General features: G+C 46.3%; 94 protein-coding genes and 2 tRNA genes (1 of these 96 only partly in view). 17 read left to right on the plus strand and 79 right to left on the minus strand.

Annotated features, from left to right (window positions below; all coding sequences use genetic code 11):
* The first annotated feature begins 8 nt into the window (after positions 1–8).
* Complete coding sequence (locus BUQ91_RS10870; RefSeq protein ID WP_074209291.1) at positions 9–410, plus strand: RDD family protein; 402 nt, start codon at positions 9–11, stop codon at positions 408–410.
* 3 nt (positions 411–413) lie between these two features.
* The gene (locus BUQ91_RS10875; protein ID WP_074209292.1) at positions 414–812 is read left to right on the plus strand and encodes a hypothetical protein; all 399 of its coding nucleotides are present in this window, start codon (positions 414–416) and stop codon (positions 810–812) included.
* A 303-nt stretch (positions 813–1,115) separates the two neighbouring features.
* Here the strand turns inward: BUQ91_RS10875 and BUQ91_RS10880 are convergent, their stop codons facing one another.
* Positions 1,116–2,099: an AAA family ATPase gene (locus BUQ91_RS10880; RefSeq protein ID WP_074209293.1), complete on the minus strand. Its 984-nt coding sequence runs from the start codon at positions 2,097–2,099 to the stop codon at positions 1,116–1,118.
* Positions 2,100–2,254: 155 nt separating this feature from the next.
* Here BUQ91_RS10880 and BUQ91_RS10885 point away from each other — a divergent pair, with 155 nt between their 5' ends.
* On the plus strand, positions 2,255–2,980 hold the full coding sequence (locus BUQ91_RS10885) for a hypothetical protein (protein ID WP_074209294.1): 726 nt from the start codon (positions 2,255–2,257) through the stop codon (positions 2,978–2,980).
* On the opposite strand, the gene BUQ91_RS10890 is transcribed toward BUQ91_RS10885, so the two are convergent.
* The 3 genes from BUQ91_RS10890 to BUQ91_RS10900 all read right to left on the minus strand — a co-directional run bounded on the left by BUQ91_RS10890 (position 2,981) and on the right by BUQ91_RS10900 (position 5,493).
* Complete coding sequence (locus BUQ91_RS10890; RefSeq protein WP_175566628.1) at positions 2,981–3,826, minus strand: hypothetical protein; 846 nt, start codon at positions 3,824–3,826, stop codon at positions 2,981–2,983.
* A 272-nt stretch (positions 3,827–4,098) separates the two neighbouring features.
* Complete coding sequence (gene dinD, locus BUQ91_RS10895) at positions 4,099–4,935, minus strand: DNA damage-inducible protein D (protein WP_074209296.1); 837 nt, start codon at positions 4,933–4,935, stop codon at positions 4,099–4,101.
* Positions 4,936–5,172: 237 nt separating this feature from the next.
* Positions 5,173–5,493, minus strand: a complete 321-nt coding sequence (locus BUQ91_RS10900) for a TfoX/Sxy family protein (protein ID WP_074209297.1) — start codon at positions 5,491–5,493, stop codon at positions 5,173–5,175.
* 152 nt (positions 5,494–5,645) lie between these two features.
* On the opposite strand from BUQ91_RS10900, the gene BUQ91_RS10905 reads away from it, so the two are divergent.
* A complete protein-coding gene (locus BUQ91_RS10905) occupies positions 5,646–6,491 on the plus strand; it encodes a hypothetical protein (RefSeq protein ID WP_074209298.1) in 846 nt (281 codons plus the stop codon).
* On the opposite strand, the gene BUQ91_RS10910 is transcribed toward BUQ91_RS10905, so the two are convergent.
* The 6 genes from BUQ91_RS10910 to BUQ91_RS10935 all read right to left on the minus strand — a co-directional run bounded on the left by BUQ91_RS10910 (position 6,483) and on the right by BUQ91_RS10935 (position 13,488).
* Complete coding sequence (locus BUQ91_RS10910) at positions 6,483–7,547, minus strand: acyltransferase family protein (RefSeq protein ID WP_074209299.1); 1,065 nt, start codon at positions 7,545–7,547, stop codon at positions 6,483–6,485. The two genes, BUQ91_RS10905 and BUQ91_RS10910, sit on opposite strands and share 9 nt — an antisense overlap.
* A gap of 63 nt (positions 7,548–7,610) precedes the next feature.
* Positions 7,611–8,579 carry a DUF4381 domain-containing protein gene (locus tag BUQ91_RS10915; RefSeq protein ID WP_074209300.1) on the minus strand — a complete coding sequence of 323 codons (969 nt, stop codon included), beginning with the start codon at positions 8,577–8,579 and terminating at the stop codon, positions 7,611–7,613.
* Positions 8,580–8,670: 91 nt separating this feature from the next.
* Positions 8,671–10,110, minus strand: coding sequence for a glycosyl hydrolase family 8 (locus BUQ91_RS10920; protein ID WP_074209301.1), 1,440 nt, complete (start codon positions 10,108–10,110; stop codon positions 8,671–8,673).
* A 188-nt stretch (positions 10,111–10,298) separates the two neighbouring features.
* Positions 10,299–11,267: a T9SS type A sorting domain-containing protein gene (locus tag BUQ91_RS10925; protein ID WP_074209302.1), complete on the minus strand. Its 969-nt coding sequence runs from the start codon at positions 11,265–11,267 to the stop codon at positions 10,299–10,301.
* Between the two features lie 104 nt (positions 11,268–11,371).
* On the minus strand, positions 11,372–12,325 hold the full coding sequence (locus tag BUQ91_RS10930; protein ID WP_074209303.1) for a T9SS type A sorting domain-containing protein: 954 nt from the start codon (positions 12,323–12,325) through the stop codon (positions 11,372–11,374).
* Between the two features lie 230 nt (positions 12,326–12,555).
* Positions 12,556–13,488, minus strand: coding sequence for a T9SS type A sorting domain-containing protein (locus BUQ91_RS10935; RefSeq protein ID WP_074209304.1), 933 nt, complete (start codon positions 13,486–13,488; stop codon positions 12,556–12,558).
* Between the two features lie 433 nt (positions 13,489–13,921).
* Between BUQ91_RS10935 and BUQ91_RS10940 the strand changes: the two genes are divergently transcribed.
* Positions 13,922–16,153: a cellulase family glycosylhydrolase gene (locus tag BUQ91_RS10940; RefSeq protein ID WP_074209305.1), complete on the plus strand. Its 2,232-nt coding sequence runs from the start codon at positions 13,922–13,924 to the stop codon at positions 16,151–16,153.
* 150 nt (positions 16,154–16,303) lie between these two features.
* Here BUQ91_RS10940 and BUQ91_RS10945 read toward each other — a convergent pair whose 3' ends face one another.
* The 8 genes from BUQ91_RS10945 to uvrC all read right to left on the minus strand — a co-directional run bounded on the left by BUQ91_RS10945 (position 16,304) and on the right by uvrC (position 28,420).
* Positions 16,304–17,977, minus strand: coding sequence for a DUF4832 domain-containing protein (locus BUQ91_RS10945; RefSeq protein WP_139299734.1), 1,674 nt, complete (start codon positions 17,975–17,977; stop codon positions 16,304–16,306).
* A 148-nt stretch (positions 17,978–18,125) separates the two neighbouring features.
* Positions 18,126–19,919, minus strand: a complete 1,794-nt coding sequence (locus BUQ91_RS10950; protein WP_074209306.1) for a S8 family serine peptidase — start codon at positions 19,917–19,919, stop codon at positions 18,126–18,128.
* Between the two features lie 518 nt (positions 19,920–20,437).
* On the minus strand, positions 20,438–21,247 hold the full coding sequence (locus BUQ91_RS10955; RefSeq protein WP_072829887.1) for an ABC transporter ATP-binding protein: 810 nt from the start codon (positions 21,245–21,247) through the stop codon (positions 20,438–20,440).
* On the minus strand, positions 21,237–22,235 hold the full coding sequence (locus BUQ91_RS10960) for an ABC transporter ATP-binding protein (protein ID WP_072829889.1): 999 nt from the start codon (positions 22,233–22,235) through the stop codon (positions 21,237–21,239). Before BUQ91_RS10960 ends, BUQ91_RS10955 begins: the two co-directional genes overlap by 11 nt.
* A gap of 10 nt (positions 22,236–22,245) precedes the next feature.
* Positions 22,246–23,091 carry an ABC transporter permease gene (locus BUQ91_RS10965; protein ID WP_072829891.1) on the minus strand — a complete coding sequence of 282 codons (846 nt, stop codon included), beginning with the start codon at positions 23,089–23,091 and terminating at the stop codon, positions 22,246–22,248.
* A gap of 2 nt (positions 23,092–23,093) precedes the next feature.
* The gene (locus BUQ91_RS10970) at positions 23,094–24,512 is read right to left on the minus strand and encodes an ABC transporter permease (protein ID WP_074209307.1); all 1,419 of its coding nucleotides are present in this window, start codon (positions 24,510–24,512) and stop codon (positions 23,094–23,096) included.
* A 17-nt stretch (positions 24,513–24,529) separates the two neighbouring features.
* On the minus strand, positions 24,530–26,347 hold the full coding sequence (locus BUQ91_RS10975) for an ABC transporter substrate-binding protein (RefSeq protein WP_072829895.1): 1,818 nt from the start codon (positions 26,345–26,347) through the stop codon (positions 24,530–24,532).
* Between the two features lie 213 nt (positions 26,348–26,560).
* Complete coding sequence (gene uvrC, locus BUQ91_RS10980) at positions 26,561–28,420, minus strand: excinuclease ABC subunit UvrC (protein WP_074209308.1); 1,860 nt, start codon at positions 28,418–28,420, stop codon at positions 26,561–26,563.
* A 121-nt stretch (positions 28,421–28,541) separates the two neighbouring features.
* Between uvrC and BUQ91_RS10985 the strand changes: the two genes are divergently transcribed.
* The 3 genes from BUQ91_RS10985 to BUQ91_RS10995 all read left to right on the plus strand — a co-directional run bounded on the left by BUQ91_RS10985 (position 28,542) and on the right by BUQ91_RS10995 (position 31,160).
* A complete protein-coding gene (locus BUQ91_RS10985) occupies positions 28,542–29,444 on the plus strand; it encodes a coiled-coil domain-containing protein (RefSeq protein ID WP_074209309.1) in 903 nt (300 codons plus the stop codon).
* Positions 29,445–29,489: 45 nt separating this feature from the next.
* On the plus strand, positions 29,490–29,804 hold the full coding sequence (locus BUQ91_RS10990) for a hypothetical protein (RefSeq protein ID WP_072829903.1): 315 nt from the start codon (positions 29,490–29,492) through the stop codon (positions 29,802–29,804).
* A 315-nt stretch (positions 29,805–30,119) separates the two neighbouring features.
* Positions 30,120–31,160 carry a serine hydrolase domain-containing protein gene (locus BUQ91_RS10995; RefSeq protein ID WP_074209310.1) on the plus strand — a complete coding sequence of 347 codons (1,041 nt, stop codon included), beginning with the start codon at positions 30,120–30,122 and terminating at the stop codon, positions 31,158–31,160.
* Positions 31,161–31,233: 73 nt separating this feature from the next.
* On the opposite strand, the gene BUQ91_RS11000 is transcribed toward BUQ91_RS10995, so the two are convergent.
* The 10 genes from BUQ91_RS11000 to BUQ91_RS11045 form a co-directional block, all read right to left on the minus strand.
* Positions 31,234–31,707, minus strand: a complete 474-nt coding sequence (locus tag BUQ91_RS11000) for a TraR/DksA family transcriptional regulator (RefSeq protein WP_072829907.1) — start codon at positions 31,705–31,707, stop codon at positions 31,234–31,236.
* Positions 31,708–31,908: 201 nt separating this feature from the next.
* Positions 31,909–32,826, minus strand: a complete 918-nt coding sequence (locus BUQ91_RS11005) for an MlaD family protein (RefSeq protein WP_074209311.1) — start codon at positions 32,824–32,826, stop codon at positions 31,909–31,911.
* The gene (gene hprK / locus BUQ91_RS11010; protein WP_072829911.1) at positions 32,819–33,847 is read right to left on the minus strand and encodes an HPr(Ser) kinase/phosphatase; all 1,029 of its coding nucleotides are present in this window, start codon (positions 33,845–33,847) and stop codon (positions 32,819–32,821) included. Before hprK ends, BUQ91_RS11005 begins: the two co-directional genes overlap by 8 nt.
* A complete protein-coding gene (gene hpf, locus BUQ91_RS11015) occupies positions 33,847–34,164 on the minus strand; it encodes a ribosome hibernation-promoting factor, HPF/YfiA family (RefSeq protein ID WP_072829913.1) in 318 nt (105 codons plus the stop codon). Before hpf ends, hprK begins: the two co-directional genes overlap by 1 nt.
* A gap of 154 nt (positions 34,165–34,318) precedes the next feature.
* Positions 34,319–35,950, minus strand: a complete 1,632-nt coding sequence (gene rpoN, locus BUQ91_RS11020; protein ID WP_074209312.1) for an RNA polymerase factor sigma-54 — start codon at positions 35,948–35,950, stop codon at positions 34,319–34,321.
* A gap of 8 nt (positions 35,951–35,958) precedes the next feature.
* Entirely contained in the window at positions 35,959–36,687 is a 729-nt protein-coding gene (lptB, locus tag BUQ91_RS11025; RefSeq protein WP_014545959.1) for an LPS export ABC transporter ATP-binding protein, read from the minus strand.
* Between the two features lie 5 nt (positions 36,688–36,692).
* The gene (locus tag BUQ91_RS11030) at positions 36,693–38,036 is read right to left on the minus strand and encodes a hypothetical protein (RefSeq protein ID WP_074209313.1); all 1,344 of its coding nucleotides are present in this window, start codon (positions 38,034–38,036) and stop codon (positions 36,693–36,695) included.
* A complete protein-coding gene (lptC, locus tag BUQ91_RS11035) occupies positions 38,036–38,767 on the minus strand; it encodes an LPS export ABC transporter periplasmic protein LptC (protein WP_254842336.1) in 732 nt (243 codons plus the stop codon). Before lptC ends, BUQ91_RS11030 begins: the two co-directional genes overlap by 1 nt.
* A 105-nt stretch (positions 38,768–38,872) precedes the next feature.
* Positions 38,873–39,184 carry a helix-turn-helix domain-containing protein gene (locus tag BUQ91_RS11040; protein WP_074209315.1) on the minus strand — a complete coding sequence of 104 codons (312 nt, stop codon included), beginning with the start codon at positions 39,182–39,184 and terminating at the stop codon, positions 38,873–38,875.
* Between the two features lie 3 nt (positions 39,185–39,187).
* Positions 39,188–39,523: a type II toxin-antitoxin system RelE/ParE family toxin gene (locus BUQ91_RS11045; protein ID WP_074209316.1), complete on the minus strand. Its 336-nt coding sequence runs from the start codon at positions 39,521–39,523 to the stop codon at positions 39,188–39,190.
* Between the two features lie 666 nt (positions 39,524–40,189).
* Between BUQ91_RS11045 and BUQ91_RS11055 the strand changes: the two genes are divergently transcribed.
* Positions 40,190–40,822 (plus strand): hypothetical protein, encoded by a 633-nt coding sequence (locus BUQ91_RS11055; RefSeq protein ID WP_074209318.1) that lies wholly within the window; start codon positions 40,190–40,192, stop codon positions 40,820–40,822.
* Between the two features lie 135 nt (positions 40,823–40,957).
* On the opposite strand, the gene BUQ91_RS11060 is transcribed toward BUQ91_RS11055, so the two are convergent.
* Both BUQ91_RS11060 and BUQ91_RS11065 read right to left on the minus strand, forming a co-directional pair.
* A complete protein-coding gene (locus BUQ91_RS11060; protein WP_074209319.1) occupies positions 40,958–41,431 on the minus strand; it encodes a 2-oxoacid:acceptor oxidoreductase family protein in 474 nt (157 codons plus the stop codon).
* An 18-nt stretch (positions 41,432–41,449) separates the two neighbouring features.
* On the minus strand, positions 41,450–43,117 hold the full coding sequence (locus BUQ91_RS11065) for a thiamine pyrophosphate-dependent enzyme (protein WP_072829924.1): 1,668 nt from the start codon (positions 43,115–43,117) through the stop codon (positions 41,450–41,452).
* Positions 43,118–43,330: 213 nt separating this feature from the next.
* On the opposite strand from BUQ91_RS11065, the gene BUQ91_RS11070 reads away from it, so the two are divergent.
* Positions 43,331–44,509, plus strand: coding sequence for an FprA family A-type flavoprotein (locus BUQ91_RS11070; protein ID WP_074209320.1), 1,179 nt, complete (start codon positions 43,331–43,333; stop codon positions 44,507–44,509).
* Between the two features lie 128 nt (positions 44,510–44,637).
* Here BUQ91_RS11070 and BUQ91_RS11075 read toward each other — a convergent pair whose 3' ends face one another.
* The 3 genes from BUQ91_RS11075 to BUQ91_RS11085 form a co-directional block, all read right to left on the minus strand.
* On the minus strand, positions 44,638–46,044 hold the full coding sequence (locus tag BUQ91_RS11075; protein ID WP_074209321.1) for a formylglycine-generating enzyme family protein: 1,407 nt from the start codon (positions 46,042–46,044) through the stop codon (positions 44,638–44,640).
* Positions 46,045–46,061: 17 nt separating this feature from the next.
* Positions 46,062–46,595, minus strand: coding sequence for a hypothetical protein (locus tag BUQ91_RS11080; protein ID WP_074209322.1), 534 nt, complete (start codon positions 46,593–46,595; stop codon positions 46,062–46,064).
* Between the two features lie 395 nt (positions 46,596–46,990).
* The gene (locus BUQ91_RS11085) at positions 46,991–47,338 is read right to left on the minus strand and encodes a hypothetical protein (RefSeq protein ID WP_072829934.1); all 348 of its coding nucleotides are present in this window, start codon (positions 47,336–47,338) and stop codon (positions 46,991–46,993) included.
* Between the two features lie 245 nt (positions 47,339–47,583).
* On the opposite strand from BUQ91_RS11085, the gene BUQ91_RS11090 reads away from it, so the two are divergent.
* Positions 47,584–49,182: a GGDEF domain-containing protein gene (locus BUQ91_RS11090; protein ID WP_074209323.1), complete on the plus strand. Its 1,599-nt coding sequence runs from the start codon at positions 47,584–47,586 to the stop codon at positions 49,180–49,182.
* Between the two features lie 37 nt (positions 49,183–49,219).
* Here BUQ91_RS11090 and BUQ91_RS11095 read toward each other — a convergent pair.
* Positions 49,220–49,308: transfer RNA gene (locus BUQ91_RS11095), tRNA-Ser, on the minus strand.
* A 178-nt stretch (positions 49,309–49,486) separates the two neighbouring features.
* Between BUQ91_RS11095 and BUQ91_RS11100 the strand changes: the two genes are divergently transcribed.
* The 4 genes from BUQ91_RS11100 to BUQ91_RS11115 all read left to right on the plus strand — a co-directional run bounded on the left by BUQ91_RS11100 (position 49,487) and on the right by BUQ91_RS11115 (position 55,596).
* Positions 49,487–52,900: a transglycosylase domain-containing protein gene (locus BUQ91_RS11100; RefSeq protein ID WP_074209324.1), complete on the plus strand. Its 3,414-nt coding sequence runs from the start codon at positions 49,487–49,489 to the stop codon at positions 52,898–52,900.
* Between the two features lie 191 nt (positions 52,901–53,091).
* Complete coding sequence (locus BUQ91_RS11105; RefSeq protein WP_074209325.1) at positions 53,092–53,517, plus strand: hypothetical protein; 426 nt, start codon at positions 53,092–53,094, stop codon at positions 53,515–53,517.
* A gap of 52 nt (positions 53,518–53,569) precedes the next feature.
* Positions 53,570–54,829 carry a hypothetical protein gene (locus tag BUQ91_RS11110; RefSeq protein WP_074209326.1) on the plus strand — a complete coding sequence of 420 codons (1,260 nt, stop codon included), beginning with the start codon at positions 53,570–53,572 and terminating at the stop codon, positions 54,827–54,829.
* Positions 54,826–55,596, plus strand: a complete 771-nt coding sequence (locus tag BUQ91_RS11115; RefSeq protein ID WP_074209327.1) for a sulfite exporter TauE/SafE family protein — start codon at positions 54,826–54,828, stop codon at positions 55,594–55,596. The genes BUQ91_RS11110 and BUQ91_RS11115 overlap by 4 nt, the downstream gene beginning before the upstream one ends.
* On the opposite strand, the gene BUQ91_RS11120 is transcribed toward BUQ91_RS11115, so the two are convergent.
* The 31 genes from BUQ91_RS11120 to BUQ91_RS11270 form a co-directional block, all read right to left on the minus strand.
* Positions 55,582–55,938, minus strand: a complete 357-nt coding sequence (locus tag BUQ91_RS11120) for a GIY-YIG nuclease family protein (RefSeq protein ID WP_254794460.1) — start codon at positions 55,936–55,938, stop codon at positions 55,582–55,584. The two genes, BUQ91_RS11115 and BUQ91_RS11120, sit on opposite strands and share 15 nt — an antisense overlap.
* Before the next feature lie 102 nt (positions 55,939–56,040).
* Complete coding sequence (gene nhaA, locus BUQ91_RS11125) at positions 56,041–57,366, minus strand: Na+/H+ antiporter NhaA (protein ID WP_074209328.1); 1,326 nt, start codon at positions 57,364–57,366, stop codon at positions 56,041–56,043.
* A gap of 87 nt (positions 57,367–57,453) precedes the next feature.
* On the minus strand, positions 57,454–60,480 hold the full coding sequence (locus tag BUQ91_RS11130) for a response regulator (protein WP_074209329.1): 3,027 nt from the start codon (positions 60,478–60,480) through the stop codon (positions 57,454–57,456).
* Positions 60,481–60,490: 10 nt separating this feature from the next.
* A complete protein-coding gene (locus tag BUQ91_RS11135; protein ID WP_074209330.1) occupies positions 60,491–64,270 on the minus strand; it encodes a PAS domain-containing hybrid sensor histidine kinase/response regulator in 3,780 nt (1,259 codons plus the stop codon).
* A 185-nt stretch (positions 64,271–64,455) separates the two neighbouring features.
* Complete coding sequence (locus BUQ91_RS11140; protein WP_072829951.1) at positions 64,456–65,622, minus strand: ribose-phosphate diphosphokinase; 1,167 nt, start codon at positions 65,620–65,622, stop codon at positions 64,456–64,458.
* A gap of 246 nt (positions 65,623–65,868) precedes the next feature.
* Positions 65,869–67,296: a phosphopyruvate hydratase gene (gene eno / locus BUQ91_RS11145; RefSeq protein WP_074209331.1), complete on the minus strand. Its 1,428-nt coding sequence runs from the start codon at positions 67,294–67,296 to the stop codon at positions 65,869–65,871.
* A 205-nt stretch (positions 67,297–67,501) separates the two neighbouring features.
* The gene (locus BUQ91_RS11150) at positions 67,502–68,311 is read right to left on the minus strand and encodes a hypothetical protein (protein ID WP_074209332.1); all 810 of its coding nucleotides are present in this window, start codon (positions 68,309–68,311) and stop codon (positions 67,502–67,504) included.
* Positions 68,312–68,321: 10 nt separating this feature from the next.
* A complete protein-coding gene (locus BUQ91_RS11155; RefSeq protein WP_074209333.1) occupies positions 68,322–69,329 on the minus strand; it encodes a hypothetical protein in 1,008 nt (335 codons plus the stop codon).
* A 7-nt stretch (positions 69,330–69,336) separates the two neighbouring features.
* Positions 69,337–69,960: a hypothetical protein gene (locus BUQ91_RS11160; RefSeq protein ID WP_074209334.1), complete on the minus strand. Its 624-nt coding sequence runs from the start codon at positions 69,958–69,960 to the stop codon at positions 69,337–69,339.
* Between the two features lie 25 nt (positions 69,961–69,985).
* Positions 69,986–72,184: a hypothetical protein gene (locus BUQ91_RS11165; protein ID WP_074209335.1), complete on the minus strand. Its 2,199-nt coding sequence runs from the start codon at positions 72,182–72,184 to the stop codon at positions 69,986–69,988.
* The gene (locus BUQ91_RS11170) at positions 72,181–73,311 is read right to left on the minus strand and encodes a hypothetical protein (protein ID WP_074209336.1); all 1,131 of its coding nucleotides are present in this window, start codon (positions 73,309–73,311) and stop codon (positions 72,181–72,183) included. The genes BUQ91_RS11165 and BUQ91_RS11170 overlap by 4 nt, the downstream gene beginning before the upstream one ends.
* An 82-nt stretch (positions 73,312–73,393) precedes the next feature.
* Positions 73,394–74,713, minus strand: a complete 1,320-nt coding sequence (locus BUQ91_RS11175; protein WP_074209337.1) for a GntR family transcriptional regulator — start codon at positions 74,711–74,713, stop codon at positions 73,394–73,396.
* An 88-nt stretch (positions 74,714–74,801) separates the two neighbouring features.
* Complete coding sequence (locus BUQ91_RS15960; RefSeq protein WP_256382318.1) at positions 74,802–74,936, minus strand: hypothetical protein; 135 nt, start codon at positions 74,934–74,936, stop codon at positions 74,802–74,804.
* A gap of 113 nt (positions 74,937–75,049) precedes the next feature.
* On the minus strand, positions 75,050–75,889 hold the full coding sequence (dinD, locus tag BUQ91_RS11185; RefSeq protein ID WP_074209339.1) for a DNA damage-inducible protein D: 840 nt from the start codon (positions 75,887–75,889) through the stop codon (positions 75,050–75,052).
* 115 nt (positions 75,890–76,004) lie between these two features.
* The gene (locus tag BUQ91_RS11190; RefSeq protein WP_074209340.1) at positions 76,005–76,322 is read right to left on the minus strand and encodes a hypothetical protein; all 318 of its coding nucleotides are present in this window, start codon (positions 76,320–76,322) and stop codon (positions 76,005–76,007) included.
* Positions 76,323–76,327: 5 nt separating this feature from the next.
* Positions 76,328–76,591 carry a hypothetical protein gene (locus tag BUQ91_RS11195; protein WP_139299737.1) on the minus strand — a complete coding sequence of 88 codons (264 nt, stop codon included), beginning with the start codon at positions 76,589–76,591 and terminating at the stop codon, positions 76,328–76,330.
* Between the two features lie 128 nt (positions 76,592–76,719).
* Positions 76,720–77,193 (minus strand): hypothetical protein, encoded by a 474-nt coding sequence (locus tag BUQ91_RS11200; protein ID WP_074209342.1) that lies wholly within the window; start codon positions 77,191–77,193, stop codon positions 76,720–76,722.
* Between the two features lie 21 nt (positions 77,194–77,214).
* A complete protein-coding gene (locus tag BUQ91_RS11205) occupies positions 77,215–78,348 on the minus strand; it encodes a hypothetical protein (RefSeq protein ID WP_074209343.1) in 1,134 nt (377 codons plus the stop codon).
* A complete protein-coding gene (locus tag BUQ91_RS11210) occupies positions 78,341–80,428 on the minus strand; it encodes an AAA family ATPase (protein WP_074209344.1) in 2,088 nt (695 codons plus the stop codon). The genes BUQ91_RS11205 and BUQ91_RS11210 overlap by 8 nt, the downstream gene beginning before the upstream one ends.
* Before the next feature lie 170 nt (positions 80,429–80,598).
* Complete coding sequence (locus tag BUQ91_RS11215; protein ID WP_074209345.1) at positions 80,599–81,546, minus strand: DNA-processing protein DprA; 948 nt, start codon at positions 81,544–81,546, stop codon at positions 80,599–80,601.
* A 1-nt stretch (position 81,547) separates the two neighbouring features.
* On the minus strand, positions 81,548–83,608 hold the full coding sequence (locus BUQ91_RS11220; RefSeq protein WP_175566629.1) for a RecQ family ATP-dependent DNA helicase: 2,061 nt from the start codon (positions 83,606–83,608) through the stop codon (positions 81,548–81,550).
* Between the two features lie 17 nt (positions 83,609–83,625).
* Entirely contained in the window at positions 83,626–84,477 is an 852-nt protein-coding gene (locus tag BUQ91_RS11225; RefSeq protein WP_074209346.1) for a hypothetical protein, read from the minus strand.
* The gene (locus BUQ91_RS11230) at positions 84,467–87,250 is read right to left on the minus strand and encodes an SbcC/MukB-like Walker B domain-containing protein (protein ID WP_074209347.1); all 2,784 of its coding nucleotides are present in this window, start codon (positions 87,248–87,250) and stop codon (positions 84,467–84,469) included. Before BUQ91_RS11230 ends, BUQ91_RS11225 begins: the two co-directional genes overlap by 11 nt.
* A complete protein-coding gene (locus BUQ91_RS11235; RefSeq protein WP_074209348.1) occupies positions 87,247–87,837 on the minus strand; it encodes a condensin complex protein MksE in 591 nt (196 codons plus the stop codon). The genes BUQ91_RS11230 and BUQ91_RS11235 overlap by 4 nt, the downstream gene beginning before the upstream one ends.
* Positions 87,834–89,075 (minus strand): hypothetical protein, encoded by a 1,242-nt coding sequence (locus BUQ91_RS11240; RefSeq protein WP_074209349.1) that lies wholly within the window; start codon positions 89,073–89,075, stop codon positions 87,834–87,836. Before BUQ91_RS11240 ends, BUQ91_RS11235 begins: the two co-directional genes overlap by 4 nt.
* A gap of 215 nt (positions 89,076–89,290) precedes the next feature.
* Positions 89,291–90,226, minus strand: a complete 936-nt coding sequence (locus BUQ91_RS11245) for a nuclease-related domain-containing protein (RefSeq protein ID WP_074209350.1) — start codon at positions 90,224–90,226, stop codon at positions 89,291–89,293.
* Between the two features lie 11 nt (positions 90,227–90,237).
* Complete coding sequence (locus BUQ91_RS11250) at positions 90,238–91,101, minus strand: restriction endonuclease (protein ID WP_074209351.1); 864 nt, start codon at positions 91,099–91,101, stop codon at positions 90,238–90,240.
* A gap of 1 nt (position 91,102) precedes the next feature.
* Positions 91,103–91,789, minus strand: a complete 687-nt coding sequence (locus BUQ91_RS11255; RefSeq protein ID WP_074209352.1) for a hypothetical protein — start codon at positions 91,787–91,789, stop codon at positions 91,103–91,105.
* Positions 91,789–92,850: a hypothetical protein gene (locus BUQ91_RS11260; RefSeq protein WP_139299739.1), complete on the minus strand. Its 1,062-nt coding sequence runs from the start codon at positions 92,848–92,850 to the stop codon at positions 91,789–91,791. The genes BUQ91_RS11255 and BUQ91_RS11260 overlap by 1 nt, the downstream gene beginning before the upstream one ends.
* The gene (locus BUQ91_RS11265; RefSeq protein WP_074209354.1) at positions 92,822–94,129 is read right to left on the minus strand and encodes a hypothetical protein; all 1,308 of its coding nucleotides are present in this window, start codon (positions 94,127–94,129) and stop codon (positions 92,822–92,824) included. Before BUQ91_RS11265 ends, BUQ91_RS11260 begins: the two co-directional genes overlap by 29 nt.
* 28 nt (positions 94,130–94,157) lie before the next feature.
* Complete coding sequence (locus tag BUQ91_RS11270) at positions 94,158–98,039, minus strand: type IIG restriction enzyme/methyltransferase (RefSeq protein WP_074209355.1); 3,882 nt, start codon at positions 98,037–98,039, stop codon at positions 94,158–94,160.
* A gap of 354 nt (positions 98,040–98,393) precedes the next feature.
* On the opposite strand from BUQ91_RS11270, the gene BUQ91_RS11275 reads away from it, so the two are divergent.
* Together BUQ91_RS11275 and BUQ91_RS11280 are read left to right on the plus strand one after the other, a co-directional pair.
* Positions 98,394–99,542, plus strand: a complete 1,149-nt coding sequence (locus BUQ91_RS11275) for a glycoside hydrolase family 26 protein (RefSeq protein WP_074209356.1) — start codon at positions 98,394–98,396, stop codon at positions 99,540–99,542.
* A 252-nt stretch (positions 99,543–99,794) separates the two neighbouring features.
* Positions 99,795–100,724 carry a glycoside hydrolase family 26 protein gene (locus BUQ91_RS11280; RefSeq protein WP_083601248.1) on the plus strand — a complete coding sequence of 310 codons (930 nt, stop codon included), beginning with the start codon at positions 99,795–99,797 and terminating at the stop codon, positions 100,722–100,724.
* Positions 100,725–100,733: 9 nt separating this feature from the next.
* Here BUQ91_RS11280 and BUQ91_RS11285 read toward each other — a convergent pair whose 3' ends face one another.
* The 14 genes from BUQ91_RS11285 to tuf form a co-directional block, all read right to left on the minus strand.
* On the minus strand, positions 100,734–101,696 hold the full coding sequence (locus tag BUQ91_RS11285; protein WP_254842338.1) for a hypothetical protein: 963 nt from the start codon (positions 101,694–101,696) through the stop codon (positions 100,734–100,736).
* A 219-nt stretch (positions 101,697–101,915) separates the two neighbouring features.
* Entirely contained in the window at positions 101,916–102,392 is a 477-nt protein-coding gene (gene rpsG / locus BUQ91_RS11290) for a 30S ribosomal protein S7 (RefSeq protein WP_072829989.1), read from the minus strand.
* 11 nt (positions 102,393–102,403) lie between these two features.
* Positions 102,404–102,793, minus strand: a complete 390-nt coding sequence (rpsL, locus tag BUQ91_RS11295) for a 30S ribosomal protein S12 (RefSeq protein WP_015731968.1) — start codon at positions 102,791–102,793, stop codon at positions 102,404–102,406.
* A gap of 67 nt (positions 102,794–102,860) precedes the next feature.
* Positions 102,861–107,300 (minus strand): DNA-directed RNA polymerase subunit beta', encoded by a 4,440-nt coding sequence (gene rpoC / locus BUQ91_RS11300; protein ID WP_074209358.1) that lies wholly within the window; start codon positions 107,298–107,300, stop codon positions 102,861–102,863.
* Between the two features lie 2 nt (positions 107,301–107,302).
* Entirely contained in the window at positions 107,303–111,592 is a 4,290-nt protein-coding gene (gene rpoB, locus BUQ91_RS11305; protein ID WP_072829993.1) for a DNA-directed RNA polymerase subunit beta, read from the minus strand.
* Positions 111,593–111,697: 105 nt separating this feature from the next.
* Positions 111,698–112,072, minus strand: coding sequence for a 50S ribosomal protein L7/L12 (gene rplL, locus BUQ91_RS11310; protein ID WP_015731969.1), 375 nt, complete (start codon positions 112,070–112,072; stop codon positions 111,698–111,700).
* 51 nt (positions 112,073–112,123) lie between these two features.
* Positions 112,124–112,657, minus strand: a complete 534-nt coding sequence (rplJ, locus tag BUQ91_RS11315) for a 50S ribosomal protein L10 (RefSeq protein ID WP_014545988.1) — start codon at positions 112,655–112,657, stop codon at positions 112,124–112,126.
* An 8-nt stretch (positions 112,658–112,665) separates the two neighbouring features.
* Positions 112,666–113,352: a 50S ribosomal protein L1 gene (rplA, locus tag BUQ91_RS11320; protein WP_014545989.1), complete on the minus strand. Its 687-nt coding sequence runs from the start codon at positions 113,350–113,352 to the stop codon at positions 112,666–112,668.
* A 40-nt stretch (positions 113,353–113,392) separates the two neighbouring features.
* The gene (gene rplK / locus BUQ91_RS11325; RefSeq protein ID WP_014545990.1) at positions 113,393–113,818 is read right to left on the minus strand and encodes a 50S ribosomal protein L11; all 426 of its coding nucleotides are present in this window, start codon (positions 113,816–113,818) and stop codon (positions 113,393–113,395) included.
* A 31-nt stretch (positions 113,819–113,849) separates the two neighbouring features.
* A complete protein-coding gene (gene nusG, locus BUQ91_RS11330) occupies positions 113,850–114,389 on the minus strand; it encodes a transcription termination/antitermination protein NusG (protein ID WP_072829995.1) in 540 nt (179 codons plus the stop codon).
* A gap of 3 nt (positions 114,390–114,392) precedes the next feature.
* Positions 114,393–114,581: a preprotein translocase subunit SecE gene (secE, locus tag BUQ91_RS11335; protein ID WP_014545992.1), complete on the minus strand. Its 189-nt coding sequence runs from the start codon at positions 114,579–114,581 to the stop codon at positions 114,393–114,395.
* A gap of 19 nt (positions 114,582–114,600) precedes the next feature.
* Positions 114,601–114,673: transfer RNA gene (locus BUQ91_RS11340), tRNA-Trp, on the minus strand.
* Between the two features lie 12 nt (positions 114,674–114,685).
* On the minus strand, positions 114,686–114,838 hold the full coding sequence (gene rpmG / locus BUQ91_RS11345; protein WP_014545993.1) for a 50S ribosomal protein L33: 153 nt from the start codon (positions 114,836–114,838) through the stop codon (positions 114,686–114,688).
* A 12-nt stretch (positions 114,839–114,850) separates the two neighbouring features.
* Positions 114,851–115,343, minus strand: partial view of an elongation factor Tu gene (gene tuf, locus BUQ91_RS11350; protein WP_074209359.1) — the end only. It continues 692 nt past the right edge of the window; only the last 493 of its 1,185 coding nucleotides appear in the window; its start codon lies beyond the right edge, outside the window; it ends in the stop codon at positions 114,851–114,853.

The following is a 115,343-nucleotide window of genomic DNA, read 5'->3' on the forward strand; positions in this document are numbered from 1 at the left end:
GAGTCCTTATGGAACAAAAAAGAATTATCGCCTGCTTTATTGATTTTTTAATCGCAGCCGCAATAAGCAACATACCCTTCATCCTGTTAGTCATGCTACCACTGATTCAAAGGAACGGGCAAATGGAACCTAAGGAACTAATGGCAAAGACCTTACTTGCATCATTAATCGCAATGCAGTATCTCATATTCCGCGATGTTCCAAGCGGCGGCAGCATCGGAAAAAAAGTGATGAAATTGAAAGTCGTTGATATCGAAACGCAGGCGCCCGTTTCCACCGGCAGAAGAATCCTCCGAAACGTCACTTGGCTGTTAAGCTGGATAGAAATTTTCGCATTCATAATTACAAAGAAAAGAATTGGTGATAGAATCGCAAAGACCACCGTTGTTCCCATATCCAAACAACAGTAATCAATGGAAAATTTTTTCGGCACACTTTATCAAGTTTTCGCCACCTCGCCCTGGTGGGTGCAAGTCATTCTCGCATTATCCATCGGTATCTGCGCGCTCTCATTTTTAGCAATTCTAGTTTGCAGTCTTTTTCTAACTCCAATATGCGGGACTCATCACTCAATCGTACTAAAGCCAATATTACTCCATACATGGCACGCAGGCATCGTCACTCTCATCGCCATTTTTAAAGCGTTCCACCTCCCCACAGAGGGACTTGAACGCGGCAAAAGAGCCTACGAAGAAGAAATCTGCAAAGTCGAAGGAATCAAACACAGCATAAGCAATAAAGCCAAGACTAAAGAAGCGGATCCACCAAGCAATCCCCTCGGCAAGCACTCCTACAAAGACATCGAAGAATAGTTCAATAGCAAAAAACAACGCCCCGTAAGGCGTTGTTTTTTTTCAATGTCAAAAAAGGAGATTCCCACCTAAAGGTGGCCATGCGCACTATGGAACAAAGTTCCAAGTGCTGTCCGCCCGCTCGGAGCGGGAATGACAAAGTCTCGCGGCTCTCGCCTTTACAGACCGCAACGCTCCTCCGCAACGAGGAACCTCCAGCTAGAGCGTTGCTCTCGCCTTTACGGCAGTTGCGCTTTTCAAGCGCACTGCCTGGCGGCTCGGTCATAGTCGTTCAAGCGAGCTTGACGACTGCGACGCTCGCCTTTACGGCACTTCCACAGAATCCAAAATCTTCTGCACGACGGTTTCAGCAGTGACTTCTTCTGCTTCGGCTTCGTAGCTCAAAATCACGCGGTGGCGCAACACTTCCATCGCGACAGCCTTCACGTCTTCCGGCGTCACGTAAGCGCGGCCCTGGATAAACGCATGAGCCTTCGAAGCCTGGGCAAGGCCAATAGAAGCACGCGGCGAAGCGCCCACTTCCACAAAGCCCACCAAGTCACTACGCTTGATGCTACCCGGATCACGCGTTGCCAAGACCAAGTTCACGATGTATTCGCGCACGCGTTCGTCCACATAAACCTGCTTCACAAGCTCGCGAGCCTTCAAAATGTCTTCCTTCGTTGCAACAGCCTTCGGCTGGCGGAGTCCTGCACCCGAAACAGCATCGAGAATCTTCATTTCGTCTGCCTTGTTCGGGTAGCTCACCTTTACCTTCAAGAGAAAACGGTCCACCTGAGCTTCCGGCAGCGGATACGTACCTTCCTGTTCAATCGGGTTCTGCGTTGCAAGCACCAAGAACGGTTCATCAAGCTTGAACGTTTCATCGCCAATCGTGATGTGGCGTTCCTGCATAGCTTCGAGCAAAGCACTCTGCACCTTCGACGGAGCACGGTTAATTTCATCAGCAAGCACAAGGTTCGTAAAGAGCGGGCCCTTGCGCGTTTCGAACTTTGCTTCACGGGCGTTATAAATCGTCGTACCGAGCAAGTCTGCCGGCAGCAAATCAGGAGTAAACTGGATACGCTTGAAGTCGAGCGACACGGCATCTGCAAAAGCCTTCACCGCAGTTGTCTTGGCAAGGCCCGGAAGACCTTCCAAAAGCACGTGGCCATCTGCCAAAATGCCCGTCAGAATGCTTTCGACCATAGCCTTCTGGCCAATCACCGTATCTTCAACTTCATGCAGCAAGTTCATGCAAAAAGAACTCTGCTGTCTAATCTTTTCCGAAAGTTCCTGAATATCCATTATTTAACCTCTAAGTTTTTTTCGCTCTTTAAGATACTAAAATCTTTGAAAAAAAACAAATGCGTTATTCATTGCAACGACCTCCTCGGCCCGATAGTGCATCCAAAGCAGATTTTTTCACACTCAGCTTTTGTATATTACATTTATTCAGACTTATGACCACTTTTACCGAAGAAGAACTCCAAGCTTACGAGGCCGAAATTTGTGAAAAGCCTCTAGACCAACTATATCAAGAACTGCTAAAAGCCGAAGAAGACGAAGCACCCGAGCGTAAAAAGATTATCAAAGCCCGCATTGCCATCCTCGAAAAACGCGAAAGAAGAAAAGCTAGAGCCGAACAAAAAATTCTCGATACGCCACAGCCATTGCCCGACAAAAGCGGCTTATTTCAATTTCTTCTCGTTATCGCAGGAACTTTCTTAATCCTTTTTCTTGAGTTTATTCCCCATATTCATATAAGCGATTTCTTCAGCGGCCGCTTTTTAGCCAGCATTAAATACATTCCCGCCATAGGAATCATTTTCTTGTCTACAAGATACATTCCCATATTCAGAACATATTTATGGGAAGAAAAAGATTCTCCAAAAGGCAAAGATATTCCCAGTTATTGGCTCAGGCATTTTAAAATGGCCTTGAGCATAGCCTCTTACTTTTTCTTCTTTTCCATTGAAACATTTGTCCGCGGAGATTACAATGGATTATTCTTTTATCAAGCCGGGCTGCCTGCATACATCATCGCCACAGGCTACTTCATTTTTTCTACTTTATACATCATCAACGCATTTTACCCGCTAAGCAAAAAGTTCCGCCCTAAATACGGAATAGCATTACTCACTTTTGCTGTTATCCTCAATCTCATCATCGAGAAAATTTTCGGGTAATCAATTACCAACATTCATTTTTTGCCATTCTTCGTACTCTTCCAAAGACTGCAGTTCTCTCGCCTTTCGTCTTTCTTCTGCTTCTTCCTTTTCTTTTTCCAAATTTTTCAAACGCTCTTCTTCTTGCATTTTTTCATTCGCACTTTTTTTACCCTTCATACCAACAGCGCTCAAAGTTACAGCAAACCGATTCCGTTTATTATCTAAATCTCTACCATAACGAAATTCCAAAGCAAGCATGACCCCTTCTAATTGATACGAAGCAAAGAATCCACCTCCTACCTCATAATAAAAAAGCGGATGCGGTTCAGGGAAAGAAAGCGCCATGAATCCCTCTTTTGATTCGGATAGATATCGTTCAACTCCATTTCTAGAAAAATGCTCCGTTAAGCCAATCTTCGCTTTAGCTCCAACAGGAATTTGTTGAATCATCATTGTACCAAATGAAACATCCTTCCAAAAATCATCCTTCACATAGTTACCCATATTAAAAGTTGAATAAATAGAACTCCATGCAGAAAGACCAAAATACGGAGAAACAAATCCCAATTGTGCAAACGGTGTTACTGATTGAGCGCCCAAACCAATCGAAAAGAATTCTTTATTCCAAAAAACAATTTCTGATAAATCAAGTACCCACTCTGAATGGCTTTCGCTCATATCTTTGTGGTAATTGTAATGCTCATCATTATTATCTAAATCGCCGCCATACAACGCAAGGCTCATATTTACAACAGCAGCATCTTTTTCGCAGCTACTCATGAACGCCGCAGCCGATGGCGGACGCATTATAGAACTGCACCCAGCAAGCATTGCTGACACAATCAAAACCAATAAACAAGCCAAGCGATTCATCTCGTATAAAATAGCTTTAATTCAAAAAGTTTCAACGTAATCCATCGGCAATTTTCAACCGCCCATCAGGCGATTCATACAAGAAGGCGATTCCGCATACTTCGACTACGCTCAGCACAGGTTCCAGCCGGAACGACATTTGAGAAGGGCATGACAAAACGCCCTCTGGAGAAACGAATTTGGCAAACGGCGTTTACCAAATTGGGCAAGCTGTGCTTGCCCAATCTGAAAAACATCATTTTTCCAACACCGGGAAAATGATATTACTTTTTCTTTTTTTGAAATTTCAAAAGAGACGCGTCAGTCGCTTTCAAACGACGCGCCACCTTCTTAACATCTTCACTTGCAGGCAAATTTTCGGGAACAATACCACGATCAAGAAGCATTTTGCGGACAGCGCGATTGTTATCCACATGTTCCTTCTCAATTTTCTTTTGTCCAAAAAGATTTTTTGTTTGAGTTTTGACAGAAGTCATTTCCGCAGCAAGATCCTTAGCCTTGATACTTACCGTAGGCAAAAAATCTGCCAGCGGGCGACTCGCAGGGACATTATACTTACGCTTTAAGAGATTCGTATCAATGTTGAACAACGCCTGATCGCCCTTGGAACGGATAACGGCAAAGCCCTTGCTATCTACACCTCGTTCAAACAATACTCCCGAGAGGACCTTTTCGGTATGCGCAAGCTTTTCCCTCGCCTGCACACGCTCCAATTCGTGAATACGGTCTTCAACAATTTCCGCCACACGAGTCTGCACAGCAAAGTAATTCTGCGCAAAAGAAATTTCCGGCTTGCGAGAATCACCGTTCTGAGCAATCAAGTAACAAGCATATCGAGTAAGCATATAATCATCAACTTCACGAACAGAACCACTACCAAGGGGGACCATTTTGCTGACGCCAGCAAAATGGTATAACTCACTTTCACTTGCATTTATACAACTTTCCTTAGCTTTTTCAATAGCACCTTCAAAATTACGCCATTGATTGTAACCTAGCAGAACAGCTAGTTCTCGGGCACTCCAACATTCCACCCCTTGGTATTCGCAAGCAATAGCTTGGAACTTTTCGAACAGAGTCTTGATATCTTCAGACTTCATTATAGCCTCCATGTAATCGTATTATACGACGCCGTTTTTGCGGCAAGTTTATGATTAGAGGCGTTCCTGCAAAATCAAATTATGACTAAAACAAAAACGCACCTCGCCTTTGTATAGCGAGATGCGCAGTCATTAATGTATCTATATATTAAAAAGTTGGCAAGGGGTTCATAAAAATTTTACATAACCCAATATGTTTCTCAAACAGACCATTTTCCCCACGCCGGGAAAATGGTCTTACTTTTTCTTTTTAGCAGCGGGTAGTTCCGGGAGCATGGCGTCGAGCAAACGCACGAGCAAGCCGTTGTCTGCAATTTGTTCTGCGGTAACACGCAACATCGGCTTTGCGCCATCATACGGCAATTGCAATTTTGCATCCGGGAGCATCGCTTTTGCAGCAGCCACAGGCTTCACAAGCAAGCGGTCATCGTAAATCCCGCCAAAGATTTTTCCATCGGCATAAAGGATGTACTCGCCCATCATCTTGCGGGTCGTCACACGTAGTTCACCTTTGAACTGCGCCAAGACGTAATCACGGAACTTTTCAGAACTCGGCATTTTATCTCCCAAATAACATCAGAATCATAAAGCCTACATTACCACATTCGATGATTTCTGAGGCCTATATTTTCAAAACCATTCACTACAAAATACATTATTTCACTCATTAAATTTTCTACTAGCACAATTTGTTGTATATTATATGCCGCATGATAACAAAATTCACTGAAGAATATCTCAAGGACTATAAAGAACAAATTCGCAAGCTGCCGCTTGACGAACTTTATGAAGTTTTAGATATCATCAGGAAAGACGATTCCCCAGAACGTCAAAGCATCGTCAAAGCACGCATCGCAGAAATCGAAGGCGAAGAAGACGAAATAGACGAAACAAACACCGAACATAATTTCGCGCAGTTCGAGACATTTCCAAAGCAACCTATCGAATCAAATCCAGACTTAAACGATATCCAAATTTCAGTTCCAAGTTCTGAACAAGCAGGCACCGAAAACGAGGACTCATCGAATTACGAAATCACGCAAGAAGAAATAGACAAATGCAATAACACGCAACCGATGCCCGATCCAGATGGTTTTTTATCATACCTATTCTGCATGGCACTCGGTTTTGGCATGGCCCTTTTTGCTCTAGTTGGATGTTCGATGAGCGCAAACCGAACTGCAGGCTTTCACGATTTAAAATTAATAACCATTCTGCCATATCTCAAATACATCCCTATAGGTGCTATCTTTTTTTTCAGTTTCTTAACAAAAGACAACAAAATCCGAGACTATTGGATAAACCATCTTAAATTTGCACTTGGTGTCGCATCATTTCTCGCTGTGGATGCCGCTACCACATTCATCTCGGGAACATACAACGGGATTTCCCATAGTTGCTCAGGAACGCCCGCATACATGCTTGCTACAGGGATTCTCTTTTTCTCGATAATATTTATCGCAAACGCATTTTATCCGATCAGTAAAAAGCTCCGTCCCAGGCACGGGCTTACGCTAGTTGCACTCGCCCTAATCCTTGAAACAGCCCTACGATAGCTTTGACAATTTCTTTTTCAGCATCCTTGCACAAGGTTTTTCGACAAACTCATGCAATGCAACAGCGATAAGCGAACAAAGTGCAATCGACACCGTAATTTGTAATACATTGTTCTGGATTCCGCATGCTGCGAACAGCCCATTTTCGATTTCAGTATTGAATGTTTGCGCCAAGAAAAACGCATAGCTCGCCGCACTCGCATACCGCAACACAGATGAGTTCTGCAAATGCGGTGACTTGAGCCCCGCAAGCGTCAACGCCATACAGCCAAACAGCGGCACCGCAATCCAATCGTAAAGCATGTAATTACCCACGAAAAGATTGAGCCGCACAGCAATCGAAACACCTGCAACTAAAAGAACAGCCTCCACGACAAACGCTTTCCAAGTAGCGAACCACTTTACATTCACGGAAAGCGACGCTAAAACCACGCCGATGAAAAATTCCAGCCCGCGAAAAAACGGATTGGAATAAATGGAATCTGTCGAAAATGTATGCACCACCAACGGAGACCAAAACAAAATAAACAAGCTTAGGCCAATGGCAACAATCTTCGCACAAATCCCCCACTGCTTTACAACTTCTTGCATCAGCGGAAACGCCAAATACGCAAACAGCAGGCAAGAAATAAACCAAGTACCGCCATTATGGCTCACCGGAAACAGCGTCGAAAATACGCTCTGCAATCCAAGCAGCTCAATCGGCAACAGCACTAGATTCTGGAACACCGATTCTTGCCCCAAGGTCACTACATACAACACCGCTACAAACAAGTACAAAGGAAAAATCCCAAAAACGCGTTTCAGGTAAAAATTCTTGAGTGCATCCTTCTGAAAAAGTTCACGTTCTCGGTAAGTGCGGAACAAGACGAATCCGGAAAGCATAAAGAATCCGGTCATGAAAATCGCACTCATCGAGACGAATCCCGTCAGCGGTCCAAAACTGCTTTCATGGTGAATATTGCAATGGAACAGCAGCACCATAATGGCAGCTACCACCCGAAATAAGTCGAGCCCCGCTGCACGATGTTTCGCCTTTTCCTTATCAATAATCATACATTTGGACCCATTCGACTTCGAGGCTTCGCCTCTCCGCTCAGGGTGACACATTCCTAAGCTCTACTCTTCTTCTTCCAAGTCCATAAGGGTCATGGCAAGTTTCCAAGTTTCCTTGTTTTCGAAGCTGTCACGGATGCCGCCGCCATAGCGGGCATGGGCAAATTCTTCGACAAGGTGTTCCCAGCCTTCGAGCGAACCCGTTTTCACAAGGTTGTCGAGATTTATCGTAGAAGCATCCTTGACCCCAAAGCGGAGCGCTGCATATTCCTTGCAAATTCCTTCGAGTTCCAAGAGCCATTCGCGACTATCGGCCACCATCACACGTTGCTTCAAGACAATCATGCGTTCACGAATTGCCGATAAAGAATCTCTCCATTTTTCAAGAACCTTTTTCGCCTTCGCCCTGCGACGCATGCGCCAAATACCCGCAAAAATCAGGCACAAAGCGACAACAACACCCACTGCGATCGGAAGCATACTAACAGGGGCTTCAGCACGCACCGGCACAGAATCGCTACGCAAATCGAGCGACTGTCCCATCGGTGTCGGGATTTCAAAACGCATTGCCGGGATATTCAAGTTACCCGTATCCTGCACTACAATCTTGTAGTTGAACGTAATCTGAGCCAGTTCCTTGCCGTCCTTGACCGTACGGCTCGATTCCTGCGAAACGCCCAACTGCATAATACCCTTCGCATTTGCAGAACTCGTCGGCACCACCAAAATGGCACTACCTTGAACACTCCAAGAGACGGTCACCGGGAAATCAATCGTATCGCCCACAGTCACCTTAAGCGGAGCATCCGAAAATCCAGTCGAAATAGTAATCCCCAACTGCTCCGGAGTCGGAAGCTGGAGTTCGTTCGCAGTACTACCAGCATTTGAACTATCCGGTTCTACCGCAAGGACATTCGTCGAATCTTTTTGTGTTGCGACAAGCAACGAATCAGCATTTTTTTCTTGATCTTCAGCCTTAGCTTTTTTAGCCTTGACAGGCTTCGCGGCCTTAGTATTTGCGTTCTTTTTCATATTAAAGAATATACAAATTCCATCTAAAAAAAGTCGACCCCGCATCAACATGCGGGGCGACAGATAAAGAAAGATTTAAACTAGATCTAGACTAGACTCCGGCCGGGCGAACGAACAAACCGTTCAGCAAGGCAGAATACATCGTGAGCAAGATATCCGAGAAGTAGCTCTGCGTCGTAAGCGAAGGCACCTTTGCGTTCAAGCCCGTCGTGCAGGTAGAGAGCCATGTTGCATTGCCTGCAATGCCCGTAGCGCACCAAGCACCGTACCACTGCGACGGAACAACCGTATTGCTCGTGTAGTCAGCACCGACAGCCAAATTCCAAGAGTAGTTGACGGCAAGAGCCATGTTATTCGGGTCACCGCTAGCCTTCTTCGAAATGAAGGAGTTCAAAGTGGAAAGTACTGCGAGAGCGCGAGCATCCTGGTACCAATAGTAGTCCCAAGCGATACGCCACGGGATACGTACAGATTCCTTGTTGAACTGCCAGTAAGTCGTGTTTGCAGAACCGTTAGCAGGCTTGATTGCATTGCCAGCACCATCGCTCCAGTCCGGGAACACGCCCGTACCAGCGTTCTGGACCTGCTGCATGTAAGCATACATTGCATTCAAGACGCCAGTCCAGTTATGAGCAACGTCCACGATCGCAAAGAGACGGAGTGCCACCGGAGAGAAGTAACTCAGGTTGTAAACCGGATTTGCGCCCTTCCACATATCTTCGTCACCAGAGTAGATGAGCAAGTTCGTCGGGTTCACTTCGGCATCCCAAATGGCATTGATCAAGCTCATAGCGTCTTGCAAGTACAAGGCGTTACCCGACTTGAAATACATAAGGATCAAAGCCGTCGCGATATCTTCATCGGCGTCAGTAGCACTGGAGTTATCGACTTCGGTCCAGTGGAACGACTGGGTGATCCACGGCATAAGCTTTCTGTTGGAATATTCCCTAAAAGCTCTGCTGTAATTCCACAAGCGGAGGAACGTGTCATCATCACCATTGAAGTAAGCCAAAAGCATACCGTAACCGATACCTTCCGACACCGTGCAAGCACGGGTCTTCATGTTCGGGACCGTAGTGGTGTTATCAGAGCAGTAGCTCTTGTAATAACCCGTCTGGCTAGACCAAACGACACGGCCTGCCGGCATATATACAGCCGGGAACACAACGTTAAATTCCGTTGCAAGGGTCGGGTACGTGATCATTTCCTGTTCTTCGGTCGTGTAGTGGAAACTCTTCCACAACGCATAATGGTTAACAGCAAAAGCCGGGTTAGCCGTAGTTGCAAGCGGAGCATAAGTTCCAATCGGAGCCGGTGTTGCAGAGCTTGCCGGAACCGGAGCAGAACTAGTCGGTACCGGAGTAGAACTCATCGGGATCGGGGCAAAGGAACTGCTAGACAAACCCGGAAGCGGAACAACTGTAGAACTCGGGGTCGGATTAGGAGCGCTCGGAGCGGCATCATCACCGCAGGCGCCAAAGAAAAATGCTGAGCCAATCAAAACAGGCAACAGGATTTTTTTGCAAACCATAAAAGCCTCTCAATAAATATCCCCAAATAGCGGGGCTGGTAAACGCCAAAGTAATATATATAAATATAGCATTTAAGGAAAGGCCGCAAGCAAAAATCAAGTTTACTTGTGAGCACAAACACGAGCTTCAACATGCAGAAAAAGGCCGCTTGCGCGACCCTTACCAAAAGATTTTTTGGAATCTGAAATTACTTCAGCACAATTTTGTCCACAAAATTGACGGATTTGCCGGTCACTTGGACCATGTACACGCCAACATCGAGAGAAGAAAGGTCTAGCGTAGAGCCATTGTCAATGGAGCCCTTGGCGACTACTTGCCCCTGGATGTTCTTGACCTCGACCGTAGCGGCTAAATTTACGCCGGAAATGCCGAGATTACGCCCCAAGAGGGTTGCCTTGGCATTGGATGGTCCTCGAACTGAATTAATCGCATCATAAGGTAGACTAGGACCGCAACAGCCACAGCTTTGCGGGCAAGATCCATCGTACGGGCCAATAGCGCAGATGTTAAAGTCATACGTCCCCGGCTGAGCCTGCATCTTAAATTTCACCGAAACAAGCTGTTTTGCAGCCTCCTCACCTGAAATTTTCGTAGTCCCCTTGTACCAGGAAGGCTGCGTAAAGCCAGACCAAGGAATAGCCTTGGATGTAGAAGCTGAGGCCGCCTTCGAAAGAAAAGTTGCCGGATTTGCGTAACCAATTGTAGCGTCAAACTCGCCGAGACCAAGTTCAAGAGACGGAGCAACAGAAGAAGTATAAGTAATGCAGAGGCCACCCCAAGCGGAAGCATCACCTGGAACCGGATTACCAGAAGCGTCTTCACCAACAACGTTGAAACCGATTCCAACGAACGGATTATAGGTCAAAATGCCTTTATCGAGAACCGCCGAACCACAGATACCACCGCAGTGCTCGATTACAGGATCACTCCCAGAATTGGAATTAAATTCGTCAGATTCAACCGGCCATACAACCTTCGAATTACCACCATCGTCATTGTCATTATAGCTGTACCAATACCCATGAGTACCGGATCCATTACCAAGGCCCGTTTGAATCTGAGATTCCCCGTATCCACCGTACCACGTTTCAAACTCACCTGCGAATGCGGCAGAAACAGCGAACAACGCCGAAGCGGCAAAAATCTTCTTGTTCATAACAATCCTCCTATTTCAAACAAACACTAATGAATTAATATATAATTTTTTGACAAAAAAAAGGGCCGCTTGTGCGAGCCCTCTAAAATTTGACAGATTCGAAATTACTTCAGCACGATTTTATCTACGAAGTTGACAGACTTGCCGATCACATGGACCATGTACACGCCAACATCGAGAGAAGAAAGGTCTAGCGTAGAGCCTTTGTCAATGGAACCCTTGGCAACAACTTGACCTTGGATGTTCTTGACTTCGATTGTAACAGCCGAATTTATGCCAGAAATTCCGAGATTACGCCCTAAAAGGGTCGCCTTGGCATTGGAAGCTTCGCGAACCGGTTTAATTGCATGAGGCACAGGACCGCAACAACCACAACTTGCCGGGCAGATGCCACCCGTGTACGGACCAATAGCGCAGATGTTGAAGTCATAGTTACCCGCAGCAGCCTGGATCTTGAACTTGACTGAAACGAGCTGTGCAGCAGCGTCAGTACCGCTCATCTTTGTGGTACCCTTGTACCAAGACGGCTGAGTAAAGCCAGACCACGGAATGGACTTCGTTGCAGCGGCAGAAGCAGCCTTAGCAAGAGAAGCAGCCGGGTTAGCGTAACCGATCGTTGCGTCAACGTCGCCGAGACCGAGTTCGAGAGACGGAGCAGCAGCAGAAGTATAAGTAATGCAGAGGCCACCCCAAGCAGAAGCGTCACCCGGCACCGGATCACCAGAAGCGCCTTCGCCAACGACGTTGAAGCCGATACCAACGAACGGGTTATAGGTCAAGGAACCCTTGGCAAGAGCTGCAGTACCGCAGATACCACCGCAGTGTTCAACAACCGGGTCCATAGCGGTAGCAGAGTATTCGTTACCGAGTTCGACCGGCCAAATAACCTTGGATTCACCACCGTCACCGTCGTCGCCGTAGCTGAACCAGTAACCGTAGGTGTTGGATTCGTTACCGATACCTGTTTCGACCTGCGGAGCATCGCCCAGCCAGGTGTCAAAAGCAAATACAGCAGAGGCAGCAAGAAGTGCCGATGCAATTATGATTTTCTTGTTCATAGCAATCCTCCTTATTTAGAACAAACACTCACAAACCAATATAACATTTTATCAAAACAAAAGAACTAAAAATATACAAGCGTATTCGGAACTGTATGGATCCTATCGCAATTGTATAACAAGAAATAATGGTTTCTATCGGCACTTCGTGCCTCCAGAATGACAACGCTTAGAATACAGAAAAGGGCCGCTTGCGCGACCCTTCTCTAAAGATTCTTTGGAATCCGAAATTACTTCAACACGATCTTGTTGGAGAAGTTGACGGACTTGCCAGCAACGCGAACCATGTAAACGCCAGCATCGAGAGCAGCGAGGTTCATTGCGCTAGAAGCGTCACCCTTAGCAACAACCTGACCCTGGAGGTTCATGACTTCTGCAGTAGCGTTGGACTTAACGCCAGAGAAGCTGAGGGTACGGCCAGTGAGGTTTGCCTTAACAGAGGAAGAAGCACGGACAGCCTTAACATTTGTCTGACCGCAGATGGACGGGCAGGTGCCACCAGTGTACGGACCGATAGCGCAGATGTTGAAGTCATAGTTACCAGCAGCAGCCTGGATCTTGAACTTAACAGCAACGAGCTGTGCAGCAGCGTCAGTACCGCTCATCTTTGTGGTACCCTTGTACCAAGACGGCTGAGTAAAGCCAGACCACGGAATGGACTTCGTTGCAGCGGCAGAAGCAGCCTTAGCAAGAGAAGCAGCCGGGTTAGCGTAACCGATCGTTGCGTCAACGTCGCCGAGACCGAGTTCGAGAGACGGAGCAGCAGCAGAAGTATAAGTAATGCAGAGGCCACCCCAAGCAGAAGCGTCACCCGGCACCGGATCACCAGAAGCACCTTCACCAACGACGTTGAAGCCGATACCAACGAACGGGTTATAGGTCAAGGAACCCTTGGCAAGAGCTGCAGTACCGCAGATACCACCGCAGTGTTCAACAACCGGGTCCATAGCGGTAGCAGAGTATTCGTTACCGAGTTCGACCGGCCAAATAACCTTGGATTCACCACCGTCACCGTCGTCGCCGTAGCTGAACCAGTAACCGTAGGTGTTACTATCGTTACCAATACCAGTTTCGACCTGCGGAGCATCGCCCAGCCAGGTGTCAAAAGCAAATACAGCAGAGGCAGCGAGAAGTGCCGATGCAAGTGTAAGTTTCTTATTCATAATTCTCTCTCTTTTTTAACTGTTTTACCCAAATTGGGTGATTTGGACAACAATATATTTTTTTTTCTTCAAAAATGCCATACTTACAGCCATTTGAAAAAAAAATTTACATTAGAAGATACAAACCGCCCTTTCTCTAGTAATATAGCACATCGCGAGCGGCCAAAGTACATACAAATTTCCTTACAAATTACTTTTGTGTATTTTATCACATAAATGGAACGCAACTTTTTTATTACGATAACGGGTATTTCATTCTAGCCCGCAGAAAGCTACATTATATAGTAATACCAAACAGGGTGACGGTGTAAAACCCAAACACAAAAGCTCAACGAGCAACGTGTTACAATAGTAAACAAAAAATTAGCCTAAAATGTTTACTATCTTGGATTTATTAAGATAATTTTTGTCAAAACAAAAGGAAACAACACTCATGAAATTGACAAAGCTACTGACAAGCATCTTGGCAGGCGCGGCTATATCCGCCTTTGCAGCCGATGCATCAACAGCAACCCCCAAGAAAGTTGGGCCGGTATCTTATTACGGCGCACTCCACACTAGCGGCAGTAAGATTATTGGCGCGAAGAATAACCAGCAGGTCATGCTCCGCGGCGTGAGCCTTTTCTGGTCCGATGCAACGGGTCTTTCTTACTATAACCCGACCGTCATTTCATGGGTTGTAGACAACTTGAAGATCGACGTGTTCCGTTACGCCATGGGTATCGAATACTACGACTCCAATGGCGGCACCAAGAACAAGCTGGACGATCAGGTTTCTTATACGAAGTCCCCGGAAGGCCAACTCTCCACCATCGACAGAATGGTCCAGGCTGCTATCGAAAACGACGTCTATATCGTCATCGACTGGCATAGCCACAGAGCTCACCTCGAAACAAGCATCGCCAAGGATTTCTTCGCCAAGATTTCCCAGAAATACAAAGATGTCCCGAACATCATCTATGAAATCTACAACGAACCGGTCAGCGGTAGCGGTGGCGACTGGGGTGCCATCAAGAACTACGCCAACTCCGTTGTCCCAGCCATCCGTACCAACACGCAGAACTTGATCATCGTCGGTACGCCGAACTGGTCTCAGCACCCGGAACAGGGCGCAAGAGACCCGATCCAATCCACGAACATTGCTTACGTTTTGCACTTCTACGCCTCCAGCCACTCCAAGGGTAGCTACGGCAGTAACGTCTCTAGCGCACTCAGCGCCGGTTATCCGGTGTTCATCTCTGAATGGGGTACCACGAACGCTGACGGTGACGGCGAACCGAACTCCAGCGCAACAAACGAATGGACTCAGTTCATGGACCAGAACATGATTCCGAACTGCAACTGGAGCTTGCGTCAGCAGACTTCCGATGTGGACCAGAAGAGTGAAAAGTCCGCCATCTTCGCTGGTGAAAAGTCCCTCATCACGGCCGCAGCCCTCGATGCAGCAACTTTCACCTCCTCGGGTAATATCATCAAGAGCTACCTCACCAAGAACGCACGTTCCTGGGCAGACTCCCTCGTCAAGGGCAAGAGCGGCAGCTGCTCCTTCAAGGCTACAACAGCCAAGCAGACTGACGGCAAGATTTCTGGAGTCCTCAAGTCCGGTTGTACTTACACTTCCAGCAACGAAAAGGTTGCTTCCGCTTCTGGCAGCGACATCGTCGTGGGCGACTATGGTTTCGCCATCCTCACTGGTAATGACGGTTCTCAGTCTATCGTGACGGTCAAGCAAGTTGCAGGCCAGACCATCACGAACCTCTCTGATATCACTTGCAATTACTCCGGTAGCTGCACTGCCGCATCCAAGAACGGCATGTCTCGCGACTTCGACGGTGACGGCGTCAAGGACTACCTCCTCACCATGGACGACAAAACCAATGAAGGCTCCAAGTTCACCCTCACTTCTCTTGACCCGACAACCGTTTCTGTAAGCAAGTCCAAGTGCACCAACAACAACTGCTCCAACTCTCAGAAGAACCAGCAAGTTTGGATGTTGCACTTCCACAAGTACGGCACAGCCAAGGTCGTTGCATCGGCACCTGCAATTACAGGTTTCCGCGCCATGCAGGACACCTTCGAAATTACTTATAAGAAGGGTTCCTACAACATGAACAACAAGTTCAAGGACCAGACCATCGCTCTTGGCGGCACCACTACTGAAGGCTTCCCGGACGCAATGCTTGGCAGCGCAGTGACCTACACGTTCAACGGCCAGCCCACCACGCCTTACTTGACAAAGGTCGGCAACGCATTCGTCGGCGGAAACCAGAACGCAATTTTCGTTGTCACGGCTCACATTGCTGAGACTGCGGACTACGAAGAATTCGAAAGATCTGTAACGGTTATCGTTGGCGACGCTGGTACCGCAGTCAACTTGGCCGATTGGATCGCATACACGCAGCCGGCAGCCATCAAGCCGACCAACAAGATTGCAAACAGCCTCAACGCACGCATGAACGGCTCGATGCTCCAGTTCACGACCAAGAATACCGGTCTCGTGAAGGTCGACATCTACGATGCTCTCGGCGCAAGCGTGAAGCAGATGTCCGAAGTCTACGGCAATGGCAGCCACGCCATCGACCTCAAGGGTCTCCCGAACGGCTCCTACACGCTCGTTGTCCGCCAGGGTAGCCAGAAGGCTTCCATCCGCTGGACGAACAAGTAAGTAGTAGATAATGGCGGGTTCAACCCGCAAAACAGATATGAAAAACTCCAGCCGCTGGCTGGAGTTTTTTTCTTGCAAAAATTTTGAAAAGGAGATGCCCGCTCGGTGGCGGGCATGACAACGCATTTTCGTGAAGATTCTTGTAAGGTTCTATTGTTTCGAGCCGTTCAGCTTGTAAGAGCGTTCTCCATCGCGGATAATCACGTTATTGCGGGTACGCTCAACGAAGGGAACTTTTTGCTTTTGTGCGGACTTAGAGATTGAGTTCAACCTTGCCGTGTGCTTATTCTCATCGTAAACATAACGTCCGATGTAGACTCCATAGCCCGACAATCTATTAGCAAATTGAATACAGTCTGCGCCTATCGTTTCACCACAAACGCTCAGGTAAACATCAATATTACCACCGCTCCAATCTCCATATTTAAGTTCGCTCAGATTTACGTCAAATGAAATTTCATTGTTGCCATCAAACGTCATTACAGTATCTCCGCCAGCAACCGAAATTGTACGGCTATGGACGTCACGAAAATCAACATTTGACATTTCAATATATTTTGCCAATGGTGCAGGGACGGTATCCAAATTTCCCTGCCTTTGAGGAATCGACAAGACCAATTTCGTTTTCATCTTGCGCGTCAAATTCCCAAAACCTACATTCTGAAAGCGCAACTTCGCACGGAACATGCCATCAGAGCCCACCGTATCGCTCAGCCAAGATTCGCGCAGAACGTAACGGTAGCCCAAGTGGTCATTAATGTACTTGAAACCCGTAAGCGAATCAATTTTCGTGCCATCGTACTCAAAATCTGTCCCTTTAAAATGAGATTTTTTCCAGCTATCAATCAGGTTGTTGTTCCACTGGATATTCAAATAGCTCGTATGTGTGCGGAAGCCCTCGTATGCAAGGAATTCCGGCGTATTGATGACCTGATAACCGTTTGCAGTCGTAAGCGCCTCGCCGCCATAAGGCGTGTTGATACCGTACTTTTCGAGCCAAGCAACACCTTCTTCGCGGCAGATGGACGTTTTGCAATCCGCGCCCCACGTGCCATAATCATATTGCGTACCCAAGTAGCCATCGTTGAACATTCCCACGCGGTACATCGTATCGCCCTTGGCTTTTGCGATTTCAGCAAACTTTTCGCCATCGATATGGAAGTCCACGCCCCAATTGTCAAAACCGAGCACCTTCGCTGAATAGTTCCCTGTTCGCGTTAGAATCTTGAGTTCAGGAGGTGTGCTGCGGAGCATCAGGTTCGTCGCTTCGGCAACGCGGTCATAAGTAATGCTCGTGTCGGAGTGCATTTCGCCATAGGCGCCGTGCATGCCCATTTCGAGCGCGACAATCACATCGGTATTCTTTGAAAGCACAGGGGCAAGCTGCTCCACATGGCGTAACACCCACTTGTGTTCCGGTGTCACGTTGCTACGGCCATTGTACCACGGGTCATAACAGATGCGCACGATAACGTGCCCACCATTCTTGCGGATATTGTCAAACGTCGTCTGCAAAACGCCTAGAGCATCTTCCGTGAGGTCCTGGCTTTTGCCCCATGTCGTATCCTTCTTGCCACCCGTTGTATCAATCCCAAGCCATGCACGGCTACTAAATTCCGAGATTTCAGCACGCAAATGCAAAAGCTTGCTATACGGTTTTTCGATCGGCTTACCGCCCGAAGGCTTTATATGCAATACCTGCGGTGTGTAGAATCCGCGGTCGTAATTCGTTAGAGTAAGCATGTGGTCGGTCGTGTCGATATCCTGTTTCACGAGCCCCGCCGCAAAAACAGGAGATTGCGGCAAGGCAAGCAACATAACCATAAGTGCAGAATGCGCAAAATGCGCGGCACCCCTCAAATTGAAAAAACTAGAAACACTCATACCCGTAATATATATCAAATCAACGCAGAAAGCCCGACGTTTCCGCCGGGCCCCTAACATTTCACAAATGTTTCTACCCTGAACTCAATTAGTTCACGCGGTTAAATGCGTAACCGATAGCAACCTTTTCCGTGCTAGAAAGGTTGTTGTAGCGCTTGATCTTGATCGTCAGCGGATCAGAAGTCGGAGCTACGAAATCGACAAGTTCGAACGGATTGTACGCCGTAGCCGAAGAAGCAATCTTTTTGCCATTCTGCCAAACGCTCAAGTCGAGGTCCTGCGCAACTCTACGATATCTCATGGCAAATTCACCAGAAGTCAACCAAGAAATTGCAATACGGTAACGTCTGCCCTGCTTGATATTTGCTTCTGTGAACTTGATTTCGCGATCAGAATCGAAGTTGGAATTATTATTACCAGCCCAGAAGTTCCAACGGTTATCCTTACCCTGTGCAAAATTCCCATAGTACGGAATACCCGCTTCAAAGTCATTCGTGCCATCAATGTCGAATTCCGGATTCTGAACAGGATTACTGCCCACAATCAAGACAGCCTTGACGAGTTCAGGATGCCACCACAAGAACGGATGGTTAGAAAGCAAGTTTGCAGTCATGCCCGCCATAAACGGAGTTGCAGCACTCGTTCCATTGAAGTAACCGTTATAGGTGTCACCCGGTTTTGCCGTGTACGACGGATCATCCGGGAAAATGAAGTTCGTATAGTTCGCAACTTCCGGCTTGTCGCTAAAAGTACGGCCATTCTTGGAAGAAGAATAATCCACGTACTTGTTATCTACCGGGGAAATAGCGCCAACGGAAATAGCGTTGAGAGCCCTGCTCGGAGAACCAACGAAGCTTTCGCGACCTTCGTTGCTTGCAGCAACAAATTCAACCACGCCATTTTCATAGATATAGTTGTCCATTGTTGCATCGCCATCCGTGTAATCGCCTACATCATTTTCAATGACATAGTCCCAGGAATTCGAGCCCACCAGAATCGGTGTTGTGTAATTGGCAGGATTTGCCGGGCCATAAACATCTTGCAAGCCATAAAGCTTTGACTCCGGAGCTGTTGTCTGCAAGATTCTCATTACACCGATTGCATGGGTAGAATACGAATTGCAAGGAAGTTCCAACTGCTGGAAATAACCGGGATTTATATAGTTTCTCGGAACGCAGCCACCTTCATTGTAATGGACGCCAACGCCCTTTCCCTTAATGCCGTTGTTGTGCGCATAAGCCGTCACGCCAGACTTCACAAGGATTCTTCTATAATCCCAGAATTCGTTCACGCCATAAGTAATTTGCGGCTTCGGCTTTTTATATTCCGAGATATACGTTGTTTCGTTGCTCGAAAGTTCCTTTTCGATTTCGCTAGCCGTCAAATAGGCAATACGCGGTGCTCTAAAGGATTTTCTAGAACTATCGTACTTCTTTCTACGCTTATCAGCTTTATCCAGGTAATCCTTTTCGCTCACCTTGGAACCATTCAGCCAATACACCTTCTGATTCGATTCCGAATTGAATTCATATCGACCATTTGTGTTTTGCACAGTGGCATCGTTCACCTTGATATCGCTAATGACAACCTTAATCTTCTGGACATCGGAATCGTTGATTTCGTATTTCAACGAGCCTTTGCCCTTGAGAGAGCCGCCACGGCGACCCAACAAGTCGGACGTCACCAGAACGCTGCGCTTTAGGTTGTTTTTCTTTTGTGCTTCAACGAATTTCTGGACGCCCTTGTCCATACGGGATTCGGCAGATTCACCCACCAATTCCGTTTCAAGGACATCAGCGTCTTTGGAAATCGGCTTTGCATAAGAAGCGGATCCTCCTACAAGAACCGCCATTGCTGTCAATGCCAGCATTTTTTTATTCATAGTACACTCCTATTTTATTACTCCTATTATTTATTTTCATGATACATTTTGTATCATGAAATCTAGTTTAGCAATTTTTCGAGGTATTTTGTCACAAATTATAGGACAGCAATAATATTTTTCTCATACAACTTAATTACTTTCAAGTAAAGTAATTATAAGATAAAGTAATTTTCAATTCATTTACACATAATAAACAAACTATGCAATATTATAAACAAGTCATCAACATTTGATAAATTTGTACGAGATAAAGATTTTTGGATTCCGAGAACAAAAATCAAAAAGTTGCATTGAGCAAGCGGTGAATATTTTGCGAAATTGCAGCTACAGGTTCCGCGAAAAAAAAACGACTATAAAAAAGGAAAACCGCAGCGGTTGCTGCGGCTTTTCGCACAAATGGCGCCCCCGGAATAAATCCGGGGTGACAATTGCATTAGTTGCGTTCTTCGAACGCAGTAATCTTCGGCTCGGTCATAAAAACAAGCAAGCTTGTTTTCGCGACTCTCGCCTTTCGATTACTTCTTAGAACGATGGCTGTTCTTGATCCATTCAGTCTTGTGGACTTCCGGAATGTCATCGAGCAAGCGGAGCGTGTGCGGTTCGTTCGTGTTGTCGAGCACTTCAGCAGGAGTACCCTGGTTCACGATCTTACCGTCGTGCATGATGAAGATTCGGTCAGAAACGTAGTTTGCAAGACCGATATCGTGGGTCACGAACACCACGGTCATCTTCAGCTCGTCTTTCAACTTGCGGAGGTAATCGAGGATGTTTGCACGAACGCAGGCGTCCACCATGGAGGTAGCTTCGTCAGCGATAAGGACCTTCGGACGGAGTGCGAAGATACGGGCGAGAAGCATACGCTGCATCTGACCACCGGAGAGTTCGAACGGATACTTGCCTTCGATATCAGCCGGGGTAACGTTCACAGCCATGAGGCCTTCGTCAACGCGACGACGGACTTCTTCCTTGGACGGCTTGTCCTTGAGGATGTTGAGTGCGTCTTCGAGCTGGCTACGGATGGTGAAGAACTGGTTGAAGCAACCGAACGGGTCCTGGAAAACGGACTGGACTTCGTTCCAGTGGTCCTTCAGGTTCTTGATCGGCTTGTCGCGATAGAGGAACTGACCGCGAGTCGGCTGGTAAAGGCCGAGCATGATCTTTGCAAGCACGGACTTACCGCAACCAGAACCACCCACGATGGAGATGAATTCTTCGTCGTAGATATCGAAGGAAACGTCCTTAACGGCAGTCTTCAGGTTCTTGCCGGCACCAAAGTCCTTGCTGATGCGCTTGGCAGAAAAAACAATGGGCTTATCACTTTGCATAATCGCACCTCACGTCACGATCGCCGACAATGCGGAGATTCTGGGTATTCTTCTTGCAGTCCGGGCATGCCTTGCTGCAACGCGGAGCGAAGCGGCAGCCCACAATCTTGTTCTTGAGGCTCGGAGGAGCACCTTCGATAGCCACCGGATGGCGGCCACGCTGGCTAGCTTCGGTACTGAGCATAGCGCCCATAAGAGCCTGCGTATACGGATGACGCGGATCCTTGACGACCTGTTCCGCGGTACCCTTTTCGACGATTTCGCCTGCGTACATGATGGCGATGTTGTCTGCCACATGGTAGAGGAGCGGAAGTTCGTGGGTAATGAAGATCATCGTCGAGAAGATGCCCTTGTCCAAGAGATCGAAAATCATCTTGATTACTTCCTTCTGCGTGGAAACGTCCAAAGCAGAAGTCGGTTCATCAGCGATAACCATTTGCGGGTTGAGCAAGGTAGAAATACCGATCACGGAACGCTGGCGTTCACCTGCGGTAAGCTGGATCGGATAGGAGTTCAACACGCGCTTCGTGTCCATGCCGAACAAGTCAAAGCGTTCACAAAGGCGGTCATAGACTTCCTTCATGTCGATTGCCTTGCCGGGCTGCTGGTGAGCAGCGATCACGTCGGCAGCGATATCCTTGATTTTGCGGACCGGGTTCAAGGCGTTGAATGCACCCTGCGGAATCATGGAAACCTTCTGAGCGAGAACGTTAGCACGAACATCTTCGATGCTGCGGTTCATGAGGGATTCCATCTTGTCGCCGCTCTTGACGCGAACGTCACCCGTTTCCGGGTAAAGCGGCGGGATGCACATGCCCATAAGGCCAGAAACGAGCGTGGACTTACCGCAACCAGATTCACCGGCGATACCGAGAATTTCCCCCTGCTTCATGGAGAAGGACACGTCTGTAACAGCGTGAGTCTTGTCTCCAAAACGGCCGAGGTAATAAAGACCCAAGTGGTCAACTTCAAAAACATTTTCAGACATTTTTTACCTCTTACTTGCGCAGGCGCGGGTTGAAGACGCCTTCCATGGAAGTATTGATCAGGTAGAGAGCAAACACCGTGAGGGTAACGACGATCGTTGCCGGGATGAAAGCAATCCAGATGGAGTCGGAGAGAGCACCGTTGTCCTTAGCCTGGTTCAAGATGATGCCGAGGCTAGTGGAATCGACAGGGCCAAGACCGATCATGGAGATGGAAGCTTCGGAAAGAATACCGGAAGACACCTGCATGATGAACACCATGAACACATACGAGAGCAAGTACGGAAGCACATGCTTGATCACAATCGTGAGTGTCGATGCACCGTTGATACGGGCAAGAGCGATGTGGTCGCGGCTACGGAGAGAAGAAGCCTGGGCACGAACGGCACGGGCAGACCAGCTCCAAGCGGTAAGACCGATGATAAGACCGATCAAGGTGAGGGAACGGCCATCCTTAACAGCGGAGCTGATAAGAACGAGAATCACGAACTGCGGGATAACGATGAAGATGTTGGTGAGCATGTTCAATACTTCATCAACCCAGCCACCGCGGAAACCGCCGAACAAACCGATAAGCACACCAATCGTCGTAGCAATGATACCAGCAACGAAGCCCACATAGAGAGAGCTGCGGAGACCGGCAATCAAGAGAGACACATAGTCACGGCCGAGGTGGTCCGTGCCGAGCCAGTGAGCAGAGCTAGAACCTGCATACGGGCCAGCGACGATGTCACGGGCGTGGGTGTCAACGTTATAGAACAAAGGTCCAAAGATGGCGATGAGGAGCGTGAGCACAAAGATGGACACGCCGATTACGAACATCGGGGACTTGAGAAGGTTTCTTAAAAGCTTACCCATGATTACTTACCTCCCATCTGGAGACCGGCCTTGACACGCGGGTCAAAGACAGCGATCAAAACGTCAACTGCAAAGTTTGCAACGAGAACGCAAGTAGAAATCATCAAGGTGCAACCCTGAATTGTTGCGTAGTCGTTCTTCTGAATGGCATTGAGCATTGCCATACCGAGACCCGGATAAGAGAAGATCATTTCGGTAATGAGAGCACCGCCCACCATGGCACCGAGGCTCTGGGCAAGACCAGTGAGCTGCGGAAGCATAGCGTTGCGGAACACGTAGCTGATGATCTTGCCTTCGCGGAGACCGAGCCACTTTGCATACTTCATATAATCAGTACCGAGTTCGTAAATGGACATGGAACGCATACCCGTTGCCTGACCCGAAAGAAGAATCGGGAATACAGAGAAGAACGGGAGCACGTAGTACCAGCTGACGCTCTTGAAGCAAGACCAGCTGAACGTGAGTTCCGGAATATCCGGGCTATAAGCGCCCATAGCCGGGAACCAGCCGAGCGTGATGGAGAAGAATGCGACCAAGAGCATACCGAACACGAAGAACGGCACACCATTTAAGAACATGGCGCACGGGAAGAATACCTTGTCGAAAATGCCGCGCTTGTATGCAGCGAAAGCACCGAGAAGGTTACCCACGATCCAGCCGAGAAGAATCGTCGGAGCCTGGATAGCGAGCGTCCACGGGAGGGACTTCTTGATAACGTTTGTCACCGGTTCGTTGTTCTGGTAAGAGAGACCGAGGTCACCGTGGAACACCTTGCCGATATAGCTAAAGAACTGAGAAACTGCAGAGGAGAGCTTCGGATCGGTCTTCATGACCGGCTGATCGACCATGACGGTATCGATGCGTTCGGCCTGGACCTTTTCCATGACAGGGATCTTGTCAGCAGCAGCAACTTCAGCAGCGGCCTTGGCTCCCTTCTTGCCCTTCTTCATCTTGTGATGATGACGATGGGCTTTCTTGCCCTTCTTGCCTTTCTGAGCGGCAGGAGCCTTTTCGACAAACACCGGATTGCCAGCTTCGTCGAGCTTCTGGCGTTCGACCATCACCGGATTACCGGCTTCGTCAACAACCTTGACAACGTTCACGACCGGCTGGCCGTTGGCGTCGAGCTGCGGAACCTTCTGCATCACGACATTGCCGTTAGCGTCCGTTTCCGGTTCATAGATAACGTTTCCATCCTTGTCCAATTCGGCCATACCGAAGGAAACGAGGAGTTCAGCCTTTTTCTTCTGAGCTTCAGTCGGAGAAAGGCCCTTACCGGCTTGACCCATGATAATGTCAACCGGGTTGTTGTCGCCGAGACGCGGCAACGCAAAGTTGAGTGCCACTGCGCAGACGAAGGTCAGCAAGTACCAGAACGCCTTCTGCAGGACATAACGTAGCATAGGATATTGTTTAAGCATTTGTAGTCCTTTATCCTTTATTTAGCAAGCTTCAAATTCCAAAGGGTCTTGGTACCCGAAGCCACCCACGGAAGCTGAGCAGGAGCGTACGGGTTTGCAGCGGTCGGCCAGTTCGTCCAGACGCGGTCGCTGAATTCATAGAACTGTTCCGGCAAGTAAACCAGCGGAATAGACGGCTGGTCTTCCATGAAGATCTTGTTGAGTTCGCGGTAAGCAGTTGCGATAGAATCGGCGTTCTTCATGAGCGGGATTGCAGAAAGGAGTTTGTCCACTTCCGGACGGAAACCTTCGGTACCCGGCTGGTTGTAACGACCGATATTCGTGCCAGCCCAGGCGCCAAGCGGCTGCCAATCGCGGCTTGCCATGATTTCGTTGAAGCGGCTCCACGGAAGGGACGGAGTCACGTCAGCAACAGGCTTGTGCATGATGAGGTCGAAGTTACCGAGACCCATAGCCGGCCAGTAAGAACCGCCGTCCACGAAGCCTTCACGAATATCGATACCAGCCTTACGCATACCTTCAACAGCGATGGTCACCATAGCTTCCCAGTCGGTCCAGCCGTTCGGGCTCGTGATGTACATCGTCGGAATCTTTTCGCCCTTGGCATTTTCCATGTGGTCGAGCGTACCGTCGCTATTCCATACGGACTTGTAGCCTGCTTCGGAAAGCATCTGCTTCACAGTTTCGACGCGTTCCTTTTCGTCGGTGATGGTGAGCTTGACACCATACTTAGCGAGGTCTTCATCGCTAATGTACTTGCCTTCGAGATTGGTCGGCATGATGAGGCCCGGCTTGATCTGGTCCGTGTAGTCGGACACAGCGAACTTGCGGAGAGCCATGTAGTCAATAGCGGTTGCAAGAGCACGGCGGAAGCGCTTGTCGTTAAGCGGTTCCTTCATCGTGTTGATGATGAGCATCGGCATTGCACCCGGCAAGAAGTAAGGCGGTTCATTGAGCCATGTGTGCACGCCAGCGCCAGCCTTGCGGTTGATACGCGGGATGTAGCTCTGAGAAGCGTCGAGGTTGCCGCTACGCATAGCGATCGTGTTATGTTCGTTGTTCTTGTAAATCGGGTGAACAATATACTTCGGAGCAGGGAGCTTGCCTTCGTGAAGAGCGGCGTTGCCCCAGTAGTCGTCACGGCGTTCAAGAATAATCTTGTTCGGGTCAGCACTGCGGAGAGCGTACGGACCGGAAACAACCGGGTTCTGGTCCATCGGAAGTTTCTTCACTTCGTCCTTGGAGCCGAGCTTTTCGATAAGCGGTTCAAACACGTGAGCCGGAACGATACGGATGGCCTGCAACAAGTCCATCACAGAAAGCGGGTTATTACGCTGCTTCTTGTTGATAAGGAAAGCAATGCGTTCCACCTCACCTGCCGGTTCGGATTTAATAGTATCAACATGGATTGCGGAAATCTGTTCGCTAGTGTTGATGGAGCCCATCGTGTAGATGAACTTCACATCACGAGAAGTAACCTTTTCGCCATCGCTCCACTTTGCAGCCGGGTTCAAGTCAACAACGATGCTATCGTTGTTCTTGTTCACGAGCGAGCCGAGGAGAGATTCAATTTCACCCGTCAGGGAGTTGTACGTCAAAAGCGGTTCATACATCAAGTTGAAACGACCGCTCACAGGCCACGTCGTCATCCAGCTTTCTGCAAGGGGGTTGAACGTACCAGGAGCATCATTCTGCTGCCCAGACAAGTAGAGCGTTTCCTGACGCGGCAAAGAACCGCTGGCGAGCTCGTCTTGCGATGAGCTACCGCACCCAAAAAGTGCGCCAGTTGCCGAAAGCACCAAGGCCGTTCTAGCAATCGATTTCAGTCCAATCATTTGAGTCCTCTTAGAATAGGCCCACCTTGGGCCCTTTAATGAAAATTCGAATCTAATATAGATTATTCCAATTCAAAATTATTTTTGAACTTGGTAAAAATCCCTTGATGATTTCTCAAACCGGATTAAGAAATTTTTACATTTAGAAATGTTTACAAACTAGTTGTTGGTCAACAGTCATTGGCCATTATTATTGGATAACAGCTGGAAGAGCTACGATTCTTCAGTGGGGCCGGCACAGTATTCGGCGACTTGTTCGCGGAGCTTTGTGCCGCGGACTTTCCCGAGCAAATCGATGATGTCTTCGAGCGGGGCGTCCATAAACGCTTCGGCGCTCTTGTACTTGCTCAGAATCTTGACGCGAGTTTCGTGCCCCACGCCGGGCATCTTGAGCCATTCGACTTCAAGGTCTTTCTTGCGTTTGCTACGCTGGTATGTAATTGCAAATCGGTGCGCCTCGTCGCGAGCATTCTGCAAAAGCTTTAGCGCGGGGCTTGTACGGTGCAGCACAATACTTTTGCGGTCATCGGGGAACACGATTTCTTCGAGACGTTTAGCAAGCCCAATCAAAGGCAAATCCTTATCGTGACCGAGTTCCTTTAAAATTTGCATTGTGGCATCGACCTGACCTTTACCGCCATCACATACCCACAAATCAGGCATCGGAATCCCTTCATCTTCCAAGCGACGGATACGGCGGGTCATCACTTCGCGCATGCTCGCAAAGTCATCGACACCCGTTACAGTCTTGATAATAAACTTGCGGTAATTACTCTTGTCGGGGCGACCGTTCTTAAACGCAACCAAACTCGCCACCGTATTTGTACCGGACAAATGCGAAATATCCACGCACTCGATGCGGAACGGAGTCTTCTTTAAGCTGAGAACTTTTTGCAATTCAAAAACGCTGCTATCGATTTCGCTATACTTTTGCACTTCGGCGCGCATTTCCACGAGAATCATGTCCGCATTCGCAGCAGCGAGTTTCAAGAACCCGAGCTTTTCGCCGCGCTGCGGATTCGTGAGCACGACCTTGTGATTCGTCTTCGAGGCAAGCGCCTGTTCCATCGATTCGCGTTCCGCCAAATCTTCAGGCAGGGGTACATCCGTTGCAATTTCGCCGGGTATGAATTCCACGTCCATGTACCATTGCACTACCATCTGGCTGAAAATTTCAGTCTCGTCATCTTCGAGCTTACATTCCAAACGATAGTGGCGGCGCCCACAAAGTACGCCGTTACGGTATTCAAAAATCACTGCGGCAGCCATTGTGCCGTTTCGCTTCAGCGAAATCACATCCATGCTGAGGCTTGCATCGGACACGTCTGTTTTCTGGTGCGCACTCGTCGCCTTGAGCGCCTGAATCGCATCGCGTTTCTTGGCCGCAGTTTCGAAATCCATACGCTCGCTCGCTTCGAGCATTTCGCGTTCCCAGAGGTCAATCAGGTCATCGCGTTTACCACCCAGGAGCATTTGAGTCTGCGCCACTTTTTTGCGGTACTCTTCGCGGGTTACAAGACCTGCACACGGAGCTTCGCAACGGCCGATGTGATAATTGAGGCAAGGACGCACGGGGCGATTAATCGGGAGCTTGAGTTTGCACTCCCTGATTTTGAACAACCTAGCAGCAATATCCTGCAACTGGCGGATCATGCGGGAACTCATGTACGGGCCATAATACAGGCAGCCGTCCTTCTTCACGGAACGGCTCAGGAATAGTCGCGGGAAAGGTTCGTTCACAGAGAACGCCAAATACGGAAAGTGCTTGTCGTCCTTCAATAGCACGTTGTACTTGGGCGTATGCTTGCGGATCAAGTTCGCTTCGAGAATGAGCGCTTCAGTTTCGCTTTCCGTGATAATCCACTCGATGTCGCGGATGTACGGGAGCATCAAAGTGGCCGCTCGGTGACCAGCATGGTCACTCCCGTCGAAGTAGCTCGACACGCGGTTCTTGAGGACCTTCGCCTTGCCAATGTAAATGATTTTCCCCTGAGCGTTCTTCATGATGTAAACCCCCGGCAAAAGAGGGAGTTCTGCCAGGCGACGCTCAATATGTTCACTTACAGGGATCATGATTTTTAGAAGATAGAATTTTGCTGCGTTTTTACATTTTCTAACAATCTTGCAACATCAAAATTTTATATATCTTACATAGGTAAGATTGCACCCCCCGACATTTTAATATGGAGATAAAATGAATTTTGAAAGCATGAACTTGTTGTCGCAGAAAGTGGAAGGAGTCCTTGGAACGGTCCGCGCCCTGCGTGAAGAAAACGCAAAGCTGAAGCAGCTGCTCGAAGGCGCCAAAGCTCAAACCGAAGACCAGAAGAACCTGTTGGATTCCACCAACGCAAAGATTGCCGACTACGAGGCCGCACTCAATGCAAGAGCCAACCAAGCCGCAGCTCAGGACGAAGCCATCAACGAAAAAAGCCGCGCTATCGACTCCCTGAACGAACAGATTAACGAAAAGAACGGCATTATTGATTCCTTGAACGCTCAAATCAGTGAAAAGAACGGAATCATCGACTCTCTGAACGGACAAGTCGCCGAAAAAGAAAACGCCATCAACTCCAAGAATGAACAAATTAACGAGAAGAATGGTATTATCGACTCCTTGAACGGCCAGATCAACGAAAAGAACGGAATCATCGACTCCCTGAACGGTCAAGTCAACGAAAAGAACAGCATCATTGATTCCCTCAACGGCCAAACCAACGAAAAGAACAGCATTATCGATTCCCTCAATGGTCAGATCAACGAAAAGAACAACATTATCGACGATCTTAACGGCCAGATAAGCGAAAAGAACAATATCATCGATTGCCTGAACGGTCAAGTGGCCGAAAAGAACGACATCATTGACAACCTCAATAATCAAGTTCAGAGCCAGAGCAACGAAATCGCCGAAGCACAAAGCAAGTTCCAGCAGCTTCTCTCCACCATCGAGAACGAACTCGGCACCGAAATCAATCTCAATGAGCCGGCTACAGAACAGGTCGAGGCCCCTGCAGCACAGCCCGAGAATAAACCGCAAGAAGAAAACCCTGACCTGTTCGCGAGCAACGGAGGCTCGCAACCCGGTTTTTTCGGCTAAGGTGGTTGTTGGATAACGATCCATTCGGCGTAGGAATGAAATAATATGGCAAACGAGACACTTAGATCAGTCAGCATTAACGTCGCTCAAGAACGCATCCACATCCGCACGGACCTGCCCGATACGGACTTGAAAGAAATCGTCGATTTCATCGAAAGTCGTCTCGATAATTCCTCGAAATTTAAACTGGAATTGAAGAAGCAGCTCTGTTTACTCGCTGTGGAACTCACTTCTGAAATTGTCGAGTTGCGCAAGCAATTGCGCAAGGCCAAATCGTATCACGACCTGATGGACAAGGATATTAGGGAACTTTCGCTCCAGTTGGACGAGGCACTCCCTAAAGCCGACAACCAAGTTTAAGCTCAAACGAATACATTTAATACACTTAGCAAAATCTCGGTATTTTACCGAGATTTTTTTTGCAATTTTTCCCTTGTTTTTGCAACACAAGAAAGATATATTATGAATGGGCATCCCACGGATTTTACACCCGATCTAACAGGAATAAATCAGCTCGTTGCTCTTGTGGTTCAGTTTAGGCGCGCATTGACGCGAAAAACAAATCCCCGAGGCGCTGCTATCATTGTAGATAAGTAGTTTCGAGTGTTCGCACCGTAGGAGATGCCCTTTTTTTTTACCCTTTTTTATCGGCGCCAAATATTTATCGGGGCAAAAATGGAAATTTCCGAGAAGCTATCAGAACTTTTAAAAACTGCAGAAGACGAAGACATTTTCGACAAGGCTGTTGCCGGCTACTTACTCCCTGACGGTACAAGCAACATTGTCACACTGAACACTCCCGAAGATACCGTTTTTGACATAGCTTCGCTTACGAAGGTCTGCCCCACTTCGACACTTGCACTTTCGTACATTCTCGAAGGCAAGCTTTCCATTGATGCCAAAGTTATCGATTTCATCCCGGAACTCAATACAAACTACCGTGACGAGATTTATATTTCGCACTTGCTCACGCACAGTCTGGATTACCGCGTCCCGATGAAAACGCTCCGAACCCTTTCGCCGGAAGGGATTCTCGATGCACTTTACACGTACCAATTTGAAGCCGCTCCGGGTACAGTTTTCAACTACGGGAACCCCGCCAGCGTGCTGCTCGGGATTTTGTTGCAAAGACTTACGGGTAAGACTTTGCAAGAGCAGGGAAACGAGAGGTTCTTTACACCTCTCGGCATGACGCGTTCGGGTTACGACCCGCTCACCCGCGTCCCGAAATCAGAAATCGCGGCGACAGAACTCTGCGAGTTCCGCCACCGCGAAATCCAAGGCGAAGTTCATGACGAAAGCGCCTGGGTCCTACAAAAGCTATTCCCCGTCGGCAGTGCCGGCATGTTCAGCTGCGTACCCGACCTCTTAAAGTTCGTGAAGATGATTCTCATGGACGGAAAGTTCGAGGACAAGCAAATCGCCCCTGCCGGAATCCTGGACATCGTGAGCCACAACGCCCTGCCCGATAGCGTCGGAGCAGAAACCGCCCTCGGCTGGGAGCTGAATGCGCCTAAGTTCATGGGCACAAAGGTCTCACCGCAAGCATTCGGAAAAACCGGATTCACGGGCGCAAGTATCGTCGCCGACCCGGACAAGGGGGGTGCCCTCGTGCTACTCAGCAATTTCACCTACCCGCACCGCGAACCAAATGCGGACCGCATCCATGCATTCAGAGCAACACTCGCCGACGCATTTTTCGGAGAAATTGGATAAAAAAAAACGGCCCGCAAGCGGGTCGTTTTTTAAGTTTTATGCACACCAACCTTAGTCCGGCATGACAAGTTCATTAGCGGCCAGCGGCCTTGCGGAGCATTTCCTTGCGCTGGGCTTCAGCAAACATCTTGGCCATTTCCATGCGGTTGTCAAGGATTTCCTTTTTCTTTGTTTCTTCCTTGCAGTTCACGCACTTGGTTGCCGTCGGCACGGCCAAAAGTCTAGCCTTCGGAATCAGCTGGTTGCAAACCTTGCAAATACCAAACGTTCCGTTCTTGATACGCTTGAGGGCTTCTTCCAAATAAACAAGATACTTACCTTCGCGAGCAGCCAACGAGAAGTTGGTTTCGAGCGAATTGTAGTCCGTCGCGGAATCAGCGCCATCAGAATCGCCGCCATCACCAGACTGGGATTTTTGGCCCTGGAACACGTTTGCCTTTTCGGACTCGCTCTGGGCGGTCACAAGCTCACGTCTTTTTTCCAAAAGCAGCTCTTCAAAAAACTTAAGATCAGCATCGCTCATCTTTACGGGTTTCTTCTCAGCCATATTAAACTCCTTCTTTGTGAGTTACACTGTGATAAGCACCGCTTTAAATTATCTTTTTTTTACAAAAAAGAACAATTAAAATATTATTTTTTCAAAAAAAATGTTGATAAGTCGGTAAAAAAAAAGGAGATGCCCAATCAAGTCGGGCATGACAAGTCTTTATCTAAGATAACGGAATCAGTAAAAACTAATCCCTATTACCTAAAAAATATCTACGTTAAGCTTGAGCCCGTTCTTTTTCAGGTCCTGAAGCAATACTTTGAAATCCTTCATCAAGGTATCAAAGTCTTCTTTTACCTTGGAGGACTCCTCGAGGAACAATTTTGCCGAACCTTCGCTTTCGTCGAACTTAGACACCAGCGCTACAACAGATTCCTTAGAAACATTTGCTCGGTCCATCAAAGCGCGCACACGATCAATGAGTTCATTTGCCTTCGTTGCACTCTCGCCTCCGCGATCGGACAATTCCTGCAAAGAACGTTCCATTTTTTCGGCGACTTCGTGATAGCTATCGAGCAAGGAATCCACGCTAGATTTCCACTTGCGGACATCGGCCTTTGTCACACGAATAAGTTTCTTACCCTTGTTTGAAACGCGGTCTACACGTTTTCCGATTTCGCCCACAGTAATCGAATCAACAAAACTATTAACCATTTGTTGAAGGTTGTCAATATCCTCGAATACGGCGGCAAGGTTCTTCGTAATTCCAGAAGTTCCCTCGTCGTAAAGTCCACTGACAGTATCACCTTCGGCAACCAGCTTGCTAGAGTTTCCAGTGATGATGCTCATTTCTCGTTCGCCCATAAGGCCCGCCGTCACCAGACGGAATTCCGAATTCACGGGGATTTTTGCTTCGGCAAGTACACGAGCCTTCACATAGACTGCTTCATCCGTGAGTTTCACATCGACAATCTCGCCCATAGCAATGCCACGGACACGGACAAGGTTGCCCGGAGAAAGCGTACCGATAGTCTCGTACTTGACCACAAACGAGTAGCGTTTATGGTAAGGGCTTGACGGATGGAAATAATAAGCCGCAAGCCCGCACGAGACCACGAGAATAATAAAGATTAAACTTGCAACAAAATTTTTCTTGATTTTAATCAGCAAACTATTCATAGAAAGACCAGTTCTGCGGATTAAAATCTAGCAAATCATCAGTAAATTCGCCCTTAGCCTTCGCCTTAATCTTTTGCAATAACGACTCGTTGAAATCCTTTGCCACGTTCTGGCCGCTCATTTTCATGAGGGCATTCATCGCAATGACTTCGGAAATCACGGTCATGTTCTTGCCGGGAGCCACAGGGAGCACCACCTTCGGGATGTTCACGCCCATGACGTTTTCTTCCATTTCGTTAAGGCCGGTGCGTTCGTACGAAACATCCTGGCGCCACTGTTGGAGTTCGACAATCATTTCAATCTTTTTCACTTTGCGGATTGCATGAATACCGAACATCGAGCGAATGTCCAAAATGCCAACGCCACGAATTTCCATGTGATGACGGATCAGCGGGTCCGGGCGACCAATAATGGACTTGCCCACATGGCTAATATGAACAACATCGTCCGCCACCATGCGATGCCCACTTTCAACAAGGTCGAGCACACATTCGGACTTACCGACGTTACTATCGCCCACGTAAAGCATGCCCACGCCATAAACATCCACGAGGCTTCCGTGAATAATGGCGTGCGGTGCAAAGAATTCTTCGAGAATTCTCTGGGCCATCTTGAAAAATTCAAAAGTGTGGAGCGTTGTCGAGAACAGCGGGACATGCAAGCGGTTGCACATCGCCTTGAGTTCTTCGTGCGGAGTCTGCGCATGCGTCACGACCCACATCGGGGCACGGAATACAGACAAATTTTCAAAAATTTTCGCACGAGCTTCTGGACCGACAGATTCCAGATAATTCCATTCCGTGTGGCCGACTATCTGAATCTGCTGGGAACTATAAACTTTAGTAAAACCCGCCATGGCAAGGCCAGGGCGGTGAAGTCCGCTTTCTTCGATGCATGATTCCATGTCCTCGTCGGGACAATGCTGCATCATTTGCAAATCTTTGCCGTAGCGGATAAAAAAGTCCCGCACCGGGAAGCGTTCCCGGTGCAGGATTTTTAGATCTTTCAACCTATCAGCCATTACGTCAATTCAGAAATCGGCTGAGCTCTATGATCGTTCTGCTTGTCGTTGGCCTTCTTGAGCTGGACCTTGATACGTTCAAGCGTTACATCAACGGCCTTGCCCATGTTTTCTTCATCGGCAGAAGCAACCACGACGGAACCTGTAATATTGACAGAAATTTCGCAGTGACGCTGGTGTTCGACTTCATGATCAAGAATTACAGAGGCGCTAGTGATATTCGGGTAAAATTTGGCCAATTTGTCCATTTCTTCCTGAATGCGGTCCTGAAGACCAGCCGATGCATTAAAATGACGAGCAGAAAACTGAATATCCATGATAAACCTCCGTATGTTAATGTTACGATTTATTTACGTTTAAAAACATTTTGGAACTTCCGTTCCGCAATTAAAGTATATACATCTTTTTACCGCAAAAGTCCACAACTAAATTGGATTTTGCAAAAAAAATCGTTCCATCTTGGAATATTTGCTACCGTTTACGCTGATTTTTGGGCAGTATTTTCAGTTCTTTCTCGCGGTATTTGGCCACCGTACGGCGAGCCACCTTGATTCCCTGCTTCAAAAGTTCATCGCTGATGTCCTGGTCGGAGAGCGGAGAGGACTTGTCTTCTTCATCAATGAGCGTCTTGATGGCATCGATAATCTGCGCAGAACCGACTTCTTCGGCATCCGGAGCTGTGCCCTGCTTCACACCCGATGTAAAGAATTGTTTAAGTTCATAGATGCCGTAAGGCGTTTCCACGTACTTTTGGTCGGTCGCACGCTGTACCGTACTCACCGCCAAATGGACATCGTCGGCGACATCCTGGAGAATCATCGGCTTAAGGAATGCGGGGCCGTTTTCGAAAAATCCGCGCTGACGCTTGACAATCGAACGCATCACAAGCTCAATCGTCGAGAAGCGGTTATCGACCGCCTTGATGAGATCATTTGCTTTCGCAAGCTGCGCCTTCACGTATTCCTTGTCCTGCTTCGATGCAGACGGGTCCGTGAGAATCGCCTTGTACGTCTGATTGATGCGCAACGACTTCTGCATCTTGGTCTTGAAGCAGATGACTTCGTAATTGCCCTTCTTTTCGACAACCTTCAAATCCGCATTGATGATGTGCGAATACGAATGTGAAAGCTGGAAGCCTGGGTGCGGGCGCAAACGCGAGAGGCTTGCAACAGCTGTCTTGACTTCGTCGGCGGAGACGTTCAATGCCTTCGCAATTTTTGCATAGCGGAGCTGCAAAAGATTCTCGTATTCTTCTTCGAGAATGCGAATAGCAAGACTCGGGAAATTCGGAATTGCGTATGCCTGGATCAAGAAACATTCACGCTGGTCGCGGGCGCCAATGCCGCTCGGCTTGAAGGACTGCAAAACGTGAACCGCCTCGCGTACCGGGAGACTTGCGTCTTCGAGCTTGAGTTCTCCGCGGAGCACGCGTTCAATCTCGTCGATGTACTTGTCATCGGACTTCACGACCATAGCTTCGGATGCACTGTCGCGGTTGACATCGCAAAGGAACCCATCATCGTTAATCGAGTTGATGAGGTACTGCACCAACTTGCGGAAATGCTCTTCGGTCACGCCGTTTTCTTGAAGCTGTTCCTGCAATTCGCGAGTGCCGTTCCAAAGGCGGAGCTGGTCTTCGAGCTGTTCCTGCAAGCTCTTGCCCACGTCCTTGATCGGGCGGTCCCAATCTTCGTCCGGATCTTTCCCGCCAGAATTCAAATCGTTAAAGGGAGCATCATCGTACGATGTGCCATCGCCCAAATAGCTATCCCAGTTCACATCCGAAGATTCGCCGTCGAGGTAACTGCTATCGACATCGGCGGTATCGTCCAAGGAACCGCGAGCCATGTCCTCGATATCATCAGGATATTCATCTGAATCCGCACGCGGGTCAAGTTCTTCCGGGTCCTTGTCGACGGGAACTTCCTGATCGTCAAAATCGCCATCGTCCACTTCCAAAAGTGGGTTGACTTCGACTTCTTCCTTGATGGCGGTTTCCAATTCCTGCGAAGTTTTCTGAAGCATCTTCACAGACTGGAGAAGCGCAGGAGATAGCGTCTGCTCCTGCGTCTGTCCGATATTTGCCTGCATTCCAAGATTCATAAAAACTCCTAATCCAAGCGGAAAGAATCGCCGAGATAAATGCGGCGCGCTTCTGGGTCTTCGGCCAAGTGTTGCGAAGAACCTTCCGTGAGCACCTGGCTCTTGTACATGATGTAGGCACGGTCGGTAATCGAAAGCGTTTCGCGCACGTTGTGGTCTGTAATAAGCACGCCCATGCCGCGGTCCTTGAGTTCCGAAATGATGGACTGAATGTCGGCAACGGCAATCGGGTCAATGCCCGCAAACGGTTCATCGAGCAAGAGGAACGACGGGTCACTTGCAAGAGCACGTGCAATTTCAAGACGGCGGCGTTCGCCACCGGAGCAGCTCATGGACTTCGTCTTACGGATGTGCGTAATCTTGAATTCTTCGAGAAGTTGTTCCAACTTCTTTTTGCGCTCGGCACGCTTCATGTCTTGCGTTTCGAGAATCGCCATAATGTTATCTTCAACGGAGAGCTTGCGGAAGATGGATGCTTCTTGCGGGAGGTAACCCACACCGAGGCGGGCGCGCTTGTACATCGGCTTGTCCGTCATCTCGATATCGTCCAAGAAGATGTGACCTGCATCCGGGCGGACCATGCCCACAATCATGTAGAACGTGGTCGTCTTGCCGGCACCATTCGGACCAAGGAGCCCGACGATTTCGCCCTGCGAAACTTGAATGGAGACATCGCTCACCACCTGACGGTGGCCATAAATCTTGCGCAGTTTGTCGGTGCGTATCGTGCTAACCAAATTTTTCACTGTGCGTCCTCCGTTTTCTCAGTTTCGTCCGCCGGCTTTGCGGTTTCTCTCCGACGCTTGATAAGATTTCTCAACTTTCTATCTTTCACGGACTTTTCAAGCTTTGCCGAATCATCGCCCTTTAAGCTCGGCGTTGCATTTTTTTCTTTTGCGGCAAGCGAATCAAGCCTCGCGAGCGAATCTTTCTTGGCGTTTTCCTTGATGCGGTTTGCCTTTTCCAAGTCGATAAATCGCCCACTTGCATTTGTCTTTCTGCCCATGAGCTTGAGCGACTTCACCGCATTTTTCTGAGCATCGAACAAGATATGAATCGTATCGCCCGTTGCTTCGTTCTTGCCAGAAACAGTCCTGTCCTTTTTCACGTAAAAGTAGGTGCTCTGCGCCTTGCCCGAAACAACTGCGCGGTCCATGCGCCCCTTTTTAAAATACAAATCGAGGCGGTCTCCGTCCATCAAATTGCGATATTCCGTCAAGTCCGTTTCGTAGAAAAAGCCCTTGGCGTTCAAGTTCACGTAAAGACGTTCAATTTTTCCCTTTTGGAATTCGCAGTAGAGCGTGTCGCCAAAGGCTTCGGTCACGTTGCCGGGATTACCACGTTTGGGGGCTTCGTTCTGGATGCCGTGCGCGTTGCGGATCACGAGTGCTGACTTGAGCATCTTCCCCGTTTCATCGAGCACGAGGAAAATGGAATCGCCCGTGAGGTGGTAATTTTTCATATCGCAAGTCGGGTGGCCCTTCATGCTAAGCCAATTCTCCTTGCGATTAAAGTAACCCGTATCGCAAGTGACCACGAGATCTTTCTGCGTGAGCTTTACGTTCTGAAAGGCTTGCGCAAAGCTATTCTTCTTGTCGAAAATGAGGGACTTGGATTCAATCGTTACGGTATCGATTTTTCCGTCCTTTTGCTTTTCGTACTGATAAAGTTTCGGCGCCATCGGGATGGTCACGATGTCTTCTTTGCGGTCGTACTTGAGGTACTGACCGGTCATGAGATAATTGCCCGCAGAATCGCCTGCGCTCACTTCGCCGGAGGCAATTGCAATTTCACTCTTTCTTTGGTAAGAGCCATTTCTTGCGCGCACAAATCCGGATGGATGCGTGAAGAGGAACCCGCCGCCACATTCAACCGTTTCGTTATTGCGATTCCAAGAAGCGCGCTGCGTCTTAAATGCAACGCTATCGTGAACAAAGTGAACGTTGCCGGTCAAAAGGAGCGTTCCGCGCTTGCGGGACACATCAAGGTTGTCGGCGTGATACATGATAAGCGGCGAGGACTGCGCAAAAGCGAAAGTACACGCAAGGAAGGTTGCAGCGATGAAGAAGAGTGCGCGGAATTTCATCACGGTTTCCCTGCCTTTGTATTGAGCGGGAGAGCGCGTGGCAAAAGCTTTTTGGAAGGCGACGACGTGGGCTTTGATGCCGGAGCGGCCTGCGATGACGAGGACGGCGGATTGTTCAGACGTTCCGCCTCAGCCTGTCGTTTGTCTTCATCCTTCATACGCTTTGCAGCATCCTGGAAAATGCCCGTCACGTTCGAAAGGATTTTCCAGTTATCGAACTGCGCATCACTTTCAAAACCAACACCTTGTAACACGTCGCCATCTTCGGAAACAACGCGCACATAGCTTGCGGTTCTGACCAAATTATCTTTCTTGTTCCAGAGGAGCGAATCGGCACGGACCGAGGCGCCCTTAGGAGTCAGCGCATAAACGTGACCATAAGCGTAAACGTACGTGAACGTCATGTCGAGACTGCCGGAGTCCGCACGCAAGAACGCCACACGCTCGCCGATGGAATCGTAAATGTCCACGAACACCGGACGCACCGTCACGATTTCCTTGTCGGCCCAGCGTTCCAGATAAGCGGTTTTCAGGCGCCAGTTGAGCACGCCCTTATCGTAGCTGTCGAGAAGAGTCGTATCGGTAAAGAGCATCTGCGGGCGCTCAACGCGAATCCAGGGTTTGGGTTCTTCGATTTCTTCGCAACCAAGCAAAAATGCAGCTAGGATGGCACACGCAAAAACGCCCCACAAGCGGGAAGCCGGTGTAAGCATATTTTGAATGTTCTGCAAAAATTGCGCCACAAACACAAATTACAAATATAAAGGCACGTTATTTAGGGTTTTCTCGGAAATTTGAGGGAATTTGGGCGGATTTTCTGAAGATAAAGGGCATTATCACGCAGAAAGAGTTTTAAGCAGCTCTTTCTTAGTTGCTCCCAAAGCAAAAAACATCTTAATCATCAACTCAAGCGAAACGCTCGCATCCGCATGCTCCACTTTTGCATAACGAGATTGACTTGTTTTTGCGATAGCCGCAGCAGACACTTGAGTTTCACCAATTTTTTTTCTTTTTGCAATGAGAGCTTTTGCCAAAGCAACTTTCATTTCAACAATAGCCATTTCAGCAGGACTCAACTCAAGGAATTCATCCACATCACCAACTACCCAGCCCTTCTTCTGCAATCTTTCTTTTTTTGCTTGATCCATAATCTAACGCTCCATATCATAAAATTTCAAACGCTTACGACACAAGTTTATCACCTCATCAGGCGTTTTGTTCGTTTTCTTTTCTAACCACAAAACCACAATAATTGCATCTGCATCTACACGATAAAACAGCCTCCAAATTTTATTTTCGTCTTGAATTCGTAACTCGTGACAATGAACTCCAATTGACGGCATCGGACGACTTTGTGGCAAAGACAGGTTCACCCCCAATTGCAACAATCGTAACAAGTATCCAGCTTCAATCCTCGCTTTCTGTGACAATGGTGGAGTTTTCGGCAGTGCATGCAACCAAACTAAAGGTTTATGTTTCGTACTCATAAAATATATATCAGATTTGACATAATGTCAATAGTTTAAAGTTAATGGGACATTATGCATTTTGCAAACTCCATGCCAAAGCAAAAATTGCCGATTTTGATTAAAAATCGGCAGTTTTATCAAAACGTAAAAGTGATTAATCGATTAAATCACTGATTAATCAGTTTTTCAAAATTTCCTTTATAACTTTTTATACATTCAAAAAAGGACTGTCCGAAATTGCGTAATTTGGGGACATTCAACAATTTTTCACCCACAAATGCATATATTAATACCATGATTAATTTCTTTCTACAAATTTTTGGAGACTTGAAACTTACTTCATCCCTTTTTATGTTCTCCTTGACTTTAGGCATTCCTTGTCTTTTTGGTTTTCTATGCTCAGTTTTTTACCGACATTTTAAATTCAAGCTTCTGTGGATTACGCTTTGGTCCACAATTCTGTGCACTTTTATCGGAGCCTGCATTTATTTCACAAACGGAGCGATCAACTCTAACCAGCCAAACAGTAACATAGCTCATCTAACAATAATTGCATTCAGCCTAATCATATTACTTCACGTAGCATGTTTATTTTATAGCAAATTTTTCCGGATAAAAAAGATTTTCCACTGGTTATTCGTCTTGCTGATTCCCATAGCCTCATTTTTTATTATGGCATTTTGGATGTGGAATGCAGCAAAAGAACCCTGGGGTTCAATTGCTGAATCACCCCTGCAAAGTGCAGACCTTGAAAACACATCGGACGCAGAATACGAAATAGAGTATTCATTTATCGAAAAAGGCTGGCATGAATTCAGCACAGTAATTTTCCGCAAGCAGAATTCCGATATTACATATCGTACCATATACAGCATGTGCGACGACTTCGCCTATAAAGGCGATTCCATTTACGATGATTTCGTCCTAAGAAGGAGCGATTATGCAGGAGACACCAGCCAATGGAACAATCTAGATGATAAAAGAATTTCCATCGTGGAGGAATTGAAAAGAAAAATCGAAGAATATGAAATCGAATATTCTTGGGAAAACAGCAGCTCTTTTCCATACACTATTTTATACGGTGACCCAGTCATCGTTTCGTTGAAAAATTTTAAAAGCCAAACTCGCAAAGAACTTGTTCTAAAAAATTCTTCGGAAGCAGGCGTCCACAAAGCCATCGCCATAGAAAAACTCATGCGCAAAGCATGGCCTGCACGCGAAGCATTCACAAAGCTTACGGAAGAAGAAGTAATACAAAACTGCTGGGAAGCCCAAAAGAATCAACCCCATCCCCGTTTCAAAGAATTTATCCTCTAAGCAGCAAAGCTGCAATCGGCTATTAGGAACAGGTCCGATTATTTTTAGTTTCCTCAAAAAAGGTGACCCCGGCACTGAGGCCGGGGTGACATTGTAAAGGGGATTCCCGCTCGGTGGCGGGAATGACAATGCTAATTAGCCTTCGCGGCCAAGCATGAAAGCCTTCTTGTTGCCTTCGTGGAACTTTTCGGCAAAGAGCTTGTTCAAAGCGACGAGCCACTGTTCAACGGTGAAGTCGAAGTACTTGCTGAGCTTGCCGAGCATGGCGACATTCAAAGCCTTCACGTTTTCGAGCTTGGAAACATCGATGTCCGCCGGCGTGAGGAGCACGCCACCCTGCTTCATGTAGGCTTCGTTCACGACAACCTGCGTTTCGTCAAAGACAACGAGGTAGTCGGCTTCGCCGCACGGGATCATCGGGGACTGCACTTCTTCATCTTTTGCAAAGCGCACGTCAGAAGCGATGGAACCGCCGCGCTGGCTCATGCCATGGACTTCGGCTTTTTTCACATCGTAACCTTGTTCGAAAACGAGTTCGGCCATCACGTCACTAGCCTTGATAACACCTGTGCCACCGAGGCCTGCAAATTTAACGTTCATTACGCTCATAATTATTCAACCTCTCTATTAAAAGTTATTGTTCTTCTTGGCAGCGGCTTCTGCTTCGGCGAGGGCCTTTTCGGCCTTTTCCTTGTTCGCCTTGTCCCAGGCAAGAATGCTCTTGAGGGCGAGAATGCAGGGGCTCTTAGCGACGATCAAAGTGAGTTCGTCCTTTTCGAGGGATTCCTTCACGAGGCGCTTGAATTCTTCCGGTTCCTTGACCTGGTTCACTTCGTAGACGTTGTCGAAACCGGCGACCTTTGCAACTTCCTTGTAGTCAATCTTGTATGCCGGAGAGTGGTCGAGGTGACGGCCCGTACCCGGGTGTTCCTGCTGACCGGTCATAGCAGTAATGCTGTTGTCGAGAATGATAACGACATGGCCAGTTTCCGGACGGTTGTAACCAGCTTCCACAAGGCCGGTGATGCCGCTGTGAACAAACGTAGAGTCGCCAATCACGGAGACAACGCGCTTTGCCTGTTCACGCGGAAGCACGTTACGGAGACCGATACCCATACCGATTGCGGCACCCATGTCAATCATGTAGTCCATGGCGCTGATGGGCGGGAGAGCGGCGAGCGTGTAGCAGCCGATGTCACCGGAAACGATGCAGTCGAGTTCCTTGAGCACGGCGAAGGAGCTGCGGTGCGGGCAGCCCGGGCAGAGCATAGGCGGCTTACCCTTGACCGGAACCGGATCCGGGTTCTTGTCGCCAGCGATAATGCGGCGGACGCGGTTCACGTCGAGTTCACCAAAACGGAAAATCGGGTCAAACTTGCTTTCGCACTGGATGCCTGCGGCCTTGATGTTTTCAGCAAGCCACGGGTCGTTTTCTTCGATGACCATGAGGCGCTTGCCTTCGAACTTCTTGGCGAAATCCTTGATGAGCTGCATCGGCAGCGGGTATGTCATACCGAGTTTGAGGATGCTTGCTTCCGGGGCGGCTTCGCGGACGTGGTGGTAGCTGATGCCGCTCACGATGATACCGAAGTCAGCGCTGCGCATTTCGACCTTGTTCGGGCCTTCGGCAACGTTCCAAGCTTCCATTTCGTCCATCTTGGCGCGGAGGCGACGGCCAGCCGGCTTCGAGAAGCCAGGCACCATCACATGCTGGGCGATATTGCGTTCAAAGTTCGGCACCATTGCCGGGAGTTCTTCCTTCGGCACGACGATAGACTTGGAATGGTCCACGCGGGTGGTCATGCGGAGGATGACAGGAATCTTGAACTTTTCGCTCGTCTGCATGGCGATGCGGAAGAAGTCGTAAGCTTCCTGGGAGTTGGACGGTTCGAACATCGGGCAAACGGAGGCCTTCGCGTGGTTACGCGTATCCTGTTCGTTCTGGGAACTGCCCTGGCCCGGATCATCGGCAACAATCCAAACCATGCCGCCATCGACACCCGTGTAAGTTGCGGTATAGAGAACATCACTTGCCACATTCAAGCCAACCATCTTCATGGTGACAACACTGCGGGCGTGTCCAAAAGCGGCACCGAGAGCGACTTCGGCAGCGACCTTTTCGTTCGGAGCCCACTGGGCATAGCCACCCAGTTCAGAGTAATCTTCCAAGATTTCGGTGGACGGAGTTCCCGGATAACCTGCGGCAAGCTGCACATTGCAATGACGCATGGAAAGGGAAATGGCTTCGTTGCCCGAAATCAGCATCTTTTTCGCATTTGGATCAAAAGCTGGCATGATATTCCTTTTTTGTTTTAATCGTTTTTAAACGAACTGCAATATAGAAAAAAACTATTTTGCGCATCCTTGGCACGGACTTCAAGAAACGCGAAAACAAGAAGTAATTTTTTGTTATATATTATTAGAGTTTTAAAGCTATATAAAACAACGAAGGAGATGCCCGCTCGGAGGCGGGCATGACAAGTTTAGGATTAAAATAAGAGGAAAAAAATGATCGTTTCTAATTTTAGCGATAGCATTAAGTTCGTTGGGGTAGATGACCGCGAGATTGATTTATTTGAGGGGCAGTACAAGGTTCCTGACGGAGTTTCGTACAATTCCTACGTGATTTTTGACGAGAAGATTGCCGTCACGGATTCCGTGGACGCACACAAAGTAAACGAATGGCTGACAAATGTTGAAAAAGCACTGCAGGGCAAAACGCCCGACTACCTGATTGTCCATCATTTGGAACCTGACCATGCTGGCGGTTTTCTCGAATTCATCAAGAAGTACCCGGACGCAACTATTGCCGCATCTGCAAAGGCGCTTACGTTCATTCCGCAGTTCGTCAAGCTCCCCGAAGGCACAAAGACGCTCACGCTCAAGGATGGCGACACGCTTTCGCTCGGCAAGCACACGCTAAAGTTTATCGCCGCCCCGATGGTCCACTGGCCCGAAGTCTTGCTCAGCTACGACGAATCCGAAAAGATTCTGTTCTCGGCCGATGCGTTCGGCACATTCGGACTTTCTGGCAAACTCGGCGAAGACTGGGTGAGCGAAGCAAGACGCTACTACATCAACATCGTCGGGAAATATGGCATGCAGGTACAGAGCGTTTTGAAGAAGCTCGCCGATATCGAAGTCAAGACGATTTGCCCGTTGCACGGCCCGGTTCTTACAGACAATTTAGATTTCTACATTGACAAGTACAACACCTGGAGTAGCTACACGCCTGAAACGCAGGGCGTGTTTGTCGCCTACGCTGGCGTTTACGGCCACACGGCAGAAGCTGCGAAAAAGCTCGCCGAATCGCTCCGCGAAAAAGGCGTTGATGTAACGATTATGGATTTGGCCCGCACATATTCTTCGGAAACAGTCGCACAGGCATTCCGCTACAGCCATCTCGCCGTATGCGCAACAACGCTTGATGCCGGGCTCTTCCCCGCAGCCGAAAAGTTCCTCACGCACATCAAGGCGAAAAACTACAGCAACCGCAAAGTCGGCATTGTCGAAAATGGCACATGGGCGCCGATGGCCGCGAAGAAAATGCACGAGATTCTCGACACGCTCAAGAACGTGACATTCTGCGAAACGACGGTCACACTCAAGTCCGCCCTCGACGAGACTTCCGCCGCAAAGCTCGAAGAACTTGCCGTAGAATTTGCAAAGGATTTGGGGAAAGAGTAGTTTATTTTACGAGAAGGCGATGCCGGAACAGAGTCCGGCATGACAACGAAAAAGTGAATTGCATGAAAAATTGCAAAAAAGTCGGCGGAAGCCGACTTTTTCGTTTTCAGAGCAGAAGGAAGTAAAAGTTATTCCTTGTCGGACTTGACATCGGTCCACTTGGCGTTATTGCCGATGTTGCGGATGAGACGGAAACCACCGGAATAACCTGTATATCGATCCTCAGAACGATAACTATAGTTTATCCTTTTCCAATCGTGAAAAAGGCCTCCACCCTTCAAACAAGACGGACAATCTCTACCTTTTTTTAAACAGTATGGACAGTCGTTTCGGTAACATTCTATATCTTCCTCATGTCTATTATCTATAACTACTGTTATCATTAAACCTTCAACAATAGGTCTTAACCAATTGTGATCTTCTAAAAGAACGTGTTCTTCCACCAAGCCCAAAACATCATACAGGCCATAACCATTAGGGAGTAATTGACCTACTGGTTCTGTTTTTACATGTTCCTTATATTTGGCAAATCTTGCATATTTCGTAACGTCTTTTATTTTAGCGGAATTATTGCACCAAGGCTTGGCCTTTTTTTCTCCACCGCGAGCAAGCATCATCCATTCGTCATAATACGGTAGCCGGTAACCATCAGAAGTTGAATCAGCGCTAACATGAATTGCTTTTTCTTCATGATTGGAAAAATCATAAGACATAATGATATATTGATGCAATGGCCCTTTGCGTTGTTTAGTAGACTCACGATAGTATATTGCAACATATTGATATCGCGGATTGATTATTGAATCGTCATATTCACCTGATTCAGGTTCAATTATTTTTATATATCTATCTTTAGTCGCAGAAAAATTATAATATGGCTTCAATCCTTCTCGAATGCTGCGCGCATTGGCATACTTCATTGCCATATACAAAGAAATCATATTTGCCGCAGAATCATGGGCATCGCATTTTTCGTTACGCATGCTGGACTTTTTTCTTTCTGACCATTCTTTTTCAATCTGATGATCCTTTGGATTTAAGGGAATTTCATCCCACATTAATTGAGTGATTTCGCAATTGGTAACCGGGTATTCATCTACTAGATAAGTTCCTGTAACAGACACCGTCTTTGTGTCAGACGCGTGCATTTGACGACGGTCATTACCATATAAAGTTTCTTCATTTTTGAAGTTCAAATACTTCATGCCGACTATTAGATTAATTTTATAGGCACTGTCAGAATCAAAAAACTTCACATTAATTGGATAGACGCCGATAAGCGTCGGAACTTGGATTTTCAGGCACGAATCATTGAAAATTTCGGTATCCAACGAGGTTTCCCACGTGCGGACTTTTGAATCGATGCAAATGTTGAGGGAATCGTTCTTTTCGACCTCGAGCCAAGTTTCGGTTTTTAAAGAACCTCGATTTAAAGCGATATATTTTTCCCTATCTGAGCAGGCTGTACAAAATAATGAGCAAGCAATGCAAAGGAAAATACATAAAATCGATATTTTTATTTCCAAGATATTCATCAATGTCAAACCTTCAACTATTCGAGCAAATCATAGTAAAATCTATCCGTAGACTTTTTAATGCACAAGACAACGGCATCATCGAAATTCCCGATATCATTTTCGTTTTTCGAAAACAGCAACGGCTTGCCTTTTGAATTTGTCATCGTCTGGAATACATAAAAACCATCTTCTTCGCCATTTCTATAAAGCACGAAATTCACCGGTTTAAAATCGTATGGAGTCTTGTCTTCTTTTCGCATAGACAAGCGAATTTTCAACGAGTCGTACTCGGTCATGGAACTTTTAATCACATAGGCCTTGATGACTCTCGACAAACGTCTATTTATAAGCGTCGATCTTTCCAAAACAGAGGGAATAGAATCCATCAATGGTATTTTAGGATATATGGGATTTACAAAGCCATTTTCGCTAAGTTCACCATACACAATACCGGAGAACGTCACGGGGATGGATTCCGTCAGCAAAACTTTTTCACTAGAATTTTTATCCGAGCATGCAACGCATAAAATAACATATAACGACAATACTACGGTTTTCAAGATATTCATACAAACACCTCCCAAATTGATTTTATAAAAGCAACCTACAAAATCAAGTTAAAGGGAAGCTGCGTTATAAACGAATTAGTATGTAAAATAAAATTGTGTTTTTTTCGTTTTACAAGATGGTGACCCCGCAACAAAGTGCGGGGTGACAATGAGAAAGTGTGTTGCATGACAAGATGCAAAAAAGTCGGCGGAGGCCGACTTGTGCGTTAAACAATGTGACTGGATTCCGTCGCAAATGTAGATACTAGAAATTATGGATTCCCTACGCTCCGCTCCGAGAATGACAAGATGCATAGATTGCTTCGTCGCTTTGCTCCTCGCAATGACGTTTGTAGCTTTGCTCGTGGCAGGCTTGCTTAGCTCCTCGCAATGACGTTAGCGGGGACGTTCGCTAATTACTTCTTGCTAGCGAGTTCGTCTTCGAGTTTCTTGTTGCGGCTGTCCTGCATTTCGCAGATGTTCTTGAGATTGTTGATTTCTGCGTTCTGCTTGGCCACCTGATCCTTGAGATCTTCGCACTTGGCGGCGTAGGTCTGTTCGGATTCGATGCGGCTATTCAGCTCTTTGCGGAGGCTGTCCACGGAATTGCGGAGCTTTTCGACGGCATCGTCGGCATCCTTGATAACCGGATTATCGCAAGTTTCGTTTTCATCGCAAGAACAGCACTTAAAAAACTTCTTTGTAATCGCAACTGTCGCAGCGGCACCGAGAATGGCACCGACTAAAAAGCTATTCGTTTTCATGGTCAAACTCCTTGTAATTAAATCCACCTAATAATATCCATTCTAAGAACGTAAAAGTCAAGAATTTTTTAGAAAAACGCCTTTTTTTCGAGAAAAAATCGCTATTATCACCAAATGTTTATACAAGAAATTATGGTTTCTACCGCCTTCGGCTCCAGAATGACAGGTCAAGGATAACGGCTCCAGCATGACATTGCAAAATAATTATAAAATTCTTATATTGCATGTGGGGTTTATAGGTGCATATGGCCAATCCGCTTTATTCAGTTCTTTCATTTACTTGTGCTCTCGTCTTGCTGATTTTCATGAATCAGTTCAAGTTGGTATTGGACAAAAGCGAAAAAACCGACAAGGACTTTTCACGGCTCTCGTATTGGGTGACCTTCTTTTGCCTCCAAGACGGCGTTTGGGGCCTTTTCGGTAGCGGCACCATTTTCAACATCGAATACTTTTTCATTTCGTCATCCATTTCACACGCGGCAGCGGCAATACTTGCCTACATCTGGCTGAGCTATATCCTCAATTTTATCAATATCGAACGCGACAAGGCAATCCCGGCCAAGATGCTTTCGATTTCGCTTGTCTTGTTCCAGCTCGTATTACTCGTAATAAATTACAGGTCCAGGTTCATTTTCGACGTTTCTGCCGAAGGCGTTTATGTCATACGTGCAGGCAGAAACCTCCTCTACTACAGTCAATATTTCACGTTCTTCGTCATCGGTCTTTTTACAGCATACAGGATTGCGAGTGCAAAAAACGTCGGCACACGACGTCACTACGCTGCGGGTTTTTTATTTATTCTCGCCCCCGTCCTTTGCGGTCTGCTCCAGAAAGTGTATATCCTCGCTCCTTGCGACTCTATCGGATTCATGCTCGGTTGCTGCACCATCTATGCATTCTTCATTTCAAAAATCAGCAGGAACAGGGACCTCTCGCAAAGGGCAGTCATCATCTCCGGGCTCTCGGCCGACTATGACTTGGTCGTGTACGTGAACACAGCCAAGAATCAAGCAAAGTATTTCCAGGTGAGCGAAAAATTCGCCCCCCTTCTTTGGGAAGGCCGCAATTCATCGGATCCCAAGAGCTTTGACGACCTGATGAGACGCATTTACGTCCCCAACGAGTTTAGCGAATTTATTGAAAAATCGACCCTCGACAAGTGCATCGAAATCTTGCAGACGGCCCCTTACTACACGATTCCATTCCTCGCAAATATTGACGAACGTACGGAACACTACCGCTTAAAGATTGCAAGCGACAAGAGCAATTCACAAGCTTTCATTGTCGGTATTACGAACGTCGAAGAAGAACACCGCCTCGAAGAAACCGCCCAAAAGTTAAGAAAGGACCTCCAGCATACAAAGCTTATCGCGAACAAGGACCCGCTCACAGGAATCGGGAGCGCCGCCGCGTTCAAGGTCAAATGTAATCTTATCGACAATCAAATTAAGCAAGGGCATAAAATCAGGTTCGCTATTGTAGAATGCGACGTAAACGACTTGAAGTACATGAACGACAACTTCGGACACGACATGGGTAACGAATACCTCAAGAATTGTTGCAAGGTTTTCTGCAATGTGTTTAGCCACAGCCCCGTATTCCGCATTGGCGGCGACGAATTTGCCATCATCCTTTACGATACTCAATACGAACAACGTACTGAATTATTCGAAAAGCTCAGAACATCAGTCAATCTCAAGTCAAAATCCCCGAAGGAACGCATTTCGTTTGCAGCGGGAATGGCTGACTATAGCAGTCAAATTGACGAAAGCGTAAAGGACGTGCTCAAGCGCGCGGATACCTTTATGTACATCGACAAGAGCAAAATGAAAAAAGGACGTTAAGAAAAAACCCCGAGTCAGATGACTCGGGGCTTTTCAGCGGGAAGAGCGAGATTCGAACTCGCGATAGGATTAAGTCCTATACGTCCTTAGCAGGGACGCGCCTTCGGCCAACTCGGCCATCTTCCCATCTTGGGGACACTAATTTTAAAAAATTTTCAGCAAATTTTCAAGGGGTAATGGCCAATTTCGTTGTTTTTCCTTGCAAATAAGCGTATTTTTTACATGATGCGCTCCATTTTGCAGGACACGCCCTCAAAACTTTTATATCTTGTAAGTCGTTAACAGTCAATAAGTTACGTAAAATATGAATAAGTTTGTCAAAATTACAGTCGCCTTCTTTCTCGTAGCCCTGATATGCTACATCCCCTTTTATATAGTCGTGTTCAAGATCCTCCCCGAACGCGACCCGGACAACCTTTTCAACCGCACGACCATTTTGCAGGTGCTCTCGGGCGAAACCCGCGTTTTCTATGAAGACGGTGAAAACCTGTTGGGAGCCTTCTTTGACGCAAACCACCGTGTTTACGTCCCCTACGGCGATATTCCGGTAAACCTCATTAACGCCCTTATTGCAGCCGAAGACTCCCGTTACTGGACCCACAACGGCTACGACCTCAAGGGGTTCATGCGCGCCATGGTCAATAACGTCAAGTCCGGACGAATGAGCCAGGGCGGTTCCTCGCTTACGCAACAGGCCGTCAAGAACATTTTTGGCCGCGAAGAACGTAGCGTCAAGGAAAAGCTCAAGGAATTCTTGAACGCGCTCCGCATGGAAAAGCATTTTTCCAAGGAAGACATCCTGGAATTCTACCTGAACCAGTTCCACGTTTCGGGTACGGGTAAAGGCGTTGCCATTGCAGCTCAATACTTCTTCAACAAGGAACTCAAGGACCTGACGCTTGCCGAATGCGCATTTATTGCAGGCTCGGTGAAGGGACCGTTCAATTACGATCCATTTATCCAGCGCACCGAAGAACGTAGGCAAAAGGCACTCGAACGCGGAGAAACTCGACTCAAGTACGTGCTCGGACGCATGGTCGAAGAAGGCTATATCGAACAGGCCGACATGGACGCGGCACTTGCAAAGCCGTTGGAATTCAACCACGGCAACTTCCGCTTTACCATGAGCACAACGCTCGAACGCTTGGAAGAACGCCTCGACAGCGACTTTTTCCACGAGCTTTTCCAGCAGGAAGGCATCGAGGACTGGCGTAAGGCACAGCTCGAAATCACGACGACTTTGAACGCCAAGTCACAAGACGCAGCCAAGCGCGCGTTGCAGACAAATATCAGCAACTTGCAATTGCAACTCGGCGGTTTTGTACTCCCCAAGGCACAATTTGCAAACCGCGCGCGCAACGCCCGCAAAGGCGACTACCTGTACGGCGCCGTGGATAGCGTATTCTACGATACTACCGGCAGACTCCAATCGCTCAAACTCAACTTCGGGCAGCTCAAGGGTATTGTCACGGAACAGGCGGTCAATGATTTTGCAAAACTCGCCGGCGGCGATGTGAACAAGATTCTCGCAACCCAGCTCAAGCCGGGCGCCATTCTCCTCGTGAGCATTATCGACGAAACTCCGATCGATGGTTACGCTCCGTGCAAAATCGAAACGGAACCGGTACTGCAAGGCGCCCTGGTCGCCATCCAGAACGGCAAGGTGCTCGCCAGCCAAGGCGGGTTCCACAACACCGGATTTGACCGTAGCTTCAAGGCTCTCCGCCAGCTCGGTTCTAGCTGGAAGCCGATTCTTTACGCACTCGCTCTCAAGTACCACTGGAACTACCTCGACAATCTCGAAAACGAATTCAACGCATTCCAATACGGCAACCAGTTCTACTTCCCGCGCCCGGACCACAAGAACAAGGGTGACGTTGTAAGCATTGCATGGGCTGCCACGCGTTCCGAAAACATCGCAAGTATTTGGCTTTTGGAACATCTTTTAGACAAACTTTCGGACAAGGAATTCGAGGACGTTGCCCGCGAAAACGGTTTTGCACGTGAACCGGGAGAAGAACGTATCAAGTTTGTTGAACGACTGCGCGACAAGTACGGCCTCATGATGAAGGAAGAAGTCAAGCGCGAAATCGAATTCACGAAGGCCCGCGATGCACTTGTAGAACGTTATATGAACGATGGCAAGGTTTTGCAAGCCCGCGCCGTGCAGAATTTGCGCTATGGCATGTTCAATGACATCGGGCTAAAACAAGCAAAGAGAGACCCGAAGATTACAAAATACGTCAACCACAACTTCAAACGTTATTCTGAAATTTGGCGCGCCCGTGAAATTCAGGAACTCGACCCCGATGAATCCGCAAACTTGCAGCCGCTCGATTCTGTACAACTTATTGAAAACTTCACGCTTGCCGACTTTAAGCGTTTGAACGCCATGATTGAACCTGTAGACAGCGATGCCGATTACTACGACATGGCCCATTTGCGCTACTGGCCGGATTACCGCCGCGCCCTTTCGATGGCCGACTATGCACGCTTTGCAAACGAAATCGGCATCCGCCAAAAACTGCAAAGAGTGTTCAGTATGCCGCTCGGCGTGAACGACATTACGCTCGCCGAAATCAGCACAGCCTACCAGACAATCCTCACCGGAAAAATCTTCAAATGCAAGGATGCCGATTGGACGGAACCCTGCTTTATCAAGGAAATCCGCAACCGCGATGGACGCGTTATCTTTAGAAACAAGATGGAATCGAAAGTAGTACTCGACGACACCGTAACGACTCAGGTAGGCGTCATGTTACGCTCCGTGTTCACAAACGGTACAGCACATAGCCAGCTTTCGGCACTCAGCATCAAGAATCCGGAAGGTGCATCGAAACTTCGCTACCCGGTAATGGGCAAGACGGGTACAACAAACGATTACAGGAATGTGGCGTTCTTGGGCGCGCTCCCGACATACGTCAAGGAAAAGAACGGCGTGGCACTGGACAGCGTTATTGCTATCGGAAGCTATGTAGGCTTTGACGACAACAAGCCTTTGAAATCGGGACGTACACGTATTGCAGGGGCTTCGGGTGGTCTCCCGCAATGGGCTGCATTTGCAAAGGAAGAAATGGACATTCTCGGGCTCCCGAAACAGATTGACTTCTTAGACATTTCGATGCTCGCCACGGGCGAAGTTCCGCTGATGCTGACAAACGAACGCGGAGAACTCACAGTGGACCCGATGACAGGTGAAGCTTTGGTGAACGGCGAAAAAGGTCGCCCATTGCCGTGGCTCGATGTACCGGGATTCACGCCGCCGCAAGTGCAAAAGATTGCCGCAGAAACTATTGCAAAGTCGGGAATTGTCGTAAGCTTGCCGATGCCGCAAACAAGCACGCCTACGCAAACTGGAACCGCAACAGATTCCACAGCGAAAGCACAGGGAACCGCTCCCAGCGTGGCACAGCCCGCTACTGCCCAGTCGACTCAGCCTGCAATTCCTGCTGATGCAAGGCCAGTTTCCGAAGTCATGAAGGCTGATTCTATCAAGCGCGCCACAGAAGCGGCCACAACACAGCCGAAGCCCGCAACCCCAGCGCCAAGCGTAGCTCCGCAGCAAGGAACAGCGCAAGTCGTTACGGTTCCGCAAACGGTCAAGGAGATTCAGCCGCCCAAGCCGCAAGCCGCCATGCCCAAGGATGACGACTGGGATTTGCCGGAAAACTTCAACAGCAAAAATGCATTTGTTCCTATCGAAGTTGATACAGAATAGAATAATCGAAAATGTAATGAAATTACATTCTATTCTCACAAAAATGGCCATTAGAGCTCAATAAAGGCAAAACGGAGCCCTAAGCCACAAAAACCTAAATAAAGCCCCCGGTGACACGAATCACGGGGGTTTTATTGTACTGCAATTCTACATATATATTTCTGGTTACCCTAAAAAAAGAGGTAGCCAAAATGAATTTCTTGAAGAATATCCTTTTTATATTCTTACTAACAAGTTCACTCATTTGCAGTGCAAATGCTGCACAAAATTCCTCAACATTTTCCAAGTTCGAATCTAAATTCGACAACATTGATTTTTATAAAAATATCGTTGCAAATAAAAGTAGCGATACAGAAGCCGAGCCCGGTAAAGATGGCATAATTCTTGGAAGTGGCCTCACCGTTTTCGGGATTTTGTGTTTCATGTCTGCAACAAGCCCGAACGAATCCAAGGACAAATCGAACAAGAAATCCAAAGAACGCATTGGCGATGCTGTGGGCGAAGCTGTAGAAGCCGGCAAGTTGACGTTCATGGGCGTCATTTGCACGCTAATCGGGCTACCTATTTTAATATACAATGGATATAAATACAGTCAGCAGGCACAAGAAAAGACGTAATAAAACATCCGGAATTTTCTATCTTTAGGATAGAACTTTTTCGGAGCGTTTCATGTCTAAATCAACTGTTTTCGTTCAGATAGCTTCATTTACCGCTGCGATTTCGCTCACGGCATGTATTGGAACAAGCCAATGCCCGTCCCCGGATGCAACCCCCATACAAAAGCCGATTATTTTAGGGCAAGACACCATTCAACCTGCAGAAACGCAAACCGGCACACATACCGAAATGCAGGTCGTTACTGGCGATAGCGCAACGCAGTTGCTCGACCAATTCAACTTGCCCGCCCCGAGCCAAGACCAAACGCCATCCGTTATTGTGCAAACTAGAGTCGATACTGTTTTGATGATGTTGCCGCCGTGCGATAAGACGCATTTTTCGCATTGCACGCTCGAAACGACAATGGACCCGTACAAGGCATTCCCGGCACTCGCAAACTACGTTTTTAGCTACGCCGACACGCTCAGCAGAGCAGGCCAAACCGATTCCGCATCTGTTATTCTAAACAGTTTCTCTTCCATCGCCCCCATGTGGCAAGAATGGCAAGCTTACTCGGATACATTGCGCAACGACTTTGGAAAGCGCCGTGAAGAAAAAGCAAAAGAATTTGAATCCATGGCACTCCAGATTCAAAACATGAACCGTGTACAGGCTTCGTACAGCATGGTTTCCGAAACCGCCGACAGTTTGATTGCACAACTCGCTCCGGGCGATTCGCTCGCAAACTGGGCTGCCGGTCAAAAGAAAATCGCTTATACGAACACGCTCAAAAAAGCAACAAAGGAATTTAACGAAATCAAAGTTCTGGCCGACGAAAAGGCACAATTTGCCGAAGCCCGCAAGCAGACAGAGACATTCCGCATCCGTTACCGCGATTTTGAAGACACGCTGCATGTGCAGGATTTCTTGAAGCATGTCGATGAACTTGAAAAATCGCTCGATTCTGAAACTGCAAAAATGTGGGAAAAGAACGACCCTGAAAAGGCTCTCGCTCAGGCCGACACGCTCATCGCGAACGAAAAATTCGAAAAGGCAAAGGACTTGCTGAACAAACTCAAGTCTAGCAAGTACCGCAAAGAAGCAAATGAAAAATACATAGTCCTTGCCGATGCATACTGCAACAAACAGCGCAAAACGACATCGCAAATTTTTGCCAAGTCCTTAAAGCAGACGGATGAAGCAAAGAAAAAGAAATTGCTGAACGACGCTATTGCACCGCTCGACAAGTGCCTTGCGGAATTCCCGGAAACAACGCAGCGCGAAAAAGTCGAAAGCAACAGAAAGTTTATTGAAAAGGAACTCGCCAAGTGACAGATTGGTGGAATTACGCCCAGTACCCGGCATTCTTTATCTTGGGTGCAGTCGTAAGCCTTATCAACAGCATCGCAGGCGGCGGTTCCACGCTTAGCCTCCCTATCATGATTTTCCTCGGGCTCCCCGCGACTGTCGCAAACGGCACAAACCGCATCGGACTTATCATCGGGAATTTCAGCAGCGCTTTCAATCTTGCGCGTCACGGCTACCTGAACAAGAAAATTTTCTTGCAGCTACTGTTGCCGACATTCTTCGGTGCACTCCTTGGCGCATGCTTCTTGGTCCGCATTGGCGACAAGCTATTTCAAGCAATTCTTGCCGTCGTGATTTGCCTTGTGGTGGTCATGAGTAACTTGCGCAAGGACATTCTCGGAAAGCCTCCTGAGACCCCTCCCGAAAAGCTTACCGTCAAAGGCGCCATCGGATTTTTCGGAATTGCAATCTACGGTTGCATTGTACAAGTGGGCGTTGGCTTTGTACAAATTTTCGGGCTCACGCGCTACACGGGACTTGATCCGATTCACGTGAACGCCATCAAGAATGCGCTCACGAACGTATTCCTGATTGTAAGCACGGTTGCACTCGGCATCGCAGGGAAAATTGACTGGCCAATAGCGATTATCATGGCCGCAGGCGCCTGGCTCGGCGGTTACCTCGGCAGTTTTACGCAGCGCAAAAAAGGGAACAAGTTCATCCAACGATTCATCAGCGTCTGCAGCATCGGCATGGCTATTGCGCTCGTTGTTGACCTAGTGATGAAGTAATTTTTCACGTTCGCGTTTTTCGCGACGGAGTCTTGCAGTACGGGCTTTAAGCGTTTCCCCAAGACCTGCGCGCAGTTCGCTTTCTATCGCAGAATCTCCTGCGGCAAGCAGTTCCTTTTGCGGGCGCTTTAGCCTTTTGATACGGGCTTCTAGGCGGAGTGCTTTTTCGCGGGTTTCAAGTTCGAACGTGCGCAATACACATTCTGGCGGGAACGATTTAGTAAATCTCGCCCCACGCCCACTGCAATGTTCCTCATAGCGGGCGTCGACATCCACGGCATAGCCAGTGTAAATGCGATTGCCCTTGCAACGGAGCATGTAGACGAAGTGAGCTTTGGTCATTGGTCGTTAGTCATTAGCCTTTAGAAAAACGCAATTTGAACTGTATATGGAGATGCCGGCTCGGAGGCCGGCATGACATTCCTAAGTTCTAAACTCCACCAACTATTCTTTCTTTGACACAATGCTCATGTAGATTGTGCCAAGAATAGCGGCGCTAAAGCTTCCGAGCAAAATACCAAGTTTTGCGGAATCCTTATTCGCACCATCTTCAAAGGCTAGGCCAGCCACAAAGAGAGCCATCGTAAATCCGATACCGGCAAGCATGCCGCCACCCCAAAGGACTTTCCAGGAGTAACTCGGCTTCTTGGAAACGCCAATCTTCACAGACAGGAGGCTGAAAAGGAAAATGCCAATGGGCTTACCGAAAATGAGAGCAAGAGCCACGGCGCCAAGCACCGGGACATCCAGACCGCCAAGCTTGATTTCGACACCGGCATTTGCAAGCGCAAAAATCGGCATGATAGCAAAGTTCACCCAAGGCACAAGCATCTTGTACAAACGTTCCTGCAAGGAGACACTTTCGCTTGCACCGCGCTTGAGCATCGTAAATACTTCATATTGTTCGTTGCGGTCCTTCGTCTCGCCCGAAAGCACGTTGCCTACGCCACTTGCAAACTGGGCCACCACGCCTTTCGCCACCACGGCCTTTGCGGGCACGGAGAGGCCAAGGAGCACGCCCGCAATCGTCGGGTGCACACCGGACTTGACAAAGAACGCCCACACGGCAATACCCGTGAAATGGAGCAGCAACATGTTGCGGACACCGATGCGGAAGAACACGTTGAACAAGGCAAGGAGCACAAAGGCCATGCCAAGAGCCGCAAAGTTGATGCCGTCACCGCTCGGGTAACCAATGGCAATCACAAGAATAGCACCGATATCGTCTGCAATAGCAAGGGTCAAAATCATCACGCGGAGCGCATGCGGCACCTTCTTGCCCAAGATTGCCATGCAGCCCACCACAAATGCAATATCCGTTGCCGTGGGAATTCCCCATCCGTGCGAAGTTCCCGGAGGGCAAAGCGCCAAGTAAATCAAAGCCGGGAAAAGCATACCGCCAGCAGCCGCAATAATCGGGAGGCTCGCCGCCTTCGGGTCATGGAGTTCGCCGTAGGTCATTTCGCCCTTGACTTCAAGACCGATATTGAAGAAGAATATCGTCATCAAGGCATCGTTGATGAACCAGTGCAGGTCAGCAGAGCCGACCCAGCTGCCTATGGTCACCACAAACGGCAAATGCCAAAAATGCTCGTACGATGACGGACTGAGATTCGCCCAGATGAGAGCTGTAAGCGTCATAATGATAAGCACTATGCCGCCCGTCGTCTCCACCTTCATCAGGCGTTCAATCGGGGTGATAATCTTACGTACCGGGGTTTCCGGAAACATGTCTTCAATTTTATCGCTGCTAGTTACTCGTGCTGACATACGTTTTTCAATATAGATAACTTTTACAAAAAATTTCTAGCATAACACCCATTGTAATACATAAATAGGAATAATACTACAATTCTGCTATAAGAACATCGCCAAGACGCCTTTCAACTTCTCGATGCTCACCGGTTTGGCGATATGCTCGTTCATGCCCACTTCGAAAGAAGCCTGGCGGTCTTCATCAAACGCGTTGGCGGTCATGGCAACAATCGGAATACCCGCCACATCCTTGTTGTCAAGGGCGCGGATACGTTTAGTAGCCTCATAGCCATCCATTACCGGCATGCGAACGTCCATCAAGATAACGTCAAACGGCCTAGAAGTTGCCTTTGAAAGCATTTTCACGGCTACATCGCCGTCTTCTACGGCAGTCACGATAAAGCCATTGTCTTGGAGGATTTCCATCGTAATTTCGCGGTTGAGGATATTGTCTTCGACCAAGAGTATTTTCTTTCCGGCAAAGCCCGAATCGGCAAGATCTTCGACATCCTTTTCGCGCTTCTTGGATTGCACCAGCTTGAATTCGAATGTCATGACGACTTCGGTACCCACATGCAGGCGGCTCGCGATTTCAATCTGGCCACCCATCATTTCGACAGAGTTCTTCGTAATGGCAAGTCCAAGACCCATGCCGCGATTTTCCTTCGAAGCAGACAATTCCCTCGTGAACGGTTCATAAACCGTCTTGAGGAACTCTTCACTCATGCCGATACCATTATCCTTGATACGGAACTCATAAGCGGCATAGCTCGACTTCGTGAGCGGCGTTTCCTTGACACTCATCGATATGGAGCCGCCTTCCCTCGTAAACTTGATCGAGTTCGAAAGAATCTTGAGCAGCGCCTGGCGCAAGCGATTCTTATCGCAAACAACCTCATCATCATTGATGTCGACGCAGTCGAGCTCAAATTTCAATTCCTTCGCCTGCAAGTCATTGCGGATATCGCGTTCCACTTCATGAATAACTTCGAACAAGTGTGTCGGCGTTTCGTTGAGGTCGAACTTGCCCGATTCAATTCGACTCATATCGAGAATGTCATTGATAATCGAGAGCAATCGATCCGAGCTCTGGTCTATCTTGACAAGGCAATCCTTTACACGTTCACGGTCTTCCAAATGCGATGTCGCAATTGAAGTAAGGCCAATCACTGCATTGAGCGGGGTGCGGATTTCATGGCTTATGCTATTGAGGAATTCCTTTTTAGCACTGTTCGCAGCCTGTGCCGCCGAGAGCGCCTGCTTCAACGCATCGGCCTGGGTCTCAAGCTGTTCCTTCTGCTCCAACTGCAAACGGGTAGATTCATCGACGCTGATAAAGCCTGCCACAATCTGTTCCTGGGCATCGGGAGCCTTGCCCGCCATCACAAACTTGAGCTGCCAATATTCAACAACGCCATTGATAATCATACGGTAGTTGACGTAATAGGCGCTCTTTGCAGAAAGCTTTTCGCGTACCACATCGCGAGTGGTCATGTCAATGAACATCTTACGGTCATCCGGATGCACAAGCGTATTCGCAATCAGCTTCAGGCGGTCTTCAAAATTCCCGACCTTTTTCCAGTTCGGGTTGTCGGCCCAGTTATTTTTCTTGACGTAATAAAGATGGTCTTCGCGAGTAGACGGGTTAATAAAGCTCACCAGCGAGAAGTCTTCAGAAAGGCCCTTGATCACGGAAAGTCTTTCACGTTCAGCTTCAAGAGCAACCTTTTCGTCGTTCACATCTTCGACACCAATGAGCACGTATCCTTCACCCTTGCCATCGGCAAAGCCAATCAACGTATGGCGCAGCCAAACCCAGTTGCCGTTGATAAACCAACGCATATCCACAACTTTTCTCGATTCCGATTCACCCATCATTTCAAGGAAAGCTTCCCTATTGAATACACTATGGCAAAGTTCCAAATCGTCCTTGTGAATTTTCGTCAGTTCATCATTGTTCATGATATCGTAAAGAGAAACATTGCAATCAAAGCGGCTGAGAATTTCATTGTATAAATCGTTCATAAAGCTCGGATAAACGACATACGAGCCCGATTCCGGATTGACATAGTAAATATGAATGAAGTTCTTGGACAAAAGACCTAGAAGTTTCATTTGCATGTAACGGACTTTACCTACATCATCCTGTTTGGAACGATCCGCTTCACCCGCAAAGCAACGTACCGCCACGCGACGGAGCAACACATAATAAGCAACAAAAAGGGCAAGCACCGCCAAGCCAAAGCAAAGCAAAATAAAACGGACTTTATGGATTGAGGCAAAAGCAACTTTTTTCGGAGATGAAATTGCAATGCTCCAATGATTTACCGCAAGCGGCTTATAATAGAAGCAATTGGATTCTTCCCAATAATTTTCAACACAACCTTCGCCCGTGCCACCCGCAAGCATGCTATCCAAAAGCGCCGAGAACAAGCCCTTTTCGTTATCCATTTCGTTAACGTAGTCACGGATACTCTTGAGGGAATCGTGCTTCGTGTCGGCAATCAAGCGACCGTCATCACGGTTGACAACATAAACGTACATCTTATGGTCGTAACGTTTATCCTTACGCAAGTATTGATGGATAAGACCTAAACTAAAATTCCAGAAAGCGACTGCGACAACTCGGTCATGACTTTTGATAGGCACAAAATGGTACAACAGCTTTTCTTCGAGCTTATCGCTTTCAAGGCGTACAGTCACATGCGATTGTGGTGTAGCCTCTTCTTCAAATGAAATTCCCAATTTTGAGGAACTCATCAAGGTGCCATCCGGCGTAATTACAGTATCGCCCGGCAAAAGAATGTTTATTTTCTGGTCCCGCAAGAATGGCTGCAATTCGTCTAGTTTTGGCTGCAAGCTATCCGTCGAGTAGTCGGCACGTTCACCCAAGGCATCGGCCACAAACTGGAGCGTTCCGCCGTAATGCAAATTGCTCATGATAAATTCGTTCGACGCCACCTCGGCATATTCACGAAGTCTGTTAAAGCAACCGTCCTCGACAATCTTCAGTATTTTTTGGCTAACAAACAAGAATACCAATGTTGTCAAAACAAGTAAAAATACAGCAAAAACCAGGTGATCCCGGTTCATCACTTTTTCATTATGGACACCATCAATATTCTTCATCTTCAAATCATCACTTTTTAATGAACTTGGACAAAATATACTTCATTTTATCAATGTCTATCGGTTTGGATATGTGTTCATCCATACCCGCATCAAGCGCAGCCTTGCGATCTTCCTCAAAAGCATTTGCAGTCATCGCAACAATCGGTATACGGGACTGGTAACGCGCCGGGAGTTCTCTAATCGCACGTGTTGCGGCAAAGCCATCCATGATAGGCATCTGCACATCCATTAGGATAAGATCATACTGCTTGGGCATCGACTTCTTTATCAATTCAACAGCTTCTTTTCCATTTTCAGCCGTGAACACCACAAAACCACAATCGGCAAGGATATCGCTTGCAATTTGGCGGTTCATTTCGTTGTCCTCGACAAGCAAAATTTTTCGACCCGCAAAATCAGACGTGGCAACGGAATTCTTCATTCCTTCTTTATTTTTATAGTGGAGCTTGAATTCAATACTCAGTATAACTTCTGTACCCTTATTTTCTTCGCTAAAGATTTCAATATCGCCACCCATCATTTCCACGATATTCTTGGTGATGGACATGCCAAGGCCTGTTCCCTGGATACCGCTCACCGTCGAAGAATTCGCACGCGTAAACGGTTCGTAAATGGTCTTCAGGAATTCTTCGTTCATGCCCATGCCATTATCGCTGATGCGGAACACAAACATCGCAAAGCCCGGCTTTGACGATTCCTTTTCTTCGACCTGCATCATAACGGAGCCGCCAGCCTGCGTGTACTTAATTGCATTCGAAAGCACATTCAGGAGCACTTGATTCAAGCGAAGCTTGTCGCACATGATTCCCGAATTATGGATATCGGTTTTCACTTCAAACTCAAGATGCTTTGCATCGACATCCGCTTGAACAATGTCCTTGAGCGTATCAATAATATCAACGAGATCTTCGGCATTTTCCGAAAGCATCATCTTGCCCGATTCAATGCGGCTCATATCCAACACGTCATTAATCAGCGAAAGCAAATGATTCGAACTTTGTCCAAGCTTTTTCAAGTAATCCAGTACAACGTCCTTTTCGTCGATATGCGCCATCGCAAGCCCGGTAAAACCGACAATCGCATTCATCGGCGTACGGATATCGTGGCTCATATTCGAGAGAAAAGCCGTCTTTGCGCGGTCAGAGGACTGCGCCATCGAAAGTGCTTTTTGCAACATGACCTGTTGCTTTTCAAGCAAATCATTCTGCTCGGCAATTTTCGCATCGAGTTCAAGTTTTTCGACCTGGTCATCACTCAAGAGCATAAACGAAAGCACAAAGGAAACGACTTCGTTTTCTTCGTTACGTTCAATCGTCGTAAACCTGGCGCGCAGCCATTCGCCACTTTCAATCTTAAATTCCTGTTCACGCTGGTCGGCATCTTTCAAGAACTTCTGCACATAGAAGAGGTTCGAAAGCTTTAGCCAATCCTGTTTAAAATCATCCGAAACTATGCCACTGATTTTCTTGACTTCACCAGAGTAGGTGCTATACAGGGGGCGTTTTTCCACCCACGAGACATTCGAAGACTTGATAGTACGGAAAGAATTATCCTCGACATTCACAAAGTAAATGGACACGTAATCGTCATAAAGGATATCGTTCACAAAGTCCTTGAGAATCAAATCATCCTTTTCGGCAAAACCAAGCGCCACAGCCTTGGGGCTATCGAGTTCGTTCCCGACCTTTACAAATTTCATTTCGCAATAATGCGGACGACCATCGACATTACCGCGATACGTTGTAATAAACGTTTTTCTCAAGGAAAGTTCGCGCTTAATGTTTTCTATAGCGCCAGCCTCACGCATCATCTGGCGGTCGCGTTCCCAGACAACACCATTTACATATTCTTCAAAAGCCTTAGAATACAATACACCCGAGCGGAAGCGGCTACCGAAAAGCGATTCCGATTCCTTGTTCATGGAATAAGGTGTAATGGAATCTTTTTCAAGATCAATGTAGTAGACCGAAGAATACTCCGATGCCAAAATATCGATAATTTCAAGATCCTGTTCAATCTTTTTCTGGTGCATGCGCGCCGTACGGATTTGCTCATCCTTGTCGGCAAATCCAATCACAAAAGCCCTTTGCTTTTTGTTTACGGCAACAACCTTACATTCACAGAACCGATCGGCATAGTTGACATACTCAAAGCTCGTGACGCCTTTTTTCTGGAGAAGCGGCTTTAAATTTTTAACAGAAAGTTTTCTGATAACAAAGTCGACATTTTCAGGAGAGACAACCTTATTTGCAATAAAATCAATGGCACCGCTATAAGTCTTTTCGCCAAGCGAGGTGCCGAGCATTTTCTGGATATTTGCATTGAGCTTGTGTGCAGTCACCAAGTCCGCTTCTAGGTCGCAATAGAAAATGCACGAATAATCCGAGGCCAAAAGCGACGTCACTGCAGCATCTTCATCCATGCGTTTCCGGCGGTTGATTTCGTTTTCGGCAAATCCTGCCACTAGCTTTAGCACTGCAAAATTTTTCTGCGATTCCTTCGGATTATCGAGAACAAGAACTCCAAAACGTTCTTCGTCAGAAACAATTGTCGAGGCGCTTATACTCTTTACATCTTGAACCGGCAACTCTCTATACAACCTATCCCAAACGCCATACTCGTCATTTTGCGAATCGAGATAGACGGCGTCCATGTCCCCCACGGAATCTATCCATGGTTTAAAGAATACTATCGGAATACGTTGAAGGTCCGCCTTGTTGGGCCTTACACCCTTGCGGCACCATTCATACGTACTGCTAAGAGTTTGCCTTTCCTTGTCGCTTTCGAGAATGTAAGCCCTATCAGCCGCATAAAAAGAAGCGAGCGTTGAAAGCAGTTCCTCGACAGCATCCCTTGAACGGTTTTCCTTATAAAGAACATCGATACAGTCACGAATGGCAGCATCTTGCTTTTGCTGTTCCGAAACGTTGTACGCGACCATCATTGCCTGGTACTCGTTCAAGATTTCATTCTTTGAAACATAGCAGACAAAGCGGCTGTAGTGCCAGCCAATGTGCGGCGAATAGAATCTGCAAGTATATTCCGGGATTGAATCGCCCTTCTGGAACTGGTCAATAAGCGTCTTGGCCGAGAGGTGCTGGACAAAAGCCTTCCTGTATTCCTTATCGACAAGTTGATCTGCAATTTTTCGTATAACAGCATCGTATGACGGAAAATCAGTGCCAAACGATTCGCTCACATCGACCGACTTTCCTTCGACAATTTGAATAAACGGCCGGTAGATATTTCCTTCGGAAAGGTTCACCTTGAAATAACTGTAAGCTTTATCAAGAATTGCCTTTCCGTACAACTTTTCGTTCAGGGCACTCTGCAAACGCTCACGCTTGGTATCCAAGTCCATCGTCGTGATTTCTTGACGCAGTTCATCTTCTGCCGTTTTCTGGATTAACGCAAGCTCGGTAATATCCTTGTGCCAGCCTTCAAGCCGTACACCTTTTTTATAATCAAAATTACGGTTCCCTCCACAACGGACAAAACGAACTCGACCATCGGGAGAATGCCATGGGTACTGAATTTCAGCCGCCTGACCAGCGCTCATCTTATCGACATACGCCTTCACTTCGGCAAAATGTTCCGGATCAATGTTATCGAACCAGGCATGAAAAATATCTTCCCCAGAAACACCTTCCGAAAGGCCGAGCAATTTCAGCATCGTTTCGTTGGCGATCATCCGTGGGGCGCAACCTTCATCGATTTCAACAGCCCAAAGACCGATGCCAACAGCATCCAGAATATTTGTCGTCAAGGGAATCAAATTTTCAGCCATAAACATTTACCATAACTACCTTATAAAAATAATACGTTTTATCATCAATATTTCAAACCAACGAAAATAAATATGTCAAGGCAAACAACACTTTATACCGATTTTCGAACCACATTTCCCGAAAAAAGTACAAAAAATCCGGATATCTTTCGATATCCGGATTTCATTCCCATATACAGCCAAAATTAGAAGAATGCAGGCGGCCAACGCGGGTTCTTGGAGGACATATCGATCTTGTAGAAGTCCTTCTCGAAACGTCCGTCGTCCATGCCGTACATCTGCATCACGTGGCGAGCAATCCACTTGCCAAGTTTCAAGACAGTGAGTTTCTTGCGAAGACGACCCTGGCAGTCACGGTTCATGATATCCGGAAGCGTGGAGGTCGTGAGAATTTCGTCGATAGCCGGGCTATTGAGCTTTTCACGGGCTTCGGCACTGGTGTGGAAGTGCGTCACGCCGAAGCAAACGCGGTTCGGGTGGCCCTTCTTGATGTGTTCGCAGCACTGAACGATCGTTGTACCCGTGCGGACCATGTCGTCGAATACGATCACGTCCTTGCCTTCGATTTCTTCGATGCTGATGTCGGAAAGTTCCGGGTTGAAGGTCATGGAAATTTCGCGTTCACCAGTACGAACCTTGTCCATAACAACGCGCTTGCATTCCGGAAGCTGGAGAGCATCGTATACAGCGTTCATGAACGGACGTGCACCCTTGTCCGGGGAAACGATAACGAGGTTGTTGCCATCCTTACCGGTCTGAACAAAGTTGCTGTTCTTGATGTAGTGAGCGTAAACGTCGGTCGGAATCAAGTTGTGGAAGTGACCTTCGAAAACGTCGTTGAAAAGGTTCTGGACCTTGATGCTGTGGTTGTGGCAAGTCACAACGGCATCGACGCCAGCGGTCTTCAAAAGCTGGGCGTAAAGGAGGCTCGTGAATGCCTGACCGTCGAACTTCTTGAGGTCGATGTCCGGGCGATCCTTTTCAAGTTCGCCAATGCGGTGCGGACCACGGTCCTGAGCGCTATAGAACAAATCCGGTTCCACGAGAACGACCTGTTCGGCACCGTTATCCTTTGCGGCGCGAGCGAGGATACAGTTACGCATAGCGTAATCGTTACGGCTGCGTTCGTGGTTCGAAACAGAGCAAATCAAGACAATCTTGCCTTCCAAGCGGCGGCCGATACGTTCCATATCGTCCACATCCAGCATGTAGCGGGGGCAGAATTCGGAGTTGGCGAAAGTCTTCAGGGAGACCACGTCGGAGATATCTTCACGGAGGCCGATGTACTGAGCCATGTCGATGGCAAACGGATCATCGGTAAAGTTACCGGTCACGATAAAACGATCTGACATATTTTTGCCTTGATTGAAGGGTTGTTTTTTGTGTTATTGCCAAATATAGTTAGAATCTATCCACGTTTCAAGTTTTAGGGCAAGAAAATCACCAAAAGCAAAAAAGCCCCGGCTTCCGCCGAGGCTCTTTTTTAGATACTTTGTTCTAAAAGAAGCTAATTACTTAGCGTTGCGCTACTTCGTAGCGCAGTCCTAAGCGGCTCAGTCATAGAAACAAGCAAGCTTGTTTCTGCGACACTCGCCTTATTAAGCCTTCTTGCAAGCTTTCTTGCAAGCAGCCTTCTTGGCCGGAGCCTTAGCAGCCTTGCAGTTCTTGCGCGGGTCGCCAGCGTAGACAGCAGCCTTGCCGAGTTCTTCTTCGATGCGGAGGAGGCGGTTGTACTTGCAGACGCGGTCCGTACGAGAGAGGGAACCAGTCTTGATCTGGCCAGCGGCAGTACCGACGGCGAGGTCAGCAATGAAGGTGTCTTCGGTTTCGCCAGAACGGTGAGAAACGATCGGAGCATAGCCTTCAACCTGAGCGCGCTTGATAGCAGCGAGGGTTTCAGAAACAGAACCGACCTGGTTCACCTTGATAAGGATAGCGTTAGCGATGCCAGCCTTGATGCCTTCGTCGAAGATGGTCGGGTTGGTCACGAACAGGTCGTCACCCACGAGGTTGATCTTGCCACCGAGCTTGTCAGTAAGAACCTTCCAACCTGCCCAGTCAGCTTCATCGAGACCGTCTTCAATGGAGAAGATGGAGTACTTGTCGATGAGCTTTTCATAGAGCTTGACCATGTCAGCAGACTTGACAGTCTTCTTGGTGCTCTTCTTGAACGTGTAGGTAACAGCCTTGGAGCCTTCCTTTTCAGTTTCCTTGTCGCAGAATTCGGAAGAAGCAACGTCAAGAGCGATCTTGATGTCCTTGCCGAAAACGTAACCAGCGTTTTCAGTAGCGGTCTTCAAAGCAGCGAGAGCCTTTTCGAGGGTCATCACGTCCTTGATTTCGTAACCGAACTTGTTCTTAGCCGGCTTGATAGCAACGCCCGGAGCAAAGCCACCTTCGTCACCAACCGTCGTATCGAAACCACCCTTCTTGAGGACAGCCTTAAGAGCGTGGAAGATTTCGGTCACCATCTGGAGACCCTTGGAGAAAGTCTTAGCGCCAACCGGAGCGATCATGAATTCCTGGAAGTCGATCGGAGCGGAAGAGTGAGCACCACCGTTGATCACGTTGCACATCGGGCACGGGAGGGTGAGCTTTTCAGTGCCATGGAGCTTAGCAATGTACTGGTAAAGCGGAAGGCCAGCATCCTTAGCAGCAGCAACGCAGACAGCCATGGAAACGCCGAGGATAGCGTTTGCACCGAGCGTGTTCTTGAGCATGCGGTTGCCGTCGAGTTCGATCATAGCGTCATCAACTTCAGTCTGCTTGGACGGATCCATGCCGATGATCTTCTTTGCAATCTTCTTGTTCACGTTATCCACGGCCTTGTAAACGCTCTTGCCGAGGAACTTGCTCTTGTCACCGTCGCGGAGTTCGCATGCTTCGCGTTCACCGGTGGAAGCACCACTCGGAACAGCAGCGTGACCGGTCACACCGTTTTCGAGGGTAACATCAACTTCGAGAGAGGGATTGCCGCGAGAGTCAAGAATCTGGCGGGCAACAACGGATTTAATTAAAGAAGCCATTTTTAGCCTTTTGTTTTAGAGTGAAAATTTTGATGCAAAAAATATAGAAAAGTAGGAAGTAAGCAGTAGACAGCAAGAAGAAAAAATGTGAAGAATTAGTTGTTAGCGATTAGTCGTTGGTCATTAGTCGTTAGTTGTTAGTTAATGCTCCTCCGTCATCCTGACTCTGGATCCTGTAAGGAGACAGAGGAAGGATCCTGTGAAATTACTTTCTTGCGAATCGCAGTCCCACCCAAATTGTATGAAGGTTGAACATGCTGTATTCCTTTTCAGATTCAACCGGATTTTCAAACGCTGCGGTTAAAGCGACACCCATGTTCCACTTTTCGTTAATAGACCAAGTATGCCCCACATCAAAAGTGAGGCTGTAATTTGGGGCAGATGTTATCTCAATAGCACCATGATTCCTGTCTGCAACACCAGTCTTTTCCTCTTCTACCTGGGTTTCGATAATGGAGAAACCGAATGACGCACCGGCATGGAAACCCGTCAAGGGTGATTCCTTTTGGGCAAAGGGAAATACCGTAAATCCGGCCCCAAAGAACAATCGCGTTGAAAAAGAATGAAGCTCACTGTAGCGAAGATAGTCTTCATACTCTACCCTGTGATTATGGAACGAATATCCTTCATCATCGCCATCGTATTCCACGGGTTTACTCATTACATAACAATCAAACACATGGAAACCTTCAGTGTACGTTCCCTGAACAACACCAAATACAGCCAGCTTTTCCCAGCCATACCCCACTTTCAAATCCAGCACTGGGCCATAGCCCACGTATTCCACCCTGTCTCGCGGAGCATATTCCCCACTAGGCCCCGTATCCACACAATCCTCATGTTCAAAACATTCACCCACATGGTCATCTGCCTGTTGCAACCGACGAGGGCGTTCCTGTTCCACGTAATCCGCCTTGGCGATGCCTAGAGAACCTTCCAAATAAAGTCCCTTGGCCGAAGCACCAGCGACAAGAACAGAAATTACCAAAACACAACTCTTAAAAATCTTTTTCATAAAAATGTCCCTACGAAAACCAGCCACCTTTAATCTTTACCAATTCCCATTTTCCATTTTTCTTAGACAAGTAGTAATACCATCCTTGATCCCCTTCTCCGACATCCAGTATTACCAAATCGTGACTCTTGTTAAATACGGCATTATATATAATCGGAGGCGATTCAAGTAAGAAACCACCCCAAAAAAGCGGTACAACAATAATCTTTGGAATCCAGAAAGATTGAATTTTCCGCAGTAATGGCCAATCCCGATGTTTCCAATCAACTTTTGCATTCATAAAGTCATTCATTAGCGTTTTATATTCCTTGCTCAAAACAAGAACCTTGTGGCCCATTGGTGTTTTGTCCATGCAGGCAAATTTCGCTTCTTTCCTTCCATCCCGACGTGCATGGAACATATCAATCTTATCCATTTCATTCATATCAGAAGCAGACGTGTCAAAATACACCACATTCATCCTCTGAACAAAGTAAATGCTATCATATATGCTATAAGCCTTTTTCAAACCAGACACAGCCTCTTTAAGCGGGATATCCATAATCACCGCATTTAACAAATCTGAATGTTCACTCCTATTTTTTAGATTGCCATTAGGATCAACAAGTTCTATTGAGAGTACACTATCCTTTTTCATAAGGGATTCGCGCTTTTCCTTATCAAGCGTATGCCAATAGGTATCTTTAGTATAAAGCTCCATTACAACTTTATAGATTTCGCGTAATTCAGCCGCCAAAGAATCGTCCGGCGCAACCGTCCCGCAAAGAGAATCCGATGACAATTCCCATCTCGCAAAAAAGTGATCCCTGTAATCGTTCATGGAATCGCGCGACAGCGTATCACCCGTTGCCTGGAACCGCTCATAGAATTTAAACGCACGCGTAAGGACCGTGTCCAACGGCAGTCCTTTTAACGCCTCAAACCGTTTTGCTTTTCGCACTTCATCTTCATTGGATTGCGAGCACCCGCAAAGGAACAACGCTATCAATAAAAACGGCAGCCAACACAATTTCATCATTCAATTGCTAATACGTCTTGTGACTTTTCACGATATCTATCAAAATTTTCTCAATATCCGTCTCGCGATTTTTCTGGTTGACTTCAATCGTGAAATAATTATTGTTCTTCGTCATGAGTACCGCATACGCAACACCGTACGAACCGTTTGAAGTCACCATCCAAGCAAACGCATCGCCATCTTGCCTTTCGAATTTCGTCTCGCTATACTGAATCGGCTTATCAGAATTTTCAGCTTTAGTCATCGTCTTGTAATGATCGAAAAGGCCCATGAGAATCAACGAATCCGACTGGCCAAAATCCACACCGCTTTCGGTTTCAAGACTTTCGAACAAGCTCTTAGTCTGACCATCAATCGCCACCTTCACATACGAATCAGCCGCACCTTCTGCAAGCTCTATCCGCGTATTTACACCTTCCTTCTTTTGAATTTTAAGAGGCACCCATTCAGCAGACGGGAGTTCAAAAGTGAGCGGTTCAGGATACGGGACATCCAATTTAATCACCGGGCTCCCCGTCCAAAAAGATTTTGTCTTATGAAGAATGATATCGTTGTGGTTCTTGGCACACCCGCCAAGGAATAGCAACGAAGCTGAAAATAGAAGTACGATGGTTTTCTTTATGGTTTTCATGATTGAAACATCCTTTATAAAAAATTCAATGCCAGCACATTACGGACGTGTCCTCGTATTTCCAGACGCCGTCTATCTTTTTGAAGTGGTGCTCAAAGCAATTCCAAGACGTGGTCGCCACCCCATTCTCTAAATCCAGATAAATATCACCAAGCCCATCCGCACCATAATCAAAACACATATCAAACTCATTCCAGCTGATTTCTATCGGCAAAAATTCCGTTTTGTTGTATCTGTCTTCTTCATGCTTCATGGTCCCTGTCCAGCGGTCACAACCCGAAAACACGTCAAGGGCTTCCCAGTCTTCACCTGTCAAGAACAACCTCTTGAAATTCGCTCCCTTCGTATCGACGCAGAAGGTATCGATTGTCGTATATTTGCAGCCCGTCTCCACAACCACACCGAATGTTTGCGAAAAATTCTTGTCAACTCCACAGGGTTCCGTCGTATAAGAAACAGACCTATTTTCTACAAAATAATCCTTTCCGCCTTCTTTCCTGTACCACGCCAAAAGTAAATCGTTCAATTCCTTCTGTACACCTTTCTTCGCGGGCCTTCCCTTGCAAATGGCCTCGGACCGTGCATGAATCCGCTCAAAAAACGGACTATTCAAGGTCTTGATGGAATCCATCACCTTTGCATATTTCGCCGAATCCTCTATGCTTACGACCCATTTACGTTTCGCTATCTCAAGGGGATGGACAGAATCGGGGTTGGCAATCTCCTTGCCCTCCAAATCCCAATATTTCAATTTTTCATAGCGCTTGAAAATCGCGTAGGCCTGGTTCAACTTGATAAAGGCGGAATCATTTTCCAATCGTTTCTTAGTAGCCTCCACGCTATCATAGAAAGCCTTCTTCTCTTTTTCAATTTTTTCGACTTCCTTGCGGTGCTTTTCTTCCCACTCTTTTTGACGTAGGGCCTCTTCGACCAAAATCGAATCCTTCTTCGCGCGTATCGCGTCACATACATCCGAATCCGTCCTCGCATTGCATTCGTCAAATGCTTCCTTCAGCGAATGCAACTGATTCCGCACAAACTTCTTGTAGCCGACTCTCTCATCCCCGCAATAGAACGCCATACCCGCAGTCTTACGGGCTGCATCATCGCCGATTTCAGCCAGAACCTTTTCCGAAACGTTCGCCGGCAACAGGATATCCTTCATTTCTTTTCCGGTGTATTCCCTGCCGGTAAATTTACCCTTAGAATCGAATACGAGATTGAATCCATCTTCTCTAGGTAAGCACCCCTTCGGTGATGACTTGCCACCATAGCAAGAATAGAACGGAGTCTCCACCCGCTTCTTTTGCTTGAGATTTTTCACGCTGTCATAGCAATAGTTATAATTCTCGTCATCAAAGGCGGTATGGATTTGAGCGGGCACATTGGAACCCAGCACCAGGTAGTTTTTGCCCTGGATATTGAAGCAGCCCAAACTCGTTCCCCTTCCCTCGGGGTGTCCATCCATATTCATCACTTTAGAACTTCCGTAATAATTCACTTTTGGATGTTCGTAGGTCGAATAAAAAGAATAACAGGGGAACATTCCCGGCGCAGGCACCGTGTCCTTTTTCGTTTCTTTCGCGTCATCATCCGAAGCGCATTTCTCGCCCCCGGAGCAGGAGCAACCTCCAAGCCATTCACCCTCATCGTTGTCCACCGAATCTGCGGCAGCAGGTGCGCATTCCCCGTCAATCACCACATTCAGCTTCGTCTTCAGGGTAGAAACTTCATACTTGGGGCACGAACATGAAAGCGAACTTTTCCATTCCACCTTTAACTTTTTCCCGTAAAGTTCTTCGATAAAGGACTTTTCGATTGGCCGCTTATTTTTCTCAGAAATTTCGTGCGAGATGTAATATTCGTAGGCGCTTAGTTTATCCATAGACGGTGCCGGCACGGCGCTGTTCCGCAAGCGAGCTTCGTCCGTACAAATCTTGCAGACGTTCCCACTAGGGGCATCCTTGTAATCTCCCTTAAATTCAATCCGTTCGCCCTTGTAATCCAGCACAAAATCGTTTTTCCAGAAAGCATTGCCGCACGCAAGCGAATCGGGCCATTTCCATTTTCTATCGGCAACAGCCTCCCCTACATTCCAGATTACCATTTCATAGCTGTTTTCAGTCTTCGAAAAATGCAGGACGCAAAAATGTGCCGTCGAAGGTCCCTTCGCCCAAGAGATTCCCGAAGCCAAAAGCAAGAACAAGACACCTAGACGTTTCATTTTAGCAAGTCCTTCACTTCGATACAGTTTGTCGGGCAGACGTATTCTTCACCGCACTTTTTCCAATATCCCGCAATAGAGTGCCCATAAGCCTTAACATCTTCGACCTGTTCTAGTTCAAGGATGTTCAGCTTTTTCTTGCCCTGCATGTCGCGTTTGCCGCACTTGCCCACGACACGCACACTAAAACGCACATTCCTCTCGACCGTATCGAAATTGCAGGTCAGGGAGTTTTTTGATGTCACGAAAAACGTTTTCCCGTACAAACTCTTTGCAGGTATTCCCTTGAGGGCTTGCGCATCGATATGCTGCGGGATAGGCATATAGACCTTTACCGCAATCTTGCTTGTTGCATGGCAGGTATCCTCTTCCACAAAATGCGAAAGCAGGCGCTTCCCGTACTTGCCGAAATCCATCTCGTACGATTTTTCCACGCGCATCGCCCCCTCGCAATCTATCTTGTCGTTCTTCTCGACAAAACGGGGCTCCGGCAAATTGTCGTAACGATTCAACAGATAAAGTTCCGCATCCTTGCCGCCCGCCACGCAATAGTCCAAAGCGGGAATGGTTTCGCTGCACTCGCCCACGAGCTTTGCCGAAAAATCGACCTTCATCTGCGGAAGTTCCGCATTTCCGTTGGTTTCCCACTCTCCAGTCCACTCGCCCTTGAATGTTTTGCCGTAAAAAATCTTCAGAGTCTCACGAGCATTCCGCAAATACCACCGGTCACCGGAACACCTGTCGCCTCCAACCACTTTACTTCCGTATAACTTTACGTTCTCGATTCGTGCAAGTTCAATCGGATGATACGGGCAATGAATACAGGTGCTAATACCTCCGCCTCCACCACAAAGGTTGCCAACAAGCTTGCCATTTTGGCAACGGATATCATTCGGAAAATAGAGCTTGCTTTCTGTTTCCCATTTGGCTTCGCACGGAGTTTGCTCGCAAGGAATCTTCTTCGGATAACTCCATTCCTTTATCGGTTCATTCAAGTCCTTGACAAGCAGGGGGCGATACGTACTGTCGTTCAGGATTTCTGCACAGTATTCCGCAACGCCCGCCGGGGCGGCAAAGGCGTACAAGGCAAGCCCAATAAAAAAGATGAAAATACTACAAAGTTTCATAAAACTATTCCCAATCCATCGGAATATCTCTCCCTTATTTACAAATATAATCTTACCTACACCATATAAGAACAAAAAAATTTTACTTCTCTACAACATGCCCCGAGAGTTCACGGAAATCGCCTGTTTTATACAAGGTAATTCCAGGCGAAACCAAGTGAAACACGGACTGTTCTGCAAGCGTTTCCACATTGAACTCAAAGGAATCCAGACGATTGCGGTAGCTGTCCGTAGAATTGTCGAACGAAACCATGTAAGGCGGGTGCAAAATCTTGCCCTGGTTCGCAAGCGAAATAAGCTCAACTCCGACCCTGTCGTTAGAAACAACCCACGCATCCACAGGCGGGATTTTTTTCACGAGCGACATTAAAATTTGTCTATAACGGGCATGTGCACGCGGTTCCTGCATAAAGTCATAAGGGCTCGCATGCGAGGCATCAGTCGCTTCGAACACCTCAAGCCCCACATTCTTGAGACCTTTCAAGCGGTCCCTCGACCACATGCTCATGTGGTAAGGCGAAACAAAGGCAATTCGCGTCAAGCCTTTTTTCTTCAGAAAACGCCCGACAATGCGTCCCGGGAACTCACCAAAGGCGAGGTTAAAAAATGCAAATCGCTTTTCTTTTTTTAGCGCACGCGGGATGTCGTACAGCGGGTGTTCCCACCACACAGCCACAGGAAAACGCGTCGTTGCAAGCTTTGCAAATAACTTATTAATATTGAACACGAGCATCGTCGAGACAATCGCGCCAAAACATTCACGGCAATCTTCAAGCCTGATGCGGCTGCCGCAAGCATCTAGGAATGCGCCTTCCTCCTCGAAATAGCCCAGCGCCTTTACGTTCAAGTTATTGCGATGCGCCTCCACATACACTTTTTGCATAAACGAAAGTTCGCGTTCGCCAAGACAATTAAAATCCCCGTTAGGGTTGCAACGCATAATCAGGAGGATTTCTTTTGTCTTAGAAACCGCCAACCGGGCATCGACAAAATAATAACGACCTTGCCCCTTGCGTTCCAAAGTTCCCTTTGCATGCAATGATTCCAGTGTACGCCGCATGGTTCCCAACGTCGTCGCATAAGACTGACACATGTCCTTGATTGATGGAAGCGGGCGATTAACCGAAATCTTTCCCGACTTCCAGTCCTCCAGCAGCAATCGCTCTACGCGTTCCGTTTCGAGTTCATGCGCAGACACATCGATTTTTGGCTTTGCCCCCCAAAAGTAGCCGTTGCCGTGTTCTGCATAAATCTTCCCCTGAGACGCCAGCTTCTTGTAAGCACGGAAAATGGTGAACGTCGACGCCCCCGAAGACGCCGCCACCTCGCGCACGGACGGGAGCCGGTCCCCATCCTTATAGCCAACAGATTCAATCCACTTGCAAAAATCTTCGACTGTCATGGTGAACCTCAATATAACACTAGATACAGTTTAGAAGAAATATAGGATTTATAAGAATCACCAAAAGGAAGATGAGGAAGAAAAAAAACTACAAGTACATAGCCATATAGGCTGGGATATAGGTAATCTCAACGTCGGCAGCAGAAAAATTTCTGAATTCCTCGAAATCCATAGCGAACATCTTTACGGAATCCTCTTCCGACAGGAGATTGATATCTTTCACGTTTTCCTTGATCGAAATCAATGAGTCCGTTTTTTCACTAATTGTATGTAAAAGTTTGATTTTTAACGGCATAAGCATTTTGCCGGCATTAGCAAAATGGGATCCGTAGCTTATCATTTATCAGCAATGGCTTTCTTGCGCTCCTGTTTCAACTTTTTGGCACTGATTTTGGGCGTGGGGAGGTTTTCAGGCATTGTGCCGCCAAGTTCGGCAATCGTCTGGCGGACTTTTTTGCCAACGGCATAATGGGTTTCGTTCGCCTGCTCCTTCCCCTTGATGTTTTCACGACGGAGTTTGTCGTCTGTTTGCGTGATACGGAACAGATTCGCCGCAAGTTCGGTGGCACCCATGTGGTCCAGGATCTGTTCGTTTTTCTTGAGTCCCTTGCGCTTGTGAATATCCTTCATTCCCAACCCGTTGTAAAGTCCCTGATAACCGCGATTTTGGAACACGGCGTAATCCACAGGCGTTTCAACACCGGCCGCCTTTGCAGAACTGGCAAGGAATTTGTTGCGAATGGTCACTTCGTCACGAATAGCCAAGCGCTTTTCGTCTTCCGAAAGCTGTGCCGCAGAGTCCGAAATTTCCTTCTGCCGGGTTTTAACAGCAAAATATGTTTGACCCAGGGCAATCACTTCTTTGCGGGGGTCTCCGTTCATCACAATCAGGTAACAAGCGTAACGGGAAAGCTTGATATCGGCGATTTCACGCTGGGCACCTTTAGCGAGGGTTATCATTTTGCCGACGTCGGCAAAATGATCCTCAACATCCAACCCGCTGGCCTCACAGGCGGTTTTTGCACGGACAATCGATTCTTGAAAACGGCGCCACTGGGCATATTCAAGAGCCGTTTGCAGTTCCCTTGCATACCAGAATTCAGTTCCATTTTCGTCGGTGTGCTTGATATTCTCGAACGTCTGCTGAGAATAAGTGACAATTTCTTTTTTAGCCATAGGGCCTCCTGCGTTTATTGTTTCTACTAGGAACGCCCCTGCAATACGGCAAAGCCATATAAAGCAAAAGCGCATCATTCCTTTCTACGGAATGACGCGCTGAGATGTAATGTACCTAATATTTGAAAAACTGGCAAGAGGGGCAAGAAAATTTTACACTAGGTTGAGCCGTCATGTTTTCGTACGCAAGGACATCCATCCGAAAGTCCCATTTGGTAATCGAATTCAATAATTCAACCAGAGCGACTTTCCACTGTTGCTTAGGGACAAAGTCCTTGTATTCCTTGTAAAAATCCATTCTGGATTGCGCAACAACCATTGTTTTCAGCATGTCGCCGAACTTTTCTGTTTGGCCTGTCGCACGGTACATCTCTTTCAACTTGGCATGGACCATTTCAGCAAGCCCCGACCAGTTTTTATGGGCATCCAGCAAGTGCTTTAGGCAATTCTCGGCTTCTTCGAATTTCGATTGTTCAGGTTCCCGAGCTTTTTCGTGAAATGGACCAGGACCTTCTTGGCGCCGTCATTGTTTACAAACAGGCGTTGCCTTTCGATTCGCTCGAAAAGATTCAGCATGTCATTCATGAAATAACGCGCGTCGCGGTAAGCGATAAGGCCACCGTCGCGATACCTGCGGACGATGCTGTCGAACTGGGCGTTGAGATCTTCAAGTTTTAGGGGTTGCATAGTTCGGGTTTCCATGGCTCTTTAGACAATTCTTCCGCAACTTGCGGAAAATTTTTGCGGATACAATTACGCTTCCGATTCACCGATTAGAAAATCTCCCTTGATTAATACGAGAAGTTCGCGTGGATTCATGATTGCACAATCTACTTAACACGGCGCAATACGTATTTTCCCTTGCCTGCGCCCACAACAGGTTCCACTATATTTAGCGTTTTCATCCGCTTTATAAGATTGGTCGCAGTAGCCGGAGCACACTTTAAGATATCCACAATATCGCCAGCACCAAAAACTTGATTTATTTGGATTTCGTTCACAAGTTGCAATATTTTATCCCTTACCGAGGCATTCAACTTAGCATCTAAAATCTCAGATTTGAGCCGTGCAATCCCTAAGTTTTTCGACCCAAATCCCGAATTTTTAACGATAGCCTTCAAAATGAAAGCATCCTGCCGATATTCTGGTTTCGGCAAACCCTGCGCCTCCCTCCCCTTGCCGCCAGAAGCGCGAATCAAACTCTTCGGCAGCAAGATGGAATAGTCACCGAAGAGAAGCTTAAAGTTGCCAACGACAGTCTTCTCGGCCTCTTCTTCGGTCTTAAATTGATGCGAGTCGCACATACACATAAACTCCATCCAGATTCATCGATTTTTATCCAGTTGCTTTTTTAGGTCCGTCTTCATTTTCTTTAACGGATACTGTTCTGAAGTATCGTACATCCCAAGGATTTGAGTTTCTAGTTGGCTGGACATAATATCAAAGAATATTTTTAGTTGACCTTCGTCTATATGAGCTGTAGGTTGGGCCTGCCTAAAAATTTTAAGAAGTTCAGTTCGTTTAGGATCGCAATAATTCCTATACCTTTTTAAGAACTCCACAAGATCCAATTTATGCATATTATAAATGGGTTCAAGATGAAAAACTTCCTTACTTTTATCCACCTTATCCTTTTTTGATCCTCTAGATTCTATACAGATTCGTAATTGTTCTTTTTGCTTATCATCTGTATACATTCCCTTAAATAGTTTTTCAGTCTCAATATATGCGTCATCAATCTTCACCCTAAAAACGCCATCATCCCCAAAATCTTCTCCATAAGGGTAAATCAATTTACTTTCTTCCGTTTCCCCAAAATCTGTATCCGATTTAGCATGATTGCAAACACTACAAGAAGGAATTAGGTTATATAAATTACAAGACAGATATGGATATACATCTTTGGGATAAAAATGATCTAATTCTGGTCGAACATAACATGTCACATTGCCATCTCTTTGACGTTCTTCATGCTCTGCTACCGTAAAAATATACTGACGATTACAATATGGGCATACAGAAACATTCAATCCCTTACAAAATTTATACGCATCCCATTTCCCTTCTGTCGCATGCGAATTACAAAATTTTTCATAGCAAAAAGCTTTCATCAAATAAGCGGCTTTCGTTCTCTTTTTTTCGTCATCAGATTCAGCGTCCTCTTTTTTTACACCATTTAGACCTATATTTTTCGTTCGAAGATCTTTTAGATTATCCCCCACAAGATAGGGTCGGATTTGTTCTTTAAAAGGCTTTGTTTTATCAAATCCTAAAACATCTTCAAGATAGTCTTTATATTTTTTTTCTTTATATACTTCTCCCCATTCTTCTGGGCAATCCGCATCAGATACAGTTTGAACAAACCATTCAACATGGCGTTCAATCATAGACTGCATCACTTTTTTTTCTTTATTATAATACGTTTTTTCGGCAAGAATAGAGCAGTCTATCTTAATCATTTCTTTTTCTCACTTCGCATGCAAGAGTTTTCAAAACAGGATCACCGATACAGTTGAAGACATCTTTTACTACAGTATCTTCTTTTGATAATACACCATTGTAAATACACCTGACAATTTCCTTTATTTTCTCTTCAGCAAACTTTCCTATAGTGCTATCCATAAAGAACGAATCATACAGCATTTCACCAACATTGCCACCAAAAGTTTTCAATTTTTTATTTTTTTGCATTCCATCTTCTAAGAAGAGTATTTGCTTTAGCGGAATATCGGAAAGAACAAACGGAGAATGAGTAATTATTATTACATTAAAATAAATAGATTCATCGTCTTTCCGCAACGCTTTTAGCATTTCAACAAGTCGATAAATGAATTGACATTGGTACTCGGGATGCAGACACACTTCCAATTCATCAAAAATAAGATTTATATTTTTATACTGTATTCGACCATTGGGCACACTCAACAAATTACCAATATGATACGCATGAATTGACAAGGTCTGTAGCAATTGAATTTCACCAGAACTTAATTGATTATATGGTATAGGTTTATCATTTACCTTTTCCCCATTTTCTACTTTATTAACATACAATTCATAATCAAAGAAAGGGGGCGGTAAACAATCATCGACATCATTCAATGAATTAGATGTAACTTTCGTTTTAAAAAAAATATCATCAATTTCTTCTGGCAAACAACAGTCATAAACTTTTATATAATTAATAGTTCGTCTTATTTTCTTTGTTATATGAGAATTGTCAGTCGTTATTTTATCCATCATTTCTTTAAATAACGCAGAATCTTTTTTTATAAAGATAAATTGCTCTTTATCAAACTCAAAGGAGGCTTTGTATTTTTGATAAAAAGGATAGATGTCTACTATTTTAAGAATTTTCAATGTTATATACAAAATACTTTCTTTGGCAGCCTGTGTTAAAGTAGTTAAATTATAAATACTTACAATTTCACTATAGAAAATGCTTCTACTACTTGTAAGCATGGCTCTGATTTTTTCTAATTTTTGCGATCTTTCTGTTTTTTTCCCCGTCCATTCTTCTAATTCAAGCTCAGTTTGAGGTCTTTGAAATCTAATTGGCATACCGTCTACACTATCGTAAGTCGTTAAATATATCAAATACATTTTTTCGAAATATTCTTTGAATTTTTTTTCAATTTTTTTATTCTTTGCAATCTTCATTGATTTAAAATGATAAGGAACAAATATTGTCTTACCTGCTTTTTCCCCATAAATAAGCAACGCAGTCAAGCGTTCTTTTGACAAAAACATTTCTCGCGCTAAATTAACAGTTCCTTCATGCCGGTATGGATTCAAAACCGCAGATCTAATATACCCATCATTTTTATGAAAAATCGGATCAATCCAACATTCTTCACCAATTGATCTATCATCAGCTACACACGAGTCTTCTTTTTGTTTACAAAAAAAACGAAAAACATTCCTTCTGTAATTACTAGATATGTAAGACTGCATTGAATAGTTTGACACAATGGTATAGAAAAAACGAGTCGCTAATTTTGCAATTTCAGAATTCTTCAATCCTTTTTGTTCATCAGTTTTTTCAGCAACGTTTCTTTCAATCTCATCAATTGCAAATTTTTTTTCAAAACCGGAAAACTCTACTCCGAGTGTTTCTATTTTGAGAGCATCCATTGTGAGCTTAATTTCGTCTTTTCCGTGGCAACATAAACAAGCCGTTCTTTCGTATTCTTCATAATCAATTGAAAAAAACAAATCGACATAAAGACCGTCAACATATAATAGTTCGTCAGCCCCCGGACGCTCATTACCTCGTTCAAACATATAAGAAAAATTATTTATAGCCATAAGCACTAAATCCAAAAGCGTGCTTTTCCCACTTCCATTTTTTCCGACAATGGCTTGAATGTTAATATTCTTTTCAAAGAAATCAGGCTGCTTATTGATTAGCGAATTAGGATTTTTTTCAGAGCAATCCTCTTTGTATCGATCATTAAAGTAAAATTTTCCTGGTACAACATTCTTGCGTAAAATAGGATCACAGTTGCGAAGAACTTCTATACAATCTATACTAAACATTTTATTAACCTTTTTTGTTATAAATGATTATTCCAAACTATTTCTAGCTGTCGATTCATTCGCAGATTTTACACTACCAATCGACAAAAAAGACCGATAAGAATCTAGGACAAATCATAAGGAATACGGAGAACATGTGGAGGTATATTTTTAATTTTTCGATTTTTAAACTACCCAAACAATGACAACTGATCTTCTTTTGAATCTTTTTTCTTCGTCACTGATACATCTAGTTTTCCATCCCAATTTTCATCAATTGCAATAGCACCAAGTTCTATTAACTTTTTATTGCCAAGACTTTTCTGGTTGATTCGACAAAAGACAGGACAACAACCATTTCGCAAGGCCTCCGTAGCTCCACTCCATGTGCCACCTTTGTCATAATCAGATTTTACAACAATTGTTCCCTTTGATTGGGCATAAATAAATTTATTTCGTTGCATCGCAAAACCTGCATTAAAACCAGCATCTGGCTTTGCAATAGAGATTAGAAGTAGATTTCCCTTTTGTATCTGGGAAACAACATCACGTTTCTTAATTTTACGTGCCAGAGAATCCGCCAAATATTCTATACAGAAACCACCATCAGCAAGCATCGCCGAAGATGCCGTAGAGTCAACCCCCTTAGCACCACCGGAAACTACACCAAAGCCATTTTTTGCAATCGTCGAAACTGCATGTTTCGTGAAATCAGTATCGTTGTCATCTACATTTCTTGAACCGACAAAACCAGCGTAATTTCGTTTTGTCAGATTCAAATCGCCCGCATAGTAAAATAACGGCGGACAATTTTCCTTTAGCTTACTTTTTAGAACTCGCGGATATTCAGCATCTGCCCTAGTCACGACCTTGACGCCCATTGACGAATATTTTTCAAGTTCAAACGTCAAACTTCCACTTCGATCAAACAAGGATCGAATTCGTTGAATTTCATCATCGGTATATAAGAGTATGTGCTTAAAATCCTCAGTCGAAAAATCTATAACATCCTTAGGCTGTAGCGATTTTTCCATAAGCATTTTTGCAAACTTCGTCCACTCGCTAGGGGTAAACGGTTTACAGGAATCAGCACAAAGATGGCTACATAAAGATACGATTACAGAAGAATTGTCGTTCATGTTAATCCGCCCTCTTTTTAGAACTGCAAGCCAATGCATACGGAAACACATGTTCTGCACCAGCCGTTCTTAGCAAATATCCGCATACAGTCAAAGTCCATTTAGAATCTACAACATCATCAACCAACAATATAGAACCTGTAAGGGATGTGCCATCCCGTAAGCTGAATGATTTTTGAGCATTACTACATTGAAAGGAACTGTTTTCCATCTCTTTTTGCTTTTTTGCGGCAATTTTTTGAATCACATCTATGCACGGAATTCCCAATTTTGCAGCTAACCGAAAAGCAAAATCTTTCACGACATCGCTTCGCAAAGAAGGTACATAGGCAAGTTGAGAGATTCCTTTCTCAGAAATAAGATTTCGCAAGACACTTGCACTTTTTTCCACAAGACTGTCGCAAAATTTTTTCGTCTCGTACTTCCCGTTCTTTACCATTGCTCCATAACCCTGTTCACCATAGATAGATAGGCAAATTCCCTCTTCATTTGGCATATCTATTCGAGTTCGACTGGATACATCTGTTTTTGCCCACTGCACCCTAGGTTCAATTGGTAATAGAACTTTTTCCAAGAACGCAACTGCCTTGCGCAATGAATCTTCTGAGACCACGGAAGAAAATTGTTCGTGGCCTATGCAATTTTTACATATTCCACAATTGTCCGTAGTCTTATCATCCAAGCAATTGACAATGTATTTGCCATAGCATTCATCCGTCTTAATAAAATCAAGCATCTGCGACTGTTCTTTATAGCGAATGTCCTTCACCTCGTTATAATGAGCTTCATTATACATAAAGGTGTTTGCAGATGCATAGTATTTATTCTTTTCTTTATATATAAGTTCCTCATTTTCAAGGAATTTCAACGTTTTTTCAATACGTCCTATTGAACAATTTAAATGGTACGCTAAATCATACAGTTTCACCCCCTCATTTCCAGCGATAAGAGAATACACCCTAGTTGCTTCGGATTTTGAAGGAAAAGCGGTTTCTATGAAATAATTCTGAATATCAAGGTCTTCTATGCCATACATCAAAAACGTATAAGCACGTGTGATATTTCTTCCTGCACGACCTATCTGCTGATAATAAGCTACCACGTTGGACGGCATTTGATAATGAATTACAAATGAAATATCAGGCTTATCGTATCCCATTCCTAGCTTTATCGTAGCGACAATAACCTTGATTTCATTTTTCATGAACAACTGTTCGGTCTCTTGGTTTGTGACTTCGTCCAAACCGCTGTGGTAAGCCCTTGCGTTGATATCATTTTCGTTCAGGAATTCTGTAAGATGCTCGCAGTCGTTTTGTGTAAGGCAATAGATTATTCCAGAACCAGGAATTTTATTAATGTTGTCTAAAAGCCAGGCGTATCGAGTTGCCTTGTATCTTAAATTGAGAACCTGTATAGAGAGATTCTTGCGCATCAATGGGCCTCTAGAAACAAAAACGTCTTCGCCCAGTTGCTGTTTAAGATCTTCTACGACTCGGTCGTTCGCCGTTGCCGTGGTTGCAAGAATTGGAACATTCTTCAGCATGTTGCTGATAACTTTATTTATTCGACAATATTCTAATCGAAAATCATGTCCCCAGTCAGAAATACAGTGAGCCTCATCAACGACAAATAATCCTATCTTGATTTTAGGCAATACATCTTGAACAATCGGCGTAAACAATGTTTCGGGCGTTGTCAAAACTAGGTCAACTTCACCTTTTTCCATTGACTCTAGAATCTGATTTTTCTCTTCTGGAGTTTTAGAACTATTCAAAGTTTCACACTTCAGACCAGCCTTTGTCGCCGCCTCAATCTGGTTCTTCATCAAACTCAGCAAAGGACTAATAATAAGAGTCAACCCCTTTTGCTCTTCTCTCAAAATCTTTGTACAGACGAAGTACACCATACTCTTTCCCCAACCGGTACGCTGCACAACGAGCGTTCTTTTGTTGGTGAGCGTGGCCTCAATGGCCTCGTATTGGCCTTCTTTAAACGAGGCATTTTGCCCTACGAATAGATGAAGAGCCTCTTCTGCTTTTCGTCTCATTTCATTTGCATCCATAACATTCTCTTTAGATTTTAAACTAATGCAACTTCTTGCTCTAACATTTTTCCTTGCCTTCGGATTTCTATCATTAGGCATTCAAGTTGACTGTCAGGAAATCCTTTTTCCTTAAAACGATTCCACAAATTTTCAAAGAGTGCATCTTGGTTTCCTTTCTTCCTAAGTTCTCCAGAACCATACTCAATCAATTTATTTTTCCATTCATCCATCCAAAACCACTGAGCACATGGAATATCTTCTACAAGGTTCGCATAGTTATTTATTCCGACAGCATCGTAATCGGGGAAAAGGATTACACCTGCAAAAGAACTTTTTGTCAACCACGCACGTAATCGAGCGGATAAATTTCCTGCATAGTAAAGAATAATTCCATTAAAATCTGACGGCATCCATCTTAAATCATCAAGTAACTGTTGGTTTTCAACTAGTATCAAAGAGCCATTGCATTCAAATCCATCAGAGTCATCCTTTATCGGCAAAGCAAAACAACCAAGGGATTTTGTAATAAAGGAAACATCTACACCATTAACAATTACGCCGTCACCTACAGCTTTGCAAAGAAAATAGGAAAAATCAAGCGTCGTTTGACCGGCTTTTGTATTGCTGTTTTTTGCAAGATTTTGAACGCGGGCAGGAAGGTCATCTAAATCTTTTTTAGGAGCAAGACGAGCTATTTCCCATTCAAGAGTTTTCTCGTCAACAACCCTAAATACTTTTCCTTTACCGACTTTTTGGATAGAAATACATCCCTTTCTTTCTGCCCAAATTTCTAATTCTTTTCGCAATGATTGTGCGATAGATGAGAAGGCCACTTCCTTTTCAGAATAGATTCTTGTCAAAATATCAACCCAGGCATCATTCCTCATTACGCACCTCGATTGGATCCAGCGTTATTCGCTGTTTGTCTGTCACAACATTTCTGTTGTTTCTCTTTTCAATACGGATACAATAACGGACTGTTGTTTGTGCTGTTGGAGAAGCAAAAAGCAACACAAAACCAAACTCACGAGCAGCCGCAATCAACTTTTTCTGGTTTTCTTCATCAATGCTTGCAGCCTCATCAAGATAGCATATTGATGTTGTCGCGTTCTTTTTATCCGTCATCCAATGAAGCAACGCCAAGCCGAAAATAAGTTTCGCCATAAGAACGGTCCCATTAGAACCTATTGCATTTAAATCACTAAGATTCTGTTCTAATTCGCCTTCTTTCTGAACCTTGATAGATAAATCAAACAAGTTTTCTAGTCTAAGCTTATCATTGTTATCACAGAATCGGAACAATTTTTCTTTAGCTTTGTCAACTTCAGGATTTCCCGCATATCCTTCTTTCGCATCAGGGCTAAACAAGCCCATTGAATCGGCAGAATCAGTGCTATGTCTTGCTATTATTTTAACAGCATCAAGAATGTCTCGAGGATTTATCTCAATGGAAAGCTTTTTCAAGTCCGAAACACGTCTTTTCGTAATCAACACATTAAATTTGGCTAAATCATCTTCAAAAGTTTTGTATTGATTAACTAATTCGATGAGAATATTTCCCACTCGTGTAATAGCCACATGGAGATTGTGTTGTATGGCGGCCTCTTCTTTGGGCAATGTATGAGCATAATCAAGAATACGCTCCGTCATTTCATCTTCTTGTTCTATACCAATAAATTTGGTAAACCCTCTATGTTCAAGATCCCTTAAAATTCGATTCTTACTTGAAGATACAGAATCCAGTTCGTCACAGTCGTCAACCTGATTTTTTAGCAATTCCGGAAGTTCTTCCATCACATTCCCATCGTAAACATACGGAAGATTCGCCAATTCAAGAACATCTGCATAATTTTCAACATCCCGACGTTTATTCCTCAACAATGAAATTTCGCCATTTCTTTTATTTAAATCATTTATCCTGCCATTTATTTCACGCTCTTCAGACTGACTTTTTTCTTTTTCTTCGTCAAATTTCGCTAAATTATCCTGATTCTCTTGAAGCGATTTAGAAAGTTTAATTTTTTCATCATTTCGTTCTGCTTCCGACAATCGCAACTCAACAAACTCAATATAATCGTTCAACTCCTTTTGCGCCGAATCACGCCTATTAATCAATTCTCTCAACTCTTTTTCAACTTTTTCGCGTTCCTCAACGGCTCTGAGACGATCTCTATACTGTTCTAACTCAGCTTTACTTGATTTAATCTCTTCTCGAATTTCTTCAGAAGATTTTTCCTCATAATGTCCCATTGCTAGGATTTCACATCTATTCAGCGTCAGTCCATTTAACTCTAAAACATCCCCTTGGCTATTGAGCCAAGTTCTGTACGACTCAACAAATGACCGAACGTCACCTATTTCGTCCACACATAAAGAAAGGATTCGCTGATTGACAAGATTATAAAGAATGTCTTTTTCTTCAGAATTGAGTAGGGACTGTAACTGTCTTTTAAATAGTTTTTCGCCAGATTCAAGTTCCCTTAAACTCTGATTTATATCTTCATCCAATTCTTTTATACGCTTACTAATAAACCTAACATTATCTTGTCGTGTTGAATTTAACAACGTCTGTTTTGCAGCGACTTGGTTATTCAAAGAATCAAGATTTTGTCTTAACACATCCTCGTCAATATTGAGAACAAACCGAGATTTCAAAGACTCATAACGATTATTTTTTGAGTCTATCTCCTCTAACTTACGATTTATTTCTTCATTATCTCTAATTATTTGGTCATGCTTTTTCCCGTATTCCGCCACCTCGGCTTTTACACGAGCTAAATCATTTTCTAAGCGATCATTCTCGCTATTTTTATATTCTTCCCACTGGCTCAAGCCCTTGTTTATCAAAGGACGCATCGTCCCGATTTTGCCACGGAGTTCACGAATCCGATTATATTTGCGCTCCAAGTCATTTATTGAAGACATAGAATCTTTACAGGCCTTATACTGAGCCTTATCTTCTTCCACAGATTGGAAGGCTTCATTCCACTCTCGCTTGAAATCAAAACCTCTAGACGAGGCTTCTTTGGAATAATTAACAGCATTAATTTGAAGAAGAAATCTCTTGATGTCCGCAGAATCAAGCTTGTCAAGATGAAGAGTCTTTATTAGGACCTTTTGAAAAACATCTCTAAGCGAAGCCGCTACAGAAAACAAGCGAATATCTAAATCCGACGATGCTAAATCAGTTTTACCATAAAGGTTATTAAAGAACTCTGTTGAACGAGGATACTTGTTAATTGAGATTCCTTTTTCCCGCATTTTTTCTTGCAAAAAGGCCTCTTCAATAATACTGCCATCTACATCTTTATAATCTTCTATGTGAAGTGAACCTTCATAACTGAAATACTGATACTCGTTAGAAAAACCTTTGCCAACGCAACCGACAACAACAACGCCACTTTTTAATTGCATTTCAAGCAATATGTAAGAGCTAGGATATGGAAAATAAAATTTTAGCGAAGAATTCCTGTCATGGGCTCCAAAGTCCATCTGCTGCTTATCGCGAATAAGCAAAAATTGAAGAGCATTAATCAAGCTCGTCTTGCCAGAATTATTCGGACCAACAATAGAAACTGCATCGTCAAGAGGAATCTCGGCAATTTCGTAGTTGGCACTATTTATCAAAACCAACTTTCGTAAGCCATACTCATTTTTCATACATCATCCTCTTCAACAAATTCTTCAAGATCTTCGTTAGTATCATCAACAACTGCATTATCAGTTTCGTTATCAGATAAATCCTGATAAAGGTCTATAAATCGCCAGCAAGGCAACATCATCGTATAACAAGAATCATCTTTATTCATAAAGCCTAAGGTCTCTGCCTTATGAACCACCCTATTCCACGCCTCGTCAGAATCTAATTTTTCTTGAACGAGTAATTCTTTATTTTTCTCTCGCAATTCTGCAAAGAATACCGGATCCAAAATCCAGCTTGTAAACCGAAGTAAATCAGCACCGTCAGCGTATTTTTTATCCAAAATCAGCAAGAAAAGCAAAGCAACCTGTTGAGCGGCCTTTTGATTAGCATCTTCATCAAAATTAAAATATGCGAAGCCCCTCGGATCAATTTCTAACTTTTTTCCTAAATGCTTAAAAAGAATCGCATAATCGTCTTTATGTTCACCTTGCAAAGCATTCCACCATTCAGCATCAGCAGAAGCATCAATATGGCGTCCAGCAGCAAGCTGACTAAAAATATCTTTGACATACTTCAAATTTTCGAGATCTTTTGATAAGCTCATACAGCATTCTCCAAAATATGCGGATAGTATGTAATTCTATAATTCTTTAAGTTCGTTGATTCGCGAGAATCTGATTGACGCAATCTTTTCGACTCGCGCTGCAAAATCTGCTGGTAAACAGACAACAACGTTCTATCGCTTTGTTCAGGATAATTTTCCTTAAGCCATTCCATCAAAAGCACCCGTCTTTTGCACATTTTTAAATTTTCAACAACATCATCTATTCGAAGCAACGTCAAATCGTCGTTATTCGAAACTAATTCCTCAGGAAAACTAAACTTTGCAGGAGTATATTGCAAAACTTTTGCCGAAAACTCCTTGACTGAAGGACTTAATGAAAAACGGACATCTCTTTGGCTTCCGCCTAATTTGAGAGTCTTTACATTTAGACTTTTCCTTAATCCCTTTTTCCGGACTTTTGCCAAAAGAGCAACTACAGAACAAGATATTCTATTATTCTTCGTTACTCTATTGCGTAGAGGAGCCAATTCATTTTGGAACAAAGCCAAATTTTCTCTGATTTGCGTTCGCAGCATGCGTATTTGACTTTGAGCACCTTTCATTGTTCTTGACCAAGAAGACAATGAACCAGCCTGGATATTGCAGAGATCCATTCCCCGAGCCAACTGTTTTTCTATGGTTAAAGTCAAGTTGAGAAATCCAGTAGCATCATTGCCTAAAAACTGACGCATTGGTTCTACATATTGTTCAAAGCAATCAGAAACCTCCCCATAGCGAAGATTCAAAGGCGTATCGGGCGGCATAATCTTGGCACGCTCAATTATGTTCTTGATAGCATTTCTGTCAGACTCCAAATGATTTTGAATTTCATCTATCAGATCAATAATCATCGAAGCTTTACTTTGGACAAGAGCCAAATCGCCTTTTTCAAGAGCCTTTTGAACCTCATCACTTAGTTTTCCAACACGATCTGCCTCAACTTTAACTATTTCAGCAAGGCCGAGTTTTTGTTCCTTAACTAGGTTAAGGACATAGTCTTTCGTGTACTTTTGGATTATATACGCCCCATCTTGGTCAATAGGACGTAATATTCCGTTCTTGACCAACAACCTAAAGGCTCTCAGCGCATCATCTTTATTCTGTTGAAAATAGGCAACGGCTTCATCAAAAATGGCTTGTTCGTATAGAGCATTTGAAGACCTACTTTTTAAAGCAAGCCTTTCTATTAAGTCAAAATACTCATTCAGAGTTTGTACTATCGCCTTTGGAGAAGCCATTTTTAACCTAAATTTCCATTCTAGCTAAATATACTCACAATCAGATGTCACAAAATGTCAAACAGGCATTTCCCCTCAAAAAAACTTTTTTCTCGTCTATAATTTTGCCGTTTTTCGCTCAATTTCTCCAATTTTCGTCTAAAGTTCGTCTAAGTTTCGTCTGTAAATTAGCTATTTAGACGAGAATTTAAGCTTTTCTAATCATTTAACCAATCTTATTTCACTATTCGGTATTCGTCACAATATCGGCAAAATACAAGTTGCCTTCTGGGCCATCCTGTTTCGAACAATTCTAGGGGTTTGCGGCATTTTTTGCATTTAAACGAAAACGGTTTGACCATTCCACAGGATTTGCAAATAGCCTCCCATTTCTTAGTTTCCCTATTCTTTTCAAACGAAAGAACGTTTCCACATTTACAGTTTGCCAGTTCTTCCTCGATTTTTCTATAAAAATACTGCGGACGGTGAATGTCTTTTAAAAAAGCTATAGTCTTTACTATATCTTCTTCCGGCAACAACCAAAGTGAATCGTTTTTCAGAATGGCGTCTTTTACAAAATTCTTTACCGTATCCGATTTTTTATAGCTCTCATAAATTTCAAGAACCTTATCAGGAATAACTTCGGATTTAAGGACCGTTCCGTCAAATTTACACGGTTTGTCAGGCTTTACCACATTGGATTCACCATGCAAAGCAACTAAATAATGGACAGGATAATTCTGAAATCCTCCTTGAAGAAAGAGAAATTTCTTTCTAAGGGTTTCTTTGTTATTCTGCAAAACTTTTCTTAACGCCTCAGACTGGATTTTCGCTTGATAGATAGGACTTTCCCTACTCGGATGCCATTCGTAGTCTTCTTTTGACAAATACCAGCAATTTCCATCTTCATCATATTTCATCCCGCTAGTCCAGCTCTTTGTTTCTATAACAATGAAGCAATATGGCGTAATAACAAGATGGTCTATTTGAGTATAGTCGCCATCGTCCGTCAGGCATTTAAACCGAACGTTGTTAAGGACATGAATTTCAGGATGGTCAAAAAATTTGCGCTTTAAATAATGGGCAGTTTGCTTTTCCGCTTCATAGCCCATTAAGTCTTCTTTAGAAGACAATTCCTTTGATACGATGTTTTCAAGTTCTTTGTCTATCATGTATCAAGCCCTTATTCTCGCATCATTTTCCTCTTTTCAATTTTCCCATTCTTCCAAAACAATGTTTTCTTGTCTTTTCCTAAATATTCGATTACACCATACATCGCATCAGAAGCATCTATTAGCATAGTTTCTTCATCTGGCTTCTTCACTTCATATTTTACAGTATAACCTATTATTTTCAAGCTAGATGAAGGGGTCTTTATTTCGCCTTCTTTTGAAAAAATTTTTGTTTCCTCAAATTGACCAAATTCATCTTTATGCAATAAGGGTAGTTTATTTTCTAGATCAAGCCATGTTACGGTCTTTTCCCCATCATTTATAAATATTTCATTATTATTGCCAGCAATTGCAAACGATGTATTCCCCTTCATTTCCTTAAGTACACTTTCCGAAACCTTGGGATAAAAACCTGTTATTCTTGCAGGATAACCCATAGACAGAGTAAAAGCAACCTTATTAATTAATGGATTCCCTTGTTCATCAACCCAATCAGAATCCAATGGTTTTCGAACAATAAGCAAATCTATTTTATTCTGTTCGGCTTTCTTTTGCGCACCAGATTGATAACCAATTTTCGTTGCAAAAACAGGCTTTAAATCAGGCAAGTCCTTAATTTTGCCAATCAAGGCATCAATTTTTTCAACAGACACCGCAGAATTGTAGTCTTTACACTCGATTACAGTCTTATATGTAATCCCACCTAGTTCATATTCCCAATAAAGGTCAAATTCTCGATCAATTCCACAATTATCCGTTATCTTTTTTCTCATCTCAATTTTTATGTTCTTTTGTATGCCTAATGTTTCTAAATGCAGTAAAGCCTCATGAAGGCTTTTTACAAAATTTTCATAAGACTCACCAGTATTTTTCATTCTACATCACTTTTTTTAATGTTTCTGCCATACCTATTTTTCGCTCTGTAAATTCTCTCAAAACCCGTTCATAATCTGTTGGATAATAAAGATTTTTTAAAATAAAATATAAATCTAAGTTATTTTTTCTTATATATTCAGATAATGCATAATAGATATGCTCCCTCATAATGGCTTTTGCTTTTTGGAGTTTTATCTCTCTATAAACAAGATAAAATTGTGTTTTATAATCTCTAGATTCTGTTGAAAGGATATCCCCAAAATTTCGTAACCTTCGATTAATACTAATATTATTATTTCGAATGATTTCTTTTAAATCATTATATGCTATGTTATACTTATTGTACATTAAAGAATACTCTGAATAATCCAAAAATTCATTTTGACGTTCCAACCAAAACAGAACATTTTTTCTACTTAATTTCTTAGGAAATTCAACTCTAAACGGATAAACTTCAGATGTTCCTTTTATAAAGGAGCCATTCTTAAAAAGACTCAAAGAAACAGCCTTTACAAACTCAACATAGCTTTCATCGACAGTTTTATAATTATAACCGCTAATTCCATTTAAACATTGAATAAATTCCTGATTTTTTGATTGAAAGACCTGTATTTGAAAATTTTGGCAAAAAGGAAATATATCTTCAACAAAAATTTTCAAAATTTCATCACAACTTCGTTGTCCCATTATATAGCCCCAAGTTGTTTCAGCTTTTTATGCAATCCATATTGTTGATAATTAAAACTAAATGGAGAAACATCATAAGCCTCAATTAAATTTACAGCAATAAAAATATCATAACCATCAAGATTATTCCGCCAAAAGCCTTCTTTACTTTTTTGTTTTACAAATGAAACTAATTTCGATTTTTTTGAAATCAAAGGTGATTCCAAAATATTTATAATTTTTTTCTCCCAATTTAACTTCGTTTCATAACGATAAACACGGATGTCATTTTTTATACCAACAATGATTCCCGCTGTCATTTTTTGTTTTTCCATATTTTTTAACATTTCCATACAAACTTCTTTTAAATATAAAGACATTTCTGATTTACCCAATAAGTCAAAAATAACAAATAACCACCCCAAACTCGTAATCAAATCAACCAAAGGATTATAGCATTTTTTATCTTCTCCAGATTTAATCAAATAAAAAAATTCACTTACACTAGCATTTACAAAAACATATATCAGCTCTTTATATTTTTTAAACACATCACTATCGACCATTTCAATCAAACCTAATCGGCATAAATTCAATGAAAAACCAGCAACATCAACTTTTTCATCTTGCAAATTTTCAAATTTATTCAAGCAACCAATAAGAGATTCATAAAGAATAACTTTCTCTGTATATTCCGCTTTTTCAGCAATTTCTATCTTTTTTATTTTTTGTTCCGTTAATTTCTTTTCATCAACAAAATTGGACAAAGGCACATCATTCATTTTTTCTATAAACGACATTTTCACAGAAAAATCATTTATCTCCAAATTCCATCTAGTCCAATATTCAAATTCTTTTTTTATCGCAATGGCTTTCAACTTTACATTCTGATTCAGAAAGTTTCTTTTTTTGTAAAAAAAGGAAACCATTTTTACAGTAATCACATCAAAATAATCAAGATAAAGTGTATAGATCTTCAAAGACAATTCCTCAGCAGCAAACTTCTTTGGAGTTACAACATGACCTTCTATTTCTTTTTCATAACTAAGTTTTTCAAACAATGACAAAATATCTTTTAACAAAAAAAGACTCGTAAATTCCAGAAAGCCCAAATTTTAAATTTGGATTTCCCATTGTAAATTTTATCTCCAACGTTTTGTAATCATTAACTCTTCGCGTGAGTAACATAATTTGTATGCATAAATCAAACAACTCTGAAATTATTTTCACATTCATGTTTATAGTATTCTGAGTCATTCTTTTTTCAAATATGGTCCATATTTTTGAGACCATCATAAATGCTCTTTGGGGATATCCATTTTCAATTAAAGCATCGAAATAATAAACCAATTCATTCAACACCGTTCCCGACACTTCTTCATCCTTATTTTCTTGTATTTTGTCAAAAACGGATTCGAAAATTTTTTCCATTTTATCTTCAAACCAAAAAAAATCATTAACGTATTTTGTAGGCGGAACCATTGTTTTAGAAGCCATTACAAAATCGTGGTCATTTAAAGTGTATAAATTTTGCTCATCTGATTGAATAAAATACCATTTACTTTCTGGAAGTATTTTTCTCTTATAAAACTGATAAACAATCAATATTTCAACTATATTTTTCGACAAGACTCGCAATTCCTTATTTGTTGCATTTATGTTCATCTTATTATATATAATCTCAAAATATTCTACATACTCACGAGCATTTAATGCTTTTTCCGAGCAAAAATTATCATTTATCTGTTTTAACGAAGCTTTTTCTATTTCTTGAAATTCTTTAAAAATTTTTGTTTTTATCACTTTAAACCATGATTCTACTTCTAAATATGACAATAATTTGCGAGATAACACAATAAACGTGGCTACAGCAATAACAAAAAAAGCCCATACAGCAATACTCGAATACATCAAAGTCTTTTCAAATAAAATTTCTGTCAAAATCCACATTAGGGAAAATTCCGACATTATCATCAAAAGATTTAAATATCGATTATTTGTTGAATTATACAATAAAAAATTTTGCACTTTGGGAGGCAATTTCTGATGGGTTGTGCTTGCGACAAATATTAAGCCAGAATAGTACAGTCCCATCATTACAGGACCTGCAGCCGCAATACATACTATTAAAGAATCAAAAGATGAATTGTCAATTTTTTCTACGCCAAATAGATTAAATAATAATAGAAACAAAATCAAACCAATGATTAAATTTTTAACCAAAAGAAGAACTATACCTTCGTTTATTTCTGATTTAAAGAATTGGTTCTTTTTTAAAAACAAAGAATTTTTTCTTTTTTCCTTTGCGAGATAGTCTAAAACTTCTTTGTCAATTTTTTTTATTTTTTCTTTATTTAACATAATATTCACTTGTTTAATATATCAATTATCACCTCTTCTCCACTGCTTCTATTTCTTCGGCATCGGTGATGCCGTAGAGTTGATAGACGAGGGTGTTGACTTGGGTTTCGAGGTCGGCGATTTGCTTTTGAAGCGCCTCACTAGATCCTTCGACTTCCCCTATCGCCTTCGGCTCCAGGGGCCGCTCAGGACGACACGAAGTTTGTTTTTTAGCAGCGATGATTTCATCGGCGAGAGTGGCGAGTTGTTGCTGTAGTTCCACATTGTCCAGGGGGATGCGGAGGTTTTCGAAGTAGGCTTTGCGGATTTCACGGGTGCCGCCCATGAGTTCGGGGCAGTTGTACCATATCCAGAGTTTGACAAGGCTGGAATTGAATATGGCGAGAAGGGCCTTAAGGAGAGATCCTTCGACTTTGCTTACGCTCCGCTCAGGATGACACTCTGCTTCGCTCGCAATGACGTTTTCTGCTCCCTTAGGCAAGTTCTGGGAACTTTCTTTTTCCGTAATGATAAAAGATTTGTCGTTGCCGAAAGAGCCAGTTTCGTCATAGGTGAACGGGAATGCCGAAGTCATGTTCGGGTACATGATTTTGGGTTTGGCAAATTCTTCCAAATAGGCGCAATTACGTAGGTTGTATGGCGTATCACCTTTATCCCCACGTTTAACCAACTTATCTATAAATTGGTCAAGATGCTTTTTGATTGCCGGATATTCATCTATGTTAATCGGCGCGATGTTCTTTTCCTTTATTCCGTTATGCGGGTTGATTAGATATTGATCATTTTCCGTCACCCATGCGTTAATGTCTCGACCGCGAAGCAGTGGCTTTATGAGTTCTTCACTCTTGGGGTCTTCGGCGATGAGTTTTTCCCTCGTTTTTCCATCAATAAAGAATGCATCATTGAAGCCTGTCTTAATGCCGTAATTAATGGTAATCGGCATATCTTTCAGAGGCGTGCCGACGTTCATTTTCTGCAATACGGAATCGTGGAGTTTGTTTCTGATACTCCATTCGCTTGCTCCGAAATTTTCTGCCGGGAACTCGAATGTCGCCGCCTTGACTTCTTTTTCGAATTCGCCGTGATAGTTCTTGCTGTTCAGCGAACACGCCAAAACGGGCATCTTGTCGCCGGACTTTTGCGATACGAATATGCACACGTAAATGGTTGCATCGGCAAAGAACTGGACATCGCCAAAGTTGAGAATTTTCTTGAGCGAGGTCTGGCTCATGAATTGCCGCAGTTCCTTGCCGTAATCCACGAGCATCCATTTGTTCGGCATGATGAACGAGAAATATCCGTTCTTTTTCAGCAGGCTGTAGGCGCGTTCCACAAAAAGGCAGTAAAGATCTGCGGACTTGTTGTAGCAACTGTAATCTCGTTTGCTGTAAACGTCGCTCATCTCGCCCATGCTCTGGAGCTGCACATACGGCGGGTTTCCGATGATGGCATCAAAGCCTGTAAAGCGGCCTTCGTCGTCGAGGATTTCCGGGAATTCGAACATCCATTCGAGCGAATTGGAAAAGTCGATGTCGTTGTTCTTGACAACGTTTCCGAAGAGGTCAATGCTGGGCGGCTCCTTGAGTTGCGACTTGAGGCCGGCAATGTTCAGGCGAAGTTGCTGTTTGTTGTAGCTCGTTCCGCCCGCCTTGTAATCCTGAACGTTTTTCCTGTATTCCTTGAGTTTCGCCGCGAGTCCGTTTTTCTTGTCGGCCTTGTCTTCTTTCTGCAAAAAGTCCAAAACGACGTGTCCGTTCTGCACGGGGTATTTGCTCAGCAACGAATCGCCGACTTTGATATTGATGTCGATGTTCGGGAGGGTCTGAAGTTGTTTGTAGCCGCTTTCCTTGGTGTAGTAGGCGTTCTTCAAAAGTTCAATCCAAAGGCGCAAACGGCAGATGTTCACGCTGTTGGGGTTCAGGTCAACACCGAAAAGGCTATTCTCGATAATGCGGCGTTTTTCGTTGAACAAGGCTTCTTGATACCGCTGGCTTTCTTCGTTGCCCGGCTTGTATTCAAACGGTTCGCCCTCGTCATCAACAACAGAAAGTTCATCGTTATCAACTTTCAAAATCAGGTCGCGACGTTTGATGCGTTTGCCGTCTGCATCGCACAAAATGTTCAATTCCGATTTGATTGCAAGCAGGCGATTAAGGGCCGACACCAAGAAATGCCCAGAGCCCACGGCGACATCAGCAACGCGGATATCATCAACAATTTCATTCGCTTCTGAAATATCTTCAATCTTGTCCGAGACATCTTCCAAATTTTTGCATTTCCAGGACTTTTTCTCGTTGAACTTCTGCACCACAGTTCGTTCCAGCACATCGCGGGCCATGTAGTCGGTGATGAACCCCGGCGTAAAGAAACTGCCGTCTTTGTAGCCGTTGATTTTTTCGAAAATGAGTCCGAGAACCGACGCGTTGATGAGCGTCTTGCTCGTAGAGGTCACGCCGCCTTGGGCATCGCTTGCAAAGTTGTACGCATCGAGGAACTTGAAGATGTAATCCAGATTCGGGAGCGTGCCTTTTGCGCGTTTGCCGCGTTCATCCTTCAGGACAGTCTTGTTGAAAATTTCCATCTGGGCATCGGGAATGCCGCGGATTTTCAGGTGCTTTTCGTCTTCGGTCGGTTCGAACAGCGAACTGTTCAGATAAGGCACATTCGGGTAACGCTTGAGCACGTCTTCGTCGCGGTCCTCGATTTTCTTGCCGAGCACCTTGAAAAAGAAAATGTTCAGTTCGTCGAAGTTCGCTATTTTATCCGTACTCATGAACCGGTACGATGCATCGCCCTTTTGATACATGAGGATTTGCGATTCGACAAGTTTCAGGAACAGCAGGCGGTTCACCCATGTGATGCAGAGACGGAGGGCCATCGCCTCGCATTCTTCCTTGTTCGGGAAATCGTCTTCAAGCTGGTAGATGGCACTTTCGAGGAGGCTTGCCTTGTCGCGATTTGCGGGCTTCTTGCGTTGAATGACTTTCTTGCCGCCCTTTTCTTCTTTCACTTCTTCGAGGCCGATGATGTGCAAGAGTTCTGCGTAAAAATTGCGGTCAAGGCTGTTGCTGTCGTTTGCAAAAGGCTTCGCGAGGAGGGTTTCCGGGGAGAGGAATTTGTAGAGAGGGAGGAGCGGTGTGGAATGTGAAATGTGGGATGTGGAATGAGAATACGCATTGTCATTCTGGAAGCCCGTAGGGCTGATAGAATCCATGGACCCTATCGCCTTCGGCTCCAGGGTGACAGGCGCTTTTTTCGATTCCTGAGAGACAGAACGAACAACATCCGCAAGGTTGAAATGCACAACGTTGATGTCGCAGGAGGCGAGGAAATCGTCGATGGCGGGTTTCGCGATTTCGTTGTAAAAATCGGAGGTCTTGTTGCCGCTCATCTGATTCGCCTTGAATTTTAGGAACTGATCGTATATCGGTTTTGACTTGTTCCCAAAATAGCGGATAAAGTCCTTAACGTCGAAGAAATACCATTCGTCAAAATTTGTGATGGCGAGCCACTTGATTTCGTGATTGACCGAATGCACGTATTCCAGCATAAAGTAATAGACGAGTTCCTGCAACGATTTTACGTTCGGATGCTCCGCCGAAAACATTTCGGCCGCATTCGTCGGCGACTTCGCTTCGATAATCACTGCCGGCTTTGCACTTGCCGTATTGCCGTTAAAAATCGCAAGGTCTATCGGGCGGTTGACCTGCACCGAATAATCGGGTTCAAAAATCTTGCGTAAAAAGTTCCAGATTTCGCCCTTGTGGTACTCTTCGTCCTGCGCTGGATTCCGCTTGCTATAAAGATTCTTGAGCGAAAGCTTGAAATCCTCCATCTTTTCGACGGGAACAGGCAACTTGAGAAACGCAGAATTGACGGACTTTTTAGGCGAAATGAACTTGATTGACATACAAGCGAAATATACCCTTTTTTGAAGACAAAAGATGGCAATCCCATAGTTTTAAGGGCAAATCCCGTTTTTTTTGCAGTCGGGGCGTTGCGGGGTGTCCCCGCTAGAAGGGGTAGCGAAAGACTTGCCCTAGATCCTTCGACTTCGCCTGGATTCTATCGCTTCGCTCCAGAATGACAGGCTTCGCTCAGGATGACACAGGGCAAGGCTGAAGCGAGGGGGAGACTTCCCCCTTTCAAAAATATAACACTAGATACACTATAGCACAAACATACATAAATGTCAGGTACAGGGAACGCCTAGTAACCTAATTTAAGTAAGGAAACAAAACTCATTTCAAAAATCGAGGCTATCATGTTCAAATCGTTACTATTCACATTGGGGATTTTGCCTATGACCGCTTTAGCATTCCAAGTCGGTGCCTGGGTCGGTGGCCCCGGCCAATACCCACAGCCAACTCAAGAAAACGTGCAGGCATTCCAAGATTTGCAGGGCTCGCATATCGACCTCATCAGTTACTTTGCGCTCTTCGACATCAACGATTGGAACGCAACCGAAGAGTACGCAAACGTCGCGAAAGACAACGGTTCCACGCTGGTGGTGACCTGGATGGCAAACGGCTATAACGCGCAAGATTTGGTGGACGGCAAGGCCGACGAATATATCCGCGACTACGCCAAGGGTGTTAAAGGCTATGGCGAAGAAATCTGGCTCAGGCCGCTCCACGAAGCGAACGGCGACTGGTACGACTGGGGTGTAGGCAAGGCAGGCGCCGGCAACACCGATGCAAACGTCGCCGAAGCATTCCGCCATATCGTGAAAATTTTCAAAGAAGAAGGCGTTACGAACGTCAAATGGGTCTGGACAACGAACGCTTCGAACTCAGGAAAGGGTTCCACGCTTACGGGCAACTACCCTGGCGACGAATACGTGGACTACATTTCCATTGACGGCTACAACTGGGGCAAATGCCAAAGCTGGTCTAGCTGGCAGACGTTCTCGCAGGTATTCAAGAAGGCATACAACGCACTCGCAAACATCAACAAGCCGCTCTTCATTGCTGAAATTTCCAGCTCCGAACTCGGCGGTAACAAGGCCGAATGGATTACGGACATGTTCGAGCACTTTGCTACAGACTTCTCCCGCGTATTTGCGGTGATGTGGTTCAGCCAGAGCAAGGAGGATAACGAAGGCGACTGGGCGCTCAACACTTCACAGGCTGCCGTTGATGCATGGAAAGCAGGCATCGCGAAGATGAAGGCCTTGGACAGCAGCACCTCCATCAAACCAGCCGGAAGGGCATCCAGCAGTTCCTTTCGCCTGCAAGACGGCAAGCTCTACATGCAAACCGGCAAAGCATTAAAGGCAAGCGTCGTGCAGTTCGACTACCAGGGCCGCGTCCTGTGGCAGAGCCCGGTGCAGCACTTTACCGCGGGTGTGCACGCTATCGACGCCCCCAAGGCAAGCACGCGAAGCATTTACAAGTTATCCGTGAAGCGCTAAACAAAACTTATTCATAAAACTCCTTGGACAACCCCCATTCTAGCTCCTTCAAAACGCTAGAGTGGGGATTTTTTATTTGTATGCACGCAAAAGGGAACATCACCAATAATTCTGATTTTCCGCAGCACCAAACTCGCGCAAAGCCAAACACTAGAGACACTTTGAATTTTTTATGCGCTTTTGTTCGGGCTCTTCGAAAGCGCTCAAAGTATCTTTTAAATATAACAGTTCAAGAAACTTAACGGAGCCTTTATGAACAACAAACTATTCACGTCTCTTTGCGCCGCGCCAGTTGCAGCGATGGCGATCCAAATCGGCGCTTGGGTCGGAGGCCCCGGACAATCCCCGCAGCCCACCAAAGAGAATGTACGGGCGTTCCAAGACTTGCAAGATGCTCATCTTGATCTTATCAGCTACTTTGCAGTTTTCGACGTGGACGACTGGAAGCGGGTGCAAGTTTACGCAGACATCGCAAAAGAAAACGGATCGACGCTAGTCGTCACATGGATGCCCAAAGGCTACAGCGCCCAAGAAATTGTGAACGGCGAGACGGACAACTACATCCGAGAGTTCGCAAAGGGCGTCAAGAACTACAGCGAAGAAATCTGGTTGCGCCCCCTGCACGAAGCGAACGGCGACTGGTACGACTGGGGTGTGGGCAAAAAAGGCGCCGGGAATACCGACGCGAATGTCGCCGAAGCATTCCGCCGCATCGTCAAGATTTTCCGCAAAGAAAACGTCAAGAACGTCAAATGGGTATGGACCACGAACGTCACGAACCACGGCGAAGGCGCCACGCTCATAGGCAATTACCCCGGCGACGAATTTGTGGATTACATTTCCATTGACGGATACAACTGGGGCAAGAGCCAAAACTGGTCCAGCTGGAAGACCTTTGCGCAAGTCTTCGACGATGCCTACAAGGCTCTCGCAAACATCAACAAGCCGCTCTTCATTGCCGAAATCTCCAGCTCCGAAAAAGGAGGCAGCAAGGCCGAATGGATCGCCGACATGTTCAAGCACTTTAGCACTGACTACTCGCGCGTGTTCGCCGTGATGTGGTTCAGCCAGAGCAAGGACTACGAAGGCGACTGGGCGCTCAACACCTCGCAAGATGCCGTCAACGCGTGGAAGACGGGAATCAAGAAGATGAAGACAAATTCTAAAGGGAAGAAGAGATAAATCGATATTTTACGATATCCAGCCGTTTCGAATCATTACAACTTCCCATTTTCCTGATTGCTTGGATAGGTAGTAAAAGCTTCCTCGGCCATAGCCGTCACTCACACTCAAGTTTACCATATCCCGGCCCTTGTTAAATACCGCACTCGATACGGCCGGGTATGAGTGAAAGAAAAAATCATCATCATCATCAATATACGGCAAAACGGGAATCTCCCACATCAAAAAACGGCGATCCCCATGGGCTTTCGTTTTCATAAAAATGTTCAATAGCGATTCATATTCCTTGTTTAGAACAAGAACCTGCTGGCCTATCGGAGTTTTTTCCATGCAGGCAGATTTCGCTTCTTTCCTTTCACTCTGCTTTATACCGAACGGATTTATCTTCAGCAAAGCATTCATATCTGCGGCTACAGTATCAACATAATGCACCTGCAGCGTTTGAATAAAATAAACGACTTTAAATACACTAGTAGAATCCTTTTTCAAGACCGACAAAGCCTCTTCAAACGGAATACCCATAATCGTCGCTTCATCTTCTTCCCTAGTATCCCATCTCCACCCAGGCGCCGTCAGTTCTACTTTTTGTGTACTATCTACCTTCCCAAGAAGGGATTCACGCTTTGCTGTATCAAGCATAAACCAATACATGTGTTTAATATGATATTCAAAAAAATATTTCGAAACCGCTTCATTGATTTCGCGTAAATCAGCCGCCAGGGAATCATCTGCCGGAATCGTTCCGCAAAGAGAATCCGTAGACCTTTTCCACCTTGCAATGAAATGACTTTTGTAATCGTCCATGGAATCGCGAAGCAACGTGTCATTCGTCGCCTGGTACTGTTCGTAAAACGCAAACGCACGCGAAAGAACCGTATCCAGAGGCAGAGCCTTCAGCTCCTCAAACCGCTTTGCGCTTTTCAAATCATCTTCATTGGATTGAGAGCACCCACAAAGGAGAGCAGCAAGCATCAAAAACAACAAGCAAAGATTTCGCAGAAGCTTCATAATAACATAAATACATTTTTATTTAAAAAAGGATTATCCTTTTTGGATAATCCTAATCGGATAATGAAGATTCCCGCTCAGCGGCGGGAACGACAACACTCGGCATTCCGCATAAATACAGAAAAGGTCCGCGATTTTGTCGCGGACCTTCCTCTAGGATAATTCTGTGCTTGCGCGCAAGAATTAGAAACGGAAGTGAGCGAAAGCCTTGTTGGCTTCGGCCATCTTGTGCGTATCGTTCTTCTTACGGACTGCGTTGCCTTCGCTGTTCTTAGCGGCAACGAGTTCTGCTGCAAGACGTTCTGCCATGTTGGCTTCGTTGCGGTTACGAGCTGCATCGAGGAGCCAGCGGAGAGCGAGAGCCTTGGCGCGATCCGGAGCAACTTCCATCGGGACCTGGTAGTTTGCACCACCAACGCGACGGGACTTGACTTCGACACGCGGCTTGATGTTTTCAAGGCAGAGTTCGAACTTTTCGAGCGGGGTTTCCTTGCCTTCAACCTTCTTGTCGAGGAGGTCGAGAGCGGTGTAGACGATCTGTTCAGCGATGGTCTTCTTGCCCTGCTTGAGCACGACACCGACGAGTTCAGTGACGAGCGTGGAGTGGAAACGCGGATCCGGGAGGATGGAGCGATGGAGAGCCTTTCTTCTTCTAGACATAGATTACTTCCTTACTTCTTGGCCGGAGCGGCACCTTTCTTCTTAACACCGTACTTGGAGCGGCCGTTCTGACGGCCGTTGACTGCCTGAGTATCGAGCGTACCACGGATGATGTGGTAGCGAACACCCGGAACGTCCTTCACACGACCACCGCGGATGAGCACGATGGAGTGTTCCTGGAGGTTGTGGCCTTCACCCGGGATGTAAGCGGTAACTTCCATCTTGTTGGAGAGGCGCACACGGGCAATCTTACGAAGAGCAGAGTTCGGCTTCTTCGGGGTGCTGGTGTAAACACGGGTACAAACGCCGCGCTTCTGGGGGCAGGACTTCAAAGCTACGGAAGCGGTCCTGTTGCTGATCTGTTCACGTCCGTTACGGACGAGCTGTTGAATAGTTGGCACTGTTTAATCTCCTAGATTTTGGAGTGCAAATATAGTTTTTTTTCCAAATATTTCAAGTACTTAGCTGTTAATTATCTGAATCTTCCTCGTCAGAAGAGCCGATTTCGTTATCCAAGAGCTGGATTCCGGAACCAGATTCGTAATTTTCAGCCTGTACATTCTGCAAACGAGAGCGTTCTTCCATTTCGTCGGCATCGGCATCGATCACTTGGACGTTCCTCAAGTGACGGGCACCAGTACCGCACGGAATAAGTCGACCCATAATCACGTTTTCCTTAAGACCCATGAGCGGATCCACGCAGCCTTCGATGGAGGCGCGGGTAAGGATTTTTTGGGTTTCCTGGAAGGAAGCTGCAGAAATGAAGCTGTCCGTTGCCAAGGAAGCCTTAGTGATACCAAGGAGCATCGGTTGATACTTAGCTTCAGCCTTACCGAGAGCGCGCAGACGTTCGTTTTCGGTACGGAGACGGGTCTTGGAAATTTCTTCGCCCGGCAAGAGATCCGATTCACCCGGATCCAAAATGCGGACCTTACGCATCATCTGACGAACGATACATTCGATGTGCTTATCTGCAATAGCCACACCTTGCAGGCGGTAAACTGCCTGGATTTCGTTCACCAAGTGGCGCTGCACATCCTCGGGTCCGAGAACGTCGAGGATATCGTGCGGGTCCACACTGCCTTCGCTGATCTTCTGACCAGCACGGACACGGTCACCGTCATTGACCGCCAGATGGATACCACGCGGAACCAGCACTTTCACTTCGTTGCCATCCATCTGCTGAATAATAACTTCTTGGTTGTTGCGCACTTCGTTACCGTACTTGACGAGACCGTCAACCGGTGCGATGAATGCCTTGTTCTTCGGAACACGAGCTTCGAAGAGTTCAGCGACGCGCGGAAGACCACCGGTAATATCGCGGGTCTTACCAGCTGCACGCGGAAGCTTTGCGATAACCTGACCGGAAGTAACGCGGTCACCCTGATGCACGGCGAGGATAGCGCCGTCAGGCAACATGAAGTGGCCAACCTTTTCGCCACGTTCATCATTGATGATGATGACCGGACGCAATTGGTTCTTACCGTGTTGCTTGTCGCTGATGACGATCCAAGTTTCGACTTCGGTCATTTCATCGCGTTCAATACGGTAAGTTCTGTTTTCAATAAGATTGCTAAATGCGATCGTACCGGACACGTTCGTGATAATCGGGCTGTTATACGGATCCCATTCGAACATGCTTTCGCCCTTCTTGACGGTAGCATTGTTTTCGACGTGCAAGATTGCACCGTACGGAATCTGGTAACGGCCCTTGTTGATGCCGGTATTGTCGAAGATAACGAGTTCGCCCATACGGGAAACGACGACCTTCTGGCCTTCGTGGTCCACCGTTTCGACCTGTTCGAGTTCGACGTGGCCATCGACAGCTGCCTTCTTGTCGCTTTCGACAGTAAGACGAGAGGAAGCACCACCGATATGGAACGTACGGAGGGTAAGCTGCGTACCCGGTTCACCGATGGACTGTGCAGCGAGCACACCAACAGCTTCGCCGAGGTCAACCGGACGACCGGAAGCAAGCATACGGCCGTAGCACTTGGCGCAAACGCCAGTCTTCGAGTTACAGGTAAGCACAGAACGCATCTTGATGTGTTCGAGACCTGTAGCGGAAATCTTCGGGAGGTCACGTTCGGTAACGAGTTCGCCAGCCTTGACAATCACTTCGCCGGTAACCGGGTGCTTGATGTCTTCGACCGGAGCGCGACCGAGGAGACGTTCTTCAAGAGGAATGACAGTATCGTCACCGTCCTTGAATGCAGAAACTTCGATACCATCGGTAGTTCCGCAGTCCGGTTCGGTAATCACGAGGTCCTGGCCCACGTCAACGAGACGACGGGTAAGGTAACCAGCGTCAGCCGTCTTAAGAGCGGTATCAGCAAGACCCTTACGAGCACCGTGAGACGAAATGAAGTATTCCATCACGTTCAAGCCTTCACGGAAGCAGGACTTAATCGGGTTTTCAATAACTTCCTGACCACCGAGCTGCTTGATCGGCTTCTGCATCAAACCACGCATACCGGACAGCTGCTTAATCTGTTCGCGGCTACCACGAGCGCCGGAGTCAGCCATCATGTAGACCGGGTTGAAACCGTCACGGTCGTGAGAGAGCAAATCCCACTGCTTGGCAGCAACGTCGGACGTTGTCTTGGACCACACGTCAATCGTCTGGTTATAACGTTCACCGTCAGTAATGACACCGTCTTCGTAAAGGGCGCGAATCTTGGAAACCTGTTCGGCAGCCTTGTCAAGCATTTCCTGCTTTTCCTTCGGGATAACCATTTCGGCGATAGCCACGGAGGAACCAGCGCGCGTTGCCCACTTGTAACCGTTGGCCTTGAGATCGTCGAGGTAGTCGACAGTCACGCGGTTGCCGGTACGACGATAAAGGTCGTCAATGGACTTTGCAATCACCTTCTTGCCGAAGGTTTCGTTGGCGTAGCCAAGAGCGTTCGGAACAAATTCGTTGAAGATGATACGGCCGACAGTCGTCTTGATGACGTTGTCTTCCTTGAGGGTAAGGAACTTGACCTTTTCGCCAGCCTTGACATTGACTTCGATATTGCCATTGTCGTCGGCCATTTCGCGGATGCAGGTGCAGTCCTTTTCGACAGCGCCCATATAGATCTTGCGACCTGCCGGGAGCTTGAGGTAAACATTGGCGTTCAAATCCACGACGTCGTTTTCGTAAGCGCGGATGGCTTCGGCCGGGTCGTAGAAGTGCATGCCTTCACCCTTGCGGTTCGGACGCGGCTTGGTGAGGTAGTACAGACCAAGCACGATGTCCTGGCCCGGCACAGCAATCGGCTGACCGGAAGCCGGGTGAAGAATGTTGTTCGAAGAAAGCATCAACACGCGGCATTCGAGCTGAGTTTCGAAAGAAAGCGGAAGATGCACAGCCATCTGGTCACCGTCGAAGTCAGCGTTGAATGCTGTACAGACGAGCGGGTGGAGACGAATCGCGTTACCTTCGATGAGCTTCGGATAGAAGGCCTGGATACCCAAGCGGTGAAGCGTCGGAGCACGATTCAACATGACCGGGTGGTCTTCAATAATCTGTTCGAGAATGTCCCAAACTTCAGGACGTTCTGCGTCAACGTACTTCTTAGCAGACTTGAGCGTGTAGACAATGCCTTCTTCTTCCAAGCGCTGGATGATGAACGGCTTGTAAAGTTCGAGAGCCATGCGCTTCGGGAGACCGCACTGGTGCATGCGAAGTTCCGGTCCCACGACAATCACGGAACGGCCGGAATAGTCAACACGCTTACCGAGCAAGTTCATACGGAAGCGGCCCTGCTTACCCTTGAGGAGTTCGGCGAGGCTCTTGAGCGGACGTGCAGAACCTGCACGAGCGGTGCGGCGGCCGCTATCGAACAGCTGGTCGACAGCTTCCTGGAGCATACGCTTTTCATTGCAGAGAATCACGTTAGGGGCACGGATGTCAATCAACTTTTTCAAGCGGTTGTTGCGGTTGATGACACGGCGATAGAGTTCGTTCAAGTCGGAGGTAGCAAAGCGGCCACCTTCGAGCGGTACGAGCGGACGAAGATCAGGCGGGATAACCGGAAGAACGTCGAGGATCATCCAAGACGGCTGGTTAGCGAGCAAACGAGCTTCGTTCGGATACTTGTGGCGGAATTCTTCGTAGGCGTCGGCAAGCACAAAGTCAGAGTGCTTGGCTTCGTAGTCTACCTTGAATTCGGCAACAGCTTCGGCAAGACCCTTGAGCCAAGCCTTGCTTGCATCGCGGGCCGGATCCGGATTCTTGTAGTAGCTGCGGAAGCTTTCCATCTGGGACTTCTTGAAGGCTTCGACGACCTTGAGGCGCTTCACGGCGTCGTCCTGCTTGGTCTTGGACTTGGAAGTAGCCTGCAAGCGGAGTTCTTCGGAAAGCTTGGTCAAGTCGACGCGGTCGAGCAACTGCTTGATAGCAGATGCGCCCATCTTGGCTTCAAATTCACGGCCTTCGGCAACGAGGTCCTGATACTGAGCTTCGTCGATCAGGGAATTCGGTTCGAGGTCGGTCGTACCCGGATCAATCACCACGTACTTTTCGTAGTAGATGATATGGTCGAGGTCCTTAGTATTGAGGTTGAGAAGTGCACCAATGACGCACGGCTGGTTACGGACGAACCAAGTGTGGGTCAGAGGAATAGCAAGTTCGATGTGGCCCATGCGTTCGCGACGGACCTTGGAGTGAGTCACTTCAACGCCGCAACGGTCGCAGATAACGCCCTTGTAGCGGATGCGCTTGAACTTACCGCAGTTGCATTCCCAGTTCTTAACCGGTCCAAAGATCTTTTCGCAGAAAAGACCATCCTTTTCAGGCTTGAAGGAACGGTAGTTAATCGTTTCCGGCTTTGTCACTTCGCCATAGGACCAGTAACGGATCAGGTCCGGAGAGGCGAGATGAATAGAAATGTCGCCAAACTGTTCAGTCATTTCTTCAGCCATAATTACTTGTCTCCAGTGGTCTCGATATCAAGACCCAAAGAATGAACTTCGCGAATCATAACATTGAAGGATTCAGGGATACCCGGCTTCGGCGTATTCTGACCCTTGACAATGGCGTCATAGACCTTGGAACGGCCCTGCACATCGTCAGACTTGACGGTGAGGAGTTCCTGCAACGTGTATGCGGCGCCGTAAGCTTCCATAGCCCACACTTCCATTTCACCGAAGCGCTGGCCACCGAACTGGCTCTTACCGCCGAGAGGCTGCTGCGTCACGAGAGCGTAGCTACCGATAGAACGTGCGTGGATCTTGTCGTCGACCAAGTGACCGAGCTTGAGGTAGTACATGTAACCGATGGTCACCGGGTTGAGGAGGGCTTCACCGGTCTTGCCGTCGTAAAGCTTGGCCTTACCGATAATCTTGTTGTTTTCCGGATCCATTTCGTAGTTCACGATCGGGTTCTTCTGGTAGGCCTTTTCGAGTTCCTTGCAGATATCTTCGAACTTAGCACCGTCGAACACAGGAGTCGTCACCTTGAAGCCGAGAGTCTTTGCAGCCCAGCCCAAGTGAACTTCAAGCACCTGACCGATGTTCATACGAGAAGGCACGCCTAGCGGGTTCAGAAGAATCTGGAGCGGACGACCGTCTTCAGTGAACGGCATGTCTTCGACCGGAACGATTCTCGAAACGACACCCTTGTTACCGTGGCGACCTGCCATCTTGTCGCCGATGGAGAGGCAGCGCTTCTTCGCGATGTAGACCTTGACGCTCTTGAGAACGCCCGGCTTGAGTTCGTCACCCTTCGTGACCTTGTCGATTTCCTTTTCCATCGTGCGGGTAAGGGTATCGAGGTTGTCGCGGGCAACGAGAACGAGAGAGAGCACCTTGTCCTGGAGGTCATCGTCATCCACAACGAACGTGGAGAGCGGAGAAACCTTCGTGACGTCGATGAACTTGAGGTTCTGTTCGTTATAAGTCTGACCTTCACGGATCAAGAGTTCGTGAGTTTCGTTGTCCATGACCTTGCCAGCAGACTTGCCTGCGAGGAGGTCGAACAAGTGTTCACGGCATGCATCCTTGATGCGGTCAATCTGGCTCTGGAAATTCATACGAATTTCTTCGATGGTTTCCTGATCCTTTTCCTTGCTCTTCTTGTCGGCCTTGTCCTTCTTGCTGAAGATACGGGTTTCGAGCACGACGCCCTTCATTCCCGGAGGAGCCTTGAGAGAGGAATCGCGCACATCGCCGGCCTTTTCGCCGAAGATTGCACGGAGCAAACGTTCTTCCGGAGTGAGTTCGGTTTCGCCCTTCGGGGTAACCTTACCGACGAGGATATCGTCCGGACCGACTTCAGCACCGACGCGGATAACGCCGTTTTCGTCGAGGTTACGGAGAGCGTCTTCACCGACGTTCGGAATTTCGCGAGTCAATTCTTCCGGACCGCGCTTGGTGTCACGCACTTCCATTTCGTATTCTTCGATATGGATAGAAGTGAACGTGTCCTTGATAGCGAGTTCTTCGGAAATAATGACAGCGTCTTCGTAGTTATAACCGTTCCACGGGAGGAAGCCGATGAGGATGTTCTTACCGAGAGCGAGTTCGCCGTGGTCAGTAGAAACACCGTCAGCCAAGACGTCGCCGACCTTCACAAAGTCACCAACGTTCACAATCGGCTTCTGGTTAATGCAGGAATCCTGGTTGGAACGTTCAAACTTACGGAGCTTGTATTCGTCAATCGGATCCTTGCCGAGGAATTCATAATTTTCGCCGAGACCGGTAAGCGGTTCAAATACACCGTTCACCATCTTGCCACGCTGCACAGTAATGTTGCGAGCGTCAACGAAGGTCACGCGGCCGTCGTGCTTAGCACGGACAACCGTACCCGAGTCGAGAGCGGCACGGCGTTCGAGACCCGTACCCACGACCGGAGCTTCGGCGCGGAGCAGAGGCACAGCCTGGCGCTGCATGTTAGAACCCATCAAAGCACGGTTAGCGTCATCGTGTTCAAGGAACGGGATGAGGCCTGCTGCGACAGACACGATCTGCATCGGAGCCACGTCCATGAGGTCGATACGTTCAGTTTCGGTGTCGCCGATAGCGATGGAATCCTGCTTCATCAAGTGCGGGTATTCGCTCTTGTCGCGGACGATGACGTAGCCGTCCATGTCGCCCTTGAAGCGGTTGTCATCGTCGAGTTCGGTAGAAGCCGGAGCAACCTTGAAGGAGTCTTCTTCGTCAGCAGTGAGATAGCTGATGTAGTCGGAAACGATCTGTTCCACGACGTCGCCCACCTGCACGTAGTCCGGAGTGCCGTCGAAATCATCGAGAGCAAAACCGTTCTTGCTGTAAGAAACGTTACCGTCGGCATCCTTGATCTGGAAGACCTTGTTCACGAAGCCTTCGAACAATTCGCGCTGGCGGTTGTCGAGGTTCAAGCGAACAGTGTCGATTTCCTTCTGGGTGAGTTCGAGTTCCACGAAGAGGTGCGGATCATGAACGAAGCCCTTGAAGATACCGAAATGCCACTTTTCTTCCGGGAAGTAGCACTTGTTGCCCTGAGCGTCCTTGAATTCAACGAGACCCACGATACGGTACGGAGTTTCGATGAAGCCGAAGTGGTTCACCACGGCGTAAGAAGCGAGGGAGTTGATAAGACCGATGTTCGGACCTTCCGGAGTTTCAATCGGGCAGAGACGGCCATAGTGCGTGTAGTGAACGTCACGGACTTCGAAGCCTGCACGTTCACGGGTAAGACCACCAGGACCAAGAGCGGAGAGACGACGCTTGTGAGTAAGTTCAGAAAGCGGGTTCATCTGGTCCATGAACTGGGACAACTGGCTCTGGCCAAAGAATGCCTGGACGACAGTAGAAACCATGCGGGTATTGACAAGTTCGCGCGGAGTCGTCTGTTCTTCTTCGGAATGGAGAGAAAGGTTTTCGCGGATGACGCGAGACATACGGGAAAGGCCGACGGAAATCTGACCGGCAAGGAGTTCGCCCACAGAACGTGTACGGCGGTTGCCCAAGTGGTCGATATCGTCAAGAGTATAGCCTTCGTCGCCGTTGAAGAGGCCGACCATGTATTCGATGATAGCAAGGAAGTCAGTCTTGCTCATCGTCATCTGGGTCACAGACGGCATCTTGAATTCGTTGACGCGGTCGAAGCGTTCGGCAACTTCCTTAACCTTAGCGAGAATAGCAGCGGTATAGACCTTTGCGTTCAAGCGGTAACGACCGACTTCGCCAAGATCGTACTTGTGCGGGTCGTTGAGGAAGAGTTCGTCGAAATAGCGTTCGGCAGTCTGGAGGTTCGGAGCTTCTTCCTGCTGCTGATGGGTCACGGAGTAGACAGCCTTGAGAGCGTCTTCGCGGGACTTGGTCTTGTCGGCAGCGAGGGTGTAGTGGATGAGGAGGTTGTCTTCTTCCTTCGAGAGCACGGTAATCTTTTCGACACTGCTTTCACGGAGACGTTCGAGCTTCTTGTCGTCGATAACAGTGTTGGCTTCGAGGATGATTTCACCCGTTTCTTCGTCAATCACATCATTGAAGATGATGCGGTTGATGAGGGTGCAGACACCTTCCTTGTCAAAGTCGTTAAATGCGGCATCGTCGAGGACAATTTCATCGGTCTTCTTGTAGAAGAGGTTCAAGATGTCCTGAGTCGTTTCGAAACCGATGCAGCGAAGCATAGCGGTAGCGGCGAGCTTCTTCTTGCGGTCGATGATGAGGTAAAGGATGTCGCCTTCGGTGTTGAATTCAACCCATGCGCCGCGATGCGGAATAATACGGCTCTTGTAGTCGGAGCGGCCGTTGGGTTGCATTTCTTCGTCAAAGCTCACACCAGGAGAACGGTGCAACTGCGAAACGACGACGCGTTCGGCGCCGTTAATGATAAACGTTCCGTTCTCGGTCATGATAGGAAGTTCGCAAACCAAGACATCGTTCTTGATTTCTTCCTTGAGCTTGCTTTCTTCTCCGTCCTTTTCAAACACCTGGAGGGAGAGAGTTGCGAAAAGTTCCATGGAATACGTGAGACCACGCTCACGGCATTCGGGGATGCTGTATTTCGGGATGCCGAAATAATATCCTTCATACTTCAAGGAATACAAATCCTTGTCATCGGTGATCGGGAAGATATCGCGGAACACGCGTTCAAGCCCGACGTTCATCCTTTTTTCTTGCGGAATGTCCTTTTGAAGGAATTGCTCGTACGAAGCCTTCTGGACTTCGATCAGGTACGGGAGTTCCAGGTGGAACTTGTTGGAGGAATAAGACTTTCGCTCCGTCGTCATTAGAAATACCTCATCCGGTGAAGAGCCTAATAATAGTCAAAAAACACCAAAAGCCCGCACTGTCGTGCAGGCAATTGGTAAGGAAGAATTAATGCAGCAAAAGCATTACTTAAGGGTAACCTTTGCTCCGAGTTCTTCGAGTTTCTTCTTGAGAGCTTCGGCGTCAGCCTTCGGTGCAGCTTCCTTGATGACGCTGTTGGCAGTTTCGACGACCTTCTTAGCTTCAGCGAGGCCGAGACCCGTGATAGCGCGAACTTCCTTGAGGATAGCCATCTTCTTAGCCGGATCGATTTCGGCGAGGATGACGTCGAATTCGGTCTTTTCTTCAGCAGGAGCTGCAGCAGCTGCAGCCATAACTACAGCGCCACCGGCAGCGGCTTCGATGCCGTGGGTTTCTTTAAGGTAGTCAGCCAAAGCCTTGGCTTCGAGAAGGGTAAGACCAACGATTTGATCGCCCAATGCCTTGATATCAGTTGCCATGATGTGTTTCTCCGATTATTCCGTTTAAAATTTTTGGTTTGTGGTTTGTTGTTAAGCTTCCGCTGCAGCAGGGGCTGCTTCGGAACCCGATTCTTTTTCCAGTTTTTCCTGGAGGGTCTTGAGCTGACCGGCAATCGTGGAGCCCGGTCCGAGAGCGATGGAGACGATCATTGCGATCATGCCCTTACGATCCGGAATCTTAGAGAGGTTCACGACTTCGGAGCCCGGCATTGCCTTGCCATCAAGGTAAATGCTCTTGGCAACCAAGAAATCAGGGTTTGCTTTGTGGAATGCTTCAATTTCGCGAGCCGGCAGGAGCGGGTCTTCTTCGAAACCGACCATCACAGACGTTGCGCCAGTGAGGGAGTCGTTGAGACCTTCAACCTTGAGAGCTTCGAGCACGCGCTTGAGAAGAGTGTTCTTCACAGCGTGGTACTTGACACCCTTAGCAGCGAGGGCCTTGCGGAGGGCATTGTCCTTATCGACAGTGATGCCCTGGAAATTGAGCAGATAGACGGCGGTAGCGCCCTTGAAGGACTCGACGAGCGCGTCCACGGTCTGTTGTTTTTTAACTACAGCTTTCATGGTTTCTCCTAGCGCGTCAGTGCCATATCAAGTTTGATGCCCGGGGCCATCGTAGCCGTCAAAGTGAGGCTCTTGATGTAAGTGCCCTTAGAAGATTGAGGCTTGTTCTTCACAACAGAGTCGATAACAGACTTCGTGTTTTCAACGAGCTGATCGGCAGTGAAGGAAAGCTTGCCAACCGGAGCGTGGACGTTAGCGCCCTTGTCAACGCGGTAGGAAATCTTACCGGCCTTGAGTTCCTTGACGGTCTGAGCGACGTTAACAGTCACCGTACCAGCCTTGGGGCTCGGCATCATACCACGAGGACCGAGGACACGTGCGACCTTACTAATCACCGGCATCATGTCGGGAGTAGCAACGACGGCGTCAAAGTCCAGCCAGCCTTCCTGAATCTTCTGAACCAAGTCGGCACCACCAGCGTAGTCAGCACCTGCGGCTTTGGCAACTTCAAGGTTGTTATCCTTGCAGAACACCAAGACGCGGACCTGACGACCGGTACCATGCGGAAGCACGACTGTGCCACGAACCACTTGGTCGGAATGTTTTGGGTCCACACCGAGATTGAAGTGTACTTCGACCGTCTGGTCGAACTTCAATTCGGACTTTTTGAGTATTTCGATTGCTTCCTTCAAATCGTACGCTTTGGTGCGATCGAAAGATTCAGCAATCTTTTTGTATTTTTTTCCTCTGAACATGAAATTTTCCTGTCAGATACGTAACGGTGAATTACCTGCCTCAGTCAACCACTTCAATACCCATGGAACGAGCAGTGCCCGCAACCATGCGCTTGGCGGCTTCGAGGTCGATTGTGTTTAGATCCGGCATCTTCTTTTGGGCGATTTCCGTGATCTGGGCTTGAGTGATCTTGCCAACTTTCTTACGGTTGGGTTCACCAGAGCCACTCTGCACGCCAGTAGCCTTCTTGATGAGGGCCGGAACCGGCGAGACCTTCGTGATGAAGGTGAAGCTCTTGTCAGCGTAGACCGTGATGACAACCGGCACAATCATGCCCTTGTCGTTCTGGGTCTTAGCGTTAAACTGTTTGCAGAACTCCATGATGTTCACGCCCTTCTGACCAAGGGCAGGACCTACCGGAGGAGCTGGGTTAGCTGCGCCACCGGGAATCTGGAGCTTAATATAACCTGTGATTTTCTTTGCCACTGTATTATCTCCGTTTCAAAGACCGTATCAATTATGCGTCGGCGGATTCGACCTGGTTAAAGGCGAGTTCGACTGGCGTAGAACGACCAAAAACGGAAACCATGACCTTGATCTTGGCTTCCATAATTTCATCTACGACGCCCACAAAGCCCTTGAAAGGACCTTCCTTGATGCAGACATTTTCGCCAATTGTGTACGGAATTTGGATCTCGCCTTCAATGGAGTTTTCAGGATCAACACCCAGAAGACGATCGACCTCGCTCTGACGAAGCGGAATAGGTACTCGAGAAGCGCGAGTCATTCCGCCGAAATGGGTGACACCATTGATGGTGGACACCAGGTGCTGGGTGAGCTCGTCCAGCTCCATTTCAATAATAATATATGCAGGAAACAAATTTTGGACGCTAACACGACGCTTACCGCGAACGTTGGAAACAACTTCGCGGATAGGTACGAGTATACGTCCAAATTTATCTTGAACGCCTTCGCGCTCAATCATTTGCTCAAGGCGTTTCTTGATATTGTTTTCTTGACCGGTAAAGGTGTGAACTGCATACCACTGCATGGCCATACATTAACCTCTACCCATAATGAAATTTACAATCCAAGAGAGCACAAAATCGAGCCCTGCAATATAGAATCCCATGATAACGCTGAAAAGCATTACAACAAGAGTAGAACCCTTAAGTTCTTCCCAGGTGGGCCAAGTAACCTGTTTCAGTTCTTGGACAGATTCTGATACATATTGCTGAACCTTACGCATTTTTTCTCCGGGAAGTGAGCAGGTCGAGAGGGACTCGAACCCCCAACCAACGGTTTTGGAGACCGTGACTCTACCAATTGAGCTATCGACCTATTCGGACTTCCTTACTTGGATTCCTTGTGAACAGTATGCTTGCGGCAGAAGCGGCAGTACTTCTTGTATTCCACGCGGGAAGGATGAAGACGCTTGTTCTTGTCGCAATCATAGTTGCGCTGATTGCATTCTGTGCATTCAAGCACGATGAGTTCTCTAGGCATTTTTTATCCTGATTACTTGATGATTTCGGTTACAGAACCTGCACCAACCGTGCGGCCACCTTCGCGGATAGCGAAGCGGAGCTGCTTTTCCATAGCGATCGGAGCAATGAGGTTCACGTGAATCGTGACCGTGTCACCCGGAGTAACCATTTCAACACCTTCCGGGAGCTGGATCGTACCAGTAACGTCGGTGGTGCGGAAGTAGAACTGCGGACGGTAGCCATTCATGAACGGCGTGTGGCGGCCACCTTCGTCCTTCGTGAGAACGTAGATTTCAGCCTTAAATTCGGTGTGCGGAGTGACAGACTTCGGAGCTGCGAGCACCATGCCACGGACGATGTCCTTCTTTTCAGCGCCACGGAGGAGGAGGCCAACGTTGTCACCGGCCTGAGCGTCATCGAGGAGCTTACGGAACATTTCAACACCGGTAATGACGTATTCGGTGGTTTCACCGAGACCGATACGTTCAACCTTGTCGTTGAGGCGAACGACACCGCGTTCGATA

Source organism: Fibrobacter sp. UWB11 (assembly GCF_900143015.1).
In the GTDB taxonomy this organism is placed as follows: Bacteria; Fibrobacterota; Fibrobacteria; order Fibrobacterales; family Fibrobacteraceae; genus Fibrobacter.

Coding starts and splice junctions, on each gene's coding strand:
- rplJ (WP_014545988.1), bottom strand. CDS start 112,657: ATGAAAGCTGTAGTTAAAAAACAACAGACCGTGGACGCGCTCGTCGAG.
- BUQ91_RS11000 (WP_072829907.1), bottom strand. CDS start 31,707: ATGGCTGAGAAGAAACCCGTAAAGATGAGCGATGCTGATCTTAAGTTT.
- rpoN (WP_074209312.1), bottom strand. CDS start 35,950: ATGAATCTTGGAATGCAGGCAAATATCGGACAGACGCAGGAGCAGACG.
- rpsG (WP_072829989.1), bottom strand. CDS start 102,392: ATGTCTAGAAGAAGAAAGGCTCTCCATCGCTCCATCCTCCCGGATCCG.
- nusG (WP_072829995.1), bottom strand. CDS start 114,389: ATGGCCATGCAGTGGTATGCAGTTCACACCTTTACCGGTCAAGAAAAC.
- BUQ91_RS11140 (WP_072829951.1), bottom strand. CDS start 65,622: ATGTCAGATCGTTTTATCGTGACCGGTAACTTTACCGATGATCCGTTT.
- BUQ91_RS10875 (WP_074209292.1), top strand. CDS start 414: ATGGAAAATTTTTTCGGCACACTTTATCAAGTTTTCGCCACCTCGCCC.
- BUQ91_RS11265 (WP_074209354.1), bottom strand. CDS start 94,129: ATGTTAAATAAAGAAAAAATAAAAAAAATTGACAAAGAAGTTTTAGAC.
- BUQ91_RS11160 (WP_074209334.1), bottom strand. CDS start 69,960: ATGAAAACCATAAAGAAAACCATCGTACTTCTATTTTCAGCTTCGTTG.
- BUQ91_RS11250 (WP_074209351.1), bottom strand. CDS start 91,101: ATGAAAAATACTGGTGAGTCTTATGAAAATTTTGTAAAAAGCCTTCAT.
- nhaA (WP_074209328.1), bottom strand. CDS start 57,366: ATGTCAGCACGAGTAACTAGCAGCGATAAAATTGAAGACATGTTTCCG.
- BUQ91_RS10960 (WP_072829889.1), bottom strand. CDS start 22,235: ATGTCTGAAAATGTTTTTGAAGTTGACCACTTGGGTCTTTATTACCTC.
- BUQ91_RS11195 (WP_139299737.1), bottom strand. CDS start 76,591: ATGGAAACCCGAACTATGCAACCCCTAAAACTTGAAGATCTCAACGCC.
- BUQ91_RS10900 (WP_074209297.1), bottom strand. CDS start 5,493: ATGCCGAGTTCTGAAAAGTTCCGTGATTACGTCTTGGCGCAGTTCAAA.
- uvrC (WP_074209308.1), bottom strand. CDS start 28,420: ATGATCCCTGTAAGTGAACATATTGAGCGTCGCCTGGCAGAACTCCCT.
- BUQ91_RS10930 (WP_074209303.1), bottom strand. CDS start 12,325: ATGAACAAGAAAATCATAATTGCATCGGCACTTCTTGCTGCCTCTGCT.
- BUQ91_RS11275 (WP_074209356.1), top strand. CDS start 98,394: ATGTTCAAATCGTTACTATTCACATTGGGGATTTTGCCTATGACCGCT.
- BUQ91_RS11245 (WP_074209350.1), bottom strand. CDS start 90,226: ATGATAGACAAAGAACTTGAAAACATCGTATCAAAGGAATTGTCTTCT.
- BUQ91_RS10920 (WP_074209301.1), bottom strand. CDS start 10,110: ATGGTTTGCAAAAAAATCCTGTTGCCTGTTTTGATTGGCTCAGCATTT.
- secE (WP_014545992.1), bottom strand. CDS start 114,581: ATGCGTAAGGTTCAGCAATATGTATCAGAATCTGTCCAAGAACTGAAA.
- BUQ91_RS10970 (WP_074209307.1), bottom strand. CDS start 24,512: ATGCTTAAACAATATCCTATGCTACGTTATGTCCTGCAGAAGGCGTTC.
- BUQ91_RS11030 (WP_074209313.1), bottom strand. CDS start 38,036: ATGAAATTCCGCGCACTCTTCTTCATCGCTGCAACCTTCCTTGCGTGT.
- BUQ91_RS10965 (WP_072829891.1), bottom strand. CDS start 23,091: ATGGGTAAGCTTTTAAGAAACCTTCTCAAGTCCCCGATGTTCGTAATC.
- BUQ91_RS10990 (WP_072829903.1), top strand. CDS start 29,490: ATGGCAAACGAGACACTTAGATCAGTCAGCATTAACGTCGCTCAAGAA.
- BUQ91_RS10925 (WP_074209302.1), bottom strand. CDS start 11,267: ATGAACAAGAAGATTTTTGCCGCTTCGGCGTTGTTCGCTGTTTCTGCC.
- rpoC (WP_074209358.1), bottom strand. CDS start 107,300: ATGGCTGAAGAAATGACTGAACAGTTTGGCGACATTTCTATTCATCTC.
- hprK (WP_072829911.1), bottom strand. CDS start 33,847: ATGGCTGATAGGTTGAAAGATCTAAAAATCCTGCACCGGGAACGCTTC.
- BUQ91_RS11130 (WP_074209329.1), bottom strand. CDS start 60,480: ATGAAGAATATTGATGGTGTCCATAATGAAAAAGTGATGAACCGGGAT.
- BUQ91_RS11220 (WP_175566629.1), bottom strand. CDS start 83,608: ATGGATGCAAATGAAATGAGACGAAAAGCAGAAGAGGCTCTTCATCTA.
- dinD (WP_074209339.1), bottom strand. CDS start 75,889: ATGGCTAAAAAAGAAATTGTCACTTATTCTCAGCAGACGTTCGAGAAT.
- BUQ91_RS11205 (WP_074209343.1), bottom strand. CDS start 78,348: ATGATTAAGATAGACTGCTCTATTCTTGCCGAAAAAACGTATTATAAT.
- rpmG (WP_014545993.1), bottom strand. CDS start 114,838: ATGCCTAGAGAACTCATCGTGCTTGAATGCACAGAATGCAATCAGCGC.
- BUQ91_RS11005 (WP_074209311.1), bottom strand. CDS start 32,826: ATGAATAGTTTGCTGATTAAAATCAAGAAAAATTTTGTTGCAAGTTTA.
- BUQ91_RS11135 (WP_074209330.1), bottom strand. CDS start 64,270: ATGGCTGAAAATTTGATTCCCTTGACGACAAATATTCTGGATGCTGTT.
- BUQ91_RS10955 (WP_072829887.1), bottom strand. CDS start 21,247: ATGCAAAGTGATAAGCCCATTGTTTTTTCTGCCAAGCGCATCAGCAAG.
- BUQ91_RS10910 (WP_074209299.1), bottom strand. CDS start 7,547: ATGATTATTGATAAGGAAAAGGCGAAACATCGTGCAGCGGGGCTCGAC.
- BUQ91_RS10905 (WP_074209298.1), top strand. CDS start 5,646: ATGATAACAAAATTCACTGAAGAATATCTCAAGGACTATAAAGAACAA.
- BUQ91_RS11045 (WP_074209316.1), bottom strand. CDS start 39,523: ATGAGTACGAAACATAAACCTTTAGTTTGGTTGCATGCACTGCCGAAA.
- hpf (WP_072829913.1), bottom strand. CDS start 34,164: ATGGATATTCAGTTTTCTGCTCGTCATTTTAATGCATCGGCTGGTCTT.
- BUQ91_RS11055 (WP_074209318.1), top strand. CDS start 40,190: ATGTGGAATGCAGCAAAAGAACCCTGGGGTTCAATTGCTGAATCACCC.
- BUQ91_RS10880 (WP_074209293.1), bottom strand. CDS start 2,099: ATGGATATTCAGGAACTTTCGGAAAAGATTAGACAGCAGAGTTCTTTT.
- BUQ91_RS11165 (WP_074209335.1), bottom strand. CDS start 72,184: ATGAAACGTCTAGGTGTCTTGTTCTTGCTTTTGGCTTCGGGAATCTCT.
- BUQ91_RS11210 (WP_074209344.1), bottom strand. CDS start 80,428: ATGTTTAGTATAGATTGTATAGAAGTTCTTCGCAACTGTGATCCTATT.
- BUQ91_RS11215 (WP_074209345.1), bottom strand. CDS start 81,546: ATGAACGACAATTCTTCTGTAATCGTATCTTTATGTAGCCATCTTTGT.
- BUQ91_RS10870 (WP_074209291.1), top strand. CDS start 9: ATGGAACAAAAAAGAATTATCGCCTGCTTTATTGATTTTTTAATCGCA.
- BUQ91_RS10915 (WP_074209300.1), bottom strand. CDS start 8,579: ATGAAAAAGAACGCAAATACTAAGGCCGCGAAGCCTGTCAAGGCTAAA.
- BUQ91_RS11065 (WP_072829924.1), bottom strand. CDS start 43,117: ATGCCAGCTTTTGATCCAAATGCGAAAAAGATGCTGATTTCGGGCAAC.
- rpoB (WP_072829993.1), bottom strand. CDS start 111,592: ATGACGACGGAGCGAAAGTCTTATTCCTCCAACAAGTTCCACCTGGAA.
- BUQ91_RS11240 (WP_074209349.1), bottom strand. CDS start 89,075: ATGGCTTCTCCAAAGGCGATAGTACAAACTCTGAATGAGTATTTTGAC.
- BUQ91_RS10885 (WP_074209294.1), top strand. CDS start 2,255: ATGACCACTTTTACCGAAGAAGAACTCCAAGCTTACGAGGCCGAAATT.
- BUQ91_RS11040 (WP_074209315.1), bottom strand. CDS start 39,184: ATGGATCAAGCAAAAAAAGAAAGATTGCAGAAGAAGGGCTGGGTAGTT.
- BUQ91_RS11270 (WP_074209355.1), bottom strand. CDS start 98,039: ATGTCAATCAAGTTCATTTCGCCTAAAAAGTCCGTCAATTCTGCGTTT.
- BUQ91_RS11075 (WP_074209321.1), bottom strand. CDS start 46,044: ATGAATATCTTGGAAATAAAAATATCGATTTTATGTATTTTCCTTTGC.
- BUQ91_RS11080 (WP_074209322.1), bottom strand. CDS start 46,595: ATGAATATCTTGAAAACCGTAGTATTGTCGTTATATGTTATTTTATGC.
- BUQ91_RS10945 (WP_139299734.1), bottom strand. CDS start 17,977: ATGGTTATGTTGCTTGCCTTGCCGCAATCTCCTGTTTTTGCGGCGGGG.
- BUQ91_RS11085 (WP_072829934.1), bottom strand. CDS start 47,338: ATGAAAACGAATAGCTTTTTAGTCGGTGCCATTCTCGGTGCCGCTGCG.
- BUQ91_RS11100 (WP_074209324.1), top strand. CDS start 49,487: ATGAATAAGTTTGTCAAAATTACAGTCGCCTTCTTTCTCGTAGCCCTG.
- BUQ91_RS10940 (WP_074209305.1), top strand. CDS start 13,922: ATGAAATTGACAAAGCTACTGACAAGCATCTTGGCAGGCGCGGCTATA.
- BUQ91_RS10935 (WP_074209304.1), bottom strand. CDS start 13,488: ATGAATAAGAAACTTACACTTGCATCGGCACTTCTCGCTGCCTCTGCT.
- BUQ91_RS11170 (WP_074209336.1), bottom strand. CDS start 73,311: ATGAAACTTTGTAGTATTTTCATCTTTTTTATTGGGCTTGCCTTGTAC.
- BUQ91_RS11090 (WP_074209323.1), top strand. CDS start 47,584: ATGGCCAATCCGCTTTATTCAGTTCTTTCATTTACTTGTGCTCTCGTC.
- BUQ91_RS11110 (WP_074209326.1), top strand. CDS start 53,570: ATGTCTAAATCAACTGTTTTCGTTCAGATAGCTTCATTTACCGCTGCG.
- BUQ91_RS10950 (WP_074209306.1), bottom strand. CDS start 19,919: ATGAATAAAAAAATGCTGGCATTGACAGCAATGGCGGTTCTTGTAGGA.
- BUQ91_RS11060 (WP_074209319.1), bottom strand. CDS start 41,431: ATGAGCGTAATGAACGTTAAATTTGCAGGCCTCGGTGGCACAGGTGTT.
- BUQ91_RS11230 (WP_074209347.1), bottom strand. CDS start 87,250: ATGAAAAATGAGTATGGCTTACGAAAGTTGGTTTTGATAAATAGTGCC.
- BUQ91_RS11280 (WP_083601248.1), top strand. CDS start 99,795: ATGAACAACAAACTATTCACGTCTCTTTGCGCCGCGCCAGTTGCAGCG.
- BUQ91_RS11155 (WP_074209333.1), bottom strand. CDS start 69,329: ATGATGAAATTGTGTTGGCTGCCGTTTTTATTGATAGCGTTGTTCCTT.
- BUQ91_RS11255 (WP_074209352.1), bottom strand. CDS start 91,789: ATGGGACAACGAAGTTGTGATGAAATTTTGAAAATTTTTGTTGAAGAT.
- BUQ91_RS11200 (WP_074209342.1), bottom strand. CDS start 77,193: ATGTGCGACTCGCATCAATTTAAGACCGAAGAAGAGGCCGAGAAGACT.
- BUQ91_RS11175 (WP_074209337.1), bottom strand. CDS start 74,713: ATGACAGTCGAAGATTTTTGCAAGTGGATTGAATCTGTTGGCTATAAG.
- BUQ91_RS10995 (WP_074209310.1), top strand. CDS start 30,120: ATGGAAATTTCCGAGAAGCTATCAGAACTTTTAAAAACTGCAGAAGAC.
- BUQ91_RS11120 (WP_254794460.1), bottom strand. CDS start 55,938: ATGACCAAAGCTCACTTCGTCTACATGCTCCGTTGCAAGGGCAATCGC.
- BUQ91_RS11235 (WP_074209348.1), bottom strand. CDS start 87,837: ATGAGCTTATCAAAAGATCTCGAAAATTTGAAGTATGTCAAAGATATT.
- BUQ91_RS11225 (WP_074209346.1), bottom strand. CDS start 84,477: ATGAGGAATGATGCCTGGGTTGATATTTTGACAAGAATCTATTCTGAA.
- rplL (WP_015731969.1), bottom strand. CDS start 112,072: ATGGCAACTGATATCAAGGCATTGGGCGATCAAATCGTTGGTCTTACC.
- BUQ91_RS11150 (WP_074209332.1), bottom strand. CDS start 68,311: ATGAAAAAGATTTTTAAGAGTTGTGTTTTGGTAATTTCTGTTCTTGTC.
- BUQ91_RS10975 (WP_072829895.1), bottom strand. CDS start 26,347: ATGATTGGACTGAAATCGATTGCTAGAACGGCCTTGGTGCTTTCGGCA.
- rplA (WP_014545989.1), bottom strand. CDS start 113,352: ATGTTCAGAGGAAAAAAATACAAAAAGATTGCTGAATCTTTCGATCGC.
- BUQ91_RS11105 (WP_074209325.1), top strand. CDS start 53,092: ATGAATTTCTTGAAGAATATCCTTTTTATATTCTTACTAACAAGTTCA.
- BUQ91_RS11285 (WP_254842338.1), bottom strand. CDS start 101,696: ATGCTTGCTGCTCTCCTTTGTGGGTGCTCTCAATCCAATGAAGATGAT.
- eno (WP_074209331.1), bottom strand. CDS start 67,296: ATGGCTTCTTTAATTAAATCCGTTGTTGCCCGCCAGATTCTTGACTCT.
- dinD (WP_074209296.1), bottom strand. CDS start 4,935: ATGAAGTCTGAAGATATCAAGACTCTGTTCGAAAAGTTCCAAGCTATT.
- BUQ91_RS11070 (WP_074209320.1), top strand. CDS start 43,331: ATGATCGTTTCTAATTTTAGCGATAGCATTAAGTTCGTTGGGGTAGAT.
- BUQ91_RS10985 (WP_074209309.1), top strand. CDS start 28,542: ATGAATTTTGAAAGCATGAACTTGTTGTCGCAGAAAGTGGAAGGAGTC.